Raw genomic sequence first — 115,343 nt, 5'->3', positions numbered from 1 at the left:
CATTCTGGATCTTTATGAGCGGATTCAACATCTGTTTCTTCCCAATGTACTTCTTAGGTTTAGACGGTATGACTCGTCGTATGTACACTTACTCTGAAAGTCTTGGATGGGGATGGCTAAACCAAATCGCATCTGTTGGTGCGGTAATGATGGGTATCGGCTTCCTACTTCTTTGCTACAACGTAATTTGGAGTGCACGTCACGGTGAACGTGACACAACTGGAGATCCATGGGATGGTCGTACACTTGAATGGGCAACTCACTCTCCTGTACAACATTACAACTTCGCGAAGCTTCCTGAAATTAAAGAAGCTGATGCTTTCTGGTACATGAAAAAACGCGGAGAAACAGTTACACCAGCAGCAGAAGATATTAAACCAATTCACATGCCAAGTAACTCTGGTGTGCCTATTATTGCGTCTGGATTCTTCGGTCTTGCAGGTTTCGCATTAGTATTTAGCTGGTTCTGGCTTGCAGCAATCGGTGGTATTGGTATTTTAGCTTGCTTAATCTATCGTTCATTCGATTATGATGAAGGCTACTATATCAGTGTTGATGAAATTAAAAAAACAGAACATATAGCATGAGAGGTGAAATGACATGGCGGCTTTAGATAAAAGCTTACCTTTGGAATATCAATCCGAACAAAGCAGATTGAATATCCTAGGATTCTGGATTTTTCTTGGGGCTGAAATTATGCTGTTCGCAACACTTTTCGCCTCTTATCTAGTCCTTGCTGGTCGTACGGCAGATGGCCCAACACCAGCGCAATTGTTTGAACTTAAAACGCTTTTAATTCAAACATTACTACTTTTAACAAGTAGTTTTACATGCGGTATCGTAATTCATGAAATGCGTAAGCATAACCAAAAAGCGATGCTTGGATGGTTCGTCCTTACATTACTTTTAGGTGCAGGTTTCCTATTCTTCGAGATCGAAGAGTTCATTATGTACATTGGTGAAGGCGCAACAATTCAAACAAGTGCTTTCTTATCTGGATTCTTCGTTCTTCTTGGAACGCATGGAGCCCACGTAACAGGCGGTATCATTTGGGCAATTTGTGTTATTATCCAAATTTTAAAACGAGGTTTAACACCAGTTACAGCTCGTAAAGTATTCATTATCAGCTTATACTGGCATTTCCTTGATCTTGTTTGGGTCTTTATTTACACACTAGTTTACTTGAACGGGATGGTGGCGTAAATGGCTCAAAACAACAATCAAGCAAACGGACATGCGCATAGCGGATTCCCTTGGTCACACGTTTTCGGATTTATTTTATCGCTTGCATTAACGTTTCTAGCGTTATACGTGGCACTTTACACAACATTGCCACTTTCAACAGTCTTAACAACTATTATCATAATGGCTGTTGCGCAAGCATTGTTACAATTAATTATGTTCATGCATTTAAAAGAAGGAGAAGGAAGAGTTCAAATTCTTACAATGATATACAGTTTCTTCGTTGCAACTGCAACAGTTGGTTTAACTGTATGGATCTTCTTCTCAATGTAATGTACATGAAAAAGACTGCTGAGATTCCTCAGCAGTCTTTTTTTATCCCCTCTATTACATCCACATTACGGAATTAACAGCATAATCATGAAAAATATACTTATTATGACAAATGTTAAGAAAAGTCTTTCTTTATGAAATCGAATCCATATGCGTTGCTTTTCTACCTATTATATGGCTAAATAGGTACTATATTTATTTGAAGGGAGAGAACGCAATGGAACATCATACTTCTGTTCTATCACTTATGGTTGTCGTTGCAATCGCGTTTTTCGTTCCCCTTTTGTTACAACGCTTTAAATTAAAAGCACTTCCTGTGGTCGTTGCAGAAATTATTGCAGGAATCTTTGTAGGTAAAAGTGGGTTTAATATTATTGAGCCAGATATATGGCTTCAAGTTTTATCAACATTAGGATTTATCTTCCTCATGTTCTTAAGCGGTTTAGAAATTGATTTTTCTATCTTTAAACAAAAAGGGAAAAAAAATACGACAAACGAACCAAATACATTTCAGGCAGCAAGCATTATCTTCTTATTTATTTTCATCTTATCTTATGCCCTATCATTACTATTCGTATGGCTAGGATTCGTAGATAATGCAATGTTCATGACTTTAATTATTTCAACTATTTCTTTAGGTGTTGTTGTACCAACATTAAAAGAGAATAACTTAGGAAAAACAGCAATTGGGCAAATCATTTTATTAGTCGCTGTTATTGCGGATTTAGTTACAATGATTTTACTCGCTGTATTCGTCGGATTAAATTCCGAAAGCGGCCAAAGCATGTGGCTTCTTCTTCTTCTATTCGGCGCTGGTATTGTTATTTACTTTATTGCAAAACGCTTTAAAAACATTCCATACTTAGATAGTTTAAAAGCTGGTAGTGTACAAATTGATACACGAGCTGTTTTTGCACTCATTTTAATCTTAGTTGGGTTATCGGAATCTGTTGGAGCAGAAAATATTTTAGGGGCCTTCTTAGCAGGTGTACTCGTATCGTTATTATCACCAAATGAAGATATGGTGGAAAAACTTGATTCTATCGGCTACGGTTTCTTCATCCCTATTTTCTTCGTAATGGTTGGTGTAAATCTAGAGGTGTGGTCTATTTTCAAAGAACCTTCTAGCATGCTAATGATCCCAATCTTAATTGTAGGACTCTTTATTTCAAAACTCTTACCATCACTCGTCTTAAGAAAATGGTATCCACGTAATATCGTACTTGGAAGTGCAATTTTATTAACATCGACACTTTCTTTAGTTATTGCGGCTGCACAAATTGGTGAAAAACTGGAGATCATCAGTCCAAGTTTATCTGCCTCTCTTATTTTAAGCGCAGTTATTACTTGTATTTTTGCACCTATATTGTTTAAAAAAATGTTCCCAAAAGTAGAAACACCAAAACCAAAAGTAGCTATTATTGGCGCGAGCAGAATTACCCTTCCGTTATCACTAGATTTAAAACGAGAAGATTATGACGTAACGCTATATATGATGCGTCAAAACAAAATAAATGATGAAGAAGCGAAATCGCACGACTTCCCTATCGTGAAATTGGATGACATCACAATCGCATCATTAACTGAACAAACAGCATTTGATGCAGATCGCGTCGTTGTTGCAACAAGTGATGATGAACAAAACTTATTATTGGCAGAACATGCAAAAGAGCTAGGTGTTGAACATGTTATTGCAAGTGTAGAAGATCCACTTCTACAAGAAAAAGCAACGCAAGAACATATCGCTGTATTCTCAACAATTAACTCTACACGTATTTTATTACGTGCGCTTATTGATAAACCTAGTCTCGTTCGCTTAATTACAACAGCAAACGAAACAGTCCGTGAAGTTGAACTACGGAGCAATAAATATAACGGCGTTGCACTTCGTCGCCTTCCGTTTTTAGGTGATGTACTAGTCATTCAAATTTATCGTGGAAATAAAGCATTAATCCCACATGGGGATACAAGACTACAACACGGTGATACATTACTTGTAACAGGCTCAAAAGAACATATCGATACACTAAAAAACATATTAGAATAAAAAAATGCCCCTCACATAATTGAGGGGCATTTTTTCCGTTTCATATGGTAAAATGTTACTATCACATATTATGGGGATGGATTACATTATGTCTATTATAACTTTAGCTCTCTTATTATTAGCCGAAATACTCGTTGCCATTATTCTCATCGGTGTTAGTATTGAGATTTGTAGTTACGGATGGAAAAAATCGAATGGAATAAAATATTCTTGCCTCCTACTTTCACTCCTTCTTGGAACTGCTAGCATACTCGGACTTCTCGCCGCACCTGCCTATTTCTTTATACAATTAACAGAAAAAGCGTTATAAGAAAGGATGTTAATATGATTACCGTGAAAAATATTGAGGGATCTGAAACTTACGTATTACGTCAAAAAATTTTACGCCCCAATCAAACATTAGCAGATTGTAAATACCCTTCCGATTATGAAACAGACACCTTCCACTTAGGCGCATTTATAAACGATGAACTAATTAGTATCGCTTCCTTCTCAAAAGAAATATATCCCGACTTACCAACGGGTATTCATTATCGTCTACGAGGAATGGCAACATTACCTGCATTTCGAAACAACCGTGCTGGAAGCTCCTTAATTCAGAAGGCGGAACAAATCTTGCAAGAACGCCAAGCAAATATATTATGGTGTAATGGCCGAATTACTGTAGCTGACTATTACAAACACTTAGGCTTTCAGGAATATGGTGAAATCTTTGAAATTGAACCGATTGGCCTTCATAAAGTACTATATAAAAGAATATGAGAAAAGCTTTCCTCAATATGGGAAAGCCTTTCTTATATTTCAATCTTCTCTTTTTATTTTTTTCATATATATGTATATAAACAAACTTGGAACTAAAAAACAAGCAAACATAATAAGTCCTGTCATACTAATTTCCTTTATCGAAATATCTGGTGTTACAACGATACAAATAGCTAAAATCCCAATAATAATACCTACCGGAATGAATAATAGCTTCATAAAATAACGACGCGACACTCCGCCCGTATGCTCATACACTTCCACTGAATTTTTCAGATTTAAAAAGTTAATAATTATTATCCCGCCCATAAATACCATTAATAAATCCGAAACACTTTCATATCCTGCCCCTTGCAAGACATAGCGGTAAAAGACGATAGCTAGTATGACGATATTTTGTAAGATGAAAGCTAATCTAATATGTTTTAACCCTTCAATCATTAAACGTTCATCTTTCACGATTTTCATCCTACCACTCCTTTTCCTCCCAAAACAAATCATTCAACGTTTTATCTACTGCATAACAAATTTTTAAACATAAATCTAAAGATGGATTGTATTTCCCCTTCTCAATTAAACTAATCGTTTGCCTTGTAACGCCTACTTTTTCTGCTAATTGTTGCTGTGTTAAATCTAATTGAACACGCGCGACTTTTATTTTACTTACAGCCATTCATGTTCCTGCTACTAAAAATATAGACAAATGTATATTCTTAGAGTATTCCTGCTTCTACGTGCCCTGCCTCGCTAATCACTTGCTACTACAGTTTGCTGTGACACTTCACAGGCGTAAATTCCGATGTAGCCCACCGTACATATATACAATCTATTTACGTTAGTATTGTATATTTTTTTGCTTGTAAAAGGTTGATTGACGCATTTAAATCTCTATCTATTACATTGCCACATTCACATGTATATACTCGGTCAGACAGCTTTAAATCCGACTTTTTTTGACCGCAACATGAACACATTTTAGAAGATGGATAGAATCTGTCCACTTGCCGTAGTTCAATTCCATATCTCCTACATTTCGTTAATAACCATGTTTTAAAAGCATAAAAACATTGTTGCGCTACAGCTTTAGATAGATGTTTGTTCTTCATCATACCTTTCACATTCAAATCTTCTACTACAATAAACGTTGGCTTGGTTTTCACCACATCATTTACAATAGACTTTACATACGCTAATCGAATATTTGCTAGCCTAGCATGTAGTTGTTGCACCCTAAGAATATTTTTGTTTATATTCGCTCTTTTATTAGTAACAGGTTGTTCACCTCTCTTTCTTATATTTTCAAATTTGCGTGATAAAGAGCGTTGTTCACGTTTTAACCGTTTTTCTATCTTTTTTACTTGTACTGTTTTATTTATATTTTTGTGAGTTTTTCCATCGCTACGTACAGCGAAGTCTTTAATTCCCAAATCAATTCCTAGACCTACTGTATTGAGAGTTGCATTTGGTTTTACCTCTTTCACTTCACAGAGTATAGACACATAGTATCTTCCTGCTCTTTGATATACTGTACCACTTTTTACAATTGTATTTTTTGAAATATATCCATACTCTTTTAACCTTATCCAACCAATTGTAGGGACTTTTACTCTATGTCTTTCTACTGTCCAATCTGTTTTGTTGTTTTTCGGAAAGTAGCACTTCACATCTTGCTTCTTCTTTTTTTTATATCGTGGAAACTTAGATAAACCTTTAAAAAACCGCTTAAAAGCTTTATCTCCATTCATAATCGCTTGTTTTACCGCTTTGCTCGACACTTCTTTAATCCACTGGTCACACTCTTTTGTATGAATGTTGTTTAACCATTTGGAAAAGTCATAACCACTAAGAAATTTCCCCTCCGACTCATATACCTCTTTATTTTTAGAGATATACAGGTTATATACATATCGACACACCCCAATAGTTTGACGGATTTTACTAATTTGTTCAGTTGTCGGTTTGATTTCTATTAAATATGCTCTTTTCATAAGTCTTCATCCTCCGACATTTTCTTTTTGTATTTTCTCAACCCGTATATTCTACAGCTAAATACATGAATGATAGATATTAAATCCTGAACAAGTTCTTCTTGAATACCCATATATTTCTTATACTGTTCTTCTGTATAATATCTTCTTCCTTTTGGGTTTCGGTAAGCAGGTAAAACAACTTGATTGTCCCACCTTTGCAATGTCTTAACAGAGACATTAAGCATTTCTGAAAATTCTTTCGGTTTATATTGTTTCATAATTACTTTTCACTATATATGCCTACTTTTGTCTATGTTTTTGTTTACTGTTTCTTTCTCCTCCACCCTTATTATAATATATATTCCAATAAGTAATTTATATTTTACATTACTAATTTAAGTTTCACTTTATTATACACAAAAAAGGAGCCCCTCATAAGAAGCCCCCTCTCCTATATTATAAGAATAAATGACATCCAAATAAAATTGTAAATAAGTATAGTAACGGATGCACTTCCATCCCTTTCCCTTTCACAATTTTCAAGACTGGATACACTAAAAATCCAATTGCAATTCCATTCGCAATACTAGATGTTAACGGAATACCTATAAAAATTAAAAATGCTGGTAACGCATCTTCAAATTCATTCCAATTAATATCTCGAATGCTTTGTGCCATTAAACTACCTACTATAATTAATGAAGGAGCTGTAATAGCGGCTACACTTGATAAAGAAGCAATAACAGGACTAAAAAATGCCGTTATAATTGTTAGACCAACAACTACAATCCCTGTTAACCCAGTTTTACCACCTGCAGCAATACCTGCTGACGATTCAATCGTCGCTGCTGTTGGGCTTGTTCCAAAGATAGAACCTGTAGTCCCGCCAATTGCATCTGCAATAAACGCTTTACCAAAACGCTTCTCTGTATTGTCTGTAATTAAACCTGCTTGTTTAATTAAACCAAGTAATGCACCTGTTGTATCGAATAAAAGTACAAGTAAAAATGAAAATACAACGCCGTATAATCCGTATTCAATTACATCTGAAAAGGCATTGATTGGGTTTGAAACGATGATACCCTCTGGTAAATGAGGCATCGCCACAATTTTATCAGCAAACTTCAATTGCCCTGTAAAGAAGGCAATAATTCCTGTCACAATCATACTAATAAATAATGCACCGCTCACACGCAATGTCATTAATACCGCCGCTAATATTAAACCAATTAAAGTTAAAATAACAGCTGGAGAATGAAAATCACCAATCGTAACTAAATTAGACGGATGATCCACGATAATTCCAGAAAGGCGCAATCCAATAAAAGCAATAAATAGTCCAATTCCACCTGCAATTGCATGCTTTAAACTATCAGGAATTGCTAAAATTAACTTTTGCCTAAAAGAAGTAAAAGATAATAAAAGAAAAATAATCCCCGTTACAAATACAGCTGAAAAGGCAACTACATATGTAATCCCTTCTGCCTTCTGTACAACAGAATAAGCAAAATATGCATTCATTCCCATAGCTGGAGCGATAACAATCGGGTAATTCGCGAAAATCGCCATACCTACTGTTCCAACAACGGTTGCAATAATTGTTGCTGTAAACGCTTGGTCAAATGGTACACCTGCATCAGATAATATTTTTGGATTGATGACAAGAATATACGCAAATGTAAAAAAAGTTGTGATGCCAGCTAAAAACTCTTGCTTCACAGAAGTATTATATTTTTGTAATTGAAACATGCTTATGTACCCTTCCTACACCTGAATTATTATCACACATTCTTTTTCTTACTAGTATGTGAGAAAATATAATACTTAATCTTAACAATCAATAAAAAGAAGAGTCAATATATTCCCTAATAGTTAGAATTTTAAGTTTAAGTCTGACAAGTACAGATGTAGTACAGTTCATTATGATTATTTTTGTAGCATAACAGATAGAAATGTTTTATAATTTGAAATAGTTAAATATTTAGTAAACGCATTCAAATATCGTTCACTCTACAAGGGGGATTCTTCTTATGCAGCACACAAACAAATCTGGAACTTTAAATCGTGGTTTAAAAGAACGACATATTACTTTAATGTCACTGGGCTCAGCTATTGGCGTTGGGCTATTTTTAGGATCCGCTTCCGCCATTAAACTAGCAGGTCCTTCTATTTTGCTAGGCTATATGATTGCCGGTCTCGTTATTTTTTTCATTATGCGAGCGCTTGGGGAAATGGCAATTGAACAACCTGTTGCTGGTTCTTTTAGTAAATATGCATATGATTATATTGGACCACTCGCTGGTTATATTACTGGTTGGAATTACTGGTTCTTATGGGTTGTTACTTGTATGGCTGAAATTACAGCAGCTGGTATTTACATGCAGTACTGGTTCCCAGATATCCCGCGCTGGACTTGGGCATTACTTGCTCTATTATTAATGAGCGCTTTTAACTTCTTATCGGTAAAAGTATTTGGAGAACTTGAGTTTTGGTTTGCTCTCATTAAAATTGTCACAATTATCTGTATGATAGTAGTCGGAGCTGGTATTATTTTATTCGGATTCGGAAACGGTGGTATCGCTACTGGTATTTCAAATCTTTGGTCACATGGTGGCTGGTTCCCAAATGGATTTTCTGGGTTACTACTCTCCATGCAGATGGTACTATTCGCTTATTTAGGCGTTGAATTAATCGGTGTTACAGCTGGTGAGGCTCAAAATCCGAAGAAAACACTCGCAAAGGCAATCGATAACGTATTTTGGAGAATTCTACTCTTTTACGTTGGGGCATTATTCGTTATGATGGCAATTTATCCATGGAACGAACTTGGTGAGAAAGGCAGTCCATTCGTATTAACATTCCAACAAATTGGTATCGCAAAAGCAGCAGGTATTATTAACTTTGTCGTATTAACAGCAGCTCTTTCTTCTTGTAACGGTGGTTTATTTAGTACAGGCCGTATGCTATATACATTAGCTCAGCAGAAAAAAGCTCCTGAAAGATTTGGTCGTTTAAATAAAAATGGCATTCCAAGCCAAGGAATTGTAGCAACTGCTATCGTTTTACTAATTGGTGTTATATTAAACTATCTCGTACCTGCAAAGGTATTTACATGGCTTACTAGCATTTCAACTTTCGGTGCAATTTGGACTTGGGGAATTATATTAGTCGCTCAAATTAAATTCCGTAAAAGCTTGCCTACTCAAAATAAACAAAAGTTATCGTATAAAATGCCTTTATACCCATTAAGCTCATATTTCTCACTCGTTTTCCTTGTATTAGTATTAGGTATAATGGCGTATTCAGAAGATACACGAATTGCATTGATTGTCGGCCCAATTTGGCTTATCGGCTTAGCAATCGTATATTACATGAAAGGGTTTCATAAGATTGATGAAACACCTAACTCAAAAATTAGTTAAGCAAAACATCCCTTCCTTATTACTTGGAAGGGATGTTTTTATATCTATATAAATATTTCTCAACAAAATTCACGGTATTTTTACAATTTTTTAATATTTTTTATGTTTTCCGTCTTTATTTTTACAGAAAAATAAATTACATTATTAAAGCACATATATTTATTATTAGGGGGATTCTTCTATGAAGAATAAAAAATGGATTACATTTTCTTTAGCAACAGCAATTACACTAAGTATAGGGACCTCGTTCATACCGTCTACTTATGCCGAAAGCTCTGTAGACCCAGCTCCTGAAATTGCTGCAAAAGTTGTAAATCAAAACAATGGGAAGAAAGTATTATTCGATAATACACACGGTCAAACTGCTGGGACAGCTGACTGGGTTATTGACGGCGGCTTTTCTGACTTCGGAAACGGCATTGCAAAAAACGGATATCACGTAAAGGAACTTCGTAAATCAACACCTATTACGTACGAAGACTTAAAAGATTACAATGTATTTATCGTTCCAGAAGCTAATATTCCTTACAAAAAATCTGAGCAGGACGCTATGTTACAATATGTAAAAAATGGTGGTAGTATCTTCTTTATTGCTGATCATTACAATGCAGATCGTAATAAAAATCGCTGGGACTCTTCTGAAGTATTTAATGGATATAGACGCGGTGCTTGGGATAATCCAGCAAAAGGAATGTCTAATGAAGAAGCTAATTCACAAGCTATGCAAGGAGTAGAAAGCTCTGATTGGCTCTCTGACAACTTCGGTATTCGCTTCCGCTACAATGCACTTGGTGATGTTTCAGCGAAAACAATTGTATCGCCTGAACAATCTTTCGGAATTACAAAAGGTGTTTCGTCTGTAGCAATGCATGCTGGTTCTACTCTAGCAATTACAAACCCAAAACTAGCAAAAGGACTTGTTTACCTTCCAGAAAATCCATCAAAATGGAATAACGCTGTTGATAGTGGCGTTTATAATGGCGGTGGTATTGCAGAAGGCCCATATGCTGCTATCGCAAAAGTAGGACTTGGAAAAGCTGCCTTTATTGGTGACTCTTCTCCTGTTGAAGATGCTACGCCAAAATACGTTCGTGAAGATTCTGGCCAAACAAAGAAAACTTACGATGGTTATAAAGAAGAAAACGATGCGATTTTATTAGAAAACATCGTAAATTGGTTATCAAATAAAGAGACATTTACAAGTTTAGATCAAGTAAATGGTTTACAACTTGATTCACCTACAGCTCTACAAACATTTGAACAGCCAAGCTTATCAACAGAACCACAACCTGAACCTTGGAGTGCACCAAATGCAGGTTATCAATGGTTTAATACAAATACTTTTAAACCAGGTTCATACGGTTATAACGGTGCGGTAACAACAAGCGACTACGTCGTTACACACCCTAGCATTCTACCAAACAATGAAATTTTCCAAATGAAGATTCAAGTAAATAACTTACTACCTAATACAACGTATAACAACTATTCTTTAGGTATCTTCACTACCGGTGGAACACAAGTGGCTAAAGTACAAAATGCAAACGGCACTTGGCCATCTACTTTCGGATATAGTAGTGCATTTTCTTTCACAACAAACAGCTTAGGCTCTGCTGAGAAAGTTGTAAATGTACAGATTGATTCAAATACAACTGGACAAGCAACGCTTCGTCTACGCCAAAATACAACAACGAAATATAATGAAACTGTAACGATTAATAAGAAATAATAAAAAAGGCAATCCATACATGGATTGCCTTCTTCTCACTTCTCTTCCTTCGAGAAAAACATTCTTGAAATAACGATACCTATACTACCGACGATTAGGAATAACACTGCCCTAATCATCATCGATACCTCTGGTAAGTCAAGTAAGAATAACTTCCCTACCGTTACGACTAAAACGACTAAACCAGCATATAATATTTCATTCATATTTCTATTTCTTCCAAACCAAACCGCAAATAATGCATATACCATCCATAATAACGATACTGATACACTAATTACGCTTCCATCTGTAGATAAAACTTCACCGATTCTCGTAATTGTAATAAATACAATTATCATAAACCAATAGAGCACTATAGAATACATATATTTGCCGAAGCTCGCTAATACTTCTTTCGCTTCTCTCATGCAATAATAGAACGTTCCTATTAAAATAAGATGAGCAACAAAGCCTGCCGAAATAAATTGATCAAACGGGCTAAAAATAGTCTGTATCATTCCAATTGCGTAAACCGTCGCACTAACATACAATTTTATCTGTTGTTTTACTTTAATAGAAGTGACCATGCCGAGGAAACCTTGTAACAATAGTACAATCGCTGCATTCACTAAACTATACTCATATAAAATTGCTAAACTAAATGCTCCCATTGCGAAACCAAATAAGAGATTTGTAAATGTAGAATGTCTATTTTTCCTATATTCACATACGAACATAGCGGCATGTACGAATGCACTAATAATCAATCCCCATGTTGTAAAATCAGGTATTTTTGAAATAGCTAGTATAAAGAACACTGCATTCGCACTAAATATCGCCAAACGTGGTTCTAGTATAAAACTTCTCTCCGTAAACATATGCCAAAATAATAGTAAATGAATCAAACCATATACAATCGTTAACTGTATTTGCAAGTTCTCTACTAACATTGACATAACAGCAAAGAAAACGAAAAGGACAATGGCAGCAACAGCGTAAGAAATCATATATAAGTATTTATAACGATTTTTCAACGCATACCATAATAAACTAAGTGTTAATACTGTCTCATATCCAAAGAAAATATAAGGATTAGGAGTCGTACTATTTAACAAGAATGGTACGAAGAACGCACCGACCGCTACGAAAATAGTGAGATATTCCGATTGATATCTTTTCGCTAAATAAATCCCTAAAATAACCCATGCAATATTACAGAGAAACGCGACACTTGCCGGAATAAATCCATATAAATAATGTGCTGCAAACGTCGTTAGAACAATCCCGGTAATACTTCCTCCAGCTAATACTAATCCTAACGCTTGCCGCTCTCTTTTAATTTGAATATCTCCTATATAATACAACCCGATAGATAATGCGATACCAAACACAATTCGTATCGCTGGTGTTAATAAACCAGCATCTACCCCTGCTTTAAATAACCAGATCACTCCAAGCAACATAATACCGACAAATACACGCGGTAACCACGTCTGACAAAACTTAATAATATTAAATGGCTCTGGTTTAAAAGCCGATATATCTACTTGTTTTAACTCAGGTTCTTGCAAAGGCTCTTTTATCTTAACTATTTCTTCTTTTGGCTTTTCCTCCATTACCGTTTCAATATATTCTTTCTTGTTCTTACTAACATGTTGCTGAGCGTTTTCTACTTCTATTTCCCTCTGCTTTACTTTTAATTCAGCAAGTGCTTCTTGAATTGTTTCAATTGCCGTTTCGAGTGCTTCTATTTTCTTATCCAAATCCTTCTTCATACGCTCCCCCCTTATTCGTAACTCTCATTGAACCTATATATTACCAATTATCTTTATCATACTCTTAGTCTATTCATTTTCAATAGTATTTTTCCAAAAAAAGAAAGGTGTCTTCCCAAAATAGGAAAACACCTTTTTACTCATTTATTCTTATTTAGAAAAATGCTAACGATAAAACCAAGACACATGCCTACAATAGCTGGAACAATCCACCCAACACCTTCTGTATAAAACGGGATGTATTTTAATGCTGACGTCCACTGATTCATCATTACATTTTTATTTAAAATGTCAATTGCACTAAATATCGCTACAACCAAAACAGTTACTGCATATACGTATGCATACTTTCCAATATACTGATGGAATAACCCTAGAATAATAAGCGTTAACGCAATTGGATAAATAAATCCAAGAATTGGTACTGATACTTTTAAAATTTGCGTTAACCCTAAATTAGCTAAAATCATACTAACAACGCTTACTATAAATGCCCACAATTTATAAGATACTTTCGGAAATGCACTCGCAAAAAATTGACTACAAGACGTAACAAGTCCAATTGAAACACATAAACACGCGATAGTAAAAATAAGACCTAATAAAACGACTCCGCCCTGTCCAAATAATGTAATCATAACTTGTGCTAACACTTTCGCACCGTTATCAAATGTTCCTAATGAGCCACTAATTGCCCCCACATATCCAAGGATGACATAAATAATAGATAATAATAGTCCTGCCCCAATTCCAGCAATACTCATATATTTCGCTAAACCTTTATCATCTTCAATACCCTTTGCACGTAATGCATTTGCAATAACAATTCCAAAGATTAAAGCAGCTAACGCATCCATTGTTAAATATCCATCTAAAAACCCTTGAAACATAGGAGCTTGGCCATAGTTCCCTATTGGTTCTTTCATATCTCCTACTGTTGTAAACATACTCTTTATAAAAATGAGTGCAATCATACATAATAATAATGGCGTCAAGACTTTTCCAAACAACCCCATTAATTTAGATGGGGATAAACTTAACCAGTAAACAATACTAAAGAAAATAACTGTGTAAAACAATAATAATCCGTTTCCTGCTTCAGGGAATAACTGACCTGGCCCCATTTCAAAAGCTAAACTTCCCGCACGGGGTATACCAAGCCCAGGTCCAATAAATACATACACGATACATGGAAAAATAATTGCAAATGAAGAATGAACCCTACCCGCTAACGTTTGAAAACTTCCTGCTTTTGCAATAGAGATAACACCTAATATAGGAAGACCTGTTGCTGATATAATAAACCCTACTAATGAAATCCAAACATGTTCTCCTGCTTCATACCCAAGGAAAGGTGGAAATATCAGATTCCCTGCTCCAAAGAACATAGAGAATAACATAAGGCTAATAAGTAAAATTTCTTTTTTCTGTAACAATTTCATTTCTTTCTCCTTCTTTAATTTCATCTTTTATGAAATCAATTTCACATATAAAAAAGTACAATAACCCGCTTCCTTACAAAGAAAACATAGTCCATAGTCTATCACAAAAGAAACACCCATTCTATAGCTATTCCTCTTTTCCAATTTCTTCTGAAAAATCAACCTTTATTGACTTATAATAGTTAATAAAGTAAAATATTAAATGTACAAAATTATTAACTTTGTTTTTGTTTGTGTCAGGAGGAAAATAACATGGAATCAGCGATACAACTAGAAAGAGAACAACAAAGAAAAAAGAAACATCCTCCAGGTTTATACTTACTCTTCTTTACAGAAATGTGGGAAAGATTTAGTTACTATGGATTACGAGGATTATTAACATTATATTTAACGACAGCTTTAGTAAGCGGTGGTCTTGGGTTTAGTCCCGCATGGGCACTCTCTATTTACGGATTTTATACTGGGGCCTGTTATTTCACACCAATGATTGGTGGATACTTAACAGACCGTTTTCTAGGTAGACGAAAAGCAATCACAATTGGTGGTATAACAATGGCAATCGGTAACCTTACACTATTTGCCTTGCAAAACCAATTAGGCCTATACCTCGGATTAGCGCTTATTATTATCGGTAACGGATTCTTCAAACCGAACATCTCTACACTGGTTGGAGAATTATACGAAGAGAACGATCCAAAACGTGATAGTGCATTTACCATTTTCTATATGGGTATTAACGTCGGTTCATTTTTAGCTCCACTCGTTTGCGGATTTTTATCAGAAAATTTATTCAAAACAACAGTTGATGGCGTTGTACATTACGGATTCCGTTACGGTTTCTTAGCCGCTTCAATCGGAATGATCATTGGACAAATTTTATTTACAACACTATCAAATCGCTTCCTTGGTAATATCGGTAAAAAACCAACTCGCGATTTACAAACAGCTGCTGGACAACCATCAGTAGGAGATACACCATTAACAAAAAAAGAAAAACAACGTACCGCAGTTATCGTCATTTTAACATGCTTCGTTGTCTTCTTCTGGGCTGGCTTTGAACAAGCTGGTAGCTCATTAACATTATATACAAACAAATTTGTAGACCGCTCTGTGTTCGGATGGGAAGTTCCAACATCTTGGTTCCAATCGGTCAATCCATTATTTATTATTTTACTTGCTCCAGTCATTTCTGCATTATGGGCAAAACTTGCAACTCGCAAGCAGGGTGATTTAAAAATCCCAACTAAAATGGGACTTGGTATGATCTTGCTCGGTATCGGTTATATCATTCTCGTTATCGCTACATTAAAAACAGGTAGTGATGAACATAACATTACAGAAAAAGCAAACTTACTGTTTATCGTCTTTACGTATCTTTTCCATACGTTAGGTGAGCTATTCTTATCACCTGTCGGACTATCAATGGTTAGTGCGCTTGCACCGGTAAAATTAGCATCTTTACTAATGGGTGTATGGCTAGCAAGTTCAGGTATCGCCAACATTTTAGGCGGACAACTTGCAAGCTTCACAACTTCACTTGGATACGCTGAAGTATTCACAGTTATTGGCGCTGTGGCAATTGTACTAGGTTGTGTTTTATTATTAATTTCTAAGAAATTAGTGAAATGGATGGATTAAAAAAGATGAGGAATTTCTCCTCATCTTTTTTTATGCTGTTTTCCCTTGTTCTATTGCTTGTTCGTACAGCTCTTTATGTTCTTTATATTCACTTGGTACGAAACTCTTATAGAAGAATGAGAACCAGCTGTCTCCCTTTTTATACCCTTCTTCTCGAATTTTCGCTGCTTTTTTATTCGATTTAAATCCTTCAGTAAACCATTTCTTTAACAATTCATTTCTTTCATACTTAGCAGGAACTTTTAAATCATAGTTTTCAAATGCATACTTATAGCCAGCTTTTTCTACTGCCTTTTTTGTAGATTTATAGCCTTTTTCATACGCTGTTTCATATGCCTTCACGTATACTTCTTTCTCTCTATTTCCAGGATTCTTTTCAGCTAGTTCTTTCCCTGTCTTTTCCCCTAACTCAGCTTGCTCTTTTTCAATTTTTTCTGTTCTTTCTTTATTCCCTACTTTGAATCCGTCTGCAAAGTTTACCTTAAACTCTGAAGCAACTTGACTATCGTCCATCGTCTCTTGTGCTAAACCTTGTTCTTTTCCTTTTTCAAAATGCGTTTTCTTCTGCTCTTCTAAAGACCATGCGGCTGCATAAGTCGCTTTAAACGCTTGTTTATATGCATCAGATTTTCCAGCTACATGCACTTCTGCATCATTTTTTCCTGCTTTAAAATCAGTTTCTCCATTCTTTTGACCTTCAAGTTGACCTTTTTCCATATCAGCTTGGCGCTGCGCTTCCTCTTGTTTACGTGCCTCTTCAGCTTTTCTTTGTTCCTCGGCTACACGTTGTCTCTCTTCTTCAGCTTTACGCTGTGCTTCTGCAGCACGTTGTTTTTCCGCCTCGGTATTGCGCTGTGCTTCTGCTTGTCTCTCAGCTTCTACAGCACTATTATTATTCTGGCTAGGAGCTGGGCTCGTTGCACCACTACTAGAAGCTGGTTTATTATGATAATGATATTCCCCGTACTGTAATCCCCATTTCTCACAATTTGTACGACACGTATGTCCTCCATTAGCATCTGTACGCCCTGGATGTGCATAAGCTGAAATCGGAGCTACCAATAACGCTATACTCGTTGTTAAAAGAAGTTTCTTCACCTGTTGTCTCACTCTTGTTCCTCCCAAAATATAGAATCCTAACTTTATTATACATAAATAGAATAATATTTGAATACAAACCAAAATATTCTATTATTTCTCAACATTAGTAAAAAAGAAGGTGAACTCTTTAAAGAGTTCACCTTCTTTTTTACTTCTTCGCCTTCGTTCTTACTAAATCACCAGCAACAACATAACGCTTAGAATTATCCTTTACAGATACACATGTAATAAGCGTTATCTCATCTTTCCCATGATCCTCTACAACTTCCCACTTATCAGGAGTCACTTCAGATACACCAGTAACCGCATACTCATATTCATTTTCATTGTCATACAAATAAATTTTATCGCCTTTTTTCAAAGAAGCTATATCACTAAATAAAACACCTTTTTTAGACATGTTATGTCCTGCTAATGCGTAATTTCCTTTTCCCATAACTTGATTCTCTTTTACTGTCGCTGCACCTGATAATAAGTTTTTTTCAGTAGAAGCTTTTAAAACAGGCAGTTCTACTGAAACACTTGGAATCGAAATACGACCAATTACTTGTTTCTTATCTAATGATGCATTCGCTACTTCCGCCAAGTCTGGTTGATTAATTTTGGAAGCATCTACAAATTCCGTCTCATGCTTTTCATAATCCATCTTTTGAACAGCCTGCACATTTTCAGTCTGTTTCTTTTCAGCCTGATATCCATCATAAAATGGCTTTCCAATTAACACGCCACCTACAACAAATAGCAGAATTGCTACTATACTATAAATTCTTTGCTTATTCATACACAGTTCCTTTCCCTTACAAAATCTTACTCTATATAAAATGATAAAATAATATCGCTATATGTACAAGTATTAGCTTAAAAAGAAACCTTCTTGCCAGTGCAAGAAGGTTTCTTTTTAAGCTAATTTATTTCTGTATAGTGATACGTGAAATACTGTCATTTGAATAAAGAAAATAGAAAATAGAATATATAATGGGTATCCAGGAAGATATTCATTAATAATAGGCGAAAAAGTTAAAAATCCAACTGCACAAGGTAACACAAACCATAACGATACAAATGTTGTTCGACAAGCTTTATCCGTAATCGCTTTTTCACGTTCATCTTCTAGCGGAAATAATAATGGATACATCCAAAAAGATAAATTCTTATATTTTTTCTTTTGAATTCTATAAAAAATTGTAACTATAATTGCTCCAATAAATAATAAAATGAATGGTACTCCATTAAACCATACTTCAAATGGGAATTTCTCGTTTTTAATTATATCTGCTAACTCTGTAATGACACTATAAAATTCAACAAATGTCCAGCATGCTAAAGCAGTATAAAGCACGTTTATGATATAAGAAAAAACAATTCTATTCATCCTCTTCCCCCTCCTTATTTAAAACAAACACATCTTCCATCTTTAACTGAAACACATCACAAATCGTAAGTGCTAATAACAACGAAGGAACGTAATCCCCTTTTTCAATTGCAGCAATTGTTTGTCTCGTTACTCCAACCTTTTCTGCTAATACACTTTGCGTAAAGTTAAAACGAGCTCTTAATTCTTTTACTCTGTTTAAAATGGTCAAATTTACCACCTCTCACCATTATTGTATGCTATCCTTAACAAAATGTAAACTCAACTTAACATTATTATTATAAAAAAATCCAACTCTACGTATTGTAAAGTTGGATTACTTGTTAGTTTAAAATTTTAACTTTAACTGTTCTTCTACCCCAGTCATTAGCTTGAGCTGAATTTGGCATTAATAGATCAATGATATGCCCTTTTATTGCACTACCAGTATCTCCAGCAATTGCTGTTCCATATCCTTCTACATATACAGTAGAACCTAATGGGATAACAGATGGATCTACAGCAATTAATTTCATGTTTGGATTTGCAGTTAAATTATGTCCTAACTTAGATTTTACAGTTTCACCCGGTTTATAGCCGTTTTCAGATGGGTCAGCTGTATAAGCGGTTGCTGTTACGTAAAATTCTTTTCCACCTTGAGTTGGTTTCGTATCAGGCTTAGACTCTGTTTCTGTATTTTTTGCTACAGGTTCAGCTGGTTTACTAGCTTTTTCCTGCTTTTGCTTTTCAGCAATTTCTGCTTGTGCTTTCGCTAAAGCTTCTTGCTCTGCTTTTGCAGCCGCTTCTGCTTTTGCACGCTCTTCCGCTGCGATTCTTGCTGCTTCTTGCTCACGAGCAATCGTTTCTTGTACTGTCTTCATATTTGATTCAATTTTAGCTTTCTCTTCCGCTGCTAAATTAAGTTGACTTGCAACTTCATTATATTTAGCTTGAACTGTTTGTAAGTTATCTTGACGTTTTTTCAAGTTATCTTGCAGTTCAGCTTGCGCTTTTGCTAATTTTTGTTTGTCTACTACTAAAGATGCTTCTTTTTCGTCAATTGTTTTCTTATCTTCTTCAATTTGACGAAGATCTTGTTCTTGTAGACGTAAAATTTCTTTATCAGCTTCTAGAATAGTAGAAACTGCGTTCATACGTTGTAAGAAGTCTGCAAAGTTTTTTGACTCTACTACAACTTCTACTACTAAACTTGTATTTGAACTGTTTTGAACAGAAACCATACGTTTTCTCATAATATCTTTACGAGCAAGGACTTTATCCTCCAAAACGACAATTTCTTGCTTTTTTTGCTCAATCTGCTTATGTGTTTCATCAATTTTACGTTGAATAGCAGCTTGATCCTCTTTATTTTTTGCAATTGTATTATTTAAATTATGTAGTTCGTTTTCGATACCTTTAATTTCTTTACTAACAGCTTGCTTCTCTTGCTCTTTCTTTTGCATTTCTGCATCGTTTTGTTGCAATTGCTGTTGCATGTTGTTAAGTTTCTCGTCGTTTGACTCTGCTTTAACAGCGACTGTACTAGAAAGACCGATAATTCCTGCTAATACTAGACAGCTGATTCGCTTAAAATAGTTCATAATCCGACTCCCTTCTTATACAGTTATACATGATTTATTTTACAGTTTGTTTACAAAACGATTAAATACAGTTTATTTTTCGTGACGAAAAAAAGAGAATTATGAATAAAATGTAATAGATTCTTAAATATTTAACAATTCCTATATTTAAAAAATACAAAAGATGCTAAAATCCAAATATAGAGAAAATATAACTTTCGAAGGCGGTTGAAATAAATACATGTTTACTCAAAAAAAAACACTCCAACATACAATTGCTCAATTAGAAGAGCGTATACAAGAATTAGAATTAGAATTAAAACAAAAAGATATTGAAAAGCAAGAGACTATTTCTACTATCCACGATCGTGTACAAAGCGTTGTCCAAGAGCATCAACTTGTAAATAACCAACACAATACACTTCAAAGCTTAGTTCAACAATTAAGTTCATGTTTCGAAAATGTTTCAACACGTACGACACATTCCAATGAGTTAAATAATGAAATGTTACAAAAGGAACAAAGCTTAATTCAGTCTATTGCAGAAATTATTGACTGCTCTAATGAAGGAAAAGAATCCGTTCACCGCTTACTTATTGTAATTAATAAATTAGGTGAACAATCTCAACGCACGTCTAATAGTATGAATCATCTAAGCGAACGCTCAAAGGAAATCGAGCAAATTGTAGAAGTCATTCAAAACATTGCAGCACAAACAAATTTACTTGCTTTAAATGCGAGTATTGAAGCCGCGCGTGCTGGAGAGCATGGTAAGGGATTCGCTGTCGTTGCCAATGAAGTAAGAAAACTAGCGGAAAGTACAGCAGAAAGTACAAAAAACATCGGCAACTTAACGAAAAAAATTCAAGAAGAAATTGAAAAAGCATATGATAACACAAAAGATAATTTACATTTAGTTGATGAAGGTGTAGAAATGAGCGCCGATACAAATGCTAGAATTGAAAATATTTTAGTTATGATTCAAACGTTACAAAATGGTGCTACAAATGTTATTAAGGCTATCGAAAACCAAAAGTCTTGTAATGATGACATATTACGAGAATTCGCTAACACGCAACAAATGTTCCAAAAATTAAATACTACTATTATGAATCATATTCATGATGCTGAAAAAGTCGATGTTCAATTGTCTAAAAGTCTTCAAGAAACAGTAACTTCTTAATTAAAAATAAAAATCCCTTATACTGCTATAAGGGATTTTTATTTTATTTCGAATATTTATTTCTTTTCAATATTCATCCATATCTTTGTTATAATGGAAAAGTTGTTTCTTTCAACTAATAAACAAGGAGGTTATTATGGAACAATTTTACTACGTTTTAAAATATTTAATTCTCGGTCTGTTCCAAGGACTAACAGAACCAATTCCGATTTCTTCAAGTGGTCATCTCGTTTTAGCACAACATTTGCTAGGACTAAAAATAGAAGGGTTTAGCTTCGAACTACTTGTTAATTCAGCTTCATTATTAGCTGTATTACTTATTTATAGAAATGATTTAATTCGTCTAACGAAGAATGGTCTCTCTTATATATTTACAAGAGCAGAAGACGCAAAATCAGATTTCTTCTTTATTATTTATCTTGTTATTGCAACCATTCCAGCAGGTGTTATTGGTGTTTTATTTAAAGATTACATCGATCAGTACTTAAAAGGTGTGAAGATGGTTGGGATTTCCCTTCTTATTACTGCTGTCGGCCTTTGGATTATTAGAAATTTACGCGGTCGTAAAAATGATGGCGACCTTTCTATGAAAGATGCAATCATCGTCGGATTAGCACAAGCTTGCGCACTGATTCCCGGAATAAGCCGATCTGGTGCCACAATCGTAGCAGCAATGTTACTTGGTATGAAGCAAGAAACAGCACTTCGCTTCTCATTCTTACTATACATTCCTGTTAGCTTAGGTGGCTTATTGTTAAGCATTACAGACATTGCAAATGATCCAAATCTAGACACATTATTCGTACCATATGTCGTTGCATTCATCGCAACATTTATCATGACGTATATTTCACTAAAATGGTTTATGAACATTATGGCAAAAGGAAATTTAAAATATTTCTCTTTCTATTGTATTATCGTAGGTGTACTTACTCTTATTTTCTTATAAAGTAAAACTTACAAATTGAAAGCGAGTCATCTAGTGTAATAGAATGACTCGCTTTTTTATACCTCTATTAAGTTAAAATCTATTATTTACTTAGAATTTTCTGAATAGTATAATATTATTTAAGTTTACTATTACAGTAATTCTATCTTTCCTACTATTATCGTAAAAGAGGTGTTTATATGTTTATAGTTACTAAACTCATTCACATTAAGTACGAATATGAAAATGAGCTACTTTATGGGCTTAAACAATATTATCCTTCCCCTGGAACGAACGGTTGTATTAACATAGAGTTTTCACATGTTCATCGTACAAATGATAAGGCAGAATATATGATTCGTCTGTTATGGAAAACATAACAAGATTACCATACATGGCTTTCTCAAAGAGAAGGCCATGTAACTTTGAAGCACAAAATACAAGGCTATATACTTTCTTCCAAATCAAATGCTACCTATGTGCATTAACCCTTCTCTTTTTATTCCTTACGAGGGGCAAAATGATAAAGTGAAACTTTAATCAGCCCTCATCAATCGGGCTGTTCACAAATAACAAGATAAGGACCCTCTTACTTTTCATACTGTAAAAGGGCTTCTCTTATGCATACACTTTCTTCTCTTGACAATACAAACGAATAACATGTTTATTTTGTTGAAATACATCATGCGTCAGACGAATAATAATAAAGTTTCTTTTTGTTTGATCATCATGAACAAAAATCTGTTCTCCCTCCTGAAAACGCCATGCACTTTCAAAAGTCGTAATATGATCCCCACTTACAGAAAAAAGTTCATATCGCATCTCTTGTACCCTCTCTCAACTTACATAATCATAATATCCTCATATTAAATTTATTATAACTTAATTCCTATAAAATTAGTAATTATTTCTATTTCGAAAGATTTTAACTTTGTATTTAAATATTTTTAGCGCTATAATGATAAACGAATTTTCATTGAAAGGAGTTTTACTTTGACTGCATATTTATTTCCAGTAAAAACAGCATTTATTTTATTCCCCTTTTTAGCAATGTTTCTTTTAATCCCTTTTTTAATATTTAATTATCGAAAATACGGTTATTTAAATAAATGGCGCTCATTTATTTTATACTCATTATTACTTTACTTATTAAATGCCTATTTTCTTGTTATTTTGCCGTTACCACAAACGTTTGATACTTGTAGCCTACAACCAGCTAATACACAACACATGCAACTCTCACCATTTTATTTCATACAAGAGATTAGTAGTCATACATCGGCAGTTTTAACGAAACCAGCTACTTATTTCTACTTATTAAAAGAGTCTGCGTTTTTACAAGTTGCATTTAATGTTCTATTAACTGTTCCATTCGGTATTTACTTACGTTATTATTTCCGACGTAGTTTCTTACAAACAATTTGCATTTCCTTTTTCCTTTCACTATTTTTCGAGCTAACACAAGTGACTGGATTATACGGTATATACAATTGTGCATACCGATTATTTGATATCGATGATTTGTTTTTAAATACATTAGGTGGCGTAATTGGTTTTATCATTGCACCAATATTTACGTACTTCCTTCCGAAGACAAACGAGTTAGATAGTCATATTGATTTGGAAACGAAACCAGTCGGATTCATTCGTCGCCTTATCGCGATGCAAATTGATTGGATTTTCTTATCTATCGTCGTACCTGTCGTTAAAAACAAAGGAAATTCTTTCTTCGTTTCTAATATGCAATCTTACACGAATATGTATGAACTCATTTTCATTACGTGTTCAATCCTTATTTATTTTATTCTTATTCCATACTTTACAAATGGAAAAACAATTGGGAAAGCATTGCTTCGCATTCATCTGAAAGGAAAATCAGATCGTATTACATTAAAAGAACTATTTATTCGCTACGGTATATTTTATTTTGCGTTAGGCGGAATCAATTATATTCTTTCTAGTAGCTCTATGTTAAATCATACAGAACCTTTAGTATTACTCGTTACATTGTTATTCCTATTTATCATTAACGGCCTATTCATTATTCATGTTTTACTGCATGTATTTAGCCGTGATAAACTACTATTTTATGAACATATTAGTCATACAAGAAATGCAATTACACTAAAAAAAGCTGACAAATAATTATTTGTCAGCTTTTTTATATACATAATGTGAAAATTTAATCAGTGGGGGTCTTACTGCCCGGCAAATAGCGGGATAAATAACTTTTCTGCATAAGGATTAAAAAACATTCCAAGTTCATCTAGAGACTTCCTCGCCTGTAAAAACGAATGAAACTCTGGATATATATCTTGTAATTGCTCATACGATAATGTATGCATTTTCCCCCAATGCGGACGTCCTTCATACTTCAGAAAAATTTTTTCCACTTCGCCAAAGTAAGCAGCATATTTCATACCTTTATACATATGAACAGCGATATACGCTGAATCTCTTCCATAGGCTGGACTAAGCCATATATCATCACCTTTCACATAGCGGCATTCGATCGGGAAGTGCACCTTATACTTTTTCTTTTCAATAAGATTTGAGATTTCTTCTACAACCGTCCTCATATACTTTGAAGGAATGCTATACTCCATTTCATAAAATGGTACCGTACGTGATGTAGCAAATACTTCATAGCTCGGGCCAATTATTTTTGTGTTTGGTACAGCTTTAGCTGATAATCGACTCACTCCTTTACTTATAGAAGGAAACCATTTACACCCTTTAGATAGTAAAGAGAACATCCTATTTTCAAGTAACTCCACCTTTAATTTATGCCATTTCAAATCACTGCCTGTATTCGTTGTTTCGTTCGTAAGTTTTACTTGTACTTCATCAGAATAAGGAAAAACGAAAAATTCAAAATGACGATGCTTCTTATATTCTTCTAGTTTGTTCATTACAGTGGATAATGACTGTTTTTCACTTTCATAAACGAGTGAATACGCTGGAATAACCTTTAATTTTATCTTTACAATGATACCTAACATTCCAAGTGACAACTGAAACGCTCTCCAATATTCTACGTTCTCAGTTTCCGAACAAACTATACTCTCACCATTAGATAAAACTGCCGTAATCTCTATAACTTGTGTTGATAAACTCCCAAAGGTAATACCCGTTCCATGAGTCCCCGTACTAATCGCTCCTGCAATAGATTGTGAATCAATATCCCCTAAATTTTCTTGCGCATAGCCTTTTTCCTCAAGTAACTTCCCTAAATCATATAACTTTGTTCCTGCCCATACTTCAGCAACCATCTTCTCTGCATCAATATTCACAATACCCTTCAATTCATCTAAAGAAACTAAAACTTCTTCCGTTTGCACAAGGGGGGTAAACGAGTGTCCTGAACCGACAACACGAATTTTCTTTCCCTTTTTTCGCGCAAGCCCCACAACTTCTACTACATCTTGTATACTTTCTGGATACATCGTATAATGCGGCGTTCCTTCTACATTCCCTGTCCAATTTCTCCACTTTTTCCCCTTTATAGAAAGCATTGGCCATCCCCCCGATATGTTGAATACTCCCCAACAATCTCTCCTTTTTTAACACGATACAAAAAAGGAAAGCGCTCACATAATTCACCAGCCTTACTATGACGAAACAAAATGGACTCTCCTATATCCACTCGTTCCTCGCCGTTATAAAAAATTGGCGTTTGTACCTCGCCAGCACCTTCTAAAGCTAATAGTTTTGCACCCTTCGGTCTCCAAACTTCAGGCTCTTTATCTTTTCCAACTGCTCCTGAAGCAATATATCCACCACCTAGGCAAGTGTAAATAAACTGGACTGGTTTACGCACAACTGGTAATGCAAATCCGACCGCTGGATGAAATTTCACCTCTTTATAATAATCAAACAGCTTCGGAGAATAAAAAGCAGAACCTATTGTAATCTCTGAAACTGAATTATCTTTCTCAGTTGTTTTTATGCTTCCTGTTCCGCCTCCATTTACAAACCTTAGCTCAATACCAAGTTTTTGTATTGCTTTTACAATATGTTCTCTTCTTTCTTTCACTTCTAGCACTGATTTCTGCTTTAAATACGAAATCACTTTACTTTTCAGCCATTGATTCGGTATATGGTCTCCCACCCCAGCAATTTGAGCTTCATAACCCATCACACCATCTAACATTAAATATGATGACCTTCTCACCTTTTCTACTACTTTCAACACATCCTGCACATTTTTTACTGGGGATCTTTGTACACCAAAATGAAATTGAAAGAAACGACTACTCATATCAATATCCAAACAAACACGAAAACATCCTTTAGATTTCTCAGCAATTTTTTCTAAATACACAATATGCTCTTCACAATCCACCATACAAGTTATAATGAAACCTTTCTTTGTTAGCAAACTAATTTCACACAAAGCTCTTTCATCATAAGCAGGATATCCGAGCAATAAATCATTAAATCCTTGTTCTATTAAAAATAAAACCTCTCTAGGTGAAAAGCACATAATACCTTGAAATCGATCATTTGCAGCTAAAATCTTTTGCATAATCGGAACAGAACGTAACGATTTACTCGCTATACGAATCTTCTTATTTCCACTTAACTCTATAATCGATTGAATATTTCTATCTAAAGCCACTTCATCCAAAAATGCACACGGTAATGGAACTTCTTTAAAAATTCCTCGATCCACATTTTTCTCTCCTCTTTTCAATATGTCTTATACATATTGGAAAGAAAGTATGATTTTCCTGTTTGCAAATAAAAAAAGTTTCTTCTTTACGAAGAAACTTTTTGAAACTACTTCATAGAAATAGTCGCCTCTACTGGATAATGATCAGAGTAATCATTATACGTATATTTTTGGAACCATGATGTAACAGTCCATTGTGGAGATTTCGGCTGTAACACCTTATTCTCTATATACGATGGGTTCGCATGGTCTTTACTTGCAATAATATAATCTAAATATTCGGCAGGACTATCAGGGAAATTATATTTTGCAATACTGTTTGTCGTTGCATCCCAAGTCGCTGTATGTCCAGTATAAGATGGTACAGAAGCGTTCAATGTTTTAAACATAGATGCATACTCTGAATCATTATTGTTCTCTGCATTTATCTTATTTACGTTCATATCACCACCAATTAACACATACTCATTATTTGGTATATTTTTATTTTTAATAAAATCTTGAATTTCTTTTAATTGGTTCGTACGTACAGATGCTGGTGAAGTTTTTCCGCACATACTATCTTCAGCCTGCAAATGCGTCCCAATCACGTGAACGAAACGATCATTTTTCTTAATTTTCGTGTATACAAATCCTTTATTCGATAAATTATCTGGCCCGCACCCTTTTGCAAATACATATTGAATCTTTTCAGCGATTGGCCATTTGCTCACAATCGCAACGCCACCATCTTCAGGAGTTGAAGATGAATAGTTTCCTAACGTTTTATCCCATTCACTTCCACTACTACGACCTAATACTGCTGTTTGATTTGGATATTCTTTCTTCAAATTCCCTAATAAACGATCTGAAGCGCTATTATCAAACACTTCATTTAATATAACTACATCTTGATTCTTTATATAATCTGCCGCCCCGATTAAATCAGCACGCTCAGTTTGTCCCCAGTTCGGATATAAGTTTGTTGATAGCATATATACATTATGCGTCATCACTTTTAATGTATCATTTTGATTTGTAGACACTTCTGCTTGAGCTGACGTTCCGCTATATAAAGCTCCTAAACCAACACCTAAGCTAAGTACACCTTTTAGCAATTTACCTTTCACGTTTCATACCTCCATGTATTGTATAGTGATAAAAAGGCCAAATACTCTATTCTGAGATTTGACCTTTTTTAAATACTTAACGATTTCCGTACGTATCAAACCAAAGCTGAATATATCCAGCAGTAACACGTTGTGCATCCATTAAACGCTTACCTGTCATTGGTGTAACTTCAGCGCGCCATTTATCTGCATATTCTTGTGATACAGCAGCTCTCACGAACCAATCTTTCGTATTATCATTTACAATGCCAGCGTAATCTTGTTTCGCAACTACTGCCGCTCCATGAATCCAATCTTCTGGATTCGTACCTTTCCAGTTCCAATATCCATTTCCATCCGTTACTTTATAATTATCTTTTATCGTATCTACAAAGTTTTCATATTTAGAATGGAATCCTTGTGGATACGATAGATTCGTAAAGTTTGCCGCATGCATCGGTTGGTTTACATCCCCTAAATAATGAAGAGATAATCCTAAATAGAAGAACGCTTGTTTCATATCTTTATTTTTATAAGACTCACCAGCTAATTTAAAATATTTAGCTCCTGTTTCCTTTGCTTGCTTTGCATACGGAATATAAGTTTTCCCATTGTCAGGGTCATAGAAATGTGAAGCAAATGTGCTATTATCATAATAAGGATTTTCATAGTCAGCAGCATAAATACCGTTCTCTAACTCAGTACGCCATTCATTTAATAGTGCAACTCGATCTTGTTTTACAAGTGTTGTATTACGAGACATAATATCAATTGCACGGTTTACAATCCATAAATGAGAATTCACGCCTTCTTTATGTTTATCTTCAGCAGACCAGCGCGGAATAACTCCAAATCTCTGTGCCCCATCATTTTCATGAGCAAATGCAACACTTTGTAATGGAGCAACTAATGTAATAGCTGCTGCTAAAGCAAGTACTTTCTTTTTCATATAAAATCCTCCATTTTATAATTGAATTATTGTAAACATTTTGTTAGGATCCTATGATGTCGTCCGGTTAACCTATGACTAGAATATCCCACCTTTCACGAAATTTCTATCACTAAATTAAAATATGCAAATGTTCATATCATTATAACTTTATACACAGTGAATATAATGAATGAATACACTTTCATTTTAATAAACTATTATTAAGGCTTGTCTAAACTAATGTAAAAAAAGAGTAAAGCATACACATGCTTTACTCTTTTTTTCTATTCGATAATATACTTGGCAATTGTACATTAACTGCCAACTTATGTATAAATCCAAACACTAATCCGATCCCTATAAATATGTATAATATCGTAAATATCTTTCCGAAGTCAGTTTTGGGACTAAATTGTCCATCACCGACAGTAGTCAGCGTCATAACGCTAAAATATAAAGCATCCAGAGGACGTAACCCCTCCACTGTACTATAAAAGATTGTACCAGATATTAATGTCAAAATTGTTAATACGAATAACACTTGAAATTCTTTATCTTTCCATGCTCGCAAACAAGCTTTTAGCATCCGTTTCAATGTCAACATAAATGAAAGCATTAGACTTCCCCTTCCAAACAAAATACCTTTAGTTACAGGAAAGTCTATCACCTTTCAGTATAGAAAAAAAGTAGCCCTCTTCTATTTCTAGAAAAGGGCTACTCTATTCGATTCTATCTTATTTAGGTGAAACAAGAATTTTCACTTGTGTTTTATCTTTTACAAGTGCTTCAAATCCTTCTTCAACAACTTGATCCACTGTAATTTTTTTCGTAATTAATTTCTCTGCTTGAATTTGACCGGAGCTAATCAATTTAATAACAGCTGGGAAGATGTGACGGTATCCTAAAATACCAATAACTTCTTTTTCTTTTAATACTAAGTTATTTGGAGTAATTGTTGCGTCTTTTTCCCATACACTAACAATTACAGTTTGTCCTTCGAAGCTTGTACTTTCAATCGCTTGGCGTAGTACAACTTCAACACCTGTTACTTCAAAGCTAACATTTACACCTAAACCATTTGTTAAGTTACGAATTTCAGCTAACACATCTTGAGTTGCTGGATTTAATACATAATCCGCACCTGCTAATTTCGCTAACTCTTGACGTTCTTTAGAAAGTTCAACTGCAATAACAGGAGTTGCTCCTGCTGCTTTAGCTGCTTGGATAACAAGAAGTCCAATTGGACCGCAACCAAATACCGCTACAGCTTCCCCTTCTTTTAATTTACTTTGACGTACTGCATGAACTGCTACTGCTGCTGGTTCTACAAGCGCACCTTGTTCATACGTCATTTCATCTGGAATGTGATGAACCATATCTTCTGGTACTACTGTATATTCAGAGAAACCGCCGCCTTCTCCGCCAAGACCGTGGAAAACAAGTTGTTCACAAACATTGTAATGTCCATGTTTACAAGCTTCACATTTACCACAAGAATAAATTGGCTCTACAACAACGCGGTCTCCCACTTTATGAGATGTAACTCCTTCACCAATCTCTATTACCTCACCACTAAACTCATGACCTAAAATAACAGGTGCTTTCACATGTGTTAATGGATGTTCTTCTGTTGGAATAAAAATAGGCCCTGCTAAATATTCATGCAAGTCTGTCCCACAAATACCACACCATTTAACTTTGATTTTCACTGTTCCTGGTTTTACTGTTGGTTCTGGTACTTCTTCTACTCGTACATCACGTTGATTATGCCAAAGTAGTGCTTTCATTTTATACATCCCTCTCTATGTATATACTTAACCTGGTGAAGTTTACAATTCTATTATAATACTTCTATCCATATATTTCAAAAAAACAATCACATCCCCACTAATTTTTTACAAATAACGTTCAATATTTTGTCACTTTGTACTTTTTTCCACATCTGTTAATTCAATTTCATTGCAGGTGAAATTAGCATTGTGCCATAATAGCATAGGAGAGGTGAATATCGCTTGAAATATTTTATTTACTTTATCGTTATCGTGGCATTTTTAGATACATTTTCACAATTACCTATTATGAGTACTTTCGCTCAAAGCCTTGGAGGAACTCCTCTTATTATCGGGCTAGTTGTCGGTATGTACTCATTCGCTAATATGATCGGTAATATTATTGCTGGAGCCGCTGTCGATAAATTTGGTGCAAAAAAAATCCTTTATATAAGCATGGGAATTACGAGTTTCATAGTCTTGTTATACACCGTTGTTCAAAGTGGTGAACAACTATTAGTTGTGCGCTTTATGCATGGATTTAGTGATGGCTTTTTAATTCCTGCTGCCTTTACATTTTTATCAAAACAAACAAATGCAAAAAGACAAGGAAAAGCAATGGCTCTATCTGGTGCTGCTGTTGGAACAGCCGCAATCGTAGGACCTGCTTTCAGCGGTATTATGAAAGCAACAGCTGGCGTAGAGTGGGTCTTCATTACTATTTCTATTTTAATGGCTCTTGGTACGATCGTATCTCTATTCTTCTTACCAAATAACGTATCAAGAAAAGATACATCAAGAACGCAAATGATGAACAAAGAAGATATGGTTGAACTTTTAAAATCAGAACCGTTATTACAAGCATATATTGGTGCTTTCACATTAATGTTTTCACAAGGAATTGTCACTTATATGTTACCAGTAAAAGTTGAGGCATTAGCGCTTAAAGCATCTACAACAGGCATGATGTTAAGTGTATTTGGTATAACTGCTATCCTCTTCTTCTTGCTTCCAACAAATCGTATTTATGATCGATTTAATCGTTCGAAACTAATGCTAATCGGAATTGCAGTTATGGCATTCGCATTATCTTTACTTGGATTATTTGCTACAAAAGGTATGCTCTTTATCGTAATGATGATTTATGGAATTGGATTCGCAATCCTCTTTCCGTCTATTAACGCTTTACTTGTTGAAAATACTACAGACGATAATCGCGGAAAGGCATTCGGATTATTTTATGCCTTCTTCTCATTAGGAGTTGTTGCTGGCTCCTTTACAGTCGGCGCAATCGGAGCATCACCTAGCATCAGCTTCATTATCGGGACAGCATTTTTATTAACATTTGCTGGGATGATTTATGTAAGAAGCAAAGTAAAAAAGACAATGATGGGATAATCCATCGTTGTCTTTTTTAAAATGCATATTTATATAATCCATAATACAATGGAAGCGTTGGAATAATGCCAATTAATTTAAATATAAAAGGTAATGGCTCATCTCGCTCTTCATATAAACGAAAAACAAAAACTGCAGTTAAAGTCCAACTGACGCTAAACAAGAAGATACATTTCCAAACAATCGAGGTTAATATTTGTATATCAAATACAAAACCAAAGAGCCCTATCGAATAGAACTCTTTTTGCCCAATATATTACTTTTGTGTATAACCAAATAACAATGTAAATAAATTGAGCCGTAAAGGCAATAATACATCTCTTCTTTTAAACAGAAAGTTTATAAATACTGACGATACTTCGACAATTTCCTCGGAAATATTTCCTTTCCCCACATAATTTGATACAGTACACATGAATAAACACTTGTATTACATAAAGTGAAACTTTAATCAGTGGGGGTTTTGTTCCTCCCCACTGATTATTAGTTGAACCAATCGGGCTTTTACGGGCAGTTGATCTCCCAACTAACTTCTTTATTTCCACTGAATTTTGAGGTGGGGATCTTACTGACCGTTAATGCGGGATAAACTAAAATAATAACTTACTGTACAAATTAAAAAGCACACTCTTCATATGAAGAATGTGCTTTTATGTTATTAACGTTTAATCCAAACAGCGCCTGCCGATTTATCTTCTGCCTGTCCAACAACTTGGAATTTAAGTCCAAGGTTTGGAACTTTTCTTCCTGCGTCTGCAATTTGCTTGTTACTATATACTTTTGAATCATCAAAAGTTGTAACACCTTGTAATCCAGAATAGTTAAACTGACCACGTGTTAATGAATTTACACTCCATGCTGGTGTTTTATCAAATGAAAATGCTGCATCTGCAATTTGCATGCCTGTATTACCGTATGCTGGTTTTCCGTTTAAATTACCAACTAGCGCTTCTGGATGAGAATCTACAACACCAAGGAATCCTTCACCTGGATGCACCCCAACCCAGTTATCTTTGAAACTATCATCTGCATACCAAACGACAAGACCTGTATTATACACTGGACCTTTTCCTGCTTTTAAACCATTATCTGATCCCGCATAATTTCTCCACTCTAAGTAGTAATAATGAGCTTTCTTCTCTGTCCCATCAGAAACAACAAAACCATTTAAATTCATTTTAGACTGTCCTTCTGCATCATCAGAAAATACAACTTGTCCATCAACAGTTACATTTACATTGTCCATCGCAAAACCTTTATATGTTACAGCCGGATCTGTAATATAGTCGAATTGTAGTTTCACTTTTTTGCCTTTAAATTGACTTAAATCATATGATTTATCAATCCATTTCCCATCTGTTGTATCTTTATCTCCTTGGACTACTTTTTCCCCAAGTCTATCAATTAATGTTTTCGTTCCATCTTCTGTTACTACATGTACTTCGACGAAATCGCACTCTGCTTCTAACTCATAATTTGCTTTATAATCGAATTTTGCATTTGTTCCCTTTGTTAAATCAAAGAATGGTGTCTCTAACGTTGTATGCATATCATCGCCTCTTGTACTATAATATGCATGCTTTCCAAACTCCGGTTTAATCGTTTCAACACTTTTACCTGGTAAGTTAACACGTACAACGCCTGGACGATTTGATTTCGTAACACTTTGATCAATATAGGTAGGAACTCCCACACCACTCTTAATTTTATCGTAATCTACTTCTAATATTTTTGCCCAGTTGCCACCCATATTCTTTTGTAAGAAGTCTTTATTTTGTGGTGAAAAACTAGTCGGCTCTGTTCCTGCGATTTTCCCTGTCCAACTACCTCCACTCATTAATGACCAAGCTTCGACTGGTGAACCATTTCCAGTATATTTCGTGTCATATTCATCTGGTAATCCAAGATCATGTCCAAATTCATGTGCAAACACACCTACAGCTCCATCTTCTGGTTCAATTGTGTAATCATGTGCTGCTACTTTACCACCAAAGTAATCTACCTTTGATTTCGTACCTTCAATCGCTACTGGATCTACTGCTAATTTTGAACGATGTGACCAGATCGCATCATCACCTAATTTACCGCCACCAGCTTCTTGACCAACACCAGCATGGATTACCATTAAATGATCAATTACACCGTCAGGTTCATTTTGATTCCCGTCCCCGTTTGTATCATATCTATCAAATTGATCAAACTGAGATAAATCTAGTCCTTTCTCAGCAGCTGCATGCAAAGCTTCTTTCACTAAATCACGTGCACCCTTTGGACCTTTATTATCGTGACCGCTGCTACCATCAGCTCCATAATCAGATGCTTTTCCTGGAACAGTTAGCCACTCCGTTACATATCCATCTGTCGTATAACTACCACCAGACTGCTCTTCATAGTATTGTTTAAACGTTTTTACTTTTGAACCATCAAATAAAGTATACGGCTCATTACCGAACAACATCTTTTGATAATGTTCTCTACTAAAGTCTTTCGAATACATATAACCTGGTGTTTGATCAATATTATTATGTTTATAATCACTAAATTCAACGAGTAACACTAATACTTTATCCGATCGAACAGATCCCTTATATGGAGCTTGCTTTGCTTTTGAAGTTGGAACTTGCCCATTCAATTGCTTTTTATTTGGTTCTGGCTTTTGCTCAAGGCTAACATTTTTTTCAGCCTTTTTTACATTTTCCTTTTCTTCCATCTTTTTCTCTTTTACTTTTTTTGTGAAATCAGATGTTTCTTGTGAGTGAGCATCTGGAAGAATTTCTTTATTCGCCTGATCTCCTTGTTTCTTTTCAATATATTGCTCAACAGCTTTTTTCGTCTCTTCTTTAGAAGATGCTGGATTAATTGTTCCTCTTTCTTTCAGAGCTTCCGCTAAACGATCTTCTTGAATTAAATTGTAATCAATTGGTGTTGTAGATACACTATCTTTCTCTTTTGCTACCGTTTCTGCATATGCTAACGGAGCACTCATTACAGATGTACATCCGATAATTGCCGCAATTGCTAATGATGACAACACTTTAAATGGTGCTTTTCTTCTCATTCCATTTCTCCCCTTTATAAAACTTAAAATTCAGATAAATCGGTGCATTTTTGTCCAAATCTCTGTTTACTACCCTCCCTATATAAAAAGACATAATTCTATAAACATTAAGCTTTTTGTTATAGAATCATGCCCTCCAGTTTTCTGGTCAGACCCTCTATCTTTTTATCCCTTGGTTCAATTAATAATCAGTGGGGGGATGAACAAAGCCCCCACTGATTAAAGTTTCACTTTATGTCGAAATATTAAAAATAAAGAGTTATGTGATATATATTAAATATCTTATATAACAAATTTAAAAGACAATATGCAAAATTGCATGAAAATTCTTTTAAATAAAAAAAGAATCCTAGTCAATTAAACTAGGATTCTTGCTTTTCTATTATTTCTCTTGTGTTTTTTCCCAATCAGCTAAGAATTTCTCAATTCCTTGATCTGTTAATGGGTGCTTCACTAATGAAGCAATTACGTTTGCTGGGATTGTTGCAATATGTGCACCGTTTAATGCTGCGTCAGTTACGTGAACGCTGTGACGTACAGATGCTGCGATGATTTCTGTTTCGATACCATGAATTGCAAAGATTTCTGCGATTTGACGAATTAAATCCATACCGTTATGACCGATATCATCTAAACGACCTAAGAATGGTGAAACGTACGTTGCACCAGCACGAGCAGCAAGTAATGCTTGAACTGCTGAGAATACTAATGTAACGTTTGTACGAATTCCTAAATCAGAGAACGCTTTTACTGCTTTTAAACCTTCTGTTGTCATTGGAACTTTTACAACAACGTTTGGAGCAATCTTCGCTAATTCTTTTCCTTCTTCAATCATTTTATCAGCTTCTAAGCTAATTACTTCTGCACTTACAGGTCCTTCTACAACGTTGCAAATTTCACGAATGCGCTCGTGGAAATCTACGCCTTCTTTTGCTACAAGTGATGGATTTGTCGTTACTCCAGCTAATACGCCTAATTCATTTGCCTCTTTAATTTCGTTAATGTTTGCTGTATCAATAAAGAATTTCATTTGTTGTTCTTCCTTCCTAATTTTCATTTTATATTTATTTATTTTTCTTAATAAGCTCTAATTCAATCGGAATAGATTTGTCCACTTTTTTACCTTGTGTTATCTCTTTTGCTGTTTGCATCGCCTTCTCTCCGATTAATTCTGGTTTTTGAGCGACTGTTGCAGCCATACGCCCATCGTTAACCGCTTTCACAGCATCTTCTGTTGCATCAAATCCAACAACTACTACATCTGTTTTTCCAGCAGACTTCAATGCTTCAAGTGCACCTAATGCCATCTCGTCGTTATGAGCAAACACGGCTTTAATATCGCTATTTGCTTGCAAAATGTTTTCCATAACAGATAATCCTTTCGCTCTATCAAAATCAGCCGCTTGTTTGGCAACTACTTTTAAAGACTTATCGGCTACGTTATGGAATCCTTTCCCACGTTCACGAGCAGCAGACGATCCAGGGATTCCTTCTAACTCAGCAACGTTTGCTCCTTCGCCGACTAATTCACGAATGTAATCACTAGCCATTTGACCACCTTCGATATTATTAGATGCAATGTGAGAAACAACCTTACCTGAATTCGCAACGCGGTCTACTGTAATAACAGGAACATTTGCTGCGTTTGCTGCACTTACTGCTGAAGCAACAGCATCTGAATCGGTCGGATTAATAACAACTACATCGACACCCTTTTGAATTAAATCTTCAACATCGTTCGTTTGCTTTGCTGCATCATTTTGCGCATCAACAGCAATCAATTCGATGCCACTATCTTTCGCTTTCTTTTCTGCCCCCTTTTTCAAAGTTACAAAGAAGGGATTATTTAAAGTTGAAACAGAGAATCCAACTTTAATAGTTTTATTTCGACCTTTATCGCTAGAATCCTTTGCCCATTCTGGCGGTTCCATTGAACAACCAGCAGTAATAACCATAATACATGCAACGAGTATAAGTAACCATTTCTTCATGAACTGTCCCTCCATTACGCTTCTTTTCTACGATCAATTAATACAGCTAATAAGATTACAAGTCCTTTTACAACTTGTTGGAAGAAAGAAGATACACCTAATAAATTTAAACCGTTATTTAGTACACCGATAATAAGTACACCGATGAATGTACCAACAATCCATCCTCTTCCCCCAGAAAGACTTGTTCCACCTAATACAACTGCTGCAATTGCATCTAATTCATAAGAAGTACCTGCAGTCGGCTGTGCAGAATCTAATCGTGATGTTAAGACAATACCTGCAAGCGCTGCCAAAATTCCGGAAAGACCGTAAATCATTACTTTAATTCTCGTAACATTAATACCTGATAGTGCTGCTGCTTCTTCATTTCCACCAATTGCAAATGTACGGCGACCAAATGTCGTTTTCTTCAAAATGAAGTACAGTACTGCGAAAGCGATCATCATTGTAACAGCGGGTACCGGAATACCAAGAAAATAACCGCGGCCAAACATTTGGAACATTAAATGATCACCAAGACCAGTGATCGGACGTCCGTCCATATAAACAAGCGTCAACCCACGAAAAATAGTCATTGTTGCTAAAGTTGCAATAAATGGAGCTACTTTTCCTTTCGCAATGATGATACCGTTTACAATTCCCATTACAAGACCTGCTAATAGTCCAACTGCCATTGCAAGGAACGGATCCATGCCACTTGCCATCATTCCAGCAACAAGTGCACTTGATAATGCTAAAATAGAACCTACCGATAAGTCAATACCCCCTGTTAAAATTACGAAGGTCATTCCAAATGCAATAAGCGCATTAATCGATACTTGACGCAGTATATTAAATAAATTTGGAATTTCAATGAACGCTGGATTTAAAGCTGTAATTACGACGATAATTAATACTAAACCGATTAAAGAACCGAGTTGTTGTAATACATTCCCCTTCTTAGCCATCCTTACTCTCCCCCTGTAGCTAGTGCCATAATAGACTCTTGTGATGCCTCATCTTTCCCTAAAATTCCGCCGACTTTTCCTTCATGAATAACAAGAACTCGATCACTCATCCCTAAAACTTCCGGAAGCTCAGATGATACCATAATAACGGCATCGCCTTGCTCTGTAAGCTTATTCATAATAGAGTAAATTTCTTTTTTCGCTCCAACATCAACACCTCTTGTTGGCTCATCTAAAATGAGTAATTGTGGATGAATGCCTAGCCATTTTGCGATTACAATCTTTTGCTGATTTCCACCAGAAAGAGATTTCACTGCCTGCTCCCCGCTAGATGCTTTCACATTAAGAAGCTTCATCATATCCTCTGTAAACTGTTGTTCTAGCTCATTGCTTAGAACACTTCCCTTTGAAAGATTTTCTAAATTTGGTAAAGCTAAATTTTCTCGAATTGAAAAATCTAACACTAATCCTTCAGACTTTCTATCTTCTGTAATGAAAGCAATTCTTTGTCTAATTGCATCTATTGGACTATCAATCTTTACTTCTTGTCCATTTATAAAAATTTGTCCAGAGTCTAAAGGTTCATAACCAAATATCGCTTTCATAATATCAGTGCGACCAGCCCCCATCAAACCAGCTACACCAAGGATTTCACCTTTCCTCACTTGAAACGAAACATTTTCAAATTTCCCTTTCTTCGTTCCATTACGCATTTCAAAAATGACATCACCAATTTGACTATTTCGCTCTGGGTAACGTTCACCAATGCTGCGCCCCACCATCATACTCACTACTTCATCAAATGATGTTTCTGGAATTAATCTCTTTCCCACGTATTCTCCATCACGCAAAATCGTAATAGCATCACATATTGAGAAAATCTCTTCCATACGATGCGAAATGTACACGAATGAAACACCTTCTTTACGTAACTTATTGATTACTGTAAAGAGCGTTTCGATTTCACGATCCGTCAGTGCCGCAGTAGGTTCATCCATAATAATAACGCTCGCGTTTGTCATTAATGCTTTCGCAATTTCGATAATTTGCTGTTGTCCAACCGATAATTCCTCTGCTAACATAGCGCCTCTTACATGCAGCCCTAGCTCTGCTAGTTGCTGCTGCGCAATCGCGTTCATTTGTCGAGTGCGTAAAATACCTGTTTTCCCATACATTAACTCTTTACCGAGAAACATATTTTCAGCTACTGTTAAATTCGGCAATATGTTTAGTTCTTGATGTATAAATGCGATGCCGTACTCTTCAGCTTCTTTCGCATTTTTAAAGGTGCGCTCTTGCCCATCAATCTTGATTGTCCCACCATCTTTTTTGTATACACCTGTTAAAATCTTCATGAGCGTTGATTTACCCGCTCCATTTTCCCCCATCAATGCATGGACTTCTCCTGTTTCAATCATAAACTGTGCATTCTTCAAAACAGGATTGCCATTGAACGCCTTTGAAATGTTTTTCATTTCAATATGCATTCCCATCACTTCCCTTTATTAAAAAATCACGCCTGCATGTAAAATTACATTTGCATAAGGCGTAGCCTCGCCTGTACGAATAATTGCCTTCGCTTTCTTTGTATGCTCTTTAAATTGTTCATGAGATACATACTCAAATGCTGGCTCTATTAATTTCTGTTCGATCTCTTTATTTACTTCCGCATTATTTATAATGACTTCTTCTGCTAACGTCACTTTTTCGATTGCCATATCATCAGCTACAACTTGTAACACCTCTAAAAAACTCGGTTTTCCAATCTCAACAGCTAAATCAATTCGTTTTACTCCGTCAGGAATTGGTAAACCGCAATCAGCAATTACAACCGTATCTGTATGCCCAAGTGAAGCAAGGACTGCCGCGATTTCACTGTTTAATACACCATGCTTTTTCATCCAACAATCACCTGCACTTCACGTACTCGATCTCTCGTTGGCATACCGCCCTGTGCCCCAAGTTTCGTTACAGAAAGACCACCGGCAATATTCGCGAAACGAATTGCTTTTTGAAGTGTCTCTCCTTCAGAAAGTGCAACTGCTAACGCACCATTAAATGTATCACCAGCTCCAGTTGTATCCACTACATCAACAGCAATGCTAGGAACATGTACAATCTCTGTTCCATTATGGAAACGAACACCGTTAGAACCTTCTGTCATCAATAATTTATTTGGATACTTCGCCAATAAATCTTCAATTGGTGATGTAAAATCATCTAATACGATGCGGCACTCATGTTCATTTGGCGTAATATAAGTTGCTTTTTCTAAAATTTCTTCTGATAAAACTTGTGCTGGCGCTGGATTCAACATAACAGGAATATTATGTTCCTCACAAATAGCCAATACATATTTTACTGTTTCAAGTGGAATTTCTAGTTGAAGAACAACCATATCCGCTTTTACAAGAAGGTCTTTGGAGCGATCTACAACTGACTTATTTACAAGAGCATTTGCCCCTTGTACGACAACAATACTGTTATCTTCTTCTGCTAAAACGATATGAGCAATTCCTGTCGTTCTATCTGTAACCGGTACCACATAATCGATAAAAATGCGTTCGTTCTCTAAATTTTTTCTAACTACTGTTCCATAATCATCATTTCCTACCGCTCCAACCATTGCTACATTTGCTCCTAACCTAGCTGCAGCAACTGCTTGGTTTGCCCCTTTCCCTCCTGGGATTGTATGAAACGCTTCACCAATTACTGTTTCTCCTGCTTTCGGCCGTTTTTTTGAAACAGCCACTAAGTCCATTGAAATGCTTCCTACTACTGCAATATTTGGCATCTGTTTCATCTCCTTACTTCGTTGTATTTCGTTCTATAATTTCAATTGGCAAACGATAGTGTTTCTCTTCTAATGTATTTCCTTCCATTTGCTCTAACAACAACTCTGTTGCAATTTTCCCCATTTCATATATCGGTTGTGCAACTGTTGTAATAGATGGATACATCATTTCCGTTAAAGAAATGCCATCAAATCCGATAATTTGTAAATCATCTGGAATGGCAATCCCCTTTTGAAGTGCAGCCTTTACAATACCAATCGCAATTAAATCATTCCCAGCAACAATACCATCAATATGCGGGTATTCTTCTAATAATTCCATCGCTACACGCTCACTATTTGCTGGCTCAAACGTACTCTCCGCAATCATATACGAAAGATTATTTTGCGTAATAACGTCTACAAAACCTTCAAAACGTTCATTTGCAGTACTCACATCACGTGGTCCGCGAATATGTGCAATATGTTTACATCCTTTATCTAGTAACAACTTTGTCGCAGCCTGACTTCCTGCATAGTTATCTGCATATACAGTAGGAATACGCTCATTAAACATACGGTCAATCGCAACAACCGGAACAGATAAATTCATGTAATTAACACTATTTTGTGGATTCGTTGCTACAATAAATCCATCTACATTATTTTGTCTAAGTACATCAATGTATTGTTTCTCTTTTTCTAAACTTTCATCAGAGTTACAAAGAACAACTGTGTAACCTTGTTTATGTGCTACATCTTCTACGGCACGTGCAACTTCTGGAAAGAACGGATTCACGATATTCGGAACAACTAAGCCAATTAAACGAGACTTTTTATTATACAGTGAACGCGCTACTGTACTAGGCTTATAATCTAACATCTCTATTGCACGCTCTACCTTTTTTAATGTATCTTCATGAACATATCCATTTTTATTTAGAACTCTGGAAACGGTCGCAACAGATACTCCCGCTAATTTCGCAACGTCTTTAATCGTACTCATTCTCTTTTCTCCTCATTTCATGTAACCGTTTACAGAAAATAATATAACGTATTTCTAAAAATACGTCAATCATTTCTCACTAAAAAGCTTTTAAGGTTATACTCAAAAAAGCACCGCCATAAGGCGATGCTTCTTCATTACGAGTATGATACAGTTTTTTCTTTTTCTTCAACAGCAGGCTCTTCAGCATCTTTTTTACGATCTGATAGTTTAATTTTTTGTAAGAAAATCGTAAAGATGGCACCTACTACGATAAATACTAATCCTGTTAAGAATACAGTATGAAGCGAGTCTACTAAAGAGTTTTTCAAAATAGGTACAATGCTGTTAGCAAACGCTTCTGGCATTTGTTTTAATGCCTCTGGGCTAAATAGCATCGAATATAAACCTTGTGGATCTGTGTGAATCATATCTTTAAATTTCGTTACCATTTGTCCCGCTTCTTTCGGGAATGTATCTAATACAGGTACTAATTTATTTGTTAACGTTGTACCTGAAGTGTTATTCATAATTGATCCTAAAATTGTAATACCAAATGTTCCACCAATTTGACGGAAGAACTGACTTGATGACGTTACGACACCAAGGTCTTTTTTCGGGAAGCTTTCTTGTAACGCTAATGTTAATGTCGGCATTACAAGACCCATTCCTAAACCGATAACCATCATATAAGAAGTAGCTGTAAGCTTCGTTGTGTGCATATCCATCGTTGTTAATAACCAAAAACCACCGGCCATAATAAGCATACCTGCGATAATTTGTGGTTTTACACCAACTTTTAATACAAGTTGCCCACCGATAATACTCATTACAATCATTGTAATCATCATTGGAGTCATAATTGTTCCTGATTCAGCAGCACTTACTCCTACAATACCTTGCATGAAGAATGGTACGAACATAATCGCGCCGAACATTCCAATACTCATAAAGAATCCAATCGCATTCAGTATTGTAAATGTGCGATTTTTAAAGAAATGCATTGGTAAAATCGGCTCTTCAGCTTTCGTTTCAACAATAACAAAGCTAACGATACCAATTACAGCTAGTGCGAATAAACCGATAATTTGCCAAGAATCCCATGCATAATCTTTTCCGCCAAACGTTAGCGCAAGTAATAAACTTACAACACCTAGAATCATCGTAAAGATTCCAGCGATATCAATTTTAATTGGTCCTGTTTGTTTATGTGATTTTAATCCCATTGCAATAAAGATTGTTGCTAAAATACCAACCGGTAAGTTAATGTAGAATACCCATCTCCAGTTCACTGCATCTACAATCCAACCACCAACTTGCGGTCCAATTACAGAAGCAAGACCGTATAACGCACCAAAAATACCTTGCCATTTCGCACGTTCTTTTCCCGTGAACATATCTCCAATAATAATCATAGCCATTGGCATCATAATACCGCCACCAAGACCTTGAATACCACGGAAAATAATTAATTCTGTCATACCATTCGCCATACCACATAACGCCGAACCAATCATGAAAATAACTAGCCCTGTTATATATACGTTACGACGACCAAGTAAATCCGCTAATTTACCTGCAATTGGTACAACTGTCGTTGATGTTAACATATAAGCTGTCGTTAACCATGTCATTAAACTTAATCCGCCTAGGTCACCGACGATACGTGGCATTGCTGTACCAACAATTGTTCCATCTAATGCAGCAAATAGCATCGCGATTACTAAACCGATTAACAACAACTTTCTATTTTGATTTTCTTGTTGCTCCATGTAATCTCCTCAATTCCTCTTAGTTATTCTCTTTTTTCTCTTGTGTCCCGCAAATAATGGTTTCTAACTTCTCAAAGAGACGTAATAAATCTTCTCTTTCTTGCAACTCTAAATGTGAAAAGTATTTTGCAATATGCTCGTTGCGAGCTGTCATTGCCTCTTCTACTCTAGCTTTCCCCTTTTTCGTTAACTCGATGATGACAACACGACGGTCATCTTTGTCGTGATAGCGTTCTACAAGTTCTTGATCGATTAGACGATCAATCATCACTGTAATTGCGCTAGGCTTCACATACATCTTTTTTGCTAATGTTGTCGCTCTTGAAGCCCCATAATGATCTAAAATCTTTAAAATATAAAACTGCGGTGGTGTAAGTCCTGTTGCTTGCATTTGTTCTAATAACTCCGTCTGCATTTTCTTTCCAATCGAAAAGGCAAGAGCTTGAATTTTATCGATATGCGTCATATCATTTGGCATGTTATCCACCTCTTATTTAAACAATAAAATATTTAATGTATTTAAATATTAATCCCGCGAACAAAATCCGTCAATACTTTTATTCATAAAAACGTTTACATTTTTGTCACAAAGTTGTATAATTTTCGACGAAGTTAATATTGACAGTCACGGAGAAACGGAGTACACGGCTATGAATCATAAAAAAGGAAACTTTTTTATATTTCATGGCCTTTTTATATTCTCTGTCTTAAAACGCTTCGAATTAATTAGGGGAGGATTTTCATTTTATGTTTTTCACACAATTATTTAAACCTGCGCCCCACGCGGAACGCTTACCAGCTGATCGCGTTGATAGCGAATACCGTAAATTACGTTTACAAGTATTCTTAGGTATCTTCATCGGTTATGCAGGCTACTACTTTGTTCGAAAAAACTTTTCACTAGCAATGCCATACTTAATCGAGCAAGGCTTTAGTAAAGGGGAACTTGGGGTTATCCTTTCAGCAGTTTCTATTGCTTACGGATTAAGTAAATTTCTTATGGGTATCGTATCCGATCGTTGTAATCCTCGCTACTTTTTAGCAGCTGGGCTATTTTTATCAGGTATCATTAATATTATTTTCGGCTCATTTTCTTTCATTACAACGAGCATTATACTTATGTTTGTACTTCAGTTTTTAAATGGATGGGTACAAGGTATGGGATGGCCTCCTTGTGGTCGTACGATGGTTCACTGGTTCTCTATTAGCGAACGTGGTACAAAAATGTCTATTTGGAACGTCGCTCATAATGTTGGCGGAGCGCTTATGCCTTCCCTTGTAACATTAGGCTTATACTTCTTCGCAGATGACTGGAAAAGTATTTTTTACTTCCCAGGTATTCTTTCAATTTTAGTTGGTATTTATGTATTAATTACGATGAAAGATACACCTCAATCTTGTGGACTACCTTCTATTGAAGAACATACTGGGGAATATCCACCAGATGAAAAAGTAAAAGATCGCGAACGCGAACTTTCAGTAAAGGAAATTTTATTTAAATACGTATTAAACAATAAGTTTTTATGGTACATCGCTATTGCGAACGTTTTCGTATATTTCGTACGTTACGGCGTTGTAGACTGGGCTCCTACTTATTTAGTAGAAGAAAAAAGCTTTACTCATAGTAGCTCACGTACTGCTTACGCTCTATATGAATGGGCTGGTATTCCAGGTACACTTCTTTGCGGATGGATGAGTGATAAACTATTTAAAGGACGTCGTGCACCTGCTGGTATTCTATTTATGGTTGGTGTATTTATCGCAGTTCTTGTTTACTGGTTAAACCCTCCTGGTAATCCAATGGTTGATAGTATCGCACTTGTCGCAATTGGATTTTTAATTTACGGACCGGTTATGTTAATTGGTCTACACGCTCTAGATTTAGCACCAAAGAAAGCTGCTGGAACTGCAGCAGGCTTAACTGGATTCTTCGGTTACTTAGGCGGAGCAGCTTTCGCTAGTGCAGCTATGGGCTTTATCGTAGATGCATTCGGATGGGATGGCGGATTCATCTTATTACTTGCATCTTGCGTACTTGCAATGTTCTTCCTTGCTCTTACTTTAAATACAGGGTCAGTAAAATCAAAACAAGCTTAAATAATATATAACAAGCATAAAAATAGCTCTTAGCATTTACATACATGCTAAGAGCTATTTTTTATTTTCATTGCTGTTCCTACTAATGATAACAACCCATTCCTTCCCTACTATAAGATTAAAAGATTTGATGAAACACCTTTATTAAAACGGCTAACGTAACAGATGCAGCAAATCCCCCTAAACAAATAAGACTGACACCTTGGCTATATGACAAATTTTGAAATGATTTCATTGCTTCCATCCTCCCTATCTCCCCTTTGATACTTTTATTTTACCAATGGGAAAAATTTCATAACATCGATTTCTCTAACAACTAACTTACAAATTTGTAAGTTAACATCTTTTCAACTTATATATCTAGTATTTCCACAGATAAGAGTCATTTATACATAAAAAAAGACCTCAGTTATACTAAGGTCTTCGTTACATTCTATTTCATTTTACAATCATCACTGGACATTTCACACGCTTTGCTATTTTATGACTTACACTTCCCAGCACCATTTCTTGCAGTGTATTGAGCCCTCTACTTCCAGCAATGACAAGATCTATATCTCCTGTATTCACATATTGAACAATTGTATCTCCAGGATCACCATGTAATATCGTAATTGTATAAGAAATGTTCTCTTTCTTTAATAAACCTTCAATCTCTTTTAATTTATCTTTTCGACTAGCTGATATTGTTTCTAAATCTGTTTGACCTTGTATAATATCTGATTTTGCCGTTCTATTATCTACTACGTACACAACTTCAACATTTGTTTCTTCGCTACATTTTGCAATATATGTTGCATGTTCCGCTGCTCGAAGTGCATGTTCAGAACCGTCACATGCTAATATAATTTGTTTGTACATATGCTGAATCCCCTTTTCGTTATCCTACTCGTATTATATAATAAAGCCCCCTAAAAAGGAGGCTTTTAACTAGCAATTCTTTTATTATAAGTAGCTAAATTTGCAACAAGTTTTGAGCTACGTTCATTTAATCCTGTTATACTTACTTTCACGCCACTTTGTTCATATTTCATAATAACTTTATCAATTGATGCCACTGCCGAATCATCCCATACGTGCGCATGAGTAAAGTTCATTTCGATTTCTTTTATATCTTCATCCAATGAAAAAGCATTTATAAAATCTGCTGTAGATGCAAAGAAGAGTTGACCGTGAATTTCGTATATTTTCTTATTTTCAATATATAAATGTTTCACGTGAATCTTTGCCATATTGAATGCAAATAAAACCGCACTAATTACTGTTCCGATAATTACACCTAATCCCAAATTATGAGTGATAAGAACGACCACGACTGTTACGATCATGACGAATGCGTTCCCTTTTGGCACTTTATGAATCGTTGCTACAGAGTTCCAATCAAACGTTCCGATTGAAACCATAATCATAACTGCAACTAAAGCTGCCATCGGAATATGAACGACATAATCTCCTAAAACGAATAGTAATACGATTAAAAATCCGCCCGCTACAAATGTTGCTAGGCGACCTCGTCCACCTGATTTAATATTAATAACAGATTGACCGATCATTGCACAACCTGCCATTCCTCCGAAGAAACCAGCAACAATGTTTGCGATCCCTTGTCCGCGTGCCTCTTTATGCTTATTACTTTCCGTATGCGTCATATCATCTAAAACTGAAGCTGTTAATAATGATTCTAGTAAACCGATAATTGCAAGCATAACTGCATAAGGTAAAATAATCCCTAATGTCTCAAGTGTAAAAGGCACGTCAGGAATACTAAAGAACGGTAATTCTTTCGGCAGGCTTCCCATATCTCCTACTGTTTTCAACTGTAATCCGCTCATAAGTGCAATACTCGTCACAATAATAATTGAAATAAGCGTAGAAGGTACAGCCGTTGTAATACGTGGAAATAAATATATAATTGCAAGTCCTAATACAACGAGTGCATACATTTGCCAAGTTGCATTTTTAAAATGTGGCAATTGCGCTGTAAAAACTAAAATTCCAAGTGAATTTAAAAAACCACTCATAACAGATTTCGGAACAAACTTCATAAATGAGCTCAGTTTGAACACGCCAAAAATAACCTGGACAATACCTGTTAATATTGTTGTAGCAAATAAATATTGCAAACCATGATCTTTAACAAGCGTTACCATTAATAATGCCATTGCACCTGTTGCAGCTGAAATCATTCCAGTTCTTCCGCCAACAAATGAAATGGTAACTGCAATACAAAAGGCTGCGTATAGTCCAACTGTCGGATCCACGCCTGCAATAACAGAGAAGGCTATCGCTTCAGGGATTAACGCTAAAGCAACGACAATTCCTGATAACACGTCCCCTTTCACATTAGAAAACCAGTCATTTTTTATCGTTTGAAACAAAGTATCACTCCTCTACTCCTTTATAATTTGATTTTCTCCATAAGAAAATCTAGCCGACTGCACGAAAGCTATTATATAACGAGTAGAAGATTTTTTGCTATGTAAAAGTTTCCTAAAAATGATGTTACCTTCGTAGCTTCTTTTTTAGGAAACTTTAAATATACTATCACCTATTGTTGATTTAACGTACAATGATTTCGGATTCTACAGTATGTCAAATGAAGAAAACTTTGTTTGGATGGATGAAAAATGCACATGTAATTTAGTTCATTTAAAGTTCTATAGATATTTCCACTTCATATATGAGGTTTAGTTTGGATAGTTTAGGGTTAGAGGAGTTTATACTAATTTAATGAAAATAGTAAGAGCACTCTTTCGAGTGCTCATTTTATGCAGATACAGTTGCTTTATCCTTACGGAATATACCCATTAACCCACCGATTAATAGTAATACGCCTGGTAATAAGTAAATTATAGAAATACAAATAAATCCACCGATAGCAGCCACAGTCATCATAATACCGCCAACCTTCGCTTTACTTCTTACCATAACAGATCCAACAATTCCTAAGATTGATAGAGCCACAGCTCCCCAACCTAAACCAATAACAGTATTTGCTCCATCAGCTTCAAAAGCAGCTCCCATACCGCCGATCAATAAAGCAACAAATGCACAAATAATACCAAAAATACCTCCAATAAGACCTAATACAAATTCAGCTGTTCTTTTCATTTCAATCTCTCCTTATTTAGCAACTTCAAATTCAAATTTCACTGATTTCTCGTCAAATGTAAATGTAGGTTTAAATGTACCAACAAACTTATCGCCTTCTGGTACATCAAATAACATTTTGTTTGTAATTTGGTTACCTGGCGCAATATTTTCATTTATAAACGTATTTTCCCCACCAAAGTACTCTTTGAATTGGTTGCCGTTAGTATCAGCAATTTTTAATTCAGAAGTTCCAAAATATATATCTTTTTTGCCATTATTTTTAGCGTTAAAACCGATTTCTAGTACTTTCCCTTTTTCAGCTTTTACGTATTCGTTAGGCTCAACGAATTTAGCTGAACTGAAAGTAAGTTGTAGACCATTAACTTCTACAGTATCTCCAATTTTATAAATCTTGCTTTCAGCTTTTTCCTTTTTATCTTTCTTTTCAGCCTGTTTAGGAGCATCGTTTTTACTCACTTCTTTAACTTCAGTTTCACCACAAGCAGATAAACTAAAAGCAAGTGCACCTGTTAAAGCAATAGTACCCAATTTTTTATACATTCTTTTTCCTCCGATTATGTAAAATGTAAGATTTTCGAAACTATCATAACAGAAACAGTTACAACTTTTTTGTCATATTTTGTCGAGGAAAATAAAAAAAGACGCTATATCAGTAGCATCTTTTCTCATTTCATTAATGTCCACCGTGTCCTTGACCACTTTCCTGAACAATTTCTAACCTCTCATCTAGTATTCCTTGTGTTTCAAATGAAATATCACTCGTATTTCCTAATAAGAAACCGTGATTATATGGTCCAAGTGTTGGATCATCTTTAAACTTCGGCTGAATGCTTGCAAGGAAGTCATACACTGGTTGTGAAGCTTTACCTTCTTCTAATAATACAACAGGTGCATGTTTACCCATATGTGAAAAAGGTGCCCCAGCAACTGCTAAATCTGGTGTTTTACTTGAAACAAATGATAAACCGTGACCAGGTTTTGTGAATCCCCAGCCAAATTTTGTTTTTTCATCTTTAAATTTAGCGAACGCAATCGAGTTTTCTGTAGGGGTCTCTCCACTAATACGCGTTACTTTCCCGTATTTGCTTAGCTCTTTTTCTACTTCTTTTGAAACAATTTTTTCTGGCCCTAATACATATATATTTGCTTTATCTTTTCTCATTTTTAGTGCCTCTATTGTCGCTTCTGGCACTTTATTCTTTTCTGTATAGAGTAGTGGTTCCGGCATATGAGAAATCCAATTTACAGCGGGGGTTGTATATAAACGTCCTTCTTCTGCAGACGAACCGATAATAACACTATTTGGGTAGCTTCCTGTTATATCGGCATACTCCTTATCAACATCCTTCGCAAATATAGCTGGGTCCGTTTCTTTTATTTGTTTTACTTTATAACCTTTTAATTGCTCAAGCGCGCTAGTACCTACATCCCCCATCACCATAATTTGTGTTCCATCTTTCGTTCCGATTGGATTTAATCATTTTATTTCTTTTAACGTCATTTCCGGTATCTTTTCTTTTTCTATAAATAAAATCGGCCCGTTATTCGGATGATGAATAAGGTCTGCACTCGCAATACCTAATTGCCACTCGCTTGCTGTTACTAAAATAACAGCACCTGGCTGGTTCTCCTTATGAGTTGCTGGCCATATCGTTTGTGAAGTTAATACTGCCATTTGCAAAGGGTCGTTTGTGTTTAATCTCGTTACATTTTTTAAACTTGTCGTTAATAAATCATTAGATGCACCTTGGTTCATTTCTTTTGGCGCCGTTACCTCCTGATTCATTTTCATTTCCTTTTGCTCTGTTTTCTTCTCTTTTGTAGATTCATGGTTTTTATGGTCTGTATTCGTTTGTCCGCATGCAGCAAGACCAACTGCTGTAATTATTGTTATCCCAAAAATTCGGGTCATTTTTTTCACTATACCGCCTCCGTATTAATCATTTTTGAGCCAATATGATTACCTAAAATGTAATTTCAACTCCACAATAACAAGCAATTCTGAAGAAATTATGCAGACACATCATAATCTGCACCATTTCTTCATGATTTTGCATTACACTTTAAGTAACGATTATAAATATGGAGGGCTCTCTATGATTGATATACTGCTCGTAGACGATGAACCGAGAATGCTTGAATTATTAACGCTTTATCTTACACCAATTGGATATAAGTGCGTATGTGCGACTTCAGGAGAAGAAGCTATTTTACATATAGAAAATCGAAACTTTAAATTTGTTTTACTCGATATTATGATGCCAAAGATGGACGGATGGGAAACGTGCAAAAAAATCCGATCTTTTAGTAACATTCCTATTATTATGGTTACAGCTCGTGATCAAACAGTAGATGTCGTTCAAGGATTAAAAATTGGAGCCGATGATTACGTAACGAAACCTTTCCATGAAGAAGAACTTTTCGCAAGAATTGAAGCCGTTTTAAGACGTACAAATGAACATAAACAAATCCAATATCACGGTATTGTATGGGATGAAACAAAACACTTCGTTTCTGTCCATAATGAAGAACTCCTTCTCACACCAATTGAATTTTCTTTACTCGGATTATTTTTACGCCATGTGAACTACGTATTAAACCGTGATCAGCTCATCGAACGAATTTGGGGGTTAAACACAAATACAGAAGATCGCACAGTCGATTCACATATTCGTAATTTACGTGATAAATTGCGAAAAGCAAATTTCCCTATTGATCATCATTTAAAAACCGTGTATGGAATAGGTTATCGATGGATTGATACTGAACAGTAAGGGGCAAAACGATGAAACGAATTTCAATTCAATTCGGATTTTATTTTTTAATTGTTACACTTTTAATTGAAAGTGTTCTCTTTATTTTGCTCTATTATAGTCTTGTAAACACTAGAGTAAATGAAGAAATGACAGCTTTATTAAAGCGAGGAAATAGTCATCGAGATGTACTTGAAAAATATTACGATAAGCAAACCATCTCTCACGTAGCATTAATGGAATCTGAAGCTGAAACAACTGTCGTTATTACAAATGCAAATAAAGAAATACTAGCTAAATCTAACGAAATAAACACGACTATAAACGATCATATTAGTAAAATGCAAACTCGAACAGACCATAATGGAGCGATTATAGAAAATCATTGGAAAACATCTAATTATATATGTACAGTTAGCCCCATTGTAGTAGATGGAAAACATGAAGGCTATGTGTACATGTTTCTTGGAACAGAATCAATTGAAAAGTTAGTTAATGGATTAACGAAACAATTCATTATTGCTGGTGCCATCACGTTTCTACTCACAGTCATCACAATTTTCCTATTATCTCGATTATTAACAAAACCATTGTTACACATGAAACATGCCACTGAAAAAATGAGTAAAGGTGATTTATCTGTTTCATTAACAACTACTCGAAATGATGAAATTGGTGAACTAGCATCATCTATTCAGACGCTCGCAAATGATCTACATTATATGAAAACAGAGCGAAGTGAATTTCTAGCAAGTGTTGCTCACGAATTACGAACACCGTTAACATACGTAAGAGGTTATGCTGACATTGCTTTAAAAGAAAGCACCCCTTCTGAACAACGTTTGCGATATTTATCAATTATAAAAGATGAGTCTGATTACATTACAAACTTAGTTCAAGATTTATTTTCACTTGCACAAATGGAACAACATAACTTTTCTATTCAAGTAAAGGAAGTGCATTTACACACCTTCCTTACGCGTATATGTGAAAAAGTAAACGCCATGTATAAAGAAAGGTACATTAAAGTTTCTTTCTCTTGTCCTCCTACACTGCTAGTAAACTTAGATGAACAACGATTCGAACAAGTTGTTGTGAATATTTTAAATAACGCTTATAGACATTCAAAAGAGCATTCTCATATAAACATTTCTATTACAGAAGAACATAAACGTATCTCCATTACAATTGAAGATGAAGGCGAAGGTATTCCGCTTGAAGACCTCCCTCACATTTTTGACCGCTTTTACCGTGTCGATAAAGCAAGAACACGATCTACAGGCGGAACTGGTTTAGGGCTATCTATCGTAAAAGAAATTGTAGAACTACACGGCGGAAATATTACTGTAACGAGCGAAGTCGATTACGGGTCTTGCTTTATAATTTCATTACCATCCATAAAAAAACACGACTATCATCAATAGTCGTGTTTTTTTATCACTTTACTTTATAATATAAATTTACAAATTGCCCAAAACGTTTCGTATCCATCAAAGTTAAATTAATTTCTGGGTTCTTGTCTTGAAATAACGGAACTCCAGAACCTAATATATGCGGTGTAATCGTAACAACATATTCATCAATTAGATTATTCTTAAAGAATTCTCTCAGTAGCTCTCCTCCACCAACCATCCATATTTTAGACCCTTCTTGTGCTTTTAACCTTTTTGTAAACTCCACTACATCTTCATTTACAAATTCCACGTTTCCGTCTGAACCTTTTTCTGAACGAGAAAAAACATAACATGCTTTATCTAAGTACGGGAATGTTTCCGTATGCTCTACTACATAATCGTACGTTTTCTTTCCCATAATTATTGTATCAATCGTTTCGTACATTTCTGTATAACCGTTATCTCCCTCTCCTTCCGTTTCCATTAACCACTCTAAATCATCATTTTCTTTCGCAATATATCCATCTAAGCTCGCCGCAATAAATAAAACTATTTCACGTGACATATCTTTTCCTCCTTGTATCTCATCTTGATAACATATGATGTAAACAATATACTAACAATAAAACATGACAATTTATGTCACGTTAAAAAGAAAAGGTGATACATTTGTCAAAAGCTAAACGCTTATTAGATATTCTTATATTTGCTTCTGCCAAAAAGACATTTACAGCGCAAGAAATAGCTGATGAATTTAATATCTCCGTTCGTACTGTCCATAGATACATTTTAGATTTAAGTGATATGGGGTTGCCCATTTACGCAGAACAAGGTCGTAACGGCGGCTATAAAGTATTAACGAATAGAGTAATTCCGCCTATTTTATTTACGGAAGAAGAAGCAGTCTCTATCTTTTTTGCTTTTCAATCTTTAAGTTACTATCGCGACTTACCTTTTAACACAGAAATCAATTCCGTTACACATAAACTGTATAGCTCCCTACAACATGATGCGAAAGTGAAAGTTGATAAAATACGTTCTTATATCGCCTTTTGGAATCCGAAGAGAACAATTGAGACCCCACTTTTAAACGAAGTGTTAACAGCGGCTATTGAAAATAAAAATTTACACTTTCAATACGAATCTAAATCAGGGATAAAAACAAAACATGTTCATCCGATTGGTGTATATGCTCACGACGGGTTATGGTACTTACCGTCCTATGACTTCGGTAGAAAAAAAGTATTACTGTATCGCATCGATCGTATTCTTTCCATATTATCAACGGAAGAAAATGAGGATACATTCATGAATTTAGAAGAGTGGTTTGCCTCTAACTCTAACGTAGTACACATCCCTACTCAGTTACATGTTTTACTGACAACAGAAGGCGTACGCCAATGTAAAAGCGTTCCTTATCTTGAGGAATTCGTTATAGTAAATGAGGATGGGACAGGATATATACACTCAACAATTGATAAAGGTGAGATTAACTTTATTACTCCTTTATTTTATAGACTTGGAAAAGATGCAAAAGTGTTAGAACCGAAAGCATTGATAGATGGTTTACGTATGCGTGCGAAAGAAGTTTTAAGTATGTATGAAGACTAAAAAGGCGTAAGAGAAATTCTCTTACGCCTTTTTAGTGTGCAGTGTTTTCTCTATCTCTTCTTTTAACAACGTCTTTATTTCTTCCAAATTATGATTCTTCTTTTCTCCCGATTGTACCGTATAAAACTCAGCAAATGAACGCTCTTTATATCTCGGTACAACATGCATATGATAGTGCGTAAGTTCATTAAAGATTCCACCATTTTGACAAATCGTAATTCCGTCAGGTTTATATAATACCTTAATCGCTTTTGCAATCAGCTTAGAAGCATCCATAATGGATTTTGCTACAACATCATCTAATTCGTCTACTTCTACAACATGTTGCTTTGGCACAATTAAAGTATGTCCTGTATAGAAAGGTTCATGATCTAAAAAACATGTTACATAGTCATCTTCATATATTTTATATATTTTTTCCTCTTCATTTGCTAATTTACAACCTAAACATTCCATCATACTTTCTCCCTTTATTAAAAACATAAAAACGTGAGAGCCGTATTCTCACGTTTTTATGTTTCATTTTATTAGTTCAATTGTTTCCGTAACCTTTATACTATCTTTTACAGATTGAACAATCGTACAATTTTTCACTGCAAGTTGCAGCGCCTTGTCCAGCTGCTCTTCTGTAATGTTTTCTGCTTTAATTTTATAGTGCAAATGAACACTTTCAACTGGCTTCGATAAAGCTTCACTTCTACCAATTTCAGTTTCGATTGTAAACGTATCATATGTAATACGTTTCTTTTCTAAAATTGTTCGAAAGACAATTGCACTACATCCTGCGATAGAAGAAATGAGTAATTGTAACGGTGAATACCCGTTTTCTTTTCCAATCACTAATTGACCATACGATAAATCTGCTTCTATATCATCGTGTTTGATTGTTAGTTTCATTTGTTTTTTCCATCTCCACTTTCATCGGTTTCTGCCGTTTCTTACTAATATAATAATATATATAGCAGAAAATGATAAATGGAATACCACAGTATAACGCCATTCTTTGTTCAGGAATAAACGCTAAACTAATCACAACGATGCTATTTGTAATTAAGGCTAAAATTGGGACAATTGGGTATAGTGGTGTTCTATACTTTAAGTCCTCTAACTTTCCTCCGCCTTTTATATACTGACTTCTAAAGCGAAGTTGCGATAGAGCAATAATGATCCAACTTGAAACAGCCGATAAACCAGCTATCGATAATAAATACATGTATACTGTATCTTCTGCAAGGAAACTTGTGAATAGAGATAATCCAGCTACCGCAATCGTTACGACTAGCGCTGTAATTGGAATACCACGCTTATTTACTTTCTGGAAGGAAGTTGGTGCCATTCCCTCATTTGCAAGTGACCATAGTATACGCGTCGCTGCATATAATCCAGAGTTCGCTACAGATAATAACGCAGTAATAATAACGAAGTTCATAATATCAGCTGCGTATGGAATACCAATTTTATCAAATACGACTACGAATGGACTTTCAATTACGCCTGCTTCTTTCCAAGAAATTAATCCTACTAAAATCGTCATTGTTAAAATGAAGAATAACATAATGCGCCATACTGTATTACGGATTGCACGTGGAATTGTTTTTTCTGGATTTTCACTTTCTCCCGCTGCAATTCCGATTAACTCTGTTCCTTGGAACGAGAAGTTAACTGTAATCATTGTAAGTAATACGGCAGCTAGTCCATTCGGGAAAAGTCCACCATCGCTTACAAAGTTAGAGAAAAGAGGTGCTGCTTCTTTTCCGTCATATGATATAAATCCTAATAATGCACTACCACCAAGCACAACAAATGCAAGAATTGTAATTACTTTAATACTAGAGAACCAAAATTCTAATTCGGCATAACTTTTCGCCGAAATTGCGTTTGAAGCATATAAAATAACACCGAATACAAGGCACCATACCCAAACATCAACATTTGGAAACCATCTTTTCATCATTAAACCGATTGACGTTAATTCTAGACCCACTGTTACTGCCCAGCCGAGCCAGTATAACCAGCCAATCATAAAGCCCGTTCCTGGTCCAATAAACTTCGTCGCATACTTTTGGAAAGATCCTGAAACCGGCATCGCTACCGTTAACTCTCCAAGACAAAGCATTGTTAAATACATAATAAATCCGCCTACTAAATATGAAAGGATGGCTCCCCCTGGTCCAGCCTGATTAATGGTGTAACCTGAACCTAAGAAGAAACCAGTTCCGATTACACCACCAAGTGCGATCATAAATAAATGTCTACTCTTCATCGTACGATGTAATTTCTCATTCGTTGGTTGCTGCATCTAAATCCTCCCCCTACCATACCCCTATATCCTGTTAAAATTTTCTGATAATAAAAATATACACGAAAGCGATTACATTTTCTATATAAAATTAAAACTTTTCTGATAAAACAATATAAAAATCGAATTATTGCAAGATTTAGATTCTATTTAGAGGAAAATAAGGAGAAACAAGGAAAAAACCCTTACATATATTGTAAGAGTCAACGGAGTTCTAATCTTCTCGATAAAATTGATAAACTATAATTTACGATAAAGTACATACAAGCTACTACTATAAACGTCGGAATCATGTAATTCACATTTTGCCCGCTAATAATTTGAGCATTATGCATAAGCTCAGGGAGTGATATAACAACCGCTAGCGACGTATCCTTCAGCAATGAAATAAATTGACTGACAAGCGGCGGAACCATTCTCCTTAATGCTTGTGGCAAAATAATATGCCAAAGCGCTTGAACATACGTTAATCCCGAAGATCTTGCAGCTTCAACCTGCCCTTTTTCAATAGACAATAGACCACTTCTAACAATTTCAGATATCATTGCTGCCTCAAATATTGTTAAAGCAACAATTGCAGCTGTTATAATTTCTAATTTCAAGCCTGCTTCTGGAAGTGCAAAATACGTGAAAAATATAATTAACAGTAGTGGTAAGTTTCGAATCACTTCAACTATAACTCCTAATACTTGTGAGACGACAGGTATTTTCGTGTAGCGCAATATACCGATTACACTTCCAATAATAAAACTAAGTACAATTGCTATGAGCGCTACCTCTAATGTTATAAGTAATCCTTTTAATAAAAATAGAATATGATCTCCTGTAATTGCTCCCTTGAAATCCATTTACACCGCCTCCTTTGCTAAGCGTTTTTCTAAATAACGCACTAGCATACTGAGCGGAATTGTTAATATTAAATAAAACATCCCGACAAATATATAAACATCAAACGTAACAAACGTCTTCGTTGAAATTAAATCTCCTTGATACATTAAATCAGCACCAGCAATAATTCCAAGTATTGAAGAGTTTTTAACTAAATTGAGAAACTGGTTTCCTAAAGGGGGAATTACAATTTTCACTGCTTGGGGTAAGACAACATAATACATCGCCTGCACATACGTTAGCCCTGAAGAGCGAGCAGCTTCCATCTGCCCTTTCGCAACTGATAAAATACCAGCGCGAATTACTTCTGCAATAAAAGCTGCCGTATATACCGTAAGCGTAACTGTTCCTGCTACAAAACCATTTAAAGTAATTCCTATTACAGGTAAAGCAAAATAGAATATAAATGCAATTAATACAAGTGGAATATTTCTTACAAACTCCACAAAAGCTGATCCTATCCAATTTAAAATGCGAATAGGTGCAATACGCATTACTGCCAAAATTACTCCTAAAATAAAACTACCTATCAATGCAATTACACTAGACATAACTGTATATTTAAACCCTTCTAAATACATATCAATGTTATTCGTTAATATAGAAAAATCAGGCACATATTCTCCCCTCTTTCTTTACAAGAAGAGGATGAGTACTCTCATCCTCTCACTTTTACTATCTACTTTTCTGGTTTTTGTCCAATCCACTTCTCATATAATTTGTCATACTCCCCGCTTGCTTTCATGTCTTTAATTAAAGTATTAATCTCTTTCGTTAAATCATCTGCCCCTTTTTGCACTGCAATTCCATACGGTTCATCTGTGAAAATTTTTCCTACTACTTCATAATTAGAATCTTGTTTTGCCATTCCGTAAAGGATCGCATTATCTGTCGTTAACACATCACCTTTACCTGCCTTTAACGCTGTAAATGCCTCACTATAATTTTCAAACTCTAATACAGTCGCTTCTGGTGACTTTTGACGAATGTTATTTGTAGATGTTGATCCTTTTACAGCTAATACTTTAACGCCTTGTTTTATATCATCGACGCTCTTAATATTGCTTCCTTTTTTCACAAGTAACGATTGTCCTGCTTTAAAATATACATCTGAAAAATCCACTTCTTTTTTGCGTTCTTCCGTAATTGTCATTGTTGCAATAATTGCATCAATATCACCATTTTTCAGCATTGGAATGCGTGTTTTAGACGTTACTTCTTTCAGCTCTAGCTTCTTTTCATCTCCAAGAATCTTTTTCGCCAGTGCCTTGGCGACATCAACATCGAATCCTTCTACCTGCCCTGTTGAAGGATTTTTTAATCCAAATAAATTCGTATCATTCTTCACCCCAACTACTAATTTCCCTCGTTTCTTAATTTGCTCAACAGCCCCGCCTTGCTTCGTATTTGTTTCCTTTGCCTCATCTTTCTTACTTCCGCATCCAGCAACAACAAGCACGAATAAACATGAAAATACGATTAAAGTAAATAACTTTTTCATTTTAAGCATGAAATTCCTCCTCTAATGATTTAGCACCCGACTTAAAAATAAACGGGCTCTTTCTTGTTCAGGGTTTGCAAAAAAGTTCGCCGGTGTTGTATCTTCAATAATTTGGCCATCATCCATAAATAAGATCCTATCTGCTACCTCTCTAGCAAATCCCATTTCATGCGTGACAACGACCATTGTCATCCCTTCTTTAGCCAGTGCTTTCATAACATCAAGTACCTCTCCAATCATCTCTGGATCAAGAGCAGACGTAGGCTCATCGAATAGCATAATTTCCGGCTGCATTGCAAGTCCTCTAGCAATTGCCACCCGTTGCTGTTGTCCTCCGGATAATTGATGTGGATATACGTTAGCCTTCTCAGGGATTCCTACTTTCTCTAAATAAAACATTGCTGTTTTCTCTGCTTCTTCTTTGGAAACTTTATTTACTTTAATCGGTGCTAATGTAATATTTTGAAGAACCGTTTTATGTGGATATAAATAAAAATGTTGAAAGACCATCCCAATATTTCGCCGCAATTCATTCATGTCCGTTTTTTTATTGTGTACCTCTGTATTTTGTACAATTAATTCTCCATCTGTAATTGCCTCTAATTGATTTATACATCGAAGCAATGTACTTTTTCCTGATCCTGAAGGCCCGACAACTACCACCACTTCGCCTTTTTTCACTTGCATATTAATATTTTTCAAAACTTGAAAGCTACCATAATATTTATTTACATTACGAAATTCTATCAACATACTCCCCCTTCCCCTAACAATGCATGTACATTCTTTTTATATTCAAAAATAGGCAAAAAAATAACTTCCAGCCTCATTTTGTCCATAAAAAAAAGCAAAGGCATTTTCCCTTTGCTTTTTCATTTCTATTCTATTAAGTTAAGATACTTCTTCTTTCTTATCTTTCCCGTATTCATGCTCCCAAAAATCAGCATTTTTAATTCCTAATGGCCCTGGATCGAATACTGGATCTTTTCCTTCTTTTTTCTGTTTTTCATAATCCTTTAATGCGACTAATGCAGGTTTTTGTAACAATAAAATCGCAATGATATTTACCCATGCCATAATTCCTACCCCAACGTCGCCTAAAGCCCAAGCCGCTGCTGCTGTTTTTATACAGCCGTAGAATACAGCTCCTAAAAATACAAACTTTAGTACCATGGACATCCAAGGGCGATCTTTATCACGATTTAAGTACGCGATATTCGTTTCTGCAATGTAGTAATACGCCATAATTGTTGTAAACGCGAAGAATAATAACGAGATTGCAACGAAACCGTTTCCAAATCCAGGGAAAACAGATTCTACCGCCGCCTGTGTATATCCTGGTCCTGGCTGAGCGCCGTTTAGTTTATTAACGATAAAGTTTTTTCCGCTTGCATCAAATACGTTATACATGCCTGTAATAATCATCATAAATGCTGTTGCTGAACAAACAAATAATGTATCAATGTAAACGGAAAATGCTTGTACTAAACCTTGCTTAGCTGGATGTGATACTTCGGCTGCAGCTGCTGCGTGTGGTCCAGTCCCTTGTCCTGCTTCATTGGAATAAATACCACGTTTTACCCCCCAAGAGATTGCTAAACCGATAATACCACCGAAAGCAGCTTCTAATGCAAATGCACTTCTTATAATTAACATAAATGCTTCTGGCAATTTTTCAATATTCATAGCAACAATGACGCAAGCTACTAAAATATAGCCTATTGCCATAAACGGTACGACAACTTGCGCTACGTTAACAATTCGCTTTACTCCACCGAAAATGATAAGAGCTAATACGACAACTAATATAGCCCCTGATACGGTAGTATTAATACCAAAAGCAGTTTCTAAACTTACAGCAATACTATTTGCTTGTACACCTGGTAGTAAAAGTCCTGTTGCAAGAATTGTCGCTGCAACGAATACTAAAGCATACCATTTCACACCTAAACCTTTTTCAATGTAATAAGCAGGTCCACCACGAAACTGCCCTTGATGTTTCGTCTTATATATTTGCGCGAGTGTTGATTCTACATAAGCTGATCCTGCTCCTAAAAAGGCTACTGCCCACATCCAAAATACAGCTCCTGGTCCACCGAATGCAACCGCTGTTGCTACCCCAGCGATATTCCCTGTTCCAACACGTCCTGATAACGAAAGTGCTAACGCTTGGAATGAAGAAACACCAGCTTCTGATTTTTCCCCTTGAAATGTCAGCTTCACCATTTCTCCTACATGTCTTACTTGTAAAAACTTCGTTCGAATAGAAAAATATAAACCTACTCCTAAACATAAATAAACAAGTGCTGGACTCCAAACAATATTATTTAACCAATTTACGAAAGCTTCCAACATTCCCCCTCCTTTTTATAAAGAATATTCAGAATATATATAAAATTATAAGTGTATACCGAATCTAGGACAATATTATTTTAATAAAGTAAACATATTTTTGTATAAAAAAACAAAGTATATATTTGTTTTATATACTTTGTTTTGAACTAAATGTATTATATATTCACAATTGCTTCTCTTTTAATAATTCTTTCGTATAGCTCTTCTGATAATTTCAAGAAGTTATCAGGCATATCTTTCCCTTTAAACTTCTTTTGAAGCGTTCCATATAAACCTATATCACGTAAACGTAAAAATAGTGGTAACGATTCATACCAACTATCCGCCAGCCTGTGCTCATACTCATATCCTTTTCGTAACACTTGTAACTGTTTACGAGCAAAATCTGTCTTCTCTTCTGCTGTCCACGGTGTAAATAGAACAGAGTAGTATAAAACCATTGCTAAATCATGTATAAAGTAATTATAAGCAGCATCATCAAAATCAAAGATTGTTAGCTCTTTACCATCATAATGAAAATTACCTTGATGAATATCACCGTGCATAAGACCGAACGTTTCTCTTTCAACTGGAAGAGCCTTAATTTCATCCATTAATACCGCTGCAATCTCTTTCACTTGACCATCTTCTAATTCATTAACAATTCCACTTTCGTCTTCTTCCCACGTATCACGGTAGTCTGTTTTAGGATAATCCATTGTAAGGCGATGCAGTTGCCCAATCGCTTTTCCCCACGCTTCAAAATAAGCATCTCCCCAATAAGGCGATTCTGCTCCTTTTACTTGCTCACCTTTTGCATATATAAATAAAGAAGCGAAAAAGAAAGTCCCATCCTCTGCTACGATTTCTTCTACGAGATTTCGAGACGTTGAATAAAGAGGTCCTGCTACCTTTGCCCCATTCTCCGCAACATATCGTAAAAAATCTAGTTCAGCCTCTACCTCTTGTTTAGAACGATGAGAAGAATGTGTTAAACGTAATACATAATCTTCATCATTATCACCCTTCGCCTTAAAAATATAATTCTCAAAATCTCCAAGTGGCTTTTCTTCTACTGTTACATGAAACAAATTCGCTGCTCTTTTTAAAATCTCTTTCGTAAACACACGTTCTACAGCTATTTCCATATATATCCCTCCTATATATCTTCTTAATTCGACACAAATGTGAGAAGTACTGCTATGAATAATCTAAAAACAAAAAAGGTTGATTCACTAAATCAACCTTTACATTATTAAAAGTTTTATTTATCAATTCTTCATCAATTGATTCTCGTATATAACATTTATTTTTATTTCTCTTCACCTTTTGTCTGCATTGAATTGAAAGTCCAATTTAATTTTAATGAATCTCCTTGAAATACATTTTGCTCTGCATTATTATCTACAAATGTGAACATTACATAGAAAGTATCATCATCACCAGGAGCAAGTCCATTTCCTTCTCGGTCTACAACACCTTTTTGTACAAGATCAGGAATACTTCCATTTTGCGTAGATACCTTTAATTCAGATAATGTAGTAGACCAAATTGGAACCTCATTTTTATCCAAATTCCACAAGAAATCAACACGGATATGATCACCAAAATCAGCATTTCCATTATCTCCTTTAGCATCGATTACACTGTAATCTGTCAGGAGTTTCACATCTCCTATTGCTAAAGTTCCTTTGTTTACTAATTGAAAACCACGCTCCATTTCATCACCTGGTTTAATATTATCGACATTAATAACAACTTCAGGATTCACACTCAAATCTAAAGTACCCGCTGCAAAAGTATTTTGTGACACTTCCTTATCACTAAAATACGCATATGTTCCCCCGCTAATTAAAGATAAGCCAAGTGCTGCAGTTACAACACCCATACCAAGTTTTTTCTTAATACTCATTTCACAAGTCCCCCTATTTTTAAAGTTCAAACTACAAACCTTATTTCCATCCCACAAAATAATTTAAGCAACTACCTTGTCCCACAGCGAAAGTGAACCAAATTTAAACTAGTTACTTCATATATCAAAACGACTATTACTTTTAAAATAACCGGTAATGTTACCGCAAATCATTACCGGTTATTTGTTAGCCAATCTCATTTCATTTACTATTCATTGTCTGATTGCATTATTTACTCTAGAAGTTTGCCCACTTATTTTTTTGGTTCTAAGCCAATAGAGCGTAAGATTTTATCTAATGTCACTGGACCTACATTTTCTTTCGGTTTCTGATTTTCTTTAGCATCTGGACTCTTTTTCAAGAAGTTTTTCTCAATAAAACGAATATCTGTTTCATCTACAACACCATCTTGATTTATATCTCCATCTTTTACAGATACTTTTCCTTTTCCATACGATAAAGCTGCTATTCTAGCATCTTGAATGTCTACCATTTTATCTCCATTTACATCACCTGCAAGGTTATCATCCATGTCAACTCTAAAGTTTTGTCCCACTAATTCACCGTCTTGCACCTTCCCTATTTTTGTTGTTAATTTACTATTTAAATGACCTGGCATTTCTACGAAAATATCATATTCTTTATCGCTTACTGGGACACTATGAATTTCAAATTGCCCGTTATCACCAATCGTTCCTGTATATTTCTTTCCATCCTTGCCAACTGCGTACACTTTTGCTCCTAGTTTTGTATAGTCTTTCTTACCTAAATACCCCTCTTCATTCAAGAAAGCTTCCGGGCCAATATACCCTGTAATCGTTGAATGTTTCGAAACAATAGCAAAAGATTTATCTTTAAACGCAGGAATCTCAATGCCTTCTGATGCAACAGCTTTTGTATAAGAGAACTTCTCTACTCCAAATGCAGTTAAATCATTAAAGTATTCATCGTTCGTCATCTCGAATGTAACATCTAAAAATGGTGTATCTCCATCTAATCCTTTAAATTCTTTTCCTTCTAATGATGCCCCAACTTTCACCTTGTTTTCCCAAGCTCCTTCTTCACTTATCTTCGGATCTTCTAATTTAAGGTTCAGTCCATGTTGTTTTACATATTCCGTAAGTGCTGGATTTGGTTTCACATCTGTAAATTTAAAGAGCTGCTTGTAATAAGGAATTTCAAATGTACCTGACATAAGCTGTTTTACATTATTAAGATTCAAAGTTAATGTAATTTTCTCTCCTAATTTGATTTTATCTTTGTCATAACTTGGAACAGCGTATTCTGTCCCTTCCTTTACAAAGACGTAATCTTTATATCCAGTTGCCATATTCCCTGCAGTTGCAAGATCATATCCAAATAATTTTAAATTTAACGGCTCGTTTATTTCCTCTGGAAGTACTCCAAATTTAAAATCACCATTTGCTTGAATTGTATTCAGCCAACCTGATGGAAAGGCTGAGTTTTGATAATATACAATTTGGTTCGCTTTTTGATCATACTGCAAGCCTTTTGCCTTCAATGCATCTACTGTAGAATCATAAATATTACCATGCACCCATAATGCACGTTGGCCGTCTTCTTCTTTAAACATAGAATCATTGACTTCATGTATACCAGGTTGTACATCCTTAAATTTCATTTCCGGTATAACATTATCAATGATAATGCTATCGCCTTTTGTATACGATTTTCCTTCTTTATCATATCCAACGAAGTTCAATTCGTAATCTCCATCAGGCAACATAACAGGTTTATCCCCAATTGGATGAGCTGGATCTCCTGTGAATGGAAGTACATACCCTCCCATACCAGAAAACATCATATATTCAATATTCGGTGTTAGACTACTTGCATTAAGTGTACCAACGACTCCTAATGCCTTTCCTGTCTTTCGGTCCTTCACAACTGCATCAATAGTTTCAAGAGGACTATTTAGTTTAAATGTCAAAGGCGAACTTGGTCTCTCCATAAACGGATGGAATTTAGATGCATCTGTTGCCATTGCATCTCTCAGTAAATCTACAGACGCAATCCCTTTTTCTGTGAATTTAACTGCAAATGGTACTTGATATACTTCTTTTTCATTGTTTTTATTTGAAATATGAATATAGCCCTCATATCTACCAAATTCAGCGTTTTCTGGAATGATAATTTCAGGGCTAATTTCCTCTGATGTACTAGGAGCTACTTTAATAGAATCTGGTACATTTAGCTTCACACCATTCTTCGCTGCATCTCGCACACCTACACTTGTAGATGAAAACTCTACTTCTAATTTAAACTCTTTTCCATCAGTTTTACTGCTGTTCTTAATTAAGACTTTTCGACTATCTTTAATAGGCCCATTTTCAATTTGATTTTTATACCCAAACGCAATAGAACCTGTTTTTTCTTCAATTTCTACTTCTTCATCATCTACAACGTTTGATGTTTTATCGATAACCTCGATAGATGTATCTGCATGAACTGCACGATATGCATCAATTCGTCCAGAGCCCACCTCAAATACAGAACGCTCTTCTTTTAGGTCAACTGCGGTATTCATAAGTGCTTCTTTTACTTCAAATGGACTATAGTTTGGATGTTCTTGTAAAATAAGTGCCGCTACCCCTGCAGTATGAGGAGTTGCCATAGATGTACCTGACATACGTCCATACGCTACCGGATAATTTTCTCCATCTTTTGGATCATTAATATATTCAGGAACAGTTGAGAAAATAGACACACCTGGTGCTACAATATCTGGCTTAATATCATCTGTTTTAGTTGCAGGACCACGGGAGCTGAAATCAGCCAAGTGATCTCCCTCTGTTTTTATATTACTAAGTTCTCCAAATGCTAACGACACATCTCCTTGTACAGCTTTTGCTTGCAATTTCTCACCATCTACTTTTGTTAAGCGGAACGATGGAATAGATGAAGTACTTTCCCCAAGATAACTTGTAATTTCCCCATCTACATTGTTGTATACAATTACCGCCTTTGCGCCTGCTTCCTTAGCATTTTTAATTTTTTCATCAAATGTAATCTCACCACGTTGGATAAGAGCTAACTTCCCTTTTACATCTTTCCCTGTAAAATCACCTGATTTCCCAAGCCCTGCATATACAACCGATAAGGATTGTCCTTTCAAATCTTCAATCTTATCAGTAAAGCTTTTTCCAAGTAGCATCATCTTATCTACATGTACATCACCTGCATCGGCGGAAAACGTTGGAATATTCACTGCAGCGTCACTGGCTCCAACTGTAATTGGAAGTGCTGCTGCACTAGGTGATCCTATAGTACCTTCTTCCGGACCACTATTACCAGCTGCTACTACTGTAACAACACCTGCTAACATCGCATTGTTCACTGCAACAGAAGTAGGATATAAAGGATCATTAATAGACGCTCCTAGTGATAAATTGATAACATCCATATCGTCTTTCACTGCTTTATCAATCGCAGCAAGAATACCGCTTGTTTGTCCACTTCCATATGGACCTAATACGCGATATGAATATAAGTCTACATCTGGAGCAACGCCCTTCACTGCATAATCCACACTATTCTGTTTGTCTGCAGCAATTGTCCCAGCTACATGCGTACCGTGGGATGTATAATATGCACTTCCCTTATAAATCTCAGGATATCCTCCAGAATTTTGCCAATCCTTATACGTTGTCTCCATTGGATCAGCATCATTATTAACAAAGTCCCATCCTTTTATTGAGTTCGGATCTATTTTAGTTGGATCTTCACCTTGTTTTGCACGATACCCTTTATATGCATCTTTCAAATCCGGGTGGTTGTAATCAATACCTGTGTCTAGTACACCTACCTTAATTCCTTTTCCTGTTATTTTTTCATCATGTAGCTTGTCTACACCAATTTGTGGTACACTATCTGCCATTTTTGGTTCAACAGCAGTCTTAGCTGTTTCTTTCGGCAAATCAATTTTAACCTCATGATCTTCCCATACGCGCTTAACGATACCGGTACGAACTAAGTCTTCGATTATATTTGCTGGTAAAGAAATCGCTACACCATTAAAAGCATTCTTATATTCTCTTGTTATCTTTGCAGATTTTACATTTGTCCCTTTCTCTTTATTCTTTTGAAGCTGTTCAAGCTCTGCTTTAAACCCTTTATGTGATGCCTCTACCTTTTGTTCCGCATTTGAAAGAGCTATCTTTTTCCCTTTAGCCGCTTGTTTTAATACCTCAATTTTGCTAGGCGCTTGCTTAAATTCTATAATCACATTTACATTATTAGGACTTGCTGTATTGATACCTGGCGAAATAACAAAACCTGGTTTTGTATCTAACGTTTTTAAGGCATTACGTTGTTCCTTTGTAAGGCCTTTTAAGATAGCATCTGCATCATCAATTCCAGTTAAAGTAGATGTATTTACCTCTTCCGCTAATACGTTATATGGAATCCCTTGAGACAATAACATTCCAACTGTTAACGTTCCAATAAGAACCTTTCCAAATTTCCCTCGTTTCATATTGCATCTCCCCATTATTAATATTATTTTTTGAAACAAATTGATTCTTAAATTCCCATGTAGCATCGGAAACTCTATCAATCTCAATCTTTTGTATCATGAAAGATTTCCAACGCCACTACCATCCCCATACCTCATATAGCTAACCACTCACTTTACTCTTTTTATAAGAGCCCCCCATCATTTATTTCCAACAAAAGATTTTCATAAAATGAATTATTAACAATATTAAAATGTAATTCTATTTTTATTATTTCACATTTTGATTATTCTGAAAATTAAACAAAAGGAGTATCTTTTCTCTAAGGATTCTATGCCTACATAGTACAAAAGAACTATCTTGTCCTTTATTCTTTGTGATACAGAATAAATCGACACGATAGTTCTTTGATAGATTTCTTATTTAATCTAGCGGAACCAATTGATTTCGAACTGCATAAATCACTGCTTGCGATCGACTTTTCACATTTAGTTTTTTAAAAATTTTATTGATGTGTATTTTAACTGTTTTATCACTAATATATAAAACTTCAGCAATTTCTTTATTACTAAGTCCTTTTACTAGTTCAAAGAGAATTTCCTTTTCACGTTCCGTCAGTTCATTTTCATTTGATTCTACTTTCATTTTTTGCTGATGATATGTAATTAATTTTTTAGTCATACGCGGATGAATAACTGAATCACCTCGATATAACATTCGAATTGCTGCTACTACCTGCTCTGATGAGGAATCCTTCAATAAATAACCATCAGCACCGGCCTGAAGTGCATCCATTAAATACTCATCATGTTCATACATTGTAAACACAAGTACTCGGCAACTCGGATAAATTTTTTTCACTAACTCTGTAGCTTCAATCCCATTTTTCCCTGGCAGGTTAATATCCATCAAAATACAATCTGGTCCGCATTCTTCTACTTTTCCCAATACTTCATCCCCAGAGCTAGCTTCTCCAACCACTTTCATATCAGATTCATCTTCTAGTATGCTCCGAATTGCATCCCGTAAAAAAGCATGATCATCTACTACTAATATTTTAATCATTTTACGCACCCCTTGTTTGTGAATCTGGAATTAACAGTGTAATTTCTGTCCCCTTTCCTATAGAACTATCAATCTGTAAAGTAGCCCCTAATTGGTCAGCTTGTTCATTCATATGTAATATACCATAATGTGGCTCATTCTTTGTTTTAACCATAGACTCAAATAGTGAAAATCCAACTCCATTATCCTTAACCCTTAAAAGAACGTGTTCACTTTGATAACTGAGTAAAACATCAGCCTTTTTTGCTTGTGCATGTTTTACAATGTTTTGCAAACTCTCTTGTAATGTATCAAATATAACTCTTTCTTTTGAAAAACTAAGCGCACGTGCATGACCTCTTTCATGATAGGTAATGTCTAGTTCATATTCTCGTTTTAAAGATTTTATTTTACTTGCTATTGCCTGCTTAAGGCCTAATTGTTGTGTCGGATATGGTTTTAAAGCATAAATAGAATAGCGAACTTCTCCTAGACTTCCTCTTAAATCTTTTATGCTTTTCTCAACTACTTGCTGCATATCTTTTGGTTTATCATGGTATTTTTTCCGTGCGGATTCTAGTTGGAATATTACCCCCGCTAATGTTTGCGCAATACCATCGTGAATTTCACGGGCAATTCTATTTCTTTCTTCTAAAATCATTCTTTTTTTCTGTTCAGAAATCAATATCCTTGTTTTAACAACGTTAGCTAATTGGTTAGAAAATGTAGCTAACGACTGTACATCTTCTGGAAAGAAACCCGCATTTCTACTTTTCCCTGCAACAAACATTCCGACTAATTCATCATTTACTATAAGAGGAAAATATACAAGTGAGCGTATAACACTATCAAATATTTCATCTCCAGGAGCCGTACCAATTTTCCAATCATTAAATACAAGATTTTTAGAAAGTTTCTCAAACGCCCTTAATATTTCTGAATCATCAGAAATATGAGAGCGCACTTTCCCATCTTTTAATAGAATACTCCAGTTCCCATCATCTTTTGTCCATATTACATATGCTTGTATGCCAAAAAAACCTTTAAGTGCTTGTTTAATATGTTTCAAATTTCCTCCAGTTAATCCTCGACTAATTTCGGTCGTAATAAGAAATAACTCATATAATCGTTCCTTCTCCATCCTTATCCGTACAGAAAAAGAACTAATAACTGAAGCTGCTACAAGTGGAAAAAAGAAAAACAGTACTGTAATCTCGTTTATTTCCACACTATATATACTAATTAATACATGCATCAGGGCCGCATAAGAGAAACCAAAAGTTTCGCAAAGAAATACCGTTACAGTTTTTTTATACCACTGATATATTGAATATGGCTGTGGAAGAAGTATCATCAACAAATCGTAAAAACGATTGTTGAAAAAACAAAAAAACACGCAAAATAATAACAAAGATATTAAATTTTCATATAGAACTGACATAACTATCTTATTAAGTAATAAGGACATACATTTGTTTGAAAACCATTCGGCCAAAATCAAACTAAGTGCATGCTGAGTACTATTAAATAACATTCTTTGTACCGGTGAACGACGATGCAGGTGAATAATTAGCGTTACGAGTACAATAGCAGTAATAGTTATATGGATTCCAAACTGCCAACTCATAGCATAGATTATCGGAAAAGTAAGCGAGCTAGTTCCTCTCCAAAATCTTACAGGAAAATACTCTGCAATCCCCATAAATAGTAACAACATTATTAGTATTGTTGAATGAGAAGGGATTTTAATTTCAAGTAAAGATATAGTTATAGTAACCAAACCAAGAAAAGAAATAAAATAAAGATAAGAACTAGCAATCTTTTCTCTCATAAAGATAGAATTTACATCCTTCAAAACAACCCCTTCTTTCTTTATAAAAACTTCATTTTCCCTATTATCCAATAAAAAACCGGCACTGGCAAAATGGAAGAACATCCACTAGCCAATCACCGGCTGTGTACTGTACCTAAAAAGGCAAGACACAATACTAGTATTATAAATCGCTTTTCTTAAATTTCCTATTCATCAAATGATGTAATTATGCATCCCGCTAGATTTACTCTCCTATAGTACAAAAGATATATATTAATATCGCAAATATATACGTTCTTTCCATTTCCCTACTTTTCTAAAAAATCCAAGCATAATTTTCTCACAAAAAACAAAAATTAACAGAAGTAATTTCAATGTAAAGGAGATGGAAAGTATGACCGAACAGAAGCACTCACAACAAGATAATAACAAAAAGCATATGTTTCCATCACTTCCGGAAAATATTAATTACATTGAAAATAAGCTATGTCACTCAGATGATATAAAAAAATTAGATGTCCCATTTCAAAACGGAAAAGGAACAATCTTATATATCGAATCTTTAGCGGACCCAAATTTGATTCACCAATTAGCTCTTGAGCCTTTATTAACTCGGTCGGATTTGGCTTTAGATAAAGCTTTTGCCACATTAAATATGAAAAAAGAAACGAATTTAAATTATGGTGTGCAGCTTTTATTACAAGGTAAATCCTTATATTTTCATGAACACGTCGACAGTTTTTTTATTTTCAAAACAGCTTTATCTTTAAAGCGAGATATAGCAGAGCCTGATAATGAAGGGATTGTGCGCGGTCCACATACTGGTTTTGTAGAGGATCTAGCAACTAATTTAGCTTCGATTCGTAAGCTCATAAAAAGTCCAAATATCGTCGTTAAATATTTCACACTTGGTGAAGAAATGCATACGAAAGTGGCAATTGCTTATATGCAAAACATAGCGAATGACGATTTAGTTACAGAAGTAAAAAGAAGGTTAGAAACGATTAAGACAGATGCACTTATGCCTCCAGGATATATACAAGAATTTATAGAGGATACGTCTTTCTCACCATTTCCGCAGCAATTAAATACAGAGCGTCCAGATAGGACCGCTGCAAATTTAATGGAAGGACGAGTTGCTATTTTATCTGATGGAGATCCCACAGCGCTTATCGTTCCTGTTACGTTATTTGCTTTCTATCAATCACCAGACGATTATAATAACCGCTGGATTGTCGGTTCTTTCGTCCGAATGATTCGCTTAGTGAGTTTCTTGATTGCTTTTCTCTTACCAGCTATATATATCGCAACCGTAGCCTTTCATCCTGATGTATTGCCGCTCGAACTTGTGTATACAATTAAAGCTTCATTAGAGAAAGTACCACTTCCTCCTATTTTTGAAGCTCTCTTAATGGAATTAATCTTTGAATTATTACGGGAAGCTGGTATTCGCTTACCAAGCCGAGTTGGACAAACAATCGGTATTGTAGGTGGTTTAGTAATTGGTGATGCAATTGTAAAAGCTGGACTTGTTTCTTATACGATGATTATTGTTGTAGCTTTAACTGCCATCTCATCTTTTCTCGTTCCATCAAACGATATGAGTTCAGCAGTTCGAATTCTTCGTTTTCCATTAATGATTCTTGCTGCTATATTCGGATACGTCGGAATATCATTCGGTCTAATTATAACTTTCGTTCATTTATGTCAATTACATTCATTTCATACGCCATATCTTTCTCCTGTTGCCCCGATGCGGATAAAAGATATGAAAGATTCTTTCGTAAGACTTCCAATTTGGTCGTTTTGGGAACGACCACATGATCCAAAACCGAAAAAAATGCAACGACAACATGTAACGAGAGAGGATGAGGACGGTGACAAACACGCAAAGTAAAATTTCGCTCGTTCAATTTACCTTTTTCGTTATTCAATGCCAAATCGGAGTTGGTATCCTTTCTCTACCTAACCGTCTTCACCCAATAGCAAAAGGAGGTGGATGGATTTCCGCTCTCGTCGCTGGGCTTGCAATTCAACTTATTATTTTACTTATGTGGCTTTTCTTAAAGCGATTTCCTGATGCAGATATGTATGAAAGCGTTTGTATGCTATTTGGTAATAAGTTTGGAAAACTATTAGGTTTTGCTTATGTTTTTTATTTTACGCTTATTGGTATGACGGTTATGTTGAATGCTTGTAATGTCATTAAAGTATGGATATTACAAGCTACTCCTTGGTCTGCCATTCTCATGCTATTTACGATAGCTTGCTGCTATATAGCCTATAATACATTTAAAGTCATCGTACGATTTTATGTCATGGCCTCTATCCTCATTATTCCAATGGCCCTTTTAATTGCCCTAGGGCTTTCCCGAGCTGATTTCTCTTATATTTTTCCCATTACAGAAGCCGGCTGGTGGAATATAATTCAAGCATCCAAGGAAACAATTACAGCCATGTATGGTTTTGAAATCATTCTTATCGCTTTTCCAAAAGTAAATGGCAGTTCTGTCGCAAAACTGAAGGCCATTTCTATCGCTAATGGATTTGTAACACTTTTTTATACTTTTACTGTTTGGATTTGCTTTATCGTATTTAGTCCAAAACAAATTGAGCTTATTCCAGAACCAGTTGCTTACTTATTACGCTCCTTACATATCGGAATTATAGACCGAACTGATTTACTATTTATACCAATTTGGATGATAACTGTTGCAGCTTCTATCGCTAGTTATTATTGCGCTGCTTCAATCGGAATAGGACATATATTCAATCTTGCTAATCATAAAAAAGCTGTTCCAATCATTGGTATTATTGCTTTTAGTGTAGCCTTATTTATAGATACACCTGAAGAATTAAAAGTAATCTCAACTTTCACTGATAAGTTCACCTATATTTTCATAGTTGTCCTTCCTCTTTTATTTCTACTTTATTCTGTGATACGAAATAAGAAAGGAGAACAGTATGTTCAAAAAAAGAGTTAAATTACTTTTTGTATTATGTACTAGTTCCCTCCTTTCTGGATGCTGGGATCAAGAACCATTAAGGGAGGCAAGGTTAGCTTATAGTATTGGATCTGATATTACGGAAGAGAATCAACTCCAGCAAACAATCGAGCTCGTAAAAAGTTCAAGCGGAGAGCAATCTTCATTCGAAAATGAAATACATTCAGCAACGGGGCATAACATAAGGGATACAAGCGATGCCCTAAAAAAAAATGTTACTGGGAATATTCGTTATTTTAAATATGGTGTTCAATTACTAGGAACCAAAATCCTAAAAAAAGGTATATTACCTTATTTAGATGTCAGCTTTCGGGACCCAACAAACCCAACTGCTTTAGTAAAACTTATTGCAGTAGATGGTGAAACATCCGAGATACTAGAAAAAAAGAAAGTAGGAAATTTACTAATTGGAGATTTTCTAAAGAAAAAAGTGAAAAGCTTAGAAGATATGAGTGTATTTCCAAAAGAAACTTTAGAGACAGCTGCTACAAAAATGTTAGATCCCGGTAAAGACTTTACCCTCCCTTCTATAAAAATAAAAGGAAAAGAAGTAATTACAAACGGTCTAGCTTTATTTAACAATGATAAATTAACTGGGCATTTACCTTTGAAACAATCTGTTTTATTCGTATTATTAACCGGAAAAATGGGAACAAGTGCCCGTATAACCCAGAAGCTTACTAGCGATGAATCAGAGAAAACATCTGATTATTTAACAATGGAAATTAGCAACCGAAAGTTAAAACGAGACTTAAAAATAACAACAGATAAAAAAGGAAATGTTTATGCTCACATTAAGCTCCAACTAAAAGTTATAGCGCTTGAAGCTCCGAGAGATAATCTTTACAAAATGGATGAAAGAAAAAAACTAAATAAAGAATTGTCTAAACAACTTACGAAAGAAGCTAAAAAGATAACGAAAAAGTTACAAAAAGCAAACTGTGATGCTTTCGGTATCGGCAGACACCTTATCGCCTACCACCCTGACTTATGGAAGAAGAAAAATTGGAATAAAGATTATGCAAAAGTAAAATTCAAACCTGAGGTAGAGGTAAACATTTTGTACAGTGGTGTCCTAAAATAAAAGGTTGTATGCCGCATGGGCATACAACCTTTTTATTTCGTATATCGATACACAATTGATTCATATGGTCTTAAGCTAAGTTTTGTAATATCCTTGCTAGCATCTTTATAATTCGACAGTAGTATTTCTTGTTTCATTCCATCTAATTGAACGTGCGCTGGTACAGAGTACGTTATTTCTTCTCCATAGAAGTTATTTATAACAAGCAGCACTTCACTTTCTGTAGTACGAGTATATGCCCAAATCTTAGGATCATTTTTATCCAAAATAGCATATTCTCCTTCTGTAATTACATCATACGTTTTCCTAAGTTCTATTAACTTTTTATAATGATAAAATACGGACTCTTTATCTTCTAATGCCTTCTCTACGTTTATTTCTTTAAAGTTTTCAGCCGCTGAAATCCAAGGTGTACTTGTTGTAAAACCACTGTTCATCTCTTCATTCCACTGCATCGGAGTGCGAGAGTTGTCACGAGATTTTTGCTTTAAAATCCCGATAATCTCTTCTTTTGATAGCCCTTCTTTTAGCTTTATATCGTATATATTTAACGATTCCACATCACGATATTGCTCGATGGACTCAAATTTAGGATCCGTCATACCGATTTCTTCCCCTTGATAAATATAAGGCGTTCCTTGCAGCATGTGCATGGCTGTCGCTAACATTTTTGCAGATTCGTTTCGGTACTTTCCATCATCACCAAAGCGTGACACGATGCGAGGCTGGTCATGATTACACCAAAATAACGCATTCCATCCTCCGCCCTTTTGCATTTCAATTTGCCAGCTAGACATAATCTCTTTTAATTTAATAAAATCAAAATCAGCCTTCGTCCACTTATCACCATTCGGATAATCTACTTTTAAATGATGGAAACTAAACGTCATACTTAATTCATTACGCTCAGGGTTTGAATATTTAATACAATTATCAATTGTCGTAGATGACATTTCTCCAACTGTAATTACATCTTTTCCTGCAAAAACATTTCGGTTCATCTCTTGTAAATATTCATGAACACGCGGACCATCTGTATAATACTTGCGTCCATCACTTGTCGCAGTACTACCTTCATCGTTTAAGAAACATTGGTCTTTTGAAATTAAGTTAATGACATCTAATCGGAATCCTGTTACTCCTTTATCCAGCCAAAAACGCATCATATCATATACTTCTTCACGAAGTTTTTCATTTTCCCAATTTAAATCAGCTTGTGTTTCATCAAATAAATGTAAATAATATTGCTCCGTCTTCTCATCATATTTCCAAGCAGATCCACCAAACTTAGACTGCCAATTATTTTTTTCATCACGCCAAATATAGTAATTACGATATGGACTATTTTTATCTTCCTTCGCTTCTTTAAACCACTTATGTTCAGTCGAACTATGATTTACAACAATATCAAGCATAATTTCAATGTTACGTACTTTCGCTTCTGCTAAAAGTTCTTCAAACTCTTCCATCGTTCCGTAAGATGGATCAATGCTGTAGTAATCACTTACATCATATCCATTATCATTTTGTGGTGATTGGTATATCGGTGTTAACCATATATAATCCACTCCGAGTTCTTTTAAATAATCTAGTTTCTCTGTAACACCTTTTATATCCCCGGTTTCTCTATTGTAATAACTATTAAAGCTCTTCGGATAAATTTGATAGACTACACTTTTATGCCAATCCTTCATGTTTAACTTCCTCCTACTTCTGTTTGACTCTTTTTGCAAATAACCATGTTAAAGTAAATGGGATTACAACTGCAATAATCATTCCTACAATAAACATTGGAATCGATTTCGGAATGATAGAAATAAATGCTGGCAATCCGCCAATTCCGATAGCAGGCGCTAATACACCATTTAATGTAATGAATATCGCTGCCACAGCAGATCCTATAATCGCTGCATAGAACGGGAACTTATTTCGTAAATTCACCCCAAACATCGCTGGTTCTGTAATACCGAAGTATGCTGAAATGGCTGATGTTGATGCCATACTTTTATCATTTTGATTTTTAGAAATCCAGAACATCGCAAGTGCCGCACTACCTTGCGCAATGTTAGAAAGAGCGATCATCGGCCAAATAAATGTCCCGCCATGTTGTGCAATCAATTGTAAATCAATTGCAATAAACATATGATGCATACCTGTAATTACAAGCGGTGCATATAATGCTCCAAATAATACTGCTCCAACTACTGGTACTGTTTCATATACACCTACTAATCCTACTGTTAATAAATCTCCAATATGACGTGTAACCGGACCGATAATTCCTAGTGCTAACACACCTGTCACAACGATTGTTGTAATTGGTACAACTAATAATTGAATTGCATTTGGTACATGTTTCTTTAAGAAAATTTCCACTTTACTTAATACAAATGCTGCTACTAAAACAGGTAAAATTTGTCCTTGATATCCTACCTTCTCAATTTGGAATAGTCCTAAAATATTGAAGTACTCAATCTTTTGACCCTCTAAACCAGTCGCTGCTTTTCCATAGTCCCAAGCGTTTAATAAGGCCGGGTGCACAAGCATTAATCCCATAACAATCCCTAGTATTGGACTACCACCAAAACGCTTCGTTGCTGACCAACCGACAAGTGCTGGTAAGAATACGAATGCTGTATTGGCCATCATATTAATTAAATCCCAAAGCCCGCCTAAGTTCGGATAAACATCTAATAAATTTTTCCCATCAAAAAATAAGTCCTTTGCGCCTAATAGATTGTTAATACCCATTAGTAAACCAGCTGTTACGATCGCTGGTAATATCGGCATAAATACATCCGAAAATATTTTCACAAACTTTTGAGCTGGATTTAACTTCTGATTTCCAGAGTCTTTTACGTCCGCTACAGTCGATTCTTTCATACCTGCAAGCGTTATCAATTCAGCGTAAACACGATCTACATCCCCTGGACCAATTACAATTTGAAATATACCAGCGTTATGAAACGCTCCTTTCACTAATGAAACAGACTGTAATTTATCATTATCTATTTTACTTTCATCTTTTAAAGCGATACGGAGCCTCGTCACACAATGTGCAGCTTGTTCAATATTGTCTTTCCCACCAATATACTGCAACACTTCCTCTGCTGTTTTACGATAGTCTTTCCCCATATTCCCGTCCCTCTTTTCTTTTTTTGATACCGTTTACAATTACATATTAACTCGTATATATAAGTTAGTCAACACTCGTATATACGAGTTTGTGTTTTTTTTATAAAAAAAAGAGATGAAACAATATTTTGTTCCACCTCTTTACTTCCTGCGTGCCACATCCGAAAAGTGAAAAATATCTAAACGGTGGCGTGATTCTGTATATTCAAACTGACTTCCATCATACAAATGTGTAAAGTTTTTCACAACGACAACATAGTCTGTTCCATTTAAATCTAAATACTTTCTGTCATCCTCTGTACATGGCTGTACTTCTATTACCCTCTGCGAATAACTAATATGTAGCCCAAGCTCTTTCTCGATGTATTTATAAATCGATGCAGTTGCAATTTCTTTCGTTAATCCTGGAATAAACTCAGATACAAAATGATTTATATCTAAAATTACTTTTTCTCCATCAATATTTCGTACACGTTTAATATGGTCAATCTCTGTTTTTTCTTTTACATTTAATAATTTCGCAATTTCTTTTGTGGCTTTTTCTTTGTCCATTTCCACAACTTCCGTAATACAATGACGTCCCAAACGTTCATTTTCTTCTTGGAAACTTACAATACCGCCAAAATTAAATTCAATATTTTTTCGCTTTAAAACAAAAACACCTTTTCCATGAATTTTTTGCACATATCCACGCTCTTGCAGTAAATCTACAGCTTTTCTTACCGTGCCTCGGCTTGCCTCATACTGCTTCATTAATTCTGTTTCTGATGGGATTTTGCATCCCTCTTTTAATTGTTTATTATCAATAGATTTACTGATTTCTGTATAAATTTGTTCATACTTACTCATCATCTACAATAGCCCCTTGTCACCTTCTAATTCTATATGTATTATAACATGCTTCACTCTTCTGCCAATCTCTCACTTATTTTCCAGTACAAGAAAAATATAGGTAAATATTTAATCTTTAAAACGTATTTTTATAAAAATTTTTATATTTTTCTTTTCATTCAAAAAAACATGTAGTATACTAACTTCAAAATCAGAGGAGAAAGGGAGCAAAGAACTATGCTTACTTATACAACAACTGTAGTTACATTTGCACAAAAACATCATCATCATACGTAACCCTTGAAACCTAGCGGAAAAATTACGCGTAGGTACAAGGGTTATTCCCGTTGTACCTACGCTTTGGCGAAAGAGCCATGTAGGTATTTTTTTATCTACATGGCTCTTTTTTTATTGTCAAAAAGCTAGTAAAAAATGATGTTTAAGCAAAACTTACTACAAAGGAGTTAACAAAAATGGAAACGAAAAAATGGGGATTATGGGTTTTAACAGCATTTGTTATCGGGAATATGGTTGGCGGTGGCGTATTTATGCTTCCAGCAAATTTAGCACAAGTATCAGGGCCAATGGGTTCTACACTCGCATGGAGTATTACAGGCCTTGGCGTATTTATGATTGCACTTGTATTTGGAAATTTAGCGATTCGGAAACCAGAATTAAAAGCTGGACCACAAAGCTATGCTCAAGCGATGTTTCCTTCAAAAAAAGCTGGTAAAGTTGCAGGATATAGTATGGCATGGGGATATTGGGCTGCTAACTGGGCTGCAACAGCATCTGTTATTATTTCCTTTGCTGGATATTTATCAACATTCTTTCCAGTTTTACAAAGTAAGCAAATTCTTTTTTCAATAAATGGATTTTCACTGGAACTCGGAAAAGGATTAACTTTCCTCGTATGTAGCCTTATGCTGTGGGGAATTCAATATATTCTTTCTCAAAATATTGATCGAGCTGGAAACATGAATCTACTTGCTACCATTGCAAAAATTATTGGATTTACAATGTTTATTGTAATTACATTATTCATTTTCAACGCCTCTAATTTCGGAGACGGTCAAACCTTTATGAATGAAGCAGGACAATCAATCTCATTAGGTGGACAAATCAATTCAGCTGCTATTGCAACACTCTGGGCATTTATCGGTATTGAATCAGCAGTTATGCTTTCTAATCGTGCAAAATCACAGCGCGATGTAAAAAAAGCTACGATTTTCGGATTAATTATCGCTCTTCTTATTTACATGTCAATTACTTTACTTACAATGGGAGCTCTTCCGCAAGATGCTTTAAAAGAGTCTCAAAAACCATTAGTAGACGCATTAAATTTAGCAATTGGAAATAAAGGTGCATATATAATGGCTTTACTCGCTCTTATATCTTTATTTGGATCTACAGTTGGCTGGATTGTTGTTAGTTCAGAGGTACCTTACCAGGCAGCAAAAAATGGACTTTTCCCTAAGTTTTTCGGGAAAACAAATAAAAAAGGTAGTCCTTCAAAATCATTATTGATTACAAATGTAATGACGCAAATTTTCTTATTTTCAACGATTTCTGGTACTGTTTCAGAAGCGTATAGTTTCGCTATCGTCGTAGCAACATTAGCCTATTTAATTCCATACCTTGTTTCTACCTTGTACCAATTAAAATTAGTTATTACAGGAGAAACGTATGATATACTGCCAGGATCTCGAGTAAAAGATGGAATCATTACGACATTAGCGTTGATATACTCCATTTGGGTTATCAAAACGGGAACTGCTGATTTAAAAACATTCTTCTTAGGAATTGGATTGTTCGTATTAGGTCTTATTCTTTATCCAGTACTAATGAAAGACTCACAAAAAACGGATTAAATAAAGAGAAGCTGCTGGCTTCTCTTTTTTATTAAAAATCTGTAATTAACTTTTCTTTTAGCTCTCCTACAGATAAAGGTTTCGCATAATAAAATCCCTGTACATAATCACAGCTCATTGATTGCAACAAACTCTCTTGCTCTACTGTTTCTACTCCTTCAGCAACTACTGCTAAATTTAAACTATGAGCAATTTCAATAACGGATTTTACAATCGTTCGTTCTGGTTGTGCGTGATCATAATGAAATTCACGAATAAAATTACGATCAATTTTTACAATATCCAGTGGTAGTTGTTTTAAATAATATAAGGAAGAATAGCCAGTTCCGAAATCATCCAAAGCAATTAAAACACCCATATTTCTTAATTCTTGTAATGTAGCAATAATATAATCAAAATGGCGGACTGCAATACTTTCCGTTATTTCTAATATTAAACGGTTCGGAGGAAAACCAGTTCTCTTTAAAATGCTACGTACTGATAAAATAAAACGTTTCTGCATTAATTGTTGTATAGATAAATTCACAGATAACTTTAGTCCTTCTTGATAATTCGGCAATGTTTTAAACAAGCGACATGATTTTTCTAATACCCAGTCTCCTAGTTTTATAATAAGTCCAGACTCTTCAGCTACAGGGATAAATTCGCTTGGTGAAATAGGTCCGTCTTCTGTCATACAACGTACTAGAGCTTCTATACCAGAATATCTCTTCGTTTTCAAATCAATAATAGGCTGCAATGCTACATCTAACTCTTCATCACGAATTGCCTTTTGCAAAGCAAACTCAACTTTCATTCTACGATTTATTTTCGCGCGTAGCTCATCTGTAAAGAAACACGCAGCGTTTCTCCCCTGTTCTTTTGCACTATACATAGCTAAGTCAGAGTTTTTCAATAACGTTTCCACATCTTGTCCGTCTTGTGGATAAGAACAAAGTCCCAGACTAGCTGAAATGTATACTTCATGGCCTTCCAGCATAAATGGTGCCTGAAAACATGACAACACAGATGTCGCTAACTGACTCATATCATCTTGTCTATGATTTTTTGTTAACAGCACAAATTCGTCGCCACCTAGCCTAGCCAGAACATCTTTCTCTCCTAGTACATAATGCAACCTTGAAGCAACTTCACTTAAAAGTAAATCCCCTATCATATGACCTAATGTATCATTTACTAATTTAAAACGGTCCAAATCAAAGTAAATCATACCAAATTCTTTTTTATCTGCAATCAATTCGTTAACGGTCGTTATTAATTGTAAACGGTTAGGCAAACTCGTTAAAGCATCATGATAGGCAAGTTCCCTATAACGACTTTCACTTAGCCGCAATCTATGTTCCGCTTCTTTTCTACTACTAATATCATTTCGAATTGCGATAAACTGGTATGGCTCTCCTTTTTCATTTAAAAATGGAACAATTGTTGTTTTGACCCAATAATATGTACCATCTTTTGCTCGATTCCGAATCTCACCTGTCCATACTTTCCCATTCAAAATACGCTTCCATAAGTCTTGAAAAAAGTTTTTTGGATGATGTCCTGAATTTAAAATACGGTGATCTTTTCCAATTAATTCTTCTCTTTTGTATTTAGAGATTTCACAAAATTTATCATTTACATATGTAATAAGACCTTTTCGATCTGTAATTGCAACAATTGAAGACTCATCTAATGCTAACTTTAAATCTCGCAATGAAGAGTCATATAATGCATGACCTCTCTGTTCTAGCATGCGCATCTCTCCTTGCTTCTATCTGACTAAAACACAACCTGTTTCTCTTCATAGAAATAGAGATATTTCATTTTCTAATACTAGCCCATTACATAAATTATCTTTTTGAATAGACCGATTAAAATAACATAATATTATTTGTAATAAAAAGCAATATTATACCGTTCTAATTATAAATAGTAGCTTCTCATCTCCCTAATTATTTCGTACCTTATTATACTGCAATCCCTTTAAGTGGCTCTATGCAAGCCTTGTTTCCAACTAATACCACTCACATCTGATCTCTTTGTTTTTAATAACGAAATAGAAATTAGAACATACTACATAACTATTCACGAATAATAATATAAAACTCTACATCAATGTATATGTTTTTGAATTACAATAACAAAATATTAACATATTTTCACCTTAATTTTGGAAGTATTTTATAAATAAATACCGTATTAAACTAAAAAAGAGGATAGCCTCTTTTTTAGTTTAATACGAATATGGTATTTGCTGATAACCTGGGTATGGCATTGGATACGTTACAGGGTATGGCGACGGATAAGCTACTGGATATGGAGCCGGATAATACCCTCCACTTGTTGCACCTGTTAATGCACCAGCTGTCAGTCCGCCTAACACTCCTCCTGCAAAGCTTCCAGGGAAAAATCCGCCTCCCCATGAACTACCACCACCCCAGCCCCATCCGCCTCCGTGATGATGATGGTGATCATAGTGATTGTGTCCTCCATGGTGATGATGTCCACCGTTATGATTGTGCCCACCATGATTGTGTCCTCCATGGTGATGATGTCCACCGTTATGATTGTGCCCACCATGATTGTGTCCTCCATGATGATTTCGATAATACAATCCATTATTTTCTATATAATTCATGTTTCTCCGCTCCTTTTCGATTTTTTCATTTTCATATGCGTTAAGAGTGGGATAAAAAATGGGATAGTACACTGTATGTAGGACAAATGCGGAAAGTATAGGTGAAATGTCTATATTTTGTAAAAAAAGCAAAACACCTTATAATAAAGATGTCATATTACATCTTCTATTTAAGAAGTCTATATTGAAAAAAGATTAGGGGAATTATATAGAAATGAAGAAGCCTATCGTTCAATTACTATTAATATTTACAATTGTATCTATCGTTCTGTTCCTATTAAATACATCGTATATCTCGTTATATACATTTGTCGGTGCTCTATGGTCCATCACAATCGTAGGAATTTCATTCGTTATTTTTATAGAAAATAGATCTCCACAAAGTACATTAGCATGGTTTTTAGTATTAGCACTTCTTCCTATTATAGGTGTGCTATTATACGCTATTTTCGGGCGCAGCCGCTGGAGAAGAAAAAAACATCTCCATCGTTCAGAAGAACAAAGAAAATTATTCCGTGAAATATTAGAAGGAAGAAGACTAGAGTTATTACTCACAGTCCCACTAAATGAACGTTCCATACATTTAACAGAAGTCATACAAAAATTTGGAGGCGGTCCTGCTGCAGATAAAACAACTACAAAACTTTTAACAAACGGAGATCAAACATTTTCAGAAATTTTGCGAGCTATAGAGCAAGCAAAACATCATATACATATTCAATACTACATTTATAAATCTGATGAAATTGGTACAAAAGTTCGAGATGCTTTAATACAAAAAGCAAAAGATGGTGTTATTGTACGCTTCCTTTATGATGGCCTTGGAAGTAATACGTTAAGACGACGATTTTTGCACCCTATGAAAGAAGCTGGGATTGAAATTGTAGAATTTGACCCTATTTTTTCAGCTTGGTTACTTGAAACTGTCAATTATCGTAACCATCGAAAAATTGTTATTGTAGATGGCGAAATTGGTTTTACCGGAGGACTCAATGTCGGTGATGAATATCTTGGCCGTTCCAAGAAATTTCCTGTTTGGCGTGATAGTCATTTAAAAATAGAAGGAAAAGCATTATATAAATTACAAGCAATCTTTCTAGAAGACTGGCTCTATGCCTCTAGTGGTTTAAATACTTATTCCTGGGATCAATTCATGAATAGACAATACTTCCCAGGTAAAGAGATTTCAAATGCAGAAGGTGCTGTTCAAATCGTAGCAAGCGGACCAAGCTCCGATGATAAAAGTATTCGTAATACATTATTAGCTGTTATGGGTTCTGCAAAAAAATCCATTTGGATCGCTACACCCTACTTTATTCCAGATCAAGAAACTTTAACATTATTACGCTTAAGTGCAATTGCCGGAATAGATGTACGGATTTTATATCCAGGTAAAAGTGATAGCATCATTAGTGATCAAGCATCTCAATCCTATTTCACTCCGCTTTTAAAAGCTGGTGCTTCTATTTACAGTTATAAAGATGGTTTTATGCATGCAAAAATTGTACTCGTTGATGATACAATTGCAACTATTGGAACAGCGAACATGGATGTACGTAGCTTTGAATTGAATTACGAAATTATTAGTGTACTTTATGAATCAAAAACAGTTCACGATATTAAACGTGATTTTGAAGAAGATTTTAAACATTCAACTGAAATTAAATGGAACTCTTTCCAAAAAAGAAGTATAAAAAAACGCATATTGGAGTCTTTCATGAGGCTCATTTCTCCTTTACTGTAGGCAATCAACTTCATCTTGATTGCTTTTTCTTTTCCCTTTATCCTCCTTCCTTTTCTTTGCATACCATATTAAAACAAGTTATCATAAGATGTATTACTTTATGAAAATAATGTTAGGTGGGAAATACATGTTAGAACAATTTCATATACATGCTGATTTAAAACAACAGCTTTCTACGATTCATGAAAAGAATAAGCAAGAAGCTGGTGAAAACGCACATTTAATCGGAACGAAAATATATAAAGCGTCTGATAATAGCATTATTGAAGATGCGATTACAGCACTTCTTCTTGGCAAGAACATTCTATTAAAAGGACCGACTGGTAGTGGTAAAACAGTACTAGCGGAAACTCTTTCTTCTTTATTCCAAAAACCAATGCATAGCATTAACTGCTCTGTCGACTTAGATGTAGAGGGTATTTTAGGATACAACACACTACAAACGAAAAATGGTGCATCTGAAGTTTCATTCGTTAACGGTCCTCTTATGAAAGCAATGAAGAACGGTCACTTCCTATATATTGACGAAATCAATATGGCAAAACCTGAAACGTTACCACTTCTTCACGGCGCATTAGATTACCGTAAAATGATCACAAACCCATTTACACAAGAGGTTGTATACGGTGATGACGAATACCGTGTAATTGCTGCGATTAACGAAGGTTACGTTGGAACAAGTGAACTAAACGAAGCGTTAAAAAACCGTTTCGTTATTATTGAAGTTCCTTACATTCAAGGTGATACATTAAAAGAATTATTATTAGCAGAATCAAAATTAAAAGATGTTGCAACAATTGAAAAGTTCGTTGCCTTTGCAAGCGACCTTATGCCTTTAGCTCGCGATGGACGTGTAAGTGAAGAAGCGGCAAGTATTCGTGGCATTATCGACGCATGTGATTTAGGTGTATATATTCCTGTTATGCGAGCGATTGAACGAAGCATAATTGCAAAACTTAATGATGAAACAGAACAAATGACTGTCCGTGAATTAGCAGAAAGTTATTTCTTTGAGGGATAATTTATGAGACAAATTTTTAGTGACAAAAAAATTGATGCGTCGCTGTTTCTACAAATGGAAAACTTAATGTATGCCCTTCTAAAAGAAGACGATGCCTATCTTGAATATGGCTATAAAGCATACTACGACGAAATTGAAAAGAAAGTTGTCATTAGTCACTTTTGGGATGATCGAAAAGAAGAAGATACAGTAATCGGATTAAAAAGCGAAGTGTTCTTAAAAGCACTTGGTAATAAACATTACTCGGACATGACTTTAATTCGTTCTTATGCGATTGAATTGCAAGAATCGCCCCTAAAAAAGTTTTTAACACAATTATTTGTTCTATTAGAAGATTTACGCGTTGAGGAAATTGTAAAGAACTTACGTCCTGGCACGAAGCATGTTTTTAAAAGAAGAAAAGAAATGTATCGCAATTACTTTAGCTCACAAAATGAAATCAATCGCGTTCGTAACTATCACGGTGATCGTCTATTTTGCCTATGCTATCTTTCATTAACGAGCGATAAATATGAAATGTTTAATAATGAATATTTCGAACAAATTGAAGCTATTTTGCATGAAACATTCCAAGCTCGTAATACGGAAGATATTATGTATATCGTTGAGAAAATTCGCTACCGCTTAGAGGAGCTTCTTGAAAGTGATATGCTTAACAACTATTTCGGACATGCACCGCTTTATTTATCTGTTCTTGCAGACGAAAAGAACTGTCGCGTCGAAGATTTAGCAAATGATGATACGCAGCTTATAGATGACGATGAAAATAAAAACAAAATGGATGAAAGTTTCTCCACATGGCATCGTGAAAATAAAAATAACGAAAACGAGAACTTTTTACGCTTTGAATTAGAAAGCGGAACAAAAACAAACATGATGGGCGATACTGCTCGTGAATCAGAAGATGGCGACCAAGCACTTGGTTCTGTACAAGGTACTTCTCAAAAAAGTACACAATCCAACTTTGATGGCGCTGATACAGAAGAAGCAAGGGCTTCACACACTTCTAGTCAAAATGATGGTGCATATGGTAAATATAACACTGGCGCTTCTCATACATTTAAAGAAGCACGTAAACCAAATCCTGATGAGAAAAAGGATTACCAAGCTATCAAATCAGTCGTTAATAAAGATGTAAAAGAATTAAAGAAAATTATCGAAAAAACGATTGAAAATAAAACGAATGCAAATAGTGATAAATATTACGGAAGACTTCGTAAGAAATTCCTTCGTATTTATACTGAAAAGCAGCCTCGCATGTTTTATAAAAAAGGGCAAGAATCACAAGAGCTCGACGTTGCATTCCAACTATTAGTTGACTGTTCTGGTTCTATGTATAACAAAATGGAAGAAACGAAGAAGAGTGTTGTACTATTCCATGAAGCTTTAAAATCTTTAAAAATCCCGCACGCTATTAGCGGATTTTGGGAAGATGCCTCTAGCGCTAAACCTGAAGATAAGCCGAACGTTATCCATGAAGTTGTAAATTATAAAAACTCAACGTTACCAAACGTTGGTCCAGAAATTATGCAACTTCGTGAAGAAGAAGATAACCGCGACGGATATATTATTCGTATCGTTTCTGAAAAGCTTGCCAAAAGACCTGAGAAACATAAATTCTTACTAGTCTTCACAGACGGTGAGCCTTCTGCGCTAGACTATCAACAAGACGGAATTTTAGATACGCATGAAGCTGTTAAACTCGCGCGTAAAAGTGGTATGGAAGTAATCGGTATCTTCATCGAAGAAGGCGAAGCGAAAGAAGCAACTTATCAATTGATGAAAAACATTTATAACCATCACTTCTTAGTTGCAAATCACGCTGAAGATTTACGACTGAAGATTAAACCATTACTGAAAAAATTATTACTGAAGACGATTGAATAGAAAATAGGAGCCTTGTGGCTCCTGTTTTTTCGTTCAATTACTTTGTTTCTGGTTGAAACTTGTATGGAATGGCTACTTCTAACAAATATTCAAATCCTCCGTCATAGTATGGGAAGCGCTCATTCGCAATTGTTCGATCCACCCACTCTACTGCAGAAATTTCACCTTCATCTTTCGCAATAAGTTCACCTTTTTCTACATTCGCTCGGAATGTAAAGAATAGCGCATGATTCCCTGATTCTTCAAAGAATTTTTCATTGATCGCAACAAGTCCACCTAACGTAGCAGTTAAACCTGTCTCTTCTTTCACTTCTCTTATTAGTGCTTCCTCTAATATTTCACCTTTTTCCACAGCCCCACCTGGCAATGACCAAACGTTTTGTTCTACATTATGTACCATTAATATTTTATCTGTTTCTTCGTCATGTATTAGTGCATATACGACATCAACTCTTTGCATAAGACTTCTCTCCTTCCAAAAATGAGGAAGAGCCGATTCCTAAGAATCGACTCTTCCTATTAATTCATCACTAACTCAGCTGTGAGCTTTTTTTTTAACTTAGCCAGCATGTCAGTTGTCATTTTGTCTAAATCGTATTCTGCTTTAAAGCCCCACTCTTTCATTGCTGCTGTTGCATCAATAGAGTTTGGCCAGCTATCAGCGATTGTTTGACGAGCTGGATCTACTGCATAATCCATTGTAAACGTCGGAATGTGTTTACGAATTGACGCTGCAATTTGCTCTGGCTCGAAGCTCATTGCTGTAATGTTAAATGCATTTCTATGCACTAGCTTACTTGGATCAGCTTCCATTAATGAAATGATCGCTTGTAAAGCATCAGGCATATACATCATGTCCATGTACGTTCCTTCAGCAATGTATGAGGTGTATGCACCTTTTTTAATCGCCTCATAATAAATTTCAACTGCATAATCAGTTGTTCCGCCTCCTGGAGGAGCTACGTAAGAAATTAAACCTGGGAAACGGACACCGCGCGTATCTACGCCAAATTTTTGATGATAATAATCACACAGTAATTCTCCTGCTACTTTGTTTACCCCATACATCGTAGTAGGACGCTGAATTGTATCTTGCGGTGTATTATCTTTTGGCGTCGATGGACCGAATGCACCGATAGAACTTGGCGTGAAGAACTTACAGTTTAATTCACGAGCTGCTTCTAGAGCATTTACAAGTCCACCCATATTTAAATTCCATGCAAATAACGGATTTTTTTCTGCTGTTGCTGAAAGTAAAGCTGCTAAATGAATAATTGTATCTACTTCATTACGCTTTGCGATATCATGTAGTTTTTGTCCATCTGTTACATCTAACGTTTCAAATGGACCAGACGTTACTACTTCACTATCTGTTTCACGAATATCTGTTGCAATAACATTTGATGCGCCGTATACATCACGAAGTTTCATTACTAGTTCAGAACCAATTTGCCCTAAAGAACCGGTTACTAGAATTTTTTTCATTTTCCCCACTCCTCATTTGCAAGCTATTCAAAAGATGTCGTTACTTAAATGATGCCCATTTCTTTTCCTACTTTTTCATACTTAAGAATTGCTTCATCTAACATTTCTTTCGTATGAGCTGCTGTAGGCATATTACGAACGCGCCCTGTTCCTTTTGCTACAGTTGGGAACACGATAGATTTTGCGTATACACCTTCTTCATTTAGACGTTTACTAAATTCTTGTGTTAATACTTCGTCCCCAATGATACAAGGTGTAATTGGCGTTTCACTTTCCCCAATGTTAAAGCCAAGTTCTTTTAATCCTTGTTTCAAGTAGCGGCCATTTTCCCATAAGCGATCGTGTAACTCTGTGCTTTCCATTAAGATTTCAATTGATCTCATGCAAGCTGCTGCATCAGCTGGTGTTAATGCTGTAGAGAATAAGAATGGACGTGAACGAACTTTTAACCAGTCAATTAAGTTTTGTTTCCCTGCTACATATCCACCAATTACCCCAATTGCTTTTGATAATGTACCAATTTGGAAATCAACTTTATCAGAAAGACCGAAGTGCTTTACAGTTCCTGCACCTTTTCCAAGTACACCTGAACCGTGTGCATCATCTACGTATGTCATTAAATCTAACTCTTCTGCAATCTCAACAATTTCTGGTAGTTTTGCAACATCTCCATCCATCGAAAAGACACCATCTGTAATTACCATTAATTTATTGTAAAGACCTGATTCTTTCGCCGCGATTGCTTTTTGGCGTAAATCTTCCATATCAGAATGTTTATAAACAATAATTTTTGCTTTTGATAAACGACTACCGTCAATAATAGATGCATGATTTAATTCGTCTGAAAGAATCGCATCATTTTTATCCATAACAGCTGAAATCGCTGCCATATTACAGTTAAATCCTGATTGATAAGCAATTGCTGCTTCTGTATGTTTAAACTTTGCAATTGTTTCTTCTAACTTAATATGCAAATCTAAAGTACCGTTAATTGTACGAACAGCCCCTGCTCCAACACCGTACTTATGAATAGCACCAATTGCTGCTTCTTGCAAACGGCTATCTGTTGCTAATCCCAGATAGTTGTTTGAAGATAAGTTAATATATTCTTTTCCGCCAATTGTAATGATCGGTCCATTTGAACTCTCAAGCGGATCAATTACGTTATAAAGCCCCTTTGATTTTAAATCCTCTAAATTTTCTTCTAAAAATTTCGCAAGTGTTTTACTAGACATCGTGAAGCCTCCCATCGTTCATGTAAGCGGATTATTGTCTTAATAGTTCTAATAATCCCTCTACTAGCTTAACACGTTTTCAGAATTTATTATAGAAAAATAGTTTAAAGTAACCGCTTACAATTCTAGATTATATATGATTCATTACAATAAATCTATCATTTACTTTTCATATTTGATAGAATTAAAAAAATATTTCGGGAGGTTTCAAACATGGCATTTACAGAATCTGATGTATACAATAACACAGCATTTTTCGAACAATATATGAAACGAAGATACCGAGAAAATAGCCCAAATGAATCCATTGAAAAACCAGTATTCTTTCAGCTCATTGGTCATGTACAAGGAAAACAAATTCTCGATTTAGGCTGTGGTGATGCTAAGTTTGGCGCGGAATTATTAGAGAAGGGATGCTACTCTTACACCGGCATTGAAGGCTCCGAACTTATGTATGAAAAAGCTAAAAAACAACTAGAAAATAAAAATGGATCTGTTCATTTTTTAAACCTCAAAGATTATACCTACCCCTCTTCCACTTTTGATTTAGTAACATCTAGACTCGCCTTACATTATATTGAACATCTTGATACTATTTTTCAAAATGTATTTCAAACTTTAAAAACAAATGGCACCTTTACCTTTAGCGTTCAACATCCCGTTATTACTTCTTCATTTGAAAGCTTACAAACAAGTGGTAAAAGAACGAGTTGGCTCGTCGATGATTACTTTAAACTAGGCAAACGGGTTGAACCATGGATTGACCAAGAAGTTATTAAATATCATCGTACAACGGAAGTGTATTTCACATTATTACAGCAAGCCGGATTTACCATTACATCATTAAAAGAAGCTACACCAAATTCAACCTATTTTCAAGATGAAGAAGAGTATAAACGTCGCTTACGTATTCCTCTCTTCCTCTTATTTTCTTGTACCAAATAAAAAAAACGATGAATCACTCATCGTTTTTTTATCTCATTGCCTGAGCAACTTCTTTAACTACACGTCTTCCTCTTCCGTGAGGGATACAAAGCGGTGTTCCAAACAACGGATCCGTACTAATTTGACACTCCATTCGGAATACATCACGTACTAGTTTCTCATCTACCACTTCTTCAGGTTTACCTTGTGCATATATTTGTTTATCTTGAATTGCTACAATGTTATCTGCATAGCGGCATGCTAAATTCAGATCATGTAATACCATAACAATTGTTCTTTGTTCTGTTTCATTTAATTCGAATAATAAATCTAGCACTTCAATTTGGTGAGTCATATCTAAGTATGTAGTTGGCTCATCCAGTAAAATGATATCTGTATCTTGTGCAAGTGTCATTGCGATCCAAGCACGTTGACGCTGCCCACCTGAAAGAGCATGCACATCACGCTCAGCAAATTCTGTCATACCTGTTGCTGCAAGTGCCTTCTGTACCATTTCCTCATCTTTTTCTGACCACTGTTTCAGCCATGTTTGATATGGATAGCGTCCTTGTTTTACAAGTTGCAATACTGTAAGCCCTTCTGGTGCTTGCGGTCCTTGCGGTAAAATTGCCATTTGACGAGCAATTTGCTTCGTTTGCATACTTTGAATAGCTTGATTATCTAACAAAATGTCACCAGTTGTTGGCTTTAATAATCTAGCTAGTGAACGTAATAAAGTTGATTTCCCGCAACCGTTGGAACCGATAAAGATTGTAATTTCACCTTTTGGAATTTCTAAATTCAACTCATCAATAATAATTGTTTCACCATAAGACAACGTCAAGCGTTTCGTCTCCAATGCTTTTTGCATATTCATCTCCCTTTATGAATTCCGACTTTTATAAAGTAAATAAATAAAATAAGGTGCACCAATTGCTGATGTAAATACCCCTGCTGGAATTTCAAGTGGTGTGAAAATTGTACGCCCTATTAAATCTGCAGCAAGTACTAGAATTGCACCGACAATAGCTGCAACTGGGAGCAATGCACCGTATAAAGAACCAACTAGCCTTCGTGAAATATGAGGTGCCATTAAACCGACAAATCCAATCCCTCCGGCGAAGGCAACTGCTCCCCCAATTAAAGCCGTACTAAGTAATAACATGAATACGCGTGACTTCGTTAAAGGAACACCAAGTCCTACCGCAATATCATCCCCTAGCTCTTGCGCATTTAAATGTCTAGCAGCTATAAATGATATTACCGTTAAAATGAGAACCCACGGTGCAAGTACCATAACATTTTGCCAAGAAGAGCCATAAACGGTACCCGTAATCCATACATTCGCTTGGCTCGCTTGATAAATTGGTGCTAACAACATAAATAATGTTGTTGCCGCCTTCGTTAATGCCCAAAATCCAACACCAATTAAAACGAGAATAATTGGTGATAATCCATCATTTTTCCATGCAAATAAGTATACAAAAACCGCTACAATCGTTGCTCCTGCAAAAGCTGCTAACGGCATATAATGAATGCTTACAGTTAGCGCATTATTTTTATCACTAAATAGCGCTAAAAATAATACAACTGCAACACTTGCCCCGCCCGTAATCCCGATGATATCAGGAGAAGCAAGTGGATTTCGAACGAGCCCTTGTAAAATACAGCCCGCTACTGCAAGCGCAATTCCTACGAGGATAGCAATTAAAATACGTGGCATACGAAACTTATTTACAACCATATTTGACATCGCATCGCCATTTCCAGTAATTGCTTGCCATACGTCATAAGGAGCAATTTTCATGTCCCCCATACCTGCGCTCGCAAAGAATAATCCTACTAAAACAACTAGTAAACTTAACAAGACGAGACAAGCTCGTTTATACATTAAAAACGAGAGCTCACCTTTTCCTATACGAAACGGAATATATTTCTTCATTTGCTAAGCCCTCTCTTACGTGCAATATAAATAAAGAATGGAGCTCCAATAAATGCTGTCATAACTCCTACTGGTACTTCTTGTGGCATAATGACATATCTTGCTGCTATATCAGCCAATATTAGTAGTATTGCACCTAACAATCCGCTATAAGGCACTCTCCATCTGTGGTCAACTCCAACAAGAAATCTCGCAAAATGCGGAGTAATAATTCCAATAAATCCAATTGGGCCAGCAACCGCAACTGAACCACCAGACAACAGTACAATAATAAGTAACACGAATGATTTCATTAAAATTGTTCGTTGTCCAAGTCCTTTCGCGACGTCTTCTCCCATCATCAATGTATTTACTTTCCCTGCCATCATAAGAGATGCAATCCATCCTATTAATAAATATGGGAATACAGATTGTAAAATTTCTAACTTTCTCCCTTGCACAGATCCAGCAAGCCAAAATAATACCTCTTCAAGTGCTTTTTCATTTAACACAAGTAATCCTTGTGTTAATGATGAAAATAATGCACTAATTGCGACCCCTGCTAACGTTAACTTAAGAGGAGTAGTCCCTTCTTTTCCTAAAGAACTAGAAGCAAATACAAGTACAGCTGCAACCGCCGCTCCTAAAAAGGCAATCCATGTGAAAGCTGATAATGATGTTACTGAAAAGATTACAATTGCTACAACTATAAAGAACGCAGCACCTGAATTTAATCCAATAAAATCTGGAGAAGCAAGTGGATTCTTAGTTAAAGTTTGCATAAGACAACCAGCAATGGCTAAACTAGCACCAACACTAGCTGCAATTAACGCCCTAGGCAGACGTACATTTTGAATAATAATATGTTCATTGGAACCGTTAAAATGGAAAAAAGCATCCAATGCTAGTTTCCAACTCGTATTTGTATATCCGAAAATAATACTTCCCCAAATACAAATAACGACTGCAATGATTCCAACAAATAATCCAATCCATTTTGCTCGATTTGTTTTTAATAACATGCAGCGTTTCCCCTTCAATGTATAATGATACGTTGTTAGTGTATTTCAACTTAATTCTCATTGTCAACGGAAATGAGAATTATTTTCACCCATATGTATTGACAATCAAAAGATAAAGGCTTAATATCATGCTTGCTATTGAAAAATATTCTCAACATATAGGGGGTACATAATGAATTTCATGCGGAAGAAATCGTTTACAGTATTTGTATTTTTACTAGCATTTTCAATGCTTTTAAGCGCTTGTGGAAAATCAAATAACAAAGAAGAATCTACAAAAGAAGATAATAAAAAAGAAGTGGTTACTGTAGAACATGCAATGGGTAAAACAGAAGTTCCTGCTAATCCAAAACGTGTAGTTATCTTAACAAATGAAGGAACTGAAGCTTTACTTGAATTAGGTGTGAAACCAGTTGGTGCTGTAAAGTCTTGGACTGGTGACCCATGGTATCCACATATTAAGGATAAAATGAAAGATGTAAAAGTTGTTGGTGATGAAGGACAAGTTAACGTTGAAACAATCGCTTCTTTAAAACCAGACTTAATTATCGGTAACAAAATGCGTCACGAAAAAGTGTACGAACAATTAAAAGCAATTGCACCTACTGTGTTCTCAGAAACATTACGTGGTGAATGGAAAGATAACTTCAAATTTTATGCAAAAGCATTAAATAAAGAAAAAGAAGGTCAAAAAGTTGTAGCTGATTACGAATCACGTATGAAAGATTTAAAAGGCAAACTTGGCGATAAAGTAAATCAAGAAATCTCTATGGTTCGTTTCATGCCTGGTGATGTTCGTATTTATCATGGCGATACATTCTCTGGTGTTATTTTAAAAGAACTTGGATTTAAACGTCCTGGAGATCAAAACAAAGATGATTTTGCAGAGCGTAACGTATCTAAAGAGCGTATTTCTGCTATGGATGGTGACGTATTATTCTACTTCACATTCGATAAAGGAAATGAGAAAAAAGGATCTGAACTAGAAAAAGAATATATAAACGATCCTCTATTTAAAAATTTAAATGCCGTAAAGAATGGTAAAGCATACAAAGTCGACGATGTTATTTGGAATACAGCTGGCGGTGTAATTGCTGCTAACCTATTACTAGATGACATCGAAAAACGCTTTGTTAAATAATATTTCCTTAACCAGCTCCCTTCTGTGGAGCTGGTTATTTTTCAATTCACTTAAATGTCACATTATTTCGTTTTGTATTTTTATTCCCAATATGTTATATTGAGAAAGTAAATAGAATATATTTTCTTTATATCAGAATAAATGTTTTAATCTAAATTTTCTGATTAATCACTATTTTATTTTCTTTTAGAATTCAATTATTACATTTGAAAACGCTTATCATCTCGTTTTCAGGGCAAAATACAGTAACGGTCGAAGAAAAATAGAACTTTTTTAGAAATTTTCTTTCTATTTCCATATAATTCTATTGACTTCTAAATATTTTGTAAATTAAAATGATTACATAAATATCCGTTATACAGGATTAGGGGGAAACAAAATGGATGCAGCTTTAAAATTAGACAAAGCTGGAGAGCAACAATCACCAAAAAAACATCCACCAGGGTTATACTTGTTGTTCTTTACAGAGGCATGGGAAAGATTTAGTTATTACGGAATGCGTGGCTTATTAGTTCTTTATTTAACAACGAGCTTAGTAAGCGGCGGTTTAGGATTTGATAAAGCAGTTGCAGTTCAAATTTACGGTATTTTCACCATGTTAGTATACTTCACACCTATTATTGGTGGTTGGTTAACTGACCATTTCATTACGAAGCGACATGCCATTACTATTGGTGGTATCATCATGGCAATTGGTAACTTTGTATTATTCTCAATGAACACAAAAACTGGACTTTTCTTAGGATTAGGATTATTAGTTATTGGTAACGGATTCTTCAAACCAAATATTTCGACTTTATTAGGTCAATTATATAGCGAAAATGATTCTCGTCGTGATAGTGCCTTCACTATCTTCTACATGGGGATTAACTTAGGAGCTCTTATCGCTCCATTCATTTGTGGTTACTTTGCAGATTATAGATACGGTTTCTTAACAGCTTGTATCGGTATGATTATTGGGCAGCTTGCCTTTAATTTCTTAGCACCTCGTTACTTAGGGTCTATCGGAACAACTGTTGTAGGTAAACAATCTAAAGAAAAAAATGCAAAAGCAATTGAGAAAAAACCTTTAACAACACAAGAGAAAAAACGTACTGCTGCAATTTTAATTTTAACTTGTTTCGTAGTATTCTTCTGGGCAGGATTTGAGCAAGCTGGTAGTTCTTTAACACTTTACACAGATAAGTTCGTCGATCGTACAATTGGTGGATTTACAATTCCAACACCTTGGTTCCAATCTGTAAACCCACTATTCATTATCTTACTAGCATTGCCTGTTTCTGCGTTATGGATTAAGCTTTCAAAAACAAAAAATGGCGATTTGAAAATCCCAACAAAAATGGCATTAGGCATGATTTTACTAGGGATTGGATATTTAGTTCTAACTTTAGCTGTTTTAAAAACTGGTAGCGATGAAGGTAACATTACAATGAAAGCAAACTTACTATTCATTGTATTCACTTACATGTTCCACACAATCGGTGAGTTATTCTTATCACCAATCGGATTATCTATGGTAAGTGCAATTGCTCCTGTTAAATTAGCATCATTATTAATGGGTGTATGGTTAGCTGGTACTGGCTTCGCAAACTTATTAGCAGGACAATTAGCCGCTTTCACTCAATCTTTAGGATATTTAGAAGTATTCGCAAGCATCGGTATTATCGTAATTGTACTGGGATTAGTACTTCTTATGTTCTCTAAGAAAATTGCACATATGATGGAATAACAAAAAGACGCTTCTAAAATTAGAAGCGTCTTTTTTATTAATTCTCCTCTAAAGCTGTCACGTCCACATGAACGCTCTCACCAGGATTAGATACATCATACACTTGAGCACTCCCCTTCTGCTCATCACAGCTCTCAATCCATACTGGTACGCCCTCATATGTAACGTCAATTCTACTTGAAGAAGATAAGATTTGTTTCACACGTTTCACATCCATACTACTATCCCTCCTTTTGCTTACTACACTCCTTTCTATTTTTTCTTTTCCTTTTAGAATATATTCCGTAAGGCAGCATGTTGATTGATAGTCATTTCTTCCTCACATGCTAATATTTACTCTCTCGCTACCTTTCTAACAAATAAAAAAAGACGTATATTCCATACGTCTTTTTCCATAATATTCAAATTTTAAGAAAATAATGTTTTTACTACCGCACTTACTTTATCATTATGGATTTGATAATACACTTCTAATCCTCGTCTTTCAAAGCGTACTACTTTATTTTGCTTTAACTTCGTTAAATGTTGTGAAACAGTTGATTGTGGAATTTCTAATACTTCCTGTAGCTGTGTTACATTACATGTTCCTCTTTGCATAAGTTCCATTACTAGACGTAGACGAAGTGGGTGAGCTAACGCTCTTAACATTTGTACATCTTCTTCTGAAATACGACATTCGAATTGATTTTGGCTCATAAAGTTCCCCTCATTTTCGTTTTTATTTGCGTTTTTATGTTCTTTTTATTTATTTATATATCTGTTCTTATATTTCCTGTTACGACATAACTTTATCAACCTATAAAGCCGAAAAATTTTTCCATCTTCATCAGCAAAAATTCAGGAAAAAATCCTTGCTGATTTTGAATATTATACTATATGATATAACGAAAAAGCAAAATAATGGCCTACGAATACTTTGCTTGCAAACGTTGTTTTATCAAGCTTTTTGTTATATTTTCACCTCATTGAAACGCACAGTAACGGTATTGTAAAATACCGTCTATAATTGATAACCTATCGTAATGTAGTTGAACTATAATTAACCTCTTTGTTACGCTAAAAGGAATTTTCAGTAAAAAGAGATGATGTGATATTAAAAATTTGTTTCTAATTTTTTATTCGTATTGCAAGCGGTTGGACTGTTGTGCAAAACTTCCTATTTAAATCCACTCACCAATCCTCCCTCACACTAGATCAAATAGGACAGATCAGTTCATATATCAAACTTTATACTCGATATAAAAGATGGCATCTAATATACACTTATAGGAAACATGCCAGCTGAATAAGCAAAATAATATGCAAATAGTTTATACAGCACACTTAAATTCATTTGAGTGTGTTTTTTGTCTACTTTATGAACAAAGCTTTTCTTTTAACACTATTATGGAATAATTATACTTTTTTACGTTGACAATAGTGTTGAAGGAGAATATACTAAGCATGTAAGTTGATTGTGAATAGTTTCACAAATAATGTGAATTTCTTCACATATAATAGATAGGAGTTGTCATTATTATGAGTACTTGGACACAAATTTATGACCCATTAAACAATATTTGGTTATCTGCACTAATCGCAGCACTTCCAATCTTTTGTTTCATCATTTGTTTAATGGGATTCAAAATGAAAAGTTACATGGCTGGTCTTTATAGTGTGATTGTCGCTATTATCCTTGCAATATTTGTTTATAAAATGCCAGCAACAGTAGCTGTAGCATCTGCTGGATTCGGTGTTTTATCTGGATTTTATCCAATTTGTACTATCGTTATCGCCGCAATTTTCCTTTACAAATTAACTGTTAAAACAGAGCAATTCAATATTATTCGCGATAGTATTTCAAGCATTACAAATGATCAACGTTTACAAGTATTATTAATCGCTTATTCTTTCGGTGCTTTCTTAGAAGGTGCAGCTGGTCTAGGGGTTCCAGTTGCTATTACAGCCGCACTACTTGTAGGTATGGGCTTTAATCCATTAAAAGCAGCAGGTATTTGTTTAGTAGCTAATATTGCTGGTGGTGCTATGGGTGCTATGGGTATTCCAGTTACAGTGCCAGCACAATTAACTCAACTTGACGCATTAACTATTGGTCGTCAAACTGTTCTTATTTTACCTTTCATTAGTATTATTTTACCTTTCTTACTTGTTTCAATGGTCGATGGAATTAAAGGTATTAAAGAAACTTGGCAAGGTATTCTTGTAAGTGGTGTTTCTTTCGCTATTACTCAATTCGCTGTGACTTACTTCTTAGGTGCAGAACTTACTAATATTTTCGCAGCAGTTGTAAGTATGATTGCTCTTGCATTATTCTTACGTGTTTGGCAACCAAAATCTTCTACTAAAGAAGAAAAACAAGAAACTAAAGTATCACATACATTCAATCAAATTTTATACGCTTGGTCTCCATTCGTATTCTTAACTGCATTTGTAACAATCTTTAACTTAAAACCGATTAAAGCTTTATTTGCTCCAGATGGTGCGTTAGCAAACTTAGTATTTAACATTCAGTTCCCTGGTCTTCATAATGCTGTTATGAAAACTACACCAATTACAAAAGCTGATACACCTTTCGCAGCTGTTTTCAAATTTGATGTATTCTCTTCTACAACTACTGCGATTGTACTAGCAATTATCGTTTCACTTATCGTTTACCGCGTAAAAGGTAAAATGGTTAAAGAATTAATGATTGAAACAATGAAAGAATTAAAAGCTCCAGTATATACAATTTGTAGCGTTATCGCTTTAGCTTACGTAGAAAACTACTCTGGTATGTCATCTACACTTGGACTTGCATTCTCTTCTACTGGTAATGCATTCCCAGTTCTTTCGCCAATCTTAGGATGGATTGGCGTATTCATTACAGGTTCAGTAGTTTCAAGTGGTTCTTTATTCGCACCACTTCAAGCAGTAACAGCAGACCAATTAAACATCGTTCCTTCTACACTCGTTGCCTTAAACGTAGTAGGTGGTACAATGGCAAAAATGGTTTCACCACAATCTGTAGCAGTTGCTTGTGCCGCAGTTGGACTAGTTGGTAAAGAATCTGCTCTATTTAAAACAGCAATGAAATACAGTTTAATCTTCTTAGCTGTTATTAGCTTACTTCAATTAAACGCTGTATTTAATATCTTTTAAAAATAAAACACCGATCCAAGTGGATCGGTGTTTTTCACATTACATTTTTTTATTTTTTAATAAAGAAGCTCCAGCAATTTCAGGGTGAGTCATTTCGAATGGATCTAAAATAATATCCAATTCCTCTTCTGTCAGTACACCATGTTCTAAACATAACTCCCTAACAGATTTCCCTGTTTCAATTGCTTCACGTGCAATACGAGATGCTACTTCATAACCAATATGAGGATTAACTGCTGTAATAATTCCAACACTTTTCTCAACATATTGCTTCAGCAATTCTTCATTTGCCGTAATTCCTTCAATACAATATTCACGGAATACACGGAATCCATTATTCATAATACTAATAGATTGAATTAAATTAAATACAAGCACAGGCTCCATTACGTTTAACTCTAATTGTCCTGCTTCTGATGCTAAGCAAATTGTATGATCGTTTCCGATTACTTGGAATGCGACTTGGTTAATCACTTCTGCCATAACTGGATTTACTTTACCTGGCATAATCGATGAACCTGGCTGACGTGCTGGCAATTGAATTTCAGCTAACCCAACACGTGGTCCAGACGCCATAATACGAAGATCGTTTGCAATTTTAGACATGTTCATCATACATACTTTAAGCGCTGCAGATACTTCTGTGTATGCATCTGTATTTTGCGTTGCATCAACTAAATGCTCTGCACCAACAAGTGGGAATCCACTAAACGTTCTTAAATGTTTTACCACTTGTTCAATATACATAGGATTTGCATTCAATCCTGTACCAACAGCTGTCGCCCCCATATTCACTTCATATAAATGCTGACGAGACTGTTTAATTCTTTTTATATCACGCGCAAGCACTCGGCTATACGCTTCAAATTCTTGTCCAAGGCGAATTGGAACTGCATCTTGTAAATGTGTGCGTCCCATTTTAATAACGTGATCAAACTCTTTTGCTTTTTTACGAAAAGCAGAATGAAGTTCTTCCATTGTAATAAGAAGCTTTTCTAACATCATAAGAGTTGCAATATGAATCCCTGTTGGAAACGCATCGTTCGTTGATTGGGCCATGTTCACATGAGTGTTTGGGCTAATTTTCGCATACGCCCCTTTTTCATATCCCATACGTTCTAACGCTCTATTCGCAATTACTTCATTTGTATTCATATTAATAGAAGTTCCGGCTCCGCCTTGAATAGGATCCACGATAAATTGATCATGAAACTTTCCATCAACAATTTCTTGCGCTGCTTCTGCAATTTCATGTCCAATGTCTTTAGCTAAGTAACCAGTATCTATATTCGCAAGCGCCGCCGCTTTTTTCACAATTGCCATTGCTGTAATGAGTGATGGATGAATGCGATATCCTGTAATTGGGAAGTTTTCTACGGCACGTAATGTTTGTACACCATAATAAGCTGCACTTGGTACTTCTTTTTCACCTAAAAAATCTTTTTCTATACGTATATCCTTCGTTGCTATCATTTTTATCACCTATACTTTTTCATTCTAAATCCTTATCCAAAAAATCCGCCCTCTAAAAACACGAGTATCATTCAGAAGAATTTTTCAGTATCCACCTTCACTATATAGCACCTTTTTTGAAAGCGCAAACATTTATTTTTCTGTATATCCTTTTTATTAAAGTTTATAGAAAATCATTCTTCTACTTTCCTTATTTCCACTCGTTTAATTTGATGCATATCCTTTTCAAGGACTTTAAAATAAAAACCGTGTTTCTCAATAATATCTCCTTCAGCAACGATTTGTTTTTGTACCATAATCCAGCCACCAATTGTATCTACATCATCAGCAATTAAATGTATGCCAAGCAAATCATTTACTTCACTAATAAGCACTTTTCCCTCTACGATTTTATAACCTTCACTTATATGCTCTATAGGGGGATTCTCATCTTCATCGTATTCATCTCGAATTTCTCCAACAATTTCTTCTAAAATATCTTCTAGTGTAACAATCCCAGCTGTACCACCATATTCATCATACAATACAGCTAATGGAATGTGTTTTCTTTGCATTTGTAATAGTAAATCATGAATTGGAATATTTTCTAGCACTTCAATAACTGGCCTTGTATATGGCATAATTGAGCACTCCTCATCCCGATTACCATCCATATAACGAATAAATAAATCTTTTACATTAACCATCCCAATAATTTCATCTTTATCTTCACCAAATACAGGATATCTCGTGTACTTTTCTTGCGCGATTACTTTAATATGTGTTTCAAATGGTTCGTCCTCATATAAGCCTACAACTTCCGTACGAGGTACCATAATTTCTTTTGCTACTCTATTATCAAATTCAAAAATATTATTTACATATTTAAATTCCCTTTGGTTAATCTCTCCGCTCTCATAGCTCTCAGATAAGATTAACCTTAATTCTTCTTCTGAATGAGCTACTTCATGTTCAGAAGCTGGATGTAATCCGAATAAACCAGTTACAACCCTCGCTGAACCATTCAAAGCCCAAATAAACGGATACATAACTCGGTAAAAATAAATAAGTGGTTTCGATAACAATAAGCTAACTTGTTCTGCTTTTTGTATAGCAAATGTCTTTGGAGCAAGTTCCCCAATGACAACATGTAAAAATGTAATTACTGCAAAGGCAATAATAAATGAAACTGTACTGGAAATTGCAGGTGAGAATTTTAATTTTAAAAACAACGGCTCGAGTAAATGTTTAATGGTTGGTTCCCCTAACCACCCAAGCCCTAAAGCAGTAATTGTAATACCTAGCTGACAGGCCGATAAATATTCATCTAAATTTGAAGTTACCTTTTTAGCTGCCAGTGCACCTCGTCTTTTTTCGCTAACGAGTTGATCAATACGACTGCTACGTACCTTAATAATTGCAAATTCAACAGCCACAAAAAATGCTGTTAACCCAATAAGAATGACTACCATCAATAATTTTAAAATATCCACATATGCTCTTTAGCTTTCTTAGCTAAAGTTACACCTCCTTTTAAAAAGAAGTTTCACTTTAGTTTCTTCAATTATTGGACAGCAACTCTATATAAAATCCACCAATTTTCAAACCTCATACAATTCTAAAGGTAAAGCATCAGGGTCTTGGAAAAAGACGAATTTCTTCCCCGTTATTTCATCAATACGGATCGGTTCCGTCTCAACACCACATTGGTTTAAATGCTTCACAGCTTCTTCTATATTTGTAACAGCAAATGCTAAATGTCTAAGACCGGCTGCTTCTGGAAAACTTTTGCGCTCAGGCGGATTTGGAAATGAAAATAATTCGATTTGATACTCTTCTCCTACACATAAATCTAATTTATAAGAATCTCGTTCCTTTCTATATACTTCATTTATCTCTTTAAACCCTAATATCCTAGTATAAAAATCCTTTGACATCTCATAATTCGAACAAATAATTGCAACGTGATGCACTCTACATATATTCATGCTCTCTCTATTCCTTTCTTTACCAAAGATGCATATTCTCCCTTGAAATGAAAAACATATATAGCAGAATATCTCTTTTAGGGGGCTTACCATGAAATTCATTACTTTTTTCGTCGGACTAATTGTTGTTTTCTTTCTCGCTTATATTGCTAGCAATAATAAGAAGCATATTAAATTTAAACCAATTTTTATCATGCTTATTATACAGTTAATTTTAACCTATTTACTATTAAATACAGAAATCGGCCTCATACTTATTAGAATCATTTCCAGTTTGTTTACCAAGCTACTCGAGTATGCTGCTGATGGAATAAATTTCGTATTTGGTGGTCTTGCAAATAAAGGTGAAATGCCATTTTTCCTTACTGTATTATTACCAATCGTCTTTATTTCTGTTTTAATTGGTATATTACAACATTTCAAAATACTACCATTTTTTATTCGTTGGATCGGGTACTTTCTTAGTAAAATAAATGGTCTTGGTAAATTAGAATCTTACAACGCTATCGCCTCTGCCATTGTCGGCCAATCAGAAGTTTTTATTACAGTGAAAAAACAATTAGCTCAAATTCCAAAACACCGTCTTTATACACTTTGTGCCTCTGCTATGTCAACCGTATCTATGTCTATCGTAGGTGCCTATATGACAATGATTGAACCTAAATATGTAGTAACTGCACTCGTTCTCAATTTATTTAGCGGTTTTATTATCATACTCATCATTAACCCTTACGACGTTAAAGATGACGAAGATATTTTAAAAATCAAAGGTGAAAAACAAAGCTTTTTTGAAATGCTTGGAGAATACATTCTTGATGGTTTTCGTGTAGCCATTGTTGTCGGCGCTATGCTCATCGGATTCGTCGCATTAATTAGTTGTATTAATGACCTGTTCCTCATTATATTCGGTATTACGTTCCAACAATTAATCGGCTATGTATTTGCACCTATCGCATTTCTTATCGGTGTACCCAGTTCTGAAATTGTCGCGGCTGGCAGCATTATGGCAACGAAGCTTGTAACGAATGAATTTGTCGCAATGATGGACCTTAGTAAAATTTCTAATAGCCTTTCTCCCCGTACAGTTGGTATTATTTCTGTTTTCCTTGTATCTTTTGCCAATTTTTCTTCCATTGGTATTATTTCAGGTGCGGTAAAAGGACTAAACGAAGAACAAGGAAACGTTGTTGCGAGGTTTGGCCTTAAATTACTATATGGAGCTACTCTCGTTAGTATTTTATCTGCAATTATCGTAAGCATTATGTTGTAATTAGGTAAAATTTTATCATTTTCTTATCCCTATCTTTTGTATACAATAACGAATAGGTGTCTTATAAATAATCAAGACATCTATTTTTTATACATGTACAATCGCTTTTATTTAGCGTAAAATATTTTTTATGTGTTTGAATACACTTCTAAATGTATACACTTTGATAGTTTTAAAGGAGAAAAAATGATGAAATCCGACACGAACAACAATACGCGAGCCAAAAAAGGACGCTCAAAGAAAAAACGCCTACTTTGGTTCCTTCTTATTCCATTACTAATTGTAGCACTTGGAGCAGGAGGCTACTCCTTCCATATATACAGTAAAGCAAAGTCCGTCTTAAATAACGCTTATGCTGAACTAGGTCGAGGAGATAAGTCCAGTAAACGTGAAAAAGCTGTTAAACCTATGACCGACAATATTTCCGTACTAATTATGGGTGTTGATGAAAGTGATATTAGGGAAAAAGGTTATGGAAAAGCAACTCGAACAGATGCGTTATTACTTGCAACAATTAATAAAAACGATAAATCCGTTAAACTTGTAAGCATTCCACGTGACTCACGCGTCTACATTAAATCACGTGATAAATACGATAAAATCACACATGCGCACGTATTCGGTGGTGTAGACAGCACAATTGATACGGTAGAGAACTTTTTAGATGTTCCAGTTGACTACTATGTAAAATTCAATTTTAAATCCTTTATTAAAATTGTTGATTCTCTTGGTGGTATTACTGTAGACGTTCCAGTTGAGTTCACAGAGCAAAATAGTAAAGATGAAGCAGATGCCATTCATCTAAAAAAAGGACGTCAACATTTAAATGGAGAAGAGGCACTGGCACTAGCTAGAACTCGTCATATCGATAGTGATTATATGCGTGGTCAACGTCAACAGCTTGTATTAGAGGCCATTGCTGAAAAGGCACTATCTCTTAATTCCATTAATAAAATCGGTGGCCTACTAGACGCTGTCGATAAAGATTTAAAAACTAATTTAACTTTTGATGATATGATGACAATTACAAAAAATTCAATGGATTCAAATTTAAAAATGGAAAAAATGCAAGTAGAGGGTACAGATAAATATATAGGTGGTATTTATTATTACGTTCCAAATGAAAAAAGCGTCGATACTATTTCAACTACCCTTCAAAAACATCTCGGTGTTACGAATAAAAATGAACATAAAAAATTATAATAAAAAGGCTGCTAGATCTTTCTAGACAGCCTTTTTATTATATTTTTCAACATATTTTTCATACACATTGTGACAAGAAGTGACAATTATTACAGCGGTGTAACATTTTTTATGAAAACATTACACACACAGTGAAAATAATAGTATACTAGTACGTACATAATGTTATTTTCATCATTTTTATACAAAAAATGTAATACATATATTTATACATAAATTTCTGGGGGGAAATAAATGAAGCTAAGTAAAATACTGATTGGTTCTGCAATTGCTGGGGGCATATTACTTTGTGTAGGCGGTGTTGGGGGATATCAATATGTATCCAAATTAAATAATCAATTAGATACTACTGCATTACCAAATACTACATTTGAAGGTATTTCTCTCGACGGAAAAAATAAGAAGGATATTCAAGCAATTATTAATCAAAAGGTAACTGAGTTAGATCAAAAATCCCTTACCTACATATTCCAAAACGATAAACAAACTTACACATGGAAAGATTTAGGGATAAATTATAAAGAGAAAGATATTATTGACAAAATCTTCAAAGAACAAGAAGGAAACGTAATGAATCGTTATAAAATGCGTAAGCAAGCTGAAAACGGTGAATTAAAACGTGACTATAAATTAACACCACAATTAAATGCAACAGCTTATGAAACCTTTATAAAAGATAAATATAATGAAACATTAAAAAATCCTGTTAACGCAGAATTAAGTATTGAAGGCTCAACAGTAAATATTAGTCAAAGCCAAAACGGAGAAAAAATTGATAAAGGGAAACTAAGCGGTTTAACAAATGAAGCTATTACTACTGGTAAATCAGATGTTACATTACCAGTTACATTCATAAAACCAGAACGTTCTACAGAAGACATACAGAAAATGGGTATTAAAGAAGTCATTGCTGAATATTCTACTCCAATGGCTGGCCGTAACGGAAATCAATCATTTAACGTAAATAAGTCAGCTAATACTTTAAGTGGGGTTATTGTCGCACCTGATGAAACATTTAGTTTTAACGGTCGCGTTGGCGTAACTGATGCTGCACATGGTTATAAATCTGCAGCAGTATATTCACAAGGTAAAGTAATACAAAGTGCAGGCGGAGGAGTTTGCCAAGTCAGTAGTACATTATACAGTGCAGCTTTAAGGGCAGATTTAGGCATTGTTTCTCGAAGCAATCATTCTATGCCAGTAAATTATTTACCACTTGGGCAAGATGCAGCAGTAGCAGATTATGGTCCAGATTTAAAATTTAAAAATAATACAGGCAATCATATTTATATTCAAGCATTTTCAAATGGAGGTAGTATTACTACACGCATTTTCGGTACAAATACTGGTAAAAATGTTGAAGTTTCTTCTCAAGTAATTAATAGAACTAGTGATAAAATCACCGCGGTTACGTATAAAAAAGTAACACAAAACGGGGAAGTAATATCAAATGGACAAATTTCAAAAAGCGTATATAAAAGCGCTCCAAAAGAATAGATAATATCAACCGAATAGCATAAAGAAAAAGGCGTGATTTAATCACGCCTTTTTCTTTTGCAGTAATAGTAAAAAAGTTTCAAGATGGTCTTTCGTTTCTTCTAAAGACCACATACGATTTCCTTGCTTCGCAGCTAATACACACGCCTCTTCCCACGCGTTCTTTTTCTTCATATTTATTAATTCATCACGTAATTTCAAAACAATTTCTTCGTCTTCTTGTTCAATAAACTCTTCCATCACGCTTACTATTTCATCCTCATGAATACTTAACGTACAGTACGATTTAAGAAAGTATTGTAATGTCGTATACATAATGTACTCCCCCTTCTTATTTATCAGATGGATAAGAAGTAATAATCTTAAACCCTAATTCTCCTGACTTATCTCTTGCTAAAACAGTAACAGTTTTTACTAACTTGTCTTTTACACTCATATTTTTCTTTATTACTGTTTTTCCAACAGGAAATGAATGAGTTGTATTTAATACGAGACGAGCCTCTTTAGAATTTTTTAACCAATCTTGAATTTCCTTGTCATGTTGCTTCAAGCTATCTTTTACAGCTTTCGTCGCTGTTTCTTTATCATAGTATGTACTTGCGGCTGACACTTTATCTGTCTTCAAGCGATTCTTCAAATCCTCTTCTGACTTGCCTACATGTCTTTCAATCGTATGACCATTTTTAGGTGGTCCTTCCATTTCATCTAAAATATTATCACTAATTTTTTCTACCGATGCAGCTTGATTCCCTGTCTGTTTCTCTGTTTTTTGTTCTTTTCCTGCACATCCGCTTAAGATCAGCATTAATACCAATAAACTACTGAAGAAAAGACTACTTATTCGTTTCATCATATCACCTCTTCCATGATTATTATCGCAACTTCACTAAAAGTCAATTTCACAACGAAAAAATCTATCAGTTTTCATTTTTTTCATCTATTTTTCCATATTTACCCCAGCAATTTCATCAACCCTCTATTTTTTGCCTTTTATAATATATACCCCCTATATTTTTCGATTATTTCCCAGATGAAATCACAGATAACATAACTATAAAACTCTTTTATACAAAGGTTTTTATAGTATTTTTAAAAATATTTTAAAATACCCCTATTTTCATATACCTAATACCCATATAAGGTATAAAGATACCTTCTTATCAACGCTTTTCTACATTATGTAAATTTACCCTTGCCTATACAAACGAAATGTGGTGTAATGCAAAAAAAGATAAAGGATTTTAAACAATGGCTGAAACGATTCAAAATTTCTTAACAGAATACTATTCAATCGCAATTCCACTTAGTATCTTAATTAACATCATCATTAGTCTTTTAGGTTTTATCCCTAGTATTTTTTTAACCGCCATTAATATACAGCTCTTTGGCGTAACAAATGGTACTGTTATTTCGATCGCAGGCGAAGCATTAGGGGCTATTATCTCGTTTTATATTTACCGCATGGGCCTTCAAAAGTTCACTCACGATAAAGTAAATAAATACCCAAAGGTAGAGCGTCTTCTTTATGTAGAAGGTAGAGAGGCCTTTCTACTCGTTCTATCGTTTCGCTTGATACCTTTCATCCCATCAAGTATCGTGACTTTATTTGCGGCTCTAGGTAAGATGTCATTACTCTCCTTCAGTATTGCCAGCACAATAGGGAAAATACCGGCATTGTTAATCGAAGTATATTCTGCCTATCATGTCATGAACGGAACAAATGAAGCAAAGTGGATTGTGACAATTGCAGGTTGTATCGGATTATATTATTTGTGGAAAAAATGGAGAAAAAAATAAAGAAGGAGCATAGGCTCCTTCTTTATTTTTGAGGTATTTTATTAATAGCTATCCTTTAAATCCTTAGTTAATACCAACAGCACTAAATGATTGCTTAACTGCTGCTACTTCCGCAGAAGTCGCACCATATAAATCAGCTGCAGCTTGTACTGCACCAGCACGAGCTTGGCTAAATGTAGTAGATTGCGTGAAATATTGTGTATTTGCACGGTAATAAATTGCACCTAACTTATCTTTACCAATGCCCGTTACAGTTACACCCGAATGCGTACCACCATTTGCTAATAAATAAGCTTGTTTGTTAATGATACCACTGTTTGTATGAACCCCACCGTTATCACTAGTACCAGTGTAACGCTTAGAATAATGGTCTGGATCACCGTATTTCGCTGGATCACTCATAGAGCGAAGCGCATCTCCTGCTTTACCAGGCGTATAAATATCTTCACCAATCTCCCAATCCGGGTTACGGTTATCATAGAATTCTACTAAAGTACCAAAAATATCAGAAATTGCTTCATTTAGCGCTCCTGATTCATTTTGATAAATTAAGTCCGAGCTATTTTCAGTAACAGCATGCGTTAATTCGTGACCAATTACATCAATTCCACCAGATAATGAAGTGAATGTTACACCATCACCATCTCCGTATACCATTTGTGAGCCATTCCAGAATGCATTATTATACTTACTTCCGTAATGAACTGTCGATTTTAACGGAGCTCCTGCATCATTAATAGAGTTTCTGTTAAATGTAGCTTTATAATAATCATATGTTCTACCTGCATAGTAATGAGCATCTACTGCTGCTGCATCATACGCTGCATTGAAAACATTATCTGCATCTACCCATAAAGTTCCTGGCAATGTAGTACGATTTTTCGCATCATATGTGAAAATTGTTGCCCCGCGCGTATTATCTTGTAAGTAGTAAGATGAACCAGATAACGTTGTATTAAGTGATTTCGTATCTCCTAATACACCTTTACCAGTTCCTACTTTATTTGTTCCTGTTACAGGTTTTACTACTGCTTTCGCTTCCTGTTTAGGAGCCTCTTGCTTAACTGGTGATTTATCTTCATTTGTTACATGATCCAATTTATTATATTTATTTAATACTTTACCGCTGTCTGCTTCAATGAAATAGTAGTAGTTTCCTGGACTTGGATCTAAGAAGTTTAGATTTACAACGTATGCATATGTTGTTTCTTCACCATTTTGATATACATATAAGTCCGCTTTTGGTTCTACCTCATATTTCGGTGTTACCCCTAAATCTTGTTGCGCGATTTCAATCGCTTTTGCGCCTTCAATCTTATTTTTATTTTTCAACTTTTCCTTCTTGTCTAAATCAGGTGCAACTGTTCCAGACAATACTTTTAAAGAACCGTCTTTACTTACGTGAGCTACTTGAGTAGAACTCCATACAGGTACTCCTTCGTAAACTTGTTGCATACGTACTACTGTTGAATCAGTTACAGCATCTTTCTTCACTTGTTTCACTTTGAAAGAATCTTGCGCACTCTTTTCCCCTAGCTTGTAATCACCTTTTGCTGCATTTAAGTAATCAAACACAACAGATTCCGCTTTCTTACCAGTCGCTCCAGTTAGATCACCAGAAATAAACTCAGGTGACTGTACTGTCTCATTGTACTTCTTCGTAGAGAGTACATTTTTAGAATCCGCAAATGCAGAGCCTGTCCCTCCAAATGTTGTAACTGCCATTCCTGTCGCTAACACTAACGCTAAACTTTTCTTTTTCATGAACCTTCCCCCTAATAAAAAATTTTTTTGAAAAAGAGTAGTTTTATATTAGCATTATGTTTCCACTATTAATATACTAAAAATTCAAATAATTATTTTCTCAAGTTTTGTAGAATTTTGAGGAACAAATATTGAAAAAACCCTTTCCGGTTGGAAAGGGTTTTCTGTTAAGAATTTATTAATTCTACTACTTTTTCGCCTTGACCATAAATATCCGATGTCCAAGCATATTGCGGTTCCAATACCACTAATACAGCTACCAAAGCCAAAGCACCAATAATTATTTTTTTCATATTATTTTCCTCCCTTTTCTTCTAATAAATTAATTGCTAATTTATAGTAGTTATTACTTTCCTTAAATTCTAGTAATTCCTCGTGATATCCTGCTAGTTCTAAATACACCATTTTTAATTCCTTTTTATTTTCTTCGCCTCTAAAAAATGGGATTGCCTCAACTTCTAAAAATCTTTTATAAACATCTTTCGTTTCAAAGTATTTATTCTTAAGCATTGAAAGTATATATAACATACTTTTATACTTTTCATCCCTCTTGGCAACATCTATTCCTTTATTAATCCAATCTTTCGCTTCTTCAAATTCTTTTAATTCAATACACTGCAAAGCGATCTCATACACTGCATCAATATAATTTAAATCCTCTTCCTTTTTGTACTTTAGGCATTGTAAATAATAATCTTTTGCTTTTGCATAATCTTTTAAGTTATAGTACAAGAAGCCTAAATTATTTAAAGCAATAGCTGTTATACTTTCTTTATCAGCAAAAGAATTTGCTTCCCTCAAAATATTATTATAAATAGATAGTGCTTCATTATATTGCTTTTTTTGTATATAACTCAACGCAATAAGTAACTGGCAATTTATCACATAACGGAATTTATATTCATTCTTAAATCCTTCCATTGCTACATTAGCAAAATGTAAAGTCATATGTTCAACTTCTAATTCATTATAAACAAGAGCCAAATTGAAATATATTCCATTCTCATGATAACCTTGTTCCTTTGCCATTACTTCTGTTCGAGTCAAATACTCCAATGCCTTCTTATATCTATGTTGTAAAAAATAATATAACCCTTTGCTATACGTATATAATAATTTTTGGAATGGTGAATACTTTTTGTACATCTTCTTTAAGCTCTCTAACTCTTTTTCGACAGCAGGAAAATCCCTTTTCATAATTAAATAACGTGTATACAGCAGTTTATAATAATTTATAATTTCAAAATCCAACACATGCTTCATTTCACCTTGCAACTCTTCATATATACGTTCTACTTGTTGCTTGTCTAAATGAACTAGTGCATTTAACCATTCATCTAGCTTCCCCTTCACATCTTCTTCTACATCTCTCAAATCCGTCACAGCAATTTCTAGTCTTGTGCAGAGCAATTGTAGAATTTCTTCTGATGCTTCGATCTTTCCATTTTCGATCTTACTTAAGTATGAGACAGAACAAATGCCCTGACATAATTCTTCTTGTGTCATTTTTTGCTGGAGCCGTTTATAAAAGACTTGTTTGCCTATTTTTTCTAATGTTTGTTGCATTGTCCTCCTCCATTCTCATTACCCCCATTACTCTAATAATACATAAAATTTGGAGAAATATAAATTGATAAATATAAATTTTCTAAAAAATATGCATAATTTCATTTTTTTCTCTCTTGACTTCACATCAATATCTCTTCTTTGCTACGAATGGTGAAAAATTGGTATACTATAACCAAATTATGGAGGTGTTCTCGCGATGACTCATTATAAAGACGATAGTTATGCCTTACATACAGACCTATATCAAATCAACATGGCTTATACATATTGGAAAGATGGTATTCATAATCGCCGTTCTGTTTTTGATTTATATTTTCGAAAGCTTCCATTTGAGAACGGCTACGCTGTTTTTGCTGGCCTTGAGAAAATTGTAGAGTACATAGAAAATTTCAGTTTTACTGAAAGCGATATCGCTTACTTAGCAGAATTACAATTCGAAGAAGAATTCCTTCATTATTTACAAAATATGAAATTCACTGGGACGATTCGCAGTATGCAAGAAGGTGAAGTTGTATTTAATAACGAGCCTTTATTACGTGTTGATGCACCACTTGGTGAAGCACAAATTATTGAGACTGCCCTCTTAAATATTGTGAATTACCAAACATTAATTGCCACAAAAGCAGCACGTATGAAACATGCCGCAAGTAATGATGAGCTTTTAGAGTTCGGCACAAGACGTGCCCATGAGTTCGATGCTGCCCTTTGGGGGACGCGTGCTGCCTTTATTGGTGGTTTCTCCTCTACAAGCAACGTTCGTGCTGGGAAACGCTTTGGGATTCCTGTAGCTGGCACACACGCTCACTCTTTCGTTCAAGCATATCGCGATGAATACGTCGCGTTTAAAAAATACGCTGAAACTCATAAAAAGTGCGTCTTTCTCGTTGATACATATGACACATTGAAATCTGGTGTTCCAAATGCGATTCGTGTTGCAAAAGAATTTGGGGATCGTATTGATTTCTATGGCATACGTCTTGATAGTGGTGATATGGCTTATTTATCGAAAAAGGCACGAAAACTACTAGATGAAGCAGGGTTTACAAATACAAAAATTATCGCTTCTAGCGATTTAGATGAATACACAATTATGCACCTTAAATCTCAAGGAGCAAAAATTGACGTATGGGGCGTTGGAACGAAATTAATTACGTCCTTTGAGCAACCTGCATTGGGGGCTGTTTACAAACTCGTTGCGATTGAAGATACTGACGGAAAATTAAATGATACAATTAAAATTTCATCTAACCCTGAAAAAATTACCACTCCAGGACTGAAACGAATTTATCGTATTATCAATCGGGTTAACGATCATGCAGAAGGCGATTATATTGCGTTAGATTCTGAAGAACCAGGAAAAGAAGAGCGCTTAAAAATGTTCCATCCAGTTCACACATATATAAGTAAATTCGTAACAAACTTTGAAGCCCGTGAACTGCATAAAGACATTTTCGTTAACGGTGAAAGAACATATGAACTACCAAGTATATTAGATATTCAAAAATATAATGAACAGAGCCTCTCTCTATTTTGGGAAGAATATATGCGAACTTTAAACCCTGAAGAATACCCTGTCGATTTAAGCCAAGAGTGCTGGGATCATAAAATGAATTACATTCAAACAGTTCGAGAACAAGTTGAAAAAAACATACAAAAGTAAACAGAGAAGTTTCCCCTTCTCTGTTTTTTCAATACTATATGGATATTTGTAAAAAATATATTAAAATAATAAGACGAATGTATCTTATTTGTAAATTTTAATATTATACTATTTTAAAGTAAAATAATATTTGATATTATTTTATTGAGTCAATTTCAACAAAATCACCAATAAAAAAGAGGATGCGGTTTAAAATGTACCCTATAGAATAGACACTTAAAAAAAGTCTATTCTATAGGGTATTTCTTGTATAATGAGAGAAAAATGAGAATCGGAGAAATTTTAAAATGACGAAAAAA

101 protein-coding genes and 5 pseudogenes (1 of these 106 running past the window's edge) are annotated in these 115,343 nt (G+C 35.1%); 34 read left to right on the top strand and 72 right to left on the bottom strand.

Translation table 11 applies throughout. The features are described from left to right. The 6 genes from qoxB to MR112_RS26120 form a co-directional block, all read left to right on the top strand. Window positions 1–587 carry the 3' portion of a cytochrome aa3 quinol oxidase subunit I gene (gene qoxB / locus MR112_RS26145; RefSeq protein WP_000762366.1) on the top strand. Its footprint begins 1,348 nt before the window's first position, so the window shows 587 of its 1,935 coding nt (coding positions 1,349–1,935); the start codon falls outside the window, past its left edge; it ends in the stop codon at window positions 585–587. Window positions 588–600: 13 nt separating this feature from the next. Next, on the top strand, window positions 601–1,203 hold the full coding sequence (qoxC, locus tag MR112_RS26140; RefSeq protein WP_000729317.1) for a cytochrome aa3 quinol oxidase subunit III: 603 nt from the start codon (window positions 601–603) through the stop codon (window positions 1,201–1,203). Next, entirely contained in the window at window positions 1,204–1,515 is a 312-nt protein-coding gene (qoxD, locus tag MR112_RS26135; protein ID WP_000068425.1) for a cytochrome aa3 quinol oxidase subunit IV, read from the top strand. Window positions 1,516–1,732: 217 nt separating this feature from the next. Further along, window positions 1,733–3,562: a monovalent cation:proton antiporter family protein gene (locus tag MR112_RS26130; RefSeq protein WP_000399962.1), complete on the top strand. Its 1,830-nt coding sequence runs from the start codon at window positions 1,733–1,735 to the stop codon at window positions 3,560–3,562. A gap of 52 nt (window positions 3,563–3,614) precedes the next feature. Next, window positions 3,615–3,872: a DUF4022 family protein gene (locus MR112_RS26125; protein WP_000926991.1), complete on the top strand. Its 258-nt coding sequence runs from the start codon at window positions 3,615–3,617 to the stop codon at window positions 3,870–3,872. 14 nt (window positions 3,873–3,886) lie between these two features. Then, a complete protein-coding gene (locus tag MR112_RS26120; protein ID WP_000633767.1) occupies window positions 3,887–4,324 on the top strand; it encodes a GNAT family N-acetyltransferase in 438 nt (145 codons plus the stop codon). 39 nt (window positions 4,325–4,363) lie between these two features. On the opposite strand, the gene MR112_RS26115 is transcribed toward MR112_RS26120, so the two are convergent. From MR112_RS26115 to MR112_RS26095, 6 genes and pseudogenes are all read right to left on the bottom strand, one after another. Continuing rightward, window positions 4,364–4,792: a hypothetical protein gene (locus MR112_RS26115; RefSeq protein WP_000706629.1), complete on the bottom strand. Its 429-nt coding sequence runs from the start codon at window positions 4,790–4,792 to the stop codon at window positions 4,364–4,366. Between the two features lies 1 nt (window position 4,793). Then, window positions 4,794–4,997: a helix-turn-helix transcriptional regulator gene (locus tag MR112_RS26110; protein ID WP_000301183.1), complete on the bottom strand. Its 204-nt coding sequence runs from the start codon at window positions 4,995–4,997 to the stop codon at window positions 4,794–4,796. A gap of 157 nt (window positions 4,998–5,154) precedes the next feature. Continuing rightward, window positions 5,155–6,312 carry an RNA-guided endonuclease InsQ/TnpB family protein gene (locus MR112_RS26105; RefSeq protein WP_042884452.1) on the bottom strand — a complete coding sequence of 386 codons (1,158 nt, stop codon included), beginning with the start codon at window positions 6,310–6,312 and terminating at the stop codon, window positions 5,155–5,157. Beyond that, a pseudogene (locus tag MR112_RS29105) lies at window positions 6,309–6,416 on the bottom strand (IS607 family transposase); the annotation flags it as partial. The pseudogene MR112_RS29105 and the gene MR112_RS26105, both read right to left, overlap by 4 nt. 27 nt (window positions 6,417–6,443) lie before the next feature. Beyond that, window positions 6,444–6,572: pseudogene (locus MR112_RS29100) on the bottom strand (MerR family transcriptional regulator); the annotation flags it as partial. Window positions 6,573–6,750: 178 nt separating this feature from the next. Beyond that, on the bottom strand, window positions 6,751–8,043 hold the full coding sequence (locus MR112_RS26095; RefSeq protein ID WP_000487192.1) for an NCS2 family permease: 1,293 nt from the start codon (window positions 8,041–8,043) through the stop codon (window positions 6,751–6,753). A gap of 281 nt (window positions 8,044–8,324) precedes the next feature. Here MR112_RS26095 and MR112_RS26090 point away from each other — a divergent pair, with 281 nt between their 5' ends. Together MR112_RS26090 and MR112_RS26085 are read left to right on the top strand one after the other, a co-directional pair. Beyond that, window positions 8,325–9,716: an amino acid permease gene (locus MR112_RS26090; protein WP_001164897.1), complete on the top strand. Its 1,392-nt coding sequence runs from the start codon at window positions 8,325–8,327 to the stop codon at window positions 9,714–9,716. Between the two features lie 181 nt (window positions 9,717–9,897). After that, a complete protein-coding gene (locus MR112_RS26085) occupies window positions 9,898–11,445 on the top strand; it encodes a DNA-binding protein (RefSeq protein WP_000791509.1) in 1,548 nt (515 codons plus the stop codon). Between the two features lie 35 nt (window positions 11,446–11,480). Here MR112_RS26085 and MR112_RS26080 read toward each other — a convergent pair whose 3' ends face one another. Next, a complete protein-coding gene (locus MR112_RS26080) occupies window positions 11,481–13,202 on the bottom strand; it encodes a DUF2339 domain-containing protein (protein ID WP_000710917.1) in 1,722 nt (573 codons plus the stop codon). A gap of 140 nt (window positions 13,203–13,342) precedes the next feature. Further along, on the bottom strand, window positions 13,343–14,644 hold the full coding sequence (gene brnQ1, locus MR112_RS26075) for a branched-chain amino acid transport system II carrier protein BrnQ1 (RefSeq protein WP_000771689.1): 1,302 nt from the start codon (window positions 14,642–14,644) through the stop codon (window positions 13,343–13,345). A gap of 252 nt (window positions 14,645–14,896) precedes the next feature. Here brnQ1 and MR112_RS26070 point away from each other — a divergent pair, with 252 nt between their 5' ends. Further along, window positions 14,897–16,282, top strand: coding sequence for a peptide MFS transporter (locus tag MR112_RS26070; protein ID WP_000443143.1), 1,386 nt, complete (start codon window positions 14,897–14,899; stop codon window positions 16,280–16,282). A 30-nt stretch (window positions 16,283–16,312) separates the two neighbouring features. Here the strand turns inward: MR112_RS26070 and MR112_RS26065 are convergent, their stop codons facing one another. The 5 genes from MR112_RS26065 to MR112_RS26045 form a co-directional block, all read right to left on the bottom strand. Further along, window positions 16,313–17,392 carry a YHYH domain-containing protein gene (locus MR112_RS26065; RefSeq protein WP_086404089.1) on the bottom strand — a complete coding sequence of 360 codons (1,080 nt, stop codon included), beginning with the start codon at window positions 17,390–17,392 and terminating at the stop codon, window positions 16,313–16,315. Window positions 17,393–17,531: 139 nt separating this feature from the next. Beyond that, entirely contained in the window at window positions 17,532–18,164 is a 633-nt protein-coding gene (locus MR112_RS26060) for a class A sortase (RefSeq protein WP_001041726.1), read from the bottom strand. A gap of 117 nt (window positions 18,165–18,281) precedes the next feature. Then, window positions 18,282–18,755: a DUF2178 domain-containing protein gene (locus tag MR112_RS26055; RefSeq protein ID WP_001080043.1), complete on the bottom strand. Its 474-nt coding sequence runs from the start codon at window positions 18,753–18,755 to the stop codon at window positions 18,282–18,284. Then, on the bottom strand, window positions 18,748–18,966 hold the full coding sequence (locus tag MR112_RS26050; protein ID WP_000154019.1) for a helix-turn-helix transcriptional regulator: 219 nt from the start codon (window positions 18,964–18,966) through the stop codon (window positions 18,748–18,750). Before MR112_RS26050 ends, MR112_RS26055 begins: the two co-directional genes overlap by 8 nt. A 112-nt stretch (window positions 18,967–19,078) precedes the next feature. Beyond that, on the bottom strand, window positions 19,079–20,335 hold the full coding sequence (locus MR112_RS26045) for a 3D domain-containing protein (RefSeq protein ID WP_001105783.1): 1,257 nt from the start codon (window positions 20,333–20,335) through the stop codon (window positions 19,079–19,081). A 220-nt stretch (window positions 20,336–20,555) separates the two neighbouring features. Here MR112_RS26045 and MR112_RS26040 point away from each other — a divergent pair, with 220 nt between their 5' ends. From MR112_RS26040 to MR112_RS26030, 3 genes and pseudogenes are all read left to right on the top strand, one after another. Beyond that, complete coding sequence (locus MR112_RS26040; RefSeq protein WP_242245669.1) at window positions 20,556–21,497, top strand: methyl-accepting chemotaxis protein; 942 nt, start codon at window positions 20,556–20,558, stop codon at window positions 21,495–21,497. A 136-nt stretch (window positions 21,498–21,633) separates the two neighbouring features. Continuing rightward, window positions 21,634–22,446, top strand: coding sequence for an undecaprenyl-diphosphate phosphatase (locus tag MR112_RS26035; protein WP_000434794.1), 813 nt, complete (start codon window positions 21,634–21,636; stop codon window positions 22,444–22,446). 179 nt (window positions 22,447–22,625) lie between these two features. Beyond that, window positions 22,626–22,913 (top strand): annotated as a pseudogene (locus MR112_RS26030) (hypothetical protein). Window positions 22,914–23,043: 130 nt separating this feature from the next. On the opposite strand, the gene MR112_RS26025 reads toward MR112_RS26030, so the two are convergent. Further along, window positions 23,044–23,247 (bottom strand): hypothetical protein, encoded by a 204-nt coding sequence (locus MR112_RS26025; protein ID WP_001268332.1) that lies wholly within the window; start codon window positions 23,245–23,247, stop codon window positions 23,044–23,046. Between the two features lie 171 nt (window positions 23,248–23,418). On the opposite strand from MR112_RS26025, the gene MR112_RS26020 reads away from it, so the two are divergent. After that, entirely contained in the window at window positions 23,419–24,570 is a 1,152-nt protein-coding gene (locus MR112_RS26020; protein ID WP_000128025.1) for a VanZ family protein, read from the top strand. A gap of 53 nt (window positions 24,571–24,623) precedes the next feature. Here MR112_RS26020 and MR112_RS26015 read toward each other — a convergent pair whose 3' ends face one another. From MR112_RS26015 to bdhA, 6 genes are all read right to left on the bottom strand, one after another. Further along, the gene (locus tag MR112_RS26015; RefSeq protein ID WP_000948912.1) at window positions 24,624–25,940 is read right to left on the bottom strand and encodes a D-arabinono-1,4-lactone oxidase; all 1,317 of its coding nucleotides are present in this window, start codon (window positions 25,938–25,940) and stop codon (window positions 24,624–24,626) included. Next, entirely contained in the window at window positions 25,928–27,100 is a 1,173-nt protein-coding gene (locus MR112_RS26010; RefSeq protein ID WP_074555142.1) for an amino acid deaminase/aldolase, read from the bottom strand. The genes MR112_RS26015 and MR112_RS26010 overlap by 13 nt, the downstream gene beginning before the upstream one ends. Before the next feature lie 107 nt (window positions 27,101–27,207). Beyond that, window positions 27,208–28,209 (bottom strand): sphingomyelinase C, encoded by a 1,002-nt coding sequence (gene sph, locus MR112_RS26005; protein ID WP_000676803.1) that lies wholly within the window; start codon window positions 28,207–28,209, stop codon window positions 27,208–27,210. Window positions 28,210–28,285: 76 nt separating this feature from the next. Next, window positions 28,286–29,137 (bottom strand): phospholipase CerA, encoded by an 852-nt coding sequence (cerA, locus tag MR112_RS26000; RefSeq protein ID WP_000730995.1) that lies wholly within the window; start codon window positions 29,135–29,137, stop codon window positions 28,286–28,288. A gap of 253 nt (window positions 29,138–29,390) precedes the next feature. Further along, window positions 29,391–29,735, bottom strand: a complete 345-nt coding sequence (locus MR112_RS25995; protein ID WP_000948241.1) for a potassium channel family protein — start codon at window positions 29,733–29,735, stop codon at window positions 29,391–29,393. Between the two features lie 118 nt (window positions 29,736–29,853). Then, complete coding sequence (gene bdhA, locus MR112_RS25990; protein ID WP_000645827.1) at window positions 29,854–30,906, bottom strand: (R,R)-butanediol dehydrogenase; 1,053 nt, start codon at window positions 30,904–30,906, stop codon at window positions 29,854–29,856. Window positions 30,907–31,131: 225 nt separating this feature from the next. Here bdhA and MR112_RS25985 point away from each other — a divergent pair, with 225 nt between their 5' ends. Further along, window positions 31,132–32,286, top strand: a complete 1,155-nt coding sequence (locus MR112_RS25985) for an MFS transporter (RefSeq protein WP_000873271.1) — start codon at window positions 31,132–31,134, stop codon at window positions 32,284–32,286. 16 nt (window positions 32,287–32,302) lie between these two features. Here MR112_RS25985 and MR112_RS25980 read toward each other — a convergent pair. From MR112_RS25980 to MR112_RS25930, 11 genes and pseudogenes are all read right to left on the bottom strand, one after another. After that, window positions 32,303–32,515, bottom strand: a pseudogene (locus tag MR112_RS25980) (hypothetical protein); the annotation flags it as partial. A gap of 429 nt (window positions 32,516–32,944) precedes the next feature. Next, the gene (gene inhA2, locus MR112_RS25975) at window positions 32,945–35,344 is read right to left on the bottom strand and encodes a M6 family metalloprotease immune inhibitor InhA2 (RefSeq protein ID WP_001252987.1); all 2,400 of its coding nucleotides are present in this window, start codon (window positions 35,342–35,344) and stop codon (window positions 32,945–32,947) included. A gap of 382 nt (window positions 35,345–35,726) precedes the next feature. Next, entirely contained in the window at window positions 35,727–36,374 is a 648-nt protein-coding gene (gene fsa, locus MR112_RS25970) for a fructose-6-phosphate aldolase (RefSeq protein ID WP_000667670.1), read from the bottom strand. A 34-nt stretch (window positions 36,375–36,408) separates the two neighbouring features. After that, window positions 36,409–37,335, bottom strand: coding sequence for a ribose ABC transporter substrate-binding protein RbsB (rbsB, locus tag MR112_RS25965; protein WP_000758976.1), 927 nt, complete (start codon window positions 37,333–37,335; stop codon window positions 36,409–36,411). A 14-nt stretch (window positions 37,336–37,349) separates the two neighbouring features. Beyond that, the gene (locus MR112_RS25960; protein WP_001074641.1) at window positions 37,350–38,285 is read right to left on the bottom strand and encodes an ABC transporter permease subunit; all 936 of its coding nucleotides are present in this window, start codon (window positions 38,283–38,285) and stop codon (window positions 37,350–37,352) included. Between the two features lie 2 nt (window positions 38,286–38,287). Beyond that, a complete protein-coding gene (gene rbsA, locus MR112_RS25955; RefSeq protein ID WP_000546778.1) occupies window positions 38,288–39,772 on the bottom strand; it encodes a ribose ABC transporter ATP-binding protein RbsA in 1,485 nt (494 codons plus the stop codon). An 18-nt stretch (window positions 39,773–39,790) separates the two neighbouring features. Beyond that, entirely contained in the window at window positions 39,791–40,186 is a 396-nt protein-coding gene (gene rbsD, locus MR112_RS25950; protein WP_000716151.1) for a D-ribose pyranase, read from the bottom strand. Next, complete coding sequence (gene rbsK / locus MR112_RS25945) at window positions 40,183–41,079, bottom strand: ribokinase (protein WP_001132865.1); 897 nt, start codon at window positions 41,077–41,079, stop codon at window positions 40,183–40,185. Before rbsK ends, rbsD begins: the two co-directional genes overlap by 4 nt. 13 nt (window positions 41,080–41,092) lie before the next feature. Then, the gene (rbsR, locus tag MR112_RS25940) at window positions 41,093–42,064 is read right to left on the bottom strand and encodes a ribose operon transcriptional repressor RbsR (protein WP_000104051.1); all 972 of its coding nucleotides are present in this window, start codon (window positions 42,062–42,064) and stop codon (window positions 41,093–41,095) included. Window positions 42,065–42,201: 137 nt separating this feature from the next. After that, on the bottom strand, window positions 42,202–43,815 hold the full coding sequence (locus tag MR112_RS25935; protein ID WP_000437647.1) for an MDR family MFS transporter: 1,614 nt from the start codon (window positions 43,813–43,815) through the stop codon (window positions 42,202–42,204). Between the two features lie 19 nt (window positions 43,816–43,834). Continuing rightward, window positions 43,835–44,293 carry a MarR family winged helix-turn-helix transcriptional regulator gene (locus tag MR112_RS25930; RefSeq protein ID WP_001132365.1) on the bottom strand — a complete coding sequence of 153 codons (459 nt, stop codon included), beginning with the start codon at window positions 44,291–44,293 and terminating at the stop codon, window positions 43,835–43,837. 269 nt (window positions 44,294–44,562) lie between these two features. Between MR112_RS25930 and glpT the strand changes: the two genes are divergently transcribed. After that, a complete protein-coding gene (gene glpT / locus MR112_RS25925) occupies window positions 44,563–45,912 on the top strand; it encodes a glycerol-3-phosphate transporter (protein WP_000466385.1) in 1,350 nt (449 codons plus the stop codon). Between the two features lie 118 nt (window positions 45,913–46,030). On the opposite strand, the gene MR112_RS25920 is transcribed toward glpT, so the two are convergent. From MR112_RS25920 to MR112_RS25895, 6 genes and pseudogenes are all read right to left on the bottom strand, one after another. Further along, complete coding sequence (locus MR112_RS25920; RefSeq protein WP_000834733.1) at window positions 46,031–46,147, bottom strand: DUF4027 family protein; 117 nt, start codon at window positions 46,145–46,147, stop codon at window positions 46,031–46,033. A gap of 203 nt (window positions 46,148–46,350) precedes the next feature. Beyond that, entirely contained in the window at window positions 46,351–46,773 is a 423-nt protein-coding gene (locus tag MR112_RS25915; RefSeq protein ID WP_000277999.1) for a universal stress protein, read from the bottom strand. A 65-nt stretch (window positions 46,774–46,838) separates the two neighbouring features. Further along, window positions 46,839–48,290, bottom strand: coding sequence for a SulP family inorganic anion transporter (locus MR112_RS25910; RefSeq protein ID WP_242245658.1), 1,452 nt, complete (start codon window positions 48,288–48,290; stop codon window positions 46,839–46,841). Between the two features lie 388 nt (window positions 48,291–48,678). Further along, entirely contained in the window at window positions 48,679–49,023 is a 345-nt protein-coding gene (locus tag MR112_RS25905; protein ID WP_000831286.1) for a DUF4064 domain-containing protein, read from the bottom strand. 12 nt (window positions 49,024–49,035) lie between these two features. Next, a complete protein-coding gene (locus tag MR112_RS25900; RefSeq protein WP_000277063.1) occupies window positions 49,036–49,566 on the bottom strand; it encodes a DUF4352 domain-containing protein in 531 nt (176 codons plus the stop codon). Window positions 49,567–49,699: 133 nt separating this feature from the next. Next, window positions 49,700–50,947 (bottom strand): annotated as a pseudogene (locus MR112_RS25895) (cell wall-binding repeat-containing protein). A gap of 175 nt (window positions 50,948–51,122) precedes the next feature. Here MR112_RS25895 and MR112_RS25890 point away from each other — a divergent pair. Next, window positions 51,123–51,800 carry a response regulator transcription factor gene (locus tag MR112_RS25890; protein WP_242245656.1) on the top strand — a complete coding sequence of 226 codons (678 nt, stop codon included), beginning with the start codon at window positions 51,123–51,125 and terminating at the stop codon, window positions 51,798–51,800. A gap of 11 nt (window positions 51,801–51,811) precedes the next feature. After that, window positions 51,812–53,203 (top strand): sensor histidine kinase, encoded by a 1,392-nt coding sequence (locus MR112_RS25885; protein ID WP_016125467.1) that lies wholly within the window; start codon window positions 51,812–51,814, stop codon window positions 53,201–53,203. Between the two features lie 13 nt (window positions 53,204–53,216). Here MR112_RS25885 and MR112_RS25880 read toward each other — a convergent pair whose 3' ends face one another. Further along, window positions 53,217–53,738, bottom strand: a complete 522-nt coding sequence (locus MR112_RS25880) for a dihydrofolate reductase family protein (protein ID WP_000085780.1) — start codon at window positions 53,736–53,738, stop codon at window positions 53,217–53,219. A gap of 95 nt (window positions 53,739–53,833) precedes the next feature. On the opposite strand from MR112_RS25880, the gene MR112_RS25875 reads away from it, so the two are divergent. After that, complete coding sequence (locus tag MR112_RS25875; RefSeq protein ID WP_472926401.1) at window positions 53,834–54,784, top strand: helix-turn-helix transcriptional regulator; 951 nt, start codon at window positions 53,834–53,836, stop codon at window positions 54,782–54,784. Between the two features lie 21 nt (window positions 54,785–54,805). On the opposite strand, the gene MR112_RS25870 is transcribed toward MR112_RS25875, so the two are convergent. From MR112_RS25870 to MR112_RS25810, 13 genes are all read right to left on the bottom strand, one after another. Further along, window positions 54,806–55,267, bottom strand: a complete 462-nt coding sequence (locus tag MR112_RS25870; RefSeq protein ID WP_168171567.1) for an HIT family protein — start codon at window positions 55,265–55,267, stop codon at window positions 54,806–54,808. A 36-nt stretch (window positions 55,268–55,303) separates the two neighbouring features. After that, window positions 55,304–55,681 carry an OsmC family protein gene (locus MR112_RS25865; RefSeq protein ID WP_000778843.1) on the bottom strand — a complete coding sequence of 126 codons (378 nt, stop codon included), beginning with the start codon at window positions 55,679–55,681 and terminating at the stop codon, window positions 55,304–55,306. After that, a complete protein-coding gene (locus MR112_RS25860; protein ID WP_001187097.1) occupies window positions 55,656–57,083 on the bottom strand; it encodes an amino acid permease in 1,428 nt (475 codons plus the stop codon). Before MR112_RS25860 ends, MR112_RS25865 begins: the two co-directional genes overlap by 26 nt. A gap of 203 nt (window positions 57,084–57,286) precedes the next feature. Further along, window positions 57,287–57,931 (bottom strand): amino acid ABC transporter permease, encoded by a 645-nt coding sequence (locus tag MR112_RS25855; RefSeq protein WP_000345960.1) that lies wholly within the window; start codon window positions 57,929–57,931, stop codon window positions 57,287–57,289. After that, window positions 57,932–58,588 carry an amino acid ABC transporter permease gene (locus MR112_RS25850; RefSeq protein ID WP_001112667.1) on the bottom strand — a complete coding sequence of 219 codons (657 nt, stop codon included), beginning with the start codon at window positions 58,586–58,588 and terminating at the stop codon, window positions 57,932–57,934. 62 nt (window positions 58,589–58,650) lie between these two features. Further along, window positions 58,651–59,481 (bottom strand): glutamine ABC transporter substrate-binding protein GlnH, encoded by an 831-nt coding sequence (gene glnH, locus MR112_RS25845; protein WP_000916491.1) that lies wholly within the window; start codon window positions 59,479–59,481, stop codon window positions 58,651–58,653. 12 nt (window positions 59,482–59,493) lie between these two features. Further along, entirely contained in the window at window positions 59,494–60,225 is a 732-nt protein-coding gene (locus MR112_RS25840; RefSeq protein WP_050551988.1) for an amino acid ABC transporter ATP-binding protein, read from the bottom strand. A gap of 138 nt (window positions 60,226–60,363) precedes the next feature. Further along, window positions 60,364–61,824: an alanine/glycine:cation symporter family protein gene (locus MR112_RS25835; protein WP_075676524.1), complete on the bottom strand. Its 1,461-nt coding sequence runs from the start codon at window positions 61,822–61,824 to the stop codon at window positions 60,364–60,366. Between the two features lie 158 nt (window positions 61,825–61,982). Further along, the gene (locus MR112_RS25830) at window positions 61,983–62,954 is read right to left on the bottom strand and encodes a phosphotransferase enzyme family protein (RefSeq protein WP_000401644.1); all 972 of its coding nucleotides are present in this window, start codon (window positions 62,952–62,954) and stop codon (window positions 61,983–61,985) included. Between the two features lie 164 nt (window positions 62,955–63,118). Beyond that, window positions 63,119–63,718, bottom strand: coding sequence for a TasA family protein (locus MR112_RS25825; RefSeq protein WP_000023370.1), 600 nt, complete (start codon window positions 63,716–63,718; stop codon window positions 63,119–63,121). Window positions 63,719–63,972: 254 nt separating this feature from the next. Then, window positions 63,973–68,214: a S8 family serine peptidase gene (locus MR112_RS25820; protein ID WP_074555125.1), complete on the bottom strand. Its 4,242-nt coding sequence runs from the start codon at window positions 68,212–68,214 to the stop codon at window positions 63,973–63,975. Between the two features lie 403 nt (window positions 68,215–68,617). Next, window positions 68,618–69,259, bottom strand: coding sequence for a response regulator (locus MR112_RS25815; RefSeq protein ID WP_000590668.1), 642 nt, complete (start codon window positions 69,257–69,259; stop codon window positions 68,618–68,620). A 1-nt stretch (window position 69,260) separates the two neighbouring features. Next, on the bottom strand, window positions 69,261–71,093 hold the full coding sequence (locus tag MR112_RS25810; protein ID WP_074555147.1) for a GAF domain-containing sensor histidine kinase: 1,833 nt from the start codon (window positions 71,091–71,093) through the stop codon (window positions 69,261–69,263). A 352-nt stretch (window positions 71,094–71,445) separates the two neighbouring features. Here MR112_RS25810 and gerKA point away from each other — a divergent pair, with 352 nt between their 5' ends. From gerKA to gerKC, 3 genes are read left to right on the top strand one after another with little or no spacing between them, the layout of a single operon-like run. Further along, complete coding sequence (gerKA, locus tag MR112_RS25805) at window positions 71,446–72,948, top strand: spore germination protein GerKA (RefSeq protein ID WP_242245652.1); 1,503 nt, start codon at window positions 71,446–71,448, stop codon at window positions 72,946–72,948. Then, on the top strand, window positions 72,929–74,035 hold the full coding sequence (locus MR112_RS25800; RefSeq protein ID WP_000185798.1) for a GerAB/ArcD/ProY family transporter: 1,107 nt from the start codon (window positions 72,929–72,931) through the stop codon (window positions 74,033–74,035). The genes gerKA and MR112_RS25800 overlap by 20 nt, the downstream gene beginning before the upstream one ends. After that, the gene (gene gerKC, locus MR112_RS25795; RefSeq protein WP_000474043.1) at window positions 74,016–75,140 is read left to right on the top strand and encodes a spore germination protein GerKC; all 1,125 of its coding nucleotides are present in this window, start codon (window positions 74,016–74,018) and stop codon (window positions 75,138–75,140) included. Before MR112_RS25800 ends, gerKC begins: the two co-directional genes overlap by 20 nt. A gap of 32 nt (window positions 75,141–75,172) precedes the next feature. Here the strand turns inward: gerKC and treC are convergent, their stop codons facing one another. The 3 genes from treC to treR all read right to left on the bottom strand — a co-directional run bounded on the left by treC (window position 75,173) and on the right by treR (window position 79,127). Then, window positions 75,173–76,834 carry an alpha,alpha-phosphotrehalase gene (gene treC / locus MR112_RS25790; RefSeq protein WP_000656140.1) on the bottom strand — a complete coding sequence of 554 codons (1,662 nt, stop codon included), beginning with the start codon at window positions 76,832–76,834 and terminating at the stop codon, window positions 75,173–75,175. A 13-nt stretch (window positions 76,835–76,847) separates the two neighbouring features. After that, window positions 76,848–78,275, bottom strand: a complete 1,428-nt coding sequence (gene treP / locus MR112_RS25785; RefSeq protein ID WP_000513935.1) for a PTS system trehalose-specific EIIBC component — start codon at window positions 78,273–78,275, stop codon at window positions 76,848–76,850. Between the two features lie 141 nt (window positions 78,276–78,416). Then, window positions 78,417–79,127: a trehalose operon repressor gene (treR, locus tag MR112_RS25780; RefSeq protein WP_000987242.1), complete on the bottom strand. Its 711-nt coding sequence runs from the start codon at window positions 79,125–79,127 to the stop codon at window positions 78,417–78,419. Window positions 79,128–79,579: 452 nt separating this feature from the next. On the opposite strand from treR, the gene MR112_RS25775 reads away from it, so the two are divergent. Next, window positions 79,580–80,977, top strand: a complete 1,398-nt coding sequence (locus tag MR112_RS25775) for an amino acid permease (RefSeq protein ID WP_000448447.1) — start codon at window positions 79,580–79,582, stop codon at window positions 80,975–80,977. 31 nt (window positions 80,978–81,008) lie between these two features. On the opposite strand, the gene MR112_RS25770 is transcribed toward MR112_RS25775, so the two are convergent. Beyond that, window positions 81,009–82,712 (bottom strand): putative bifunctional diguanylate cyclase/phosphodiesterase, encoded by a 1,704-nt coding sequence (locus MR112_RS25770; protein WP_063225515.1) that lies wholly within the window; start codon window positions 82,710–82,712, stop codon window positions 81,009–81,011. 480 nt (window positions 82,713–83,192) lie between these two features. Further along, window positions 83,193–83,597 (bottom strand): cobalt transporter, encoded by a 405-nt coding sequence (locus MR112_RS25765; protein ID WP_242245643.1) that lies wholly within the window; start codon window positions 83,595–83,597, stop codon window positions 83,193–83,195. A gap of 214 nt (window positions 83,598–83,811) precedes the next feature. On the opposite strand from MR112_RS25765, the gene MR112_RS25760 reads away from it, so the two are divergent. The 3 genes from MR112_RS25760 (at window position 83,812) to MR112_RS25750 (ending at window position 88,249) form a co-directional block, all read left to right on the top strand. Continuing rightward, the gene (locus tag MR112_RS25760; protein WP_000743025.1) at window positions 83,812–85,341 is read left to right on the top strand and encodes a cardiolipin synthase; all 1,530 of its coding nucleotides are present in this window, start codon (window positions 83,812–83,814) and stop codon (window positions 85,339–85,341) included. 127 nt (window positions 85,342–85,468) lie between these two features. Continuing rightward, window positions 85,469–86,362 (top strand): ATP-binding protein, encoded by an 894-nt coding sequence (locus MR112_RS25755; protein ID WP_000892983.1) that lies wholly within the window; start codon window positions 85,469–85,471, stop codon window positions 86,360–86,362. Window positions 86,363–86,365: 3 nt separating this feature from the next. Further along, on the top strand, window positions 86,366–88,249 hold the full coding sequence (locus MR112_RS25750; RefSeq protein ID WP_242245640.1) for a vWA domain-containing protein: 1,884 nt from the start codon (window positions 86,366–86,368) through the stop codon (window positions 88,247–88,249). A 37-nt stretch (window positions 88,250–88,286) separates the two neighbouring features. Here MR112_RS25750 and MR112_RS25745 read toward each other — a convergent pair whose 3' ends face one another. From MR112_RS25745 to MR112_RS25735, 3 genes are read right to left on the bottom strand one after another with little or no spacing between them, the layout of a single operon-like run. Beyond that, a complete protein-coding gene (locus MR112_RS25745) occupies window positions 88,287–88,709 on the bottom strand; it encodes an NUDIX hydrolase (RefSeq protein WP_242245638.1) in 423 nt (140 codons plus the stop codon). 59 nt (window positions 88,710–88,768) lie between these two features. Continuing rightward, window positions 88,769–89,734: an L-threonine 3-dehydrogenase gene (locus tag MR112_RS25740; RefSeq protein WP_000723125.1), complete on the bottom strand. Its 966-nt coding sequence runs from the start codon at window positions 89,732–89,734 to the stop codon at window positions 88,769–88,771. A 44-nt stretch (window positions 89,735–89,778) separates the two neighbouring features. Further along, window positions 89,779–90,969 carry a glycine C-acetyltransferase gene (locus MR112_RS25735; RefSeq protein ID WP_000095905.1) on the bottom strand — a complete coding sequence of 397 codons (1,191 nt, stop codon included), beginning with the start codon at window positions 90,967–90,969 and terminating at the stop codon, window positions 89,779–89,781. A gap of 213 nt (window positions 90,970–91,182) precedes the next feature. Here MR112_RS25735 and MR112_RS25730 point away from each other — a divergent pair, with 213 nt between their 5' ends. Beyond that, on the top strand, window positions 91,183–91,914 hold the full coding sequence (locus tag MR112_RS25730) for a class I SAM-dependent DNA methyltransferase (protein ID WP_242245637.1): 732 nt from the start codon (window positions 91,183–91,185) through the stop codon (window positions 91,912–91,914). 28 nt (window positions 91,915–91,942) lie between these two features. Here the strand turns inward: MR112_RS25730 and MR112_RS25725 are convergent, their stop codons facing one another. From MR112_RS25725 to MR112_RS25715, 3 genes are read right to left on the bottom strand one after another with little or no spacing between them, the layout of a single operon-like run. Then, window positions 91,943–92,764 carry an ABC transporter ATP-binding protein gene (locus tag MR112_RS25725; RefSeq protein ID WP_001167962.1) on the bottom strand — a complete coding sequence of 274 codons (822 nt, stop codon included), beginning with the start codon at window positions 92,762–92,764 and terminating at the stop codon, window positions 91,943–91,945. Window positions 92,765–92,776: 12 nt separating this feature from the next. After that, a complete protein-coding gene (locus tag MR112_RS25720; protein WP_000760060.1) occupies window positions 92,777–93,835 on the bottom strand; it encodes a FecCD family ABC transporter permease in 1,059 nt (352 codons plus the stop codon). After that, complete coding sequence (locus MR112_RS25715) at window positions 93,832–94,836, bottom strand: FecCD family ABC transporter permease (protein ID WP_000925232.1); 1,005 nt, start codon at window positions 94,834–94,836, stop codon at window positions 93,832–93,834. The genes MR112_RS25720 and MR112_RS25715 overlap by 4 nt, the downstream gene beginning before the upstream one ends. Before the next feature lie 172 nt (window positions 94,837–95,008). On the opposite strand from MR112_RS25715, the gene MR112_RS25710 reads away from it, so the two are divergent. Beyond that, window positions 95,009–95,977 (top strand): ABC transporter substrate-binding protein, encoded by a 969-nt coding sequence (locus tag MR112_RS25710; RefSeq protein WP_001010276.1) that lies wholly within the window; start codon window positions 95,009–95,011, stop codon window positions 95,975–95,977. 379 nt (window positions 95,978–96,356) lie between these two features. After that, entirely contained in the window at window positions 96,357–97,706 is a 1,350-nt protein-coding gene (locus MR112_RS25705) for a peptide MFS transporter (RefSeq protein ID WP_000338314.1), read from the top strand. Window positions 97,707–97,743: 37 nt separating this feature from the next. On the opposite strand, the gene MR112_RS25700 is transcribed toward MR112_RS25705, so the two are convergent. Together MR112_RS25700 and MR112_RS25695 are read right to left on the bottom strand one after the other, a co-directional pair. Then, window positions 97,744–97,923 (bottom strand): acid-soluble spore protein H, encoded by a 180-nt coding sequence (locus MR112_RS25700; RefSeq protein WP_086404046.1) that lies wholly within the window; start codon window positions 97,921–97,923, stop codon window positions 97,744–97,746. A gap of 191 nt (window positions 97,924–98,114) precedes the next feature. Beyond that, window positions 98,115–98,402: an ArsR/SmtB family transcription factor gene (locus MR112_RS25695; RefSeq protein WP_000081428.1), complete on the bottom strand. Its 288-nt coding sequence runs from the start codon at window positions 98,400–98,402 to the stop codon at window positions 98,115–98,117. 822 nt (window positions 98,403–99,224) lie between these two features. Between MR112_RS25695 and MR112_RS25690 the strand changes: the two genes are divergently transcribed. After that, window positions 99,225–100,844, top strand: a complete 1,620-nt coding sequence (locus MR112_RS25690) for an L-lactate permease (RefSeq protein ID WP_000109096.1) — start codon at window positions 99,225–99,227, stop codon at window positions 100,842–100,844. A gap of 39 nt (window positions 100,845–100,883) precedes the next feature. Here MR112_RS25690 and aspA read toward each other — a convergent pair whose 3' ends face one another. The 3 genes from aspA to gloA2 all read right to left on the bottom strand — a co-directional run bounded on the left by aspA (window position 100,884) and on the right by gloA2 (window position 104,284). Further along, on the bottom strand, window positions 100,884–102,317 hold the full coding sequence (gene aspA, locus MR112_RS25685) for an aspartate ammonia-lyase (protein WP_000562128.1): 1,434 nt from the start codon (window positions 102,315–102,317) through the stop codon (window positions 100,884–100,886). Between the two features lie 173 nt (window positions 102,318–102,490). Beyond that, a complete protein-coding gene (locus MR112_RS25680) occupies window positions 102,491–103,789 on the bottom strand; it encodes a hemolysin family protein (protein WP_000353313.1) in 1,299 nt (432 codons plus the stop codon). A 108-nt stretch (window positions 103,790–103,897) separates the two neighbouring features. Then, window positions 103,898–104,284, bottom strand: coding sequence for an SMU1112c/YaeR family gloxylase I-like metalloprotein (gene gloA2 / locus MR112_RS25675; protein WP_001017671.1), 387 nt, complete (start codon window positions 104,282–104,284; stop codon window positions 103,898–103,900). A gap of 91 nt (window positions 104,285–104,375) precedes the next feature. Between gloA2 and MR112_RS25670 the strand changes: the two genes are divergently transcribed. The 3 genes from MR112_RS25670 (at window position 104,376) to MR112_RS25660 (ending at window position 108,254) form a co-directional block, all read left to right on the top strand. Beyond that, window positions 104,376–105,554, top strand: coding sequence for a NupC/NupG family nucleoside CNT transporter (locus tag MR112_RS25670; protein ID WP_242245634.1), 1,179 nt, complete (start codon window positions 104,376–104,378; stop codon window positions 105,552–105,554). A 186-nt stretch (window positions 105,555–105,740) separates the two neighbouring features. Continuing rightward, window positions 105,741–106,757: an LCP family protein gene (locus MR112_RS25665; RefSeq protein WP_002163841.1), complete on the top strand. Its 1,017-nt coding sequence runs from the start codon at window positions 105,741–105,743 to the stop codon at window positions 106,755–106,757. A 234-nt stretch (window positions 106,758–106,991) separates the two neighbouring features. Next, window positions 106,992–108,254, top strand: a complete 1,263-nt coding sequence (locus MR112_RS25660) for a VanW family protein (protein ID WP_226368580.1) — start codon at window positions 106,992–106,994, stop codon at window positions 108,252–108,254. Window positions 108,255–108,296: 42 nt separating this feature from the next. Here MR112_RS25660 and MR112_RS25655 read toward each other — a convergent pair whose 3' ends face one another. Together MR112_RS25655 and MR112_RS25650 are read right to left on the bottom strand one after the other, a co-directional pair. Then, window positions 108,297–108,569, bottom strand: a complete 273-nt coding sequence (locus MR112_RS25655) for a hypothetical protein (protein ID WP_000288803.1) — start codon at window positions 108,567–108,569, stop codon at window positions 108,297–108,299. A gap of 16 nt (window positions 108,570–108,585) precedes the next feature. Then, the gene (locus tag MR112_RS25650) at window positions 108,586–109,104 is read right to left on the bottom strand and encodes an RNase A-like domain-containing lipoprotein (RefSeq protein ID WP_141540789.1); all 519 of its coding nucleotides are present in this window, start codon (window positions 109,102–109,104) and stop codon (window positions 108,586–108,588) included. A gap of 398 nt (window positions 109,105–109,502) precedes the next feature. Between MR112_RS25650 and MR112_RS25645 the strand changes: the two genes are divergently transcribed. Next, window positions 109,503–110,051 carry a TVP38/TMEM64 family protein gene (locus MR112_RS25645; RefSeq protein WP_000852222.1) on the top strand — a complete coding sequence of 183 codons (549 nt, stop codon included), beginning with the start codon at window positions 109,503–109,505 and terminating at the stop codon, window positions 110,049–110,051. Between the two features lie 63 nt (window positions 110,052–110,114). On the opposite strand, the gene MR112_RS25640 is transcribed toward MR112_RS25645, so the two are convergent. The 3 genes from MR112_RS25640 to MR112_RS25630 all read right to left on the bottom strand — a co-directional run bounded on the left by MR112_RS25640 (window position 110,115) and on the right by MR112_RS25630 (window position 113,381). Beyond that, a complete protein-coding gene (locus MR112_RS25640; protein ID WP_242245632.1) occupies window positions 110,115–111,815 on the bottom strand; it encodes a M4 family metallopeptidase in 1,701 nt (566 codons plus the stop codon). 167 nt (window positions 111,816–111,982) lie between these two features. Further along, window positions 111,983–112,108 carry an NprX family peptide pheromone gene (locus tag MR112_RS25635; protein ID WP_000720172.1) on the bottom strand — a complete coding sequence of 42 codons (126 nt, stop codon included), beginning with the start codon at window positions 112,106–112,108 and terminating at the stop codon, window positions 111,983–111,985. Between the two features lies 1 nt (window position 112,109). Then, entirely contained in the window at window positions 112,110–113,381 is a 1,272-nt protein-coding gene (locus MR112_RS25630) for a helix-turn-helix domain-containing protein (protein ID WP_001187959.1), read from the bottom strand. A gap of 199 nt (window positions 113,382–113,580) precedes the next feature. Between MR112_RS25630 and MR112_RS25625 the strand changes: the two genes are divergently transcribed. After that, window positions 113,581–115,044 carry a nicotinate phosphoribosyltransferase gene (locus tag MR112_RS25625; protein ID WP_000150184.1) on the top strand — a complete coding sequence of 488 codons (1,464 nt, stop codon included), beginning with the start codon at window positions 113,581–113,583 and terminating at the stop codon, window positions 115,042–115,044. The last annotated feature ends 299 nt before the right edge of the window (window positions 115,045–115,343 follow it).

Origin of the sequence: Bacillus cereus group sp. BfR-BA-01330, from assembly GCF_022663885.1 — a bacterium.
GTDB lineage: Bacteria > Bacillota > Bacilli > Bacillales > Bacillaceae_G > Bacillus_A > Bacillus_A cereus.
This window is presented reverse-complemented; position numbering and strand designations above follow the sequence as displayed.

Bases quoted from the DNA above. Each gene is read 5' to 3' on its own strand.
- qoxC (WP_000729317.1), top strand. From the start codon at position 601: ATGGCGGCTTTAGATAAAAGCTTACCTTTGGAATATCAATCCGAACAA.
- qoxD (WP_000068425.1), top strand. From the start codon at position 1,204: ATGGCTCAAAACAACAATCAAGCAAACGGACATGCGCATAGCGGATTC.
- MR112_RS26130 (WP_000399962.1), top strand. From the start codon at position 1,733: ATGGAACATCATACTTCTGTTCTATCACTTATGGTTGTCGTTGCAATC.
- MR112_RS26125 (WP_000926991.1), top strand. From the start codon at position 3,615: ATGTTACTATCACATATTATGGGGATGGATTACATTATGTCTATTATA.
- MR112_RS26120 (WP_000633767.1), top strand. From the start codon at position 3,887: ATGATTACCGTGAAAAATATTGAGGGATCTGAAACTTACGTATTACGT.
- MR112_RS26115 (WP_000706629.1), bottom strand. From the start codon at position 4,792: ATGAAAATCGTGAAAGATGAACGTTTAATGATTGAAGGGTTAAAACAT.
- MR112_RS26110 (WP_000301183.1), bottom strand. From the start codon at position 4,997: ATGGCTGTAAGTAAAATAAAAGTCGCGCGTGTTCAATTAGATTTAACA.
- MR112_RS26105 (WP_042884452.1), bottom strand. From the start codon at position 6,312: ATGAAAAGAGCATATTTAATAGAAATCAAACCGACAACTGAACAAATT.
- MR112_RS26095 (WP_000487192.1), bottom strand. From the start codon at position 8,043: ATGTTTCAATTACAAAAATATAATACTTCTGTGAAGCAAGAGTTTTTA.
- MR112_RS26090 (WP_001164897.1), top strand. From the start codon at position 8,325: ATGCAGCACACAAACAAATCTGGAACTTTAAATCGTGGTTTAAAAGAA.
- MR112_RS26085 (WP_000791509.1), top strand. From the start codon at position 9,898: ATGAAGAATAAAAAATGGATTACATTTTCTTTAGCAACAGCAATTACA.
- MR112_RS26080 (WP_000710917.1), bottom strand. From the start codon at position 13,202: ATGAAGAAGGATTTGGATAAGAAAATAGAAGCACTCGAAACGGCAATT.
- brnQ1 (WP_000771689.1), bottom strand. From the start codon at position 14,644: ATGAAATTGTTACAGAAAAAAGAAATTTTACTTATTAGCCTTATGTTA.
- MR112_RS26070 (WP_000443143.1), top strand. From the start codon at position 14,897: ATGGAATCAGCGATACAACTAGAAAGAGAACAACAAAGAAAAAAGAAA.
- MR112_RS26060 (WP_001041726.1), bottom strand. From the start codon at position 18,164: ATGAATAAGCAAAGAATTTATAGTATAGTAGCAATTCTGCTATTTGTT.
- MR112_RS26055 (WP_001080043.1), bottom strand. From the start codon at position 18,755: ATGAATAGAATTGTTTTTTCTTATATCATAAACGTGCTTTATACTGCT.
- MR112_RS26045 (WP_001105783.1), bottom strand. From the start codon at position 20,335: ATGAACTATTTTAAGCGAATCAGCTGTCTAGTATTAGCAGGAATTATC.
- MR112_RS26040 (WP_242245669.1), top strand. From the start codon at position 20,556: ATGTTTACTCAAAAAAAAACACTCCAACATACAATTGCTCAATTAGAA.
- MR112_RS26035 (WP_000434794.1), top strand. From the start codon at position 21,634: ATGGAACAATTTTACTACGTTTTAAAATATTTAATTCTCGGTCTGTTC.
- MR112_RS26025 (WP_001268332.1), bottom strand. From the start codon at position 23,247: ATGCGATATGAACTTTTTTCTGTAAGTGGGGATCATATTACGACTTTT.
- MR112_RS26015 (WP_000948912.1), bottom strand. From the start codon at position 25,940: ATGCTTTCTATAAAGGGGAAAAAGTGGAGAAATTGGACAGGGAATGTA.
- cerA (WP_000730995.1), bottom strand. From the start codon at position 29,137: ATGAAAAAGAAAGTACTTGCTTTAGCAGCAGCTATTACATTAGTTGCT.
- MR112_RS25995 (WP_000948241.1), bottom strand. From the start codon at position 29,735: ATGCTTTCATTTATGTTGACATTGAAACGGATGCTAAAAGCTTGTTTG.
- bdhA (WP_000645827.1), bottom strand. From the start codon at position 30,906: ATGAAAGCACTACTTTGGCATAATCAACGTGATGTACGAGTAGAAGAA.
- inhA2 (WP_001252987.1), bottom strand. From the start codon at position 35,344: ATGAGAAGAAAAGCACCATTTAAAGTGTTGTCATCATTAGCAATTGCG.
- fsa (WP_000667670.1), bottom strand. From the start codon at position 36,374: ATGAAATTCTTTATTGATACAGCAAACATTAACGAAATTAAAGAGGCA.
- rbsB (WP_000758976.1), bottom strand. From the start codon at position 37,335: ATGAAGAAATGGTTACTTATACTCGTTGCATGTATTATGGTTATTACT.
- MR112_RS25960 (WP_001074641.1), bottom strand. From the start codon at position 38,285: ATGGCTAAGAAGGGGAATGTATTACAACAACTCGGTTCTTTAATCGGT.
- rbsA (WP_000546778.1), bottom strand. From the start codon at position 39,772: ATGCATATTGAAATGAAAAACATTTCAAAGGCGTTCAATGGCAATCCT.
- rbsD (WP_000716151.1), bottom strand. From the start codon at position 40,186: ATGAAAAAGCATGGTGTATTAAACAGTGAAATCGCGGCAGTCCTTGCT.
- rbsK (WP_001132865.1), bottom strand. From the start codon at position 41,079: ATGCCAAATATTGCAGTAGTAGGAAGCATTTCAATGGACTTAGTGGCT.
- rbsR (WP_000104051.1), bottom strand. From the start codon at position 42,064: ATGAGTACGATTAAAGACGTTGCGAAATTAGCGGGAGTATCTGTTGCG.
- MR112_RS25935 (WP_000437647.1), bottom strand. From the start codon at position 43,815: ATGGAGCAACAAGAAAATCAAAATAGAAAGTTGTTGTTAATCGGTTTA.
- MR112_RS25930 (WP_001132365.1), bottom strand. From the start codon at position 44,293: ATGCCAAATGATATGACGCATATCGATAAAATTCAAGCTCTTGCCTTT.
- glpT (WP_000466385.1), top strand. From the start codon at position 44,563: ATGTTTTTCACACAATTATTTAAACCTGCGCCCCACGCGGAACGCTTA.
- MR112_RS25920 (WP_000834733.1), bottom strand. From the start codon at position 46,147: ATGAAATCATTTCAAAATTTGTCATATAGCCAAGGTGTCAGTCTTATT.
- MR112_RS25915 (WP_000277999.1), bottom strand. From the start codon at position 46,773: ATGTACAAACAAATTATATTAGCATGTGACGGTTCTGAACATGCACTT.
- MR112_RS25905 (WP_000831286.1), bottom strand. From the start codon at position 49,023: ATGAAAAGAACAGCTGAATTTGTATTAGGTCTTATTGGAGGTATTTTT.
- MR112_RS25900 (WP_000277063.1), bottom strand. From the start codon at position 49,566: ATGTATAAAAAATTGGGTACTATTGCTTTAACAGGTGCACTTGCTTTT.
- MR112_RS25890 (WP_242245656.1), top strand. From the start codon at position 51,123: ATGATTGATATACTGCTCGTAGACGATGAACCGAGAATGCTTGAATTA.
- MR112_RS25885 (WP_016125467.1), top strand. From the start codon at position 51,812: ATGAAACGAATTTCAATTCAATTCGGATTTTATTTTTTAATTGTTACA.
- MR112_RS25880 (WP_000085780.1), bottom strand. From the start codon at position 53,738: ATGTCACGTGAAATAGTTTTATTTATTGCGGCGAGCTTAGATGGATAT.
- MR112_RS25870 (WP_168171567.1), bottom strand. From the start codon at position 55,267: ATGTTTTTAATAAAGGGAGAAAGTATGATGGAATGTTTAGGTTGTAAA.
- MR112_RS25865 (WP_000778843.1), bottom strand. From the start codon at position 55,681: ATGAAACTAACAATCAAACACGATGATATAGAAGCAGATTTATCGTAT.
- MR112_RS25860 (WP_001187097.1), bottom strand. From the start codon at position 57,083: ATGCAGCAACCAACGAATGAGAAATTACATCGTACGATGAAGAGTAGA.
- MR112_RS25855 (WP_000345960.1), bottom strand. From the start codon at position 57,931: ATGGATTTCAAGGGAGCAATTACAGGAGATCATATTCTATTTTTATTA.
- glnH (WP_000916491.1), bottom strand. From the start codon at position 59,481: ATGCTTAAAATGAAAAAGTTATTTACTTTAATCGTATTTTCATGTTTA.
- MR112_RS25840 (WP_050551988.1), bottom strand. From the start codon at position 60,225: ATGTTGATAGAATTTCGTAATGTAAATAAATATTATGGTAGCTTTCAA.
- MR112_RS25830 (WP_000401644.1), bottom strand. From the start codon at position 62,954: ATGGAAATAGCTGTAGAACGTGTGTTTACGAAAGAGATTTTAAAAAGA.
- MR112_RS25825 (WP_000023370.1), bottom strand. From the start codon at position 63,718: ATGAGTATTAAGAAAAAACTTGGTATGGGTGTTGTAACTGCAGCACTT.
- MR112_RS25820 (WP_074555125.1), bottom strand. From the start codon at position 68,214: ATGAAACGAGGGAAATTTGGAAAGGTTCTTATTGGAACGTTAACAGTT.
- MR112_RS25815 (WP_000590668.1), bottom strand. From the start codon at position 69,259: ATGATTAAAATATTAGTAGTAGATGATCATGCTTTTTTACGGGATGCA.
- gerKA (WP_242245652.1), top strand. From the start codon at position 71,446: ATGACCGAACAGAAGCACTCACAACAAGATAATAACAAAAAGCATATG.
- gerKC (WP_000474043.1), top strand. From the start codon at position 74,016: ATGTTCAAAAAAAGAGTTAAATTACTTTTTGTATTATGTACTAGTTCC.
- treC (WP_000656140.1), bottom strand. From the start codon at position 76,834: ATGAAGGATTGGCATAAAAGTGTAGTCTATCAAATTTATCCGAAGAGC.
- treP (WP_000513935.1), bottom strand. From the start codon at position 78,275: ATGGGGAAAGACTATCGTAAAACAGCAGAGGAAGTGTTGCAGTATATT.
- treR (WP_000987242.1), bottom strand. From the start codon at position 79,127: ATGATGAGTAAGTATGAACAAATTTATACAGAAATCAGTAAATCTATT.
- MR112_RS25775 (WP_000448447.1), top strand. From the start codon at position 79,580: ATGGAAACGAAAAAATGGGGATTATGGGTTTTAACAGCATTTGTTATC.
- MR112_RS25770 (WP_063225515.1), bottom strand. From the start codon at position 82,712: ATGCTAGAACAGAGAGGTCATGCATTATATGACTCTTCATTGCGAGAT.
- MR112_RS25765 (WP_242245643.1), bottom strand. From the start codon at position 83,597: ATGAATTATATAGAAAATAATGGATTGTATTATCGAAATCATCATGGA.
- MR112_RS25760 (WP_000743025.1), top strand. From the start codon at position 83,812: ATGAAGAAGCCTATCGTTCAATTACTATTAATATTTACAATTGTATCT.
- MR112_RS25755 (WP_000892983.1), top strand. From the start codon at position 85,469: ATGTTAGAACAATTTCATATACATGCTGATTTAAAACAACAGCTTTCT.
- MR112_RS25750 (WP_242245640.1), top strand. From the start codon at position 86,366: ATGAGACAAATTTTTAGTGACAAAAAAATTGATGCGTCGCTGTTTCTA.
- MR112_RS25745 (WP_242245638.1), bottom strand. From the start codon at position 88,709: ATGCAAAGAGTTGATGTCGTATATGCACTAATACATGACGAAGAAACA.
- MR112_RS25740 (WP_000723125.1), bottom strand. From the start codon at position 89,734: ATGAAAAAAATTCTAGTAACCGGTTCTTTAGGGCAAATTGGTTCTGAA.
- MR112_RS25735 (WP_000095905.1), bottom strand. From the start codon at position 90,969: ATGTCTAGTAAAACACTTGCGAAATTTTTAGAAGAAAATTTAGAGGAT.
- MR112_RS25730 (WP_242245637.1), top strand. From the start codon at position 91,183: ATGGCATTTACAGAATCTGATGTATACAATAACACAGCATTTTTCGAA.
- MR112_RS25725 (WP_001167962.1), bottom strand. From the start codon at position 92,764: ATGCAAAAAGCATTGGAGACGAAACGCTTGACGTTGTCTTATGGTGAA.
- MR112_RS25720 (WP_000760060.1), bottom strand. From the start codon at position 93,835: ATGAAGAAATATATTCCGTTTCGTATAGGAAAAGGTGAGCTCTCGTTT.
- MR112_RS25715 (WP_000925232.1), bottom strand. From the start codon at position 94,836: ATGTTATTAAAAACAAATCGAGCAAAATGGATTGGATTATTTGTTGGA.
- MR112_RS25710 (WP_001010276.1), top strand. From the start codon at position 95,009: ATGAATTTCATGCGGAAGAAATCGTTTACAGTATTTGTATTTTTACTA.
- MR112_RS25705 (WP_000338314.1), top strand. From the start codon at position 96,357: ATGGATGCAGCTTTAAAATTAGACAAAGCTGGAGAGCAACAATCACCA.
- MR112_RS25700 (WP_086404046.1), bottom strand. From the start codon at position 97,923: ATGGATGTGAAACGTGTGAAACAAATCTTATCTTCTTCAAGTAGAATT.
- MR112_RS25695 (WP_000081428.1), bottom strand. From the start codon at position 98,402: ATGAGCCAAAATCAATTCGAATGTCGTATTTCAGAAGAAGATGTACAA.
- MR112_RS25690 (WP_000109096.1), top strand. From the start codon at position 99,225: ATGAGTACTTGGACACAAATTTATGACCCATTAAACAATATTTGGTTA.
- aspA (WP_000562128.1), bottom strand. From the start codon at position 102,317: ATGATAGCAACGAAGGATATACGTATAGAAAAAGATTTTTTAGGTGAA.
- gloA2 (WP_001017671.1), bottom strand. From the start codon at position 104,284: ATGAATATATGTAGAGTGCATCACGTTGCAATTATTTGTTCGAATTAT.
- MR112_RS25670 (WP_242245634.1), top strand. From the start codon at position 104,376: ATGAAATTCATTACTTTTTTCGTCGGACTAATTGTTGTTTTCTTTCTC.
- MR112_RS25665 (WP_002163841.1), top strand. From the start codon at position 105,741: ATGATGAAATCCGACACGAACAACAATACGCGAGCCAAAAAAGGACGC.
- MR112_RS25660 (WP_226368580.1), top strand. From the start codon at position 106,992: ATGAAGCTAAGTAAAATACTGATTGGTTCTGCAATTGCTGGGGGCATA.
- MR112_RS25655 (WP_000288803.1), bottom strand. From the start codon at position 108,569: ATGTATACGACATTACAATACTTTCTTAAATCGTACTGTACGTTAAGT.
- MR112_RS25650 (WP_141540789.1), bottom strand. From the start codon at position 109,104: ATGAAACGAATAAGTAGTCTTTTCTTCAGTAGTTTATTGGTATTAATG.
- MR112_RS25645 (WP_000852222.1), top strand. From the start codon at position 109,503: ATGGCTGAAACGATTCAAAATTTCTTAACAGAATACTATTCAATCGCA.
- MR112_RS25640 (WP_242245632.1), bottom strand. From the start codon at position 111,815: ATGAAAAAGAAAAGTTTAGCGTTAGTGTTAGCGACAGGAATGGCAGTT.
- MR112_RS25635 (WP_000720172.1), bottom strand. From the start codon at position 112,108: ATGAAAAAAATAATTATTGGTGCTTTGGCTTTGGTAGCTGTATTAGTG.
- MR112_RS25630 (WP_001187959.1), bottom strand. From the start codon at position 113,381: ATGCAACAAACATTAGAAAAAATAGGCAAACAAGTCTTTTATAAACGG.
- MR112_RS25625 (WP_000150184.1), top strand. From the start codon at position 113,581: ATGACTCATTATAAAGACGATAGTTATGCCTTACATACAGACCTATAT.